Here is a 112824-nt window from a genome sequence, read left to right on the forward strand (position 1 = left end):
CCGGGATCAGCGCGACCAGCGCGAGCAGCGCGACGTCCACCGAGACGCTCGGCACCAGGATCTCGCCGAGGGTCTTGTGGTACGTCCCCGGATAGATCATCAGAACAACGCCCGCGAAGATCCACCCGACCAGCAGGTGCAGCAGCCGGGCGTAGGTGGCGCCGGCCAGCAGCGGGGCGAGGAGTCCGGTCACTCCGTCCCAGATCCGGGACGCGCTCATTCTTGGCACCGGCCCATCCTGCCAGTTCAACGGCCGTGCCCGTTCCCCCGCGGGGATCGCGCCCGCTCCCTCCCGGGAGGGAGACACGTCCCCACCGCGGCGGGATCCGCCCGAGCACCCCACTCCGGTCGAATGGGGCCACCGCCCGGAGCACGGGCGGCGACCACCAGCGAGGAGGGACGGCGGCCGTGATCGAGATCCAGCGTCTGACCAAGGAGTACGACGGCCGGAGGGTCGTCGATGACCTGTCCTTCGAGGTCCGGCCGGGCGTGGTGACCGGCTTCCTCGGCCCGAACGGCGCCGGGAAGAGCACCACCATGCGGATGGTCCTCGGCCTGGACCGCCCCACCGCCGGGCGCGCCCTGGTCGGCGGCCGCCCGTACACCGAACTCGCCGAGCCGCTGCGGCAGGTGGGCGCGCTGCTGGACGCCCAGGCCCTGCACGGCGGGCGGACCGCGCAGGGCCACCTGCGCTGGCTCGCCGCGAGCAACGGCCTGCCGGAGCGGCGGGTCGGCGAGGTGCTCGGCCAGGTCGGGCTGGCGGAGGCGGCGGGGCGGCGGATCCGGGGCTTCTCGCTCGGGATGCGCCAACGCCTGGGAGTGGCCGCCGCGTTGCTCGGCGACCCGCCGGTGCTGCTGCTGGACGAACCGGTCAACGGCCTGGACCCGGAAGGCATCCGCTGGATCCGGGGCCTGCTGCGGGAGCTCGCCGCCGAGGGCCGGGCGGTGCTGGTCTCCTCCCACCTGATGACCGAAATGGCGCTCACCGCGGACCACTTGGTGGTGATCGGCCGCGGCCGGCTGCTCGCGGACGCCGCCACCACCGACTTCATCGACCGCCACGGCCGGACCCGGATCCGGATCCGGGCCGTCGACCCGGCCAAACTGGCCGCCCTGCTCGGCGCCGGCGACCGCGGCTTCACCGCGGAACAGGTCGACGACGGGGCCTGGGAGGTGACCGGCGTCGACCCCGAGCGGATCGCCGCCCTGGCCGCCGCCAGCGGTGTGGTGCTGTACGAGATCGCGGTCCAACAGGACTCGCTGGAGGAGGCGTTCATGCGGATGACCGCCGACAGTGTCGAGTACCGCGCCGAGGCCACCGGATGAACGCCCTGGCCTGCGCCCTCCGCGCCGAACGGATCAAGCTCACCACCCTCCGCTCGCTCTGGCTCCCGCCGCTGATCGCCGTCCTGCTCACCGCCGGCGTCACCGCCGGGGTCGGCGCGTCCCTCGGCGGCAAGGACCACAACATCACCGACGACCCGGGCATCGGCGTCTTCTACGGGCTCAACTTCGGCCAGGCCGCCCTGGTCGCCTTCGGAGTCCTGCTGATCGGGCAGGAGTTCAACACCCGGATGCTCGACGTCTCGCTCACCGCCGTCCCCCGACGCGGCCGACTGTACGGCGCCAAACTGGCGTTGGGCGCCCTCATCGGCCTCGGCGCGGGCGCACTCGGCACGGCGGGCGCCTTCGCCGGGTACGCGGCCACCGTCCCCGCCGAGTGGCACGGCCCCGCCTTCGCCCGCGCGGCCACGGCCGGAGTGCTCTACCCGGCGCTGCTGGTGGTGCTCTGCCTCGGGGCGACCACGCTGCTCGGCAACCTCACCGCCGCCATGGGCCTGCTGGGCCCGACCGTCTTCCTGCTCTCGCCCCTGCTCGCCGGCGTACCCGGCGCACGGGACGTGGTGCAGTTCCTGCCCGACCGGGCCGGCCAGTACGCACTGCACTACACCGACGACCCGCACACCGTGTACGGGCACTGGACCGGACTGCTGATCATGGCGCTCTGGACGGGCGCGGCCGTGTACGGCGGCCTGCGCGCCCTGCGGCGCGCCAAGTGACTTCGCGCGAAGGAGAGATGAGGATGCCCGGCTTCGGCAACGCCCTGCGCGCCGAACGGATCAAGTTCACCACCCTGCCCTCACAGTGGGCGGCCCCGCTGACCGCCCTGGTGCTGACCGTCGGCGTCAGCGCGGCCGTCAGCGCGTCCGAGGGCGCACCGGCGCCCGGGTCCGGCAAGGACCCGGCCGACACGATCTACTACGGGCTGCTGTTCGGCCACGTCGCGGTGGCCTGCCTCGGGATCCTGCTGATCGGGCAGGAGTTCAACACCCGCATGATCGGCACCTCGCTCACCGCCGTCCCCGGGCGCGGGCGACTGTACGGCGCCAAGCTCGCCCTCGGCGCCGGACTGGGCCTGCTGCTGGGCCTGGTCACGACCGCGTGCTGCTTCCTCGCCGTCGACGCCACGGCCGGGCTGGACCTCTCCACCCCCGGTCTGGCCCGCAGCTTCCTGGCCGGAGTGCTCTACCACCCGCTGATGGTGCTGCTCTGCCTCGGGCTGACCGCGATGCTGGGCAACTTCAGCGCGGCCCTCGGACTGCTCACCCCGATGGTCTTCCTCGGCACCACCTGGCTGGCCGCGATCCCCGGCGTCCGCGAAGCGGGCCAGTTCCTGCCCGACCGGGCCGGCCTGTACGCGATGCGCACCCAGGCGGAGCCGGACGTCCACTACGGGCACTGGACGGGACTGCTGATCATGGCACTCTGGACAGCCGCGGCCGTGTACGGCGGCCTGCGGGCGATGCGCCGGCACCAGACCTCGGACGCGTAGGCGAGCGTCGGACGGACACCGGAGGACTGACGACTGACGACTGACGGACGACGGCGAACAGATGACAGCCAGAGGGGTGCGGTCAGGGTGGCGTGACGGGGCCCATCCGTTGCCGGTCGGGGCTTCGTCGTCTTCGCCGGGCCTACCTCTTGCCCAGGTTCATCACGCAGGCGGCGGCGAAGCCGAGGAGCACCTGAACGCGCAAGGTGGACAGGGAGGGTTGTTCGGGTTGCATTGATCTTGGTCTGCACGTCGGGCGTCGGGCACCCTGGTCGGCGTGGACTCGGGGGAGACCGAGCGACTTCGCGGCTACTACTCCGGCAAGCACACCCGAAGCCCCACCGCCAGGGTCAGTTCGAGGACCCGGTGTGGCGATGCGAGATCCGGAAACAGCTCCCGCAGCTGCGACATCCGGTACCGGACTGTCTGAGGATGGACGAACAACTCCGCCGCCACCTCGTCCCGCCTGCCCTGGTGCAGCAGCCACGCCCGCAACGTCTCCTCCAGCCGCCGCGCGGTCGCGACGGGCAAGGTCCGCAACGGTGCGAGGGCTCGGGCACGCAGGTCTGCGAACGCGTCCACGTCGGCGCTCAGCACCAGCTCGGGCAGGTGGTCCTCGGTGTCGCGAATATCGGCGGAGAGGGAGCGCGCGCGTAGGGCTCGTGCGTACGAGGCGGACGCACGAGTCCATGGCCGTGCCGGGCCGACCACGGCGGTGCGGTCGGTCAGCTGCCGCAAGAGGTGTGATCGTTCGGCGTCGGGGACGAGCAGGACACCGGTGGCGTCCGGCAGATCGTCGAGCACGAGAGTGCTCGGGTCGAGCGCGCGGTAGGCGGGCCGGGCCTGGGCCGCGGGCAGCAGGACCGCGGTCAGCGAAACCGGGGGCTGCCACCCGGCCCGTTGAACAGCGGCCAGCAACACCTCCGGGCTCGCGCCGGCGAGGAGGTCGCGGGCCAGGTGTTCCAGGTGGCGCTCGTGGGCCCTGCCCCGGGCGGCCAGTTCGTCGGCATGGCCCGCGGCGCTCGCGGCGGAGAGTTCGTCGATGTAGGCGAAGGTCAGTTCGGCGAACTTGGCGACCTCGGCGGCGGGCAGACCTGCGGGTACGGCACCCGCTGCCAGGCATCGCCAGGCCACGCGGGCGCCGACGCGGTAGGCGCCGAGCAGGGCGTCCATCGAACGGCCGTCGCGCACCTCGCCGCGGCCCAGCTCGTAGGCCGCGTCACCGGCGTCGCCACCCGTGGCGTTCCCGCTCGCGAGGTCCAGGTAGTGCCCCAGGGCGGTGCGGACGGCTCGGCGGATGGTGCCGCCCATGCGGCCCGAAAGGGCGTTGGCATAGGGAGGGACTTCGTCGATGATCGCCTCGACGACCTCGTCGGCGGTGGCCGTCAGCGCGGCCCGAAGCGCGGTGACCGTCGTCTCGTCCAGGACCAGTTCGCTGGCCCTTCGGGTTGCATGGCTCATGTTCTTGTTCCCTGCGAACAATTCATCCGAGCAGATTTACGTCCTACGGTCAGGACTTTACGCCCTGAGGCGCAGCAAGCTGGAGTCATGACGAGTGCAGCCCTCCGCAGCAGGGCATGGAAGCTGCTGGAGATGGTCACGACGCCGCTGCTGCCGTCGGACTACCTCGACCTGGTCAGCCCGCTGCGTGCGGGCGCCGACCTGCGTGGGCGCATCGAGGCCGTGCACCCCGAGACGGCTGACGCGGCGACCGTCGTGATCAGGCCGGGACGGGGCTGGCGCGGCCACACGGCCGGTCAGTACGTGCGGATCGGGGTCGACGTCGACGGGAAGCGCCTGTGGCGTGCCTACTCCATCACCTCGCCGACGAACCGCCGGGACGGCCGCATCACGATCACCGTGAAGGCGATCCCGGACGGCAAGGTCAGCAACCACCTCGTCCGCAGGGCGACACCGGGCACGCTGATCCAGCTCGACCAGCCGACCGGTGACTTCGTGCTGCCGCGGGCCAAGCCCGCCAAGGTGCTCTACCTGACGGCCGGCAGCGGCATCACGCCCGTGATGGGCATGCTGCGCGACACCGAGTTCGACGACGCCGTCATGGTCCACTGCGCGCCGCAGCCGCAGGACGTGATCTTCCGCACCGAACTGCACGGCCTGGTCGCGGACAAGAAGCTTCGCCTCACCGAGGTGCACACCGCCACGGACGGCACGCTCGACATCGCCCGTCTCGGCGAACTCGTGCCCGACTGGGCCGAGCGCGAGACCTGGGCCTGCGGGCCCGCGGGCCTGCTCGACGCCGCAGAGGAGCACTGGACCGAGCACGGCTTCCAGGAGCGCCTGCACACCGAACGGTTCCGCCCCCGCATCGTCGTCGCCGGCGACGGCGGCGAGGTCACGTTCAGCGCCACCGGCAAGACCGTCGACGCGGACGGCGCCACGCCGTTGCTGGACATCGGCGAGGAAGCCGGTGTGCTCATGCCCTCCGGGTGCCGCATGGGCATCTGCTTCGGCTGCGTCACGCCGCTCAAGGCGGGCGCCGTCCGCGACCTGCGCACCGGCGACATCACCGAGGCCGAGCCGGGCGTCCTCATCCAGACCTGCGTGTCCGCCGCGGCGGGCCCCTGCGACATCGAACGGTAAGAGGCACCTTGACCGCCATCGACCCCACCGCCCACCTGACCGCGGAGCAGATCGAGGAGCTCGGCCGCGAGCTGGACGCGATCCGCGACGAGGTGATCGCCGCCCGCGGCGAGAAGGACGCCGCCTACATCCGCAAGGTCATCTCGGCGCAGCGCAAGCTCGAGCTGGCCAGCAGGGGCGTGCTGCTGTTCTCGATCTTCCCGCCCGCGTGGCTGCTCGGCACCGCCGGGCTGTCCGTGGCGAAGATCATGGACAACATGGAGATCGGCCACAACGTCCTGCACGGCCAGTGGGACTGGATGCGGGACCCGAAGATCCACTCCACCACCTGGGAGTGGGATCACGTCGCGCCGTCCGAGCAGTGGAAGCACTCGCACAACGAGCTGCACCACACGTACACCAACGTGATCGGCAAGGACAACGACCTCGGCTACGGCATCATGCGCGTCGACGAGGACCAGAAGTGGCACCCGTTCCACCTCGGCCAGCCGCTGTGGAACTTCCTCAACGCCTGCTTCTTCGAGTACGGCATCGCGGCGTACGACCTGGAGCTCGGCAAGAACCTGCAGAAGCGCCGCCGCAAGGACCCGCAGTTCCGCGAGCGGGCCAAGGCCGTGGGCCGCAAGATCCGCAAGCAGGTGGTCAAGGACTACGTGATCCACCCGCTGCTGTCGGGCCCGTCGTTCCTCACCACGCTCGCCGCCACCTTCACCGCGAACCTGGTCCGCAACATCTGGACCCACTCGGTGATCATGTGCGGGCACTTCCCCGAGGGCGTCCAGGTCTTCGAGCGCCAGTCGATCAAGGGCGAGACGCGCGGCCAGTGGTACCTGCGCCAGATGATGGGCTCGGCGAACATCAGCGGCAGCAAGGCCATGCACTTCATGACCGGCAACCTGTCGCACCAGATCGAGCACCACCTGTTCCCGGACCTGCCGAGCAACCGCTACGCCGAGGTCGCGGTAAAGGTGCGCGCGCTGTTCGAGAAGTACGAGCTGGAGTACGTCACCGGGCCGCTGCCCAAGCAGGTGTTCTCCGCGTGGCACAAGGTCTTCCGGCTCTCGCTGCCGAACAGGAAGCCCAAGGTCACGACACCGGGCCGCGAGCGGGAGCTCGTCACGGCCTGATTCCCGGTACCGGGCCTCGTGGGGGGGAGCGCCACCCCCGCCCCTCCACGAAGGCCCGGCCGGGGCATGCGACTGCCGGGAACGCGCGCACCTGACCTGCTACATCGCCATCCCGGGGTCAGGACGCCGGGGCCAGGATGCCGGGGTCAGGATGCCGGGGTCAGAGCGGGGCGTTCACGGGCGCCGGAGGCGCGGGGTGGGGCAGTAGCGCTCGCCGCCTTCGAACACAACGGTCGGCCCGGGGGCGATCTCGGTGAAGCCCGCGTCCCGGACCACCGGCAGCTCGCTGCGGACCAGCTCCTCCCACACCTCCGGCGCCGCCGTGCGGACCGCGAGCGCGAAGCCCGACTCCGCCCACTCCTTGCGCTGCGCCTCGTCCAGCCGCCACCAGGCGAGCTGCGCCGCATGGCCGGTCTGGGCCATGGTCTTGCCCGCGCTCATCTCCAGCCCCGGGTTGAGCCACAGCACCGGCAGCCCCGGCTCGGGCGCGCCGACCTCGGCGGTCTCCTCCAAGTCCGTCCCGGAGACCTGCAACTTGGCGAGTTCCTTCGGCCAGCCGTCCAACGGGATCGGCGGGAACACCCGCACCTCCGCCTCCCGCCCCCGCACCGTGATGCCGGGCAGCTCCCCGGCCCGGCGCCACTCCCCGCCCCGGGCCCGCCGGACCACCTTGCGGATCCGGGCATCCTCCCAGGCCGCGACCCGCTCCGCCCACTCCCCGTCCACCTCGGTCACCCGGGGGTCGGCGAGCAGCGTCAGCACCGCCCGCGCCGAGGTCTCCAGCGCGTCCGTCCGCCCTGGCGGCGTCGCCTTGTCCAGCCGGACGACCAGCGGCAGCACGTACTGCGGTCGCTCGTCGCGGTCCTGGGGGTCGGGAACGGCGCCGGGGGCGGGAACGGGGGCCGGGTCATCGAACGGAGAAGTCACCCGTCCAGCATGCCAGCCCCACCCCCACCGCCCCGGCCCACCCCCGCACCCCGCCCGCACCACCTCCGTACCGCGCCCCGGGCCCGACGGTCGCTGCTCAGCGCAGCCGCTGCCGCAGCTCGTCCACCGCCGCCCGGATCCCCGCGCTGTACGCGTCCTCCGGCAGCGCGTCCAGGCTCCGCACCGCCCGTTCCAGCTGCTCGCGCGCCAGGTCGGGCTCCCCGAGCTTGAGATGGTCGGAGGCCAGGTTGAGGTGCAGCGAGGGGTAGAAGGCCCGCACCTGGAGGGCGGACTCGTACGTCGCGGCGCGCTCGGCGGTCAGCGAGTCGGCCGCCGCGAGGGCCCGCCGGTCCCACTCCAGTTCGGCCCGGGGGTCGTCCTGCAGGTCGGCCAGATAGTGCGCCAGGACGCAGCGGTGGAAGACGTCCCGCTCGCCCAGTTCGTCCCACAGGGCCTCGAAGCTGGTCCGCGCCTCGGCGGTCCGCCCGCGCTGCGCCGCCCGCACACCGTCCAGCCCGAGCGCGATCCGCCCCAGCGCCGACTCGTCCACCGCCGTCCCCGGCCCGCCCGAACCCGACTCCCCCGGGCCCGAATCCCCCGAGGGCACACCGCGCACACCAGACACATCGGACATGTCGGCAGCCTAGCCCCCGGCCCCCGACCGACGCCCGCTCAGCGCCGGTAGCCGCGCTGCGGGTCCCGCTCCTCCGCGTCCTCGTAGATCAGGAACCATCCCTCGGGGTGCGTCGCGGCCAGCAGCAGTTCGGTGCGCTGCTCCGCGCCGAGCTCCGGGTCCCCGTCGTCCGGCCCGTACGCGCCGAACAGTTCGTCGTGGCAGCCGTCCCAGTCGTAGTCGTAGAGATCGGCCGGGAGGTCGCCCATCATGTCGGCCACCGATTCGGGCTGGGAGCCCAGCAGGGTCCGGGCGTCCACCAGGGCCATCCGCAGCGCGAGTTCCTCGGCCAGGCAGCGCGGCAGCGGCCATTCGCCGAGCGCGAGGTCGTCGGCCAGGTCGTCGAAGGCGCGGGCCATGGTGCGCCGCCAGCCGCGGTGCAGCCGCCACGTGCGCTGGGGCAGCCGGGCGAAGACCGTCCAGTCGACGTCCTCGCCGTCGACGACCGGGTCGTCCCCGTGTTCGTCGAGGTCGTCGTAGGCGGCGTCGGCCAGGCCGAGCAGCTGGGCGTGCAGCAGGCAGGCGGTGCGCGGGGTGAGGGTCCAGTCCGCGCCCGCGCCGCCGTCCTCCTCCTCGCCGTCCAGCGGGAACAGTTCGGCGAAGTCCGGGGTGAAGTCCTCGGTGACGCTGATCTCCAGCGTGCCGCCGATCGCCTCCACCCCGGGGATCGCGGCCACCAGCCGGTCGGGGTGCAGCAGTGCGCCGAGCGCCGCGTTGGCGTCCTCGGCCACCTCGCGCAGCAGTTCACGGCGCTGGCCCGCCGGGTCGATGCCCTCGAAGTCCAGTTCCTCGACGGCCCTGATCGCGGCCGCGCGCAGCGCCGGCCAGTCGGTGATCCGCAGGCCCAGCACCACCGTCGCCTCGATCTCCGGCGCGTCGGAGTACTCCGCCGCGCCCGGCCCCTGCGGATGATCGCTTCGCTCGCCCATGGGGCTACGGTACGGCCTTTCGGCCGCCCGATCACCGGTCTGAACCAGCTTCCGGAGACCCATCTCGGCCACCTCGCGGCCGCGCCTCTGTCACCCGGACGCACGACACCGGCAGGATGGCCCCCATGGCTGACATCAACGAGTTCGGCGGCGGGCAGGGCCCGAACGCCGACGTCATGGTCGTGACCACCAACGACATCCCCGGATTCCGGGTCGATCACGTGATCGGCGAGGTCTTCGGGCTGACCGTGCGCAGCCGCCACATCGGCAGCCAGATCGGCGCCGGGCTGAAGTCGCTGATCGGCGGCGAGCTGCGGGGTCTGACGAAGACCCTGGTCGAGAGCCGCAACGAGGCGATGCAGCGACTGGTCGAGCAGGCCAAGGCGCGCGGCGGCAACGCCGTCCTGATGATGCGCTTCGACGTGACGGAGGCGGCGGACGTCGGCACCGAGATCTGCGCGTACGGCACCGCCGCGGTGATCTCCCCCATCACCTGAGCCACCCCACCCGCACCCCTGCCCACACATCGCACCACCCCGCAGCGCACCACCCCGCGCCGCCCCCGCACCGCGGGCCCCTCACGGGAACAGCCACCGACCCCCCGATGTTTCACGGGCGTGACTGTTTACGGTGCAACCAACGCGGCCGGTCGGCGACTCGTGGACGTCCTGGTGGTGGGCGCCGGACAGGCCGGACTGTCCGCCGCCTACCACCTCGGCCGCCGCGGCTTCGCGCCCTACGAGGAGGGAGTCGACGGCGGCTTCGTCGTCCTCGACGCCAACGCCACCCCCGGCGGTGCCTGGGCGCACCGCTCGCCCTCCTTGCGGATGGCCACCGTGCACGGCTTCCACGACCTCCCGGACGCCGAACTCCCGGCGCCCGACCCGGAGGCCCGCGCCCGGGAGGTGGTGCCGGGGTACTTCACGGCGTACGAAACCCGGCACGCGCTCCCGGTCGTACGCCCGGTCGCGGTCCACGCGGTGCGCCCCGAGTCCGAGCACCCCGACTCCCGGCTGCTGGTCGAGACCGACCGCGGCACCTGGTCCACCCGGGCACTGATCAACGCCACCGGCACCTGGACCCGCCCCTTCCTCCCCCACTACCCGGGCCACTTCGCGGGCCGTCAGCTGCACTACGCCGAGTACCGCGGGCCCGAGGAGTTCGCGGGCCGGCGCGTCCTGGTGGTGGGCGGCGGCGCCTCGGCGATCCAGGTGCTCTCGGAGGTCGCCGCGGTCGGCGAGACGGTCTGGGCCACCCGCTCCGAACCCGTCTACCACGAGGGCCCGTTCACCCCCGAGTACGGGCGCGCGGTGGTCGCCAAGGTCGAGGAGCGGGTCCGCCAGGGCCTGCCGGTGCGCAGCGTGGTGAGCGTGACCGGCCTCGGCCCCTCGGTCGCCTACCGCCGCGCCGAGGAGCTGGGCGCGCTGCACCGCCGGCCGATGTTCGACCGGCTCACCGAGCACGGGGCCGCCTGGGGCGATGAGGAGCTGACGGTGGACGCGATCGTCTGGGCGACCGGCTTCCGCCCCGAGGTCGGCCACCTCGCGCCGCTCGGCCTGCGCTCCCCCGGTGGCGGGATCGCGCTGACCGGCACCCGCGCCACCGCCGACCCCCGCGTCCACCTGGTCGGCTACGGCCCGTCCGCCAGCACCGTCGGCGCCAACCGGGCGGGCCGCGCCGCCGTCAACGACCTGGTCAAACTCCTCGGGGACCCGGCCGAGGCGGCCTGGCCCAAGCCCACCCACGAGCCCCCGCACGAACCCGCCCACGAGCCCCCGCAGGCCCCCGTCCTGGCCCCCGCCACCGTCTGACGGCCCGCCTCAGCGGTCGTAGTCGACGGTGACCCGGTCGGTAACCGGCCGGGCCTGGCAGGTGAGCACGTAACCGGCCGCCAGCTCCTTCTCCTCCAGCGCGAAGTTGCGGCGCATCTCCACCTCGCCCTCGGTGACCAGCGCCCGGCAGGTGCCGCAGACCCCGCCCTTGCAGGCGAACGGCAGGTCGGGGCGGGAGCGCTGGGCGCCGTCCAGGATCGAGCGGTCGCGCGGGAGGGTGAGGGTGCTGCCGCGCCCGTCGAGGACGACGGTGACCTCGCTGCGCTCGCCGGGCGTGCCCGAGGCCTCGCCGTCCGTGCCGTCCCAGTCCTCGTCGCGCTCGGCGAGCGGCTCGTCCTCGGCGTGGAACAGCTCCTGGTGCACCCGCTCGCCGGGCACCGCCAGGCCGGCGAGCAGTTCCTTCGCCCCGGCGACCATGCCGAACGGGCCGCACAGCCACCAGTGCCCGACCGCGCCGACGTCCACCAGCGCCGTCAGCAGCGCCCGGACCCGCTCCGGGTCCAGCCGGCCGCTGAGCAGTTCGGCGTCCCTGGTCTCCCGGGAGAGCACGTGGACCAGCTGGAAGCGGCCGAGGTAGCGGTCCTTCAGGTCGGCCAGCTCGTCCGCGAACATCACGGTGTCGCTGCGCCGGTTGCCGTAGAGCAGGGTGACGGTGGAGCGGCGGTCGGCGGCCAGCACGGAGGCGGCGATCGACAGCATCGGGGTGATGCCGGAGCCGGCCGCGAGCAGCACGTGGTCGGCGGGCTCGCCGAGCTCGGGGGTGAACAGGCCGGACGGGGTCAGTACCTCGACCTCCTCACCAGGCCGGGCCTCGCGCACCAGCCAGCGCGAGAACAGCCCGCCGGGCACTTCCCGGACGGCGATCCGCAGCGGCCCGCCGACCGGGGCGCAGATCGAGTACGAGCGGCGCTCGTCCGCGCCGTCCACCAGCTTGCGCAGGGTCAGCGTCTGCCCGGGCCGGAACGCGTACTCGGCCGCCAGGCCGTCCGGCACCGCGAAGGTCACCGCCACGGCGTCCTCGCAGAGCCGCTCCACCCGGTCGATCCGCAGCCGGTGGAAGGCCGGGCGGCGGGCCGGGCGAACGGGGTCCGACACAGGGGTAGCGGCGGGCATTCAGATCTCCTTGACGCGTTCGAACGGCTCGCGGCAGGCGCGGCAGCGCCAGAGCGCCTTGCAGGCGGTGGAGCCGAAGCGGGATAGCTCCTCCGTGTCGGTGCCGCCGCAGTGCGGGCAGGGCACGGGGGCCGCGGCTCCGGTGCGGGTGGGACCGAGGGCGAGCGGGACCGGCCCCGTGGCGGGGGCGAGGGCCGAGGTGGGGCGCGGCGGGGCGATGCCCGCCTCGGCGAGCTTGCGGCGGCCCTCGGCGGTGATCAGGTCGGTGGACCAGGGCGGGTTCAGCCGCAGCCGCACCCGGACGTCCGGGTACCCGGCGGCGCGCAGCCGGCGGTCGACGTCGGCGGCCATCTCGGCGACGGCCGGGCAGCCCGAGTACGTCGGGGTCAGCCAGGCGGTCACCGTGCCGCTGCCGCCGTCCACCTCGACGCCGGCCAGCACGCCCAGGTCGGCCAGGGTGAGCATCGGCAGCTCCGGGTCCGGGACGGCCGCGGCGACCTCCCAGGCCAGGTCGCGGACGGTGTCCGCGGTGCCCGTCACCACGTCGCCCCCGGGTGCGCGCGGGCCACCGCCTGCAGCTCGGCGAGCAGCGGGCCGAGCACTTCGGTGTGCACCCCGTCCCGGCCGGCCCGGCCCAGCACGGTGGCCAGCGGCGGAACGTCCGGCACGGTCAGCCCGGCCTCGGCGAGGACGGCGGCCAGCTCCCGCAGCACCGGCTCGCGCAGCCCCGCCGGGTCGACGCCGGCCCGCAGCTCCACCGGGTGCGCGGTGAACAACTCCTCCAGCAGCGGCCAGACCGCGTCCAGCCCCGCCTGCATCCGCTCCGCCGAGTACGGCGTGCCGTCGCCGAGCCGCAGCGTCCAGGCGGTGGCGTACTCGCGGTGGTACGCCAGCTCCTTGACACCCCGGGCCGCGACCGCGGCCAGCACCGGGTCCGGGTGCGCGCTCAGCTCCTCGTACAGCGCGCCGCGGGCGGTGGCGAACAGCAGCAGCCGGGCGACCGAGAACGCGAAGTCGCCGTTCGGGGCCTCCACCAGGCGGACGTTGCGGAACTCGTGCTCCTCCCGCCAGTACGCCAGGTCGTCCTCGGTGCGGCCGGAGCCGTCCGCCTGACCGGCCCGGGTGAGCAGCAGCCGGGCCTGGCCGAGCAGGTCGAGGCCGAGGTTGGCGAGCGCGACCTCCTCCTCCAGCTCGGGTGCCCGGGTGCACCACTCGATCAGCCGTTGGGCGAGCACCAGGGCGTCGTCGCCGAGCATCTGGCAGTAGGCGGCGAGGTCCGGACCGGCCAGGCCGTCGGGCAGGGCGGTGTCCACGCCGAGCAGCGGGTCGGCGAAGCCCGTCCCGTACGCCCAGCGGCCCTCGCCCTCGGGGCCGGGCGTGGCTCCGGCGAGGCTGAGGTAGACGTGGTCGTCCTCGGTGGCGGACGCGGTGTGGTCGTGCACGGTGGCTCCCCCGTCAGATGTGCGGGACATCCTCGGGGATGTCGTAGAAGGTCGGGTGGCGGTAGACCTTGTCGCCGCTGGGCTCGAAGAACGGGTCGCGCTCGTCCGGGGTGGAGGCGGTGATCGCGGCCGAGCGGACCACCCAGAGGCTGACGCCCTCGTTGCGGCGGGTGTACAGGTCGCGGGCGGCGAGCAGGGCCATCCGGTCGTCGGAGGCGTGCAGCGAGCCCACGTGGACGTGGTTCAGGCCGCGCCGGGGGCGCACGAACACCTCGTACAACGGCCAGCCGGCCTTGGACTCGGGCTGGGGCTCCGGCTGGGGCGCCGGCTGGGGCTCGGTCACTTTCCGTTCTCCTGTTCGGGGGTCTGCGGCCCGGCGGCCGCGGGTGCGGGTGCGGCGTCGGCTGCTTCGGCGGCGCGCTTGGCCGCGTAGGCGACGGCCGCCTCGCGCACCCAGGCGCCCTCCTCGTGGGCGGCCCGGCGGCGGTCGATCCGCTGGACGTTGCACGGGCCCTGGCCCTGGATGACCCTGGTCAGCTCGGCCCAGTCCGGCTCGCCGAAGTCCCAGCCGCCGCGCTCCTCGTTCCAGCGCAGCTCGGGGTCGGGGAGGGTGACACCCAGGTGCTCGGCCTGCGGCACGGTCATGTCGACGAAGCGCTGCCGGAGCTCGTCGTTGGTGTGGCGCTTGATCCGCCAGGCCATCGAGCGGGCGGTGTTCGGCGAGTCGGCGTCCGGCGGGCCGAACATCATCAGCGACGGCCACCACCAGCGGTCCACCGCGTCCTGGACCATCCGGCGCTGGCCTTCGGTGCCGCGCATCAGGGTCATCAGGAGCTCGTAGCCCTGGCGCTGGTGGAAGGACTCCTCCTTGCAGACCCGCACCATCGCCCGGGCGTACGGGCCGTAGCTGCAGCGGCAGAGCGGGACCTGGTTGCAGATCGCGGCGCCGTCCACCAGCCAGCCGATCACGCCGACGTCGGCGAAGGTGAGGGTGGGGTAGTTGAAGATCGAGGAGTACTTCTGGCGGCCGCTGATCAGCTTCTCGGTGAGCTCGGCACGGTCGACGCCGAGGGTCTCGGCGGCGGCGTAGAGGTAGAGGCCGTGCCCCGCCTCGTCCTGGGCCTTGGCCAGCAGGATGGCCTTGCGGCGCAGCGAGGGGGCCCGGGTGAGCCAGTTGCCCTCCGGCTGCATGCCGATGATCTCGGAGTGGGCGTGCTGGGCGATCTGGCGGATCAGCGTGGCCCGGTAGGCGTCGGGCATCCAGTCCCTGGGTTCGATCCGCTGCTCGGCCGCGATCACCGCGTCGAACCGGTCCTCCGGCGTCTGCGCGGGGACCGCCTCGGCCACCTCTGCTGTCACCACGGTCCCCTTTCACGTAAGCGCGACCGACTGACCGTTCGGTCGGTACCATTCTGCGCGGCGGAGCGGAGGGATGGCAAGGGACGAACGAGGCGCCGGGAGAGACGGGGAGCTGCCGGGGAGCCGCCGGGAGCCGCCGGGAGCCGCCGGGAGCCGCCGGGAAACGGATAACAGCTGACAGAATCTGAAATCTGTCAGCTGTTATCCGTCATCTGTGATCTGTTACCTGTCCGCTGTCATCCGTCGGCTGCCAGCTGTGACCTGTCAGCCGTCCCGGCTCACCCCTCCCCGCGGTCCCGCAGTCGCGGCAGCGGCACCGCGAGCAGCGTCGCCAGCAGGGCGATCCGCGGAGCGATCTGGTCCAGCCGGATGTACTCGTGCCGGGCGTGGGCACCGGCGCCCACCGCGCCGAAGCCGTCCAGGGTCGGCAGCCCGCGCGAGCCCGGCAGGTTGGTGTCCCCGGCCCCGCCCGCCGGCGCGCCGTCCAGCTGCTGCCCGAGCACCGCGGCGAGCGAACGCACGTGCCTCAGCAGCGGGTTGCCGCTCCGCTCGGGCCAGGCCGGCCGGCTGGACAACACCTCCGTCCGCACCCGCGCCCCCGGCCGCAGCGCGGTCAGCCGGGCCAGGTTGTCGAGCGTACGGCGCTGCGCCTCGACGGTGGAGAAGCGCAGCCCCAGCTCCGCCTCGGCCCGTCCGGCGACCACGTTGGCCCGCGAACCGCCGCTGATCCGACCGGCGTTGAGCTCGGTGCCCGGCTGACCGGCCAGACCCCGGACGAGCACGAGCTGGTCGACGAGTTCGTCCACCGCCGACACCCCGTCGTGGGCGTCGTTGCCCGCGTGGGCCTCCCGGCCGGTGACGGTGAGCCGCACCCGGGTGCTGCCGCGCCGCGCGGTCTTCAACCGGCCGTCCGGGTGCGGCGGCTCCAGCCCCAAGACTGCTGCCGCGCCGCGTAGTTGGCGCTCGACCAGACGCCGCCCGTCCGGGCTGCCGACCTCCTCGTCGGACACCACGACCAGTCGCACGGTGCGGTGCGGCCGCTGCCCCAGGTCCGCGAGCAGCGCCAACGCGCCCTCCAGGATGGCGAGTCCGCCCTTCATGTCGACCACGCCGGGCCCGGTGAGCCGCCCGTCCTGCTCGGTCACCGGCCAGTCCGCCAGGGTGCCGGCCGGCCAGACGGTGTCGTGGTGGCCGACGATCAGCAGATGGGGCAGGGTCTCGTCCCGTCCCTCCCACTCCAGCACCAGGTGGTCCCCGGCCGGACCGGGTTCGCGGCGGGCGGTGGCCCCGGTGGCGCGGAATCCGGCCGCCAACTCCTCGGCGAGCGCGTCGAGTCGGGGTGCGTCACCACTGGGCGACTCGATCCGGGCCAGGTCCACGCAGCGCCGCCGGACGGCGCCGGCCAGCGTGCGGGCCCGGGTGCTGAGCGCCTGCGGCAGTCCGGGCAGCGCCGTGGTGGTCGCGGCGGCAGCGGTGACGGCGGCGGCGACGGCAGTGGTCGAGCCGGCCATCGTGGCGCCGGAGTTGGCCGGTTCGGCGGCGGCAGGCCCCGCTACCGAAGTACCGGGAGCACCGGGAGCACCTGGAGCGGCAGGGTCGGCTGTGGCGACCAGGGCTTCGCCGTCGGTGGCGGCGGGAACGGTCACCGGTACGCGGTCGGGTTCCGCGGCGGCACCCGGTGCGGCCGGCGACCCGACGATCTGGGGACTCAACGCTCGCCTCCGCGGCCGCAGCCGGTATTCAGCGGCCGTACCGGCCGACCGCTCCCGCCCGGGTACCAGGCCCGGCCGGACCGCACCCGTCGGCCGGGATGTTGCACGGCCCGTCGGAACGGCCCGTCTGGCCCAAGTGCGGTGGAACGGCTGGGCGGCATGCTTGGCATTGCGTCCTCCTCGCTCGATCCGGTGGCTCCGGTCCGCCCGGAGCCCCGTGGACGGCGGCCTCCTGGTGGCGGGTGCAGTGACCGCACCGCCGCAGGGAAGCCGAGATGTGAGCCTAGAAGAACCGTTCGGTTTCCTGCGAGGTGGCCCTGTTCCCAGCGTGCCGGTACGGGCCCCGGTTTCGGGCGCCCGTGGAAGGAAGCGGCGGGCGTTCGGCGGGCCGGGCCCGGATCGACGCGCGGGCGCGGTCGCCGGATCGCACCCATCTCCACCATGGACCCGCCGCCCGGGTTCGGCAGCGCAAACGGCCAAGGCTCGGCATTTCCACGCCGGATGGGTGACAACGGCTCAGCGGGCGGTACCAACCGGAGGCACGCGAGGGCTCAGGGAAGCCCACGGCGACGCCCGAACCGATCTCCGGGGAACATCCGCGTGAACGCCGTCCGACGCTGCGCCCCACCCTGCCCTCGCGAGCGCCCGCCGTCAGGCACCGTCCCCGATCAGCCCCGCATCCCGTGCGAGCAGCGCCGCCTGGACCCGGTTGGCCACCCCGAGCGCGGTCAGGATCCGACTGACGTGCGCCTTGACGGTGCTCTCCCGCATCCCCAGCACGCCCGCGATCTCGGCGTTGGAGAGCCCGTCGGCGAGTTCGCGCAGCACCTCGGTCTCGCGCGGGGTGAGCCCGGCGATCCGGCCGCGGGCGGCCACGCACCGGGGCGCACCGACCCGGTGGTACCGGTCGATCAGCCGTCGCGCGGCCGCCGGGTGCAGCATCCCCTGCCCGGCGGCGACCACGTGGACGGCTCGGGCGATCTCGGCGGGCGGGGTGTCCTTGAGCAGGAAGCCGTCCGCGCCGGCGGCGAGCGCCTGGTACACGTACTCGTCCAGGTCGAAGGTGGTGAGCGCGATCACCCGCGGTGGGTCGGGGAGTTGGCGCAGCCGCCGGGTGGCGGCGATCCCGTCCAACCGGGGCATCCGGATGTCCATCAGCGCGACGTCGACCCGGTGGCCGCGGGCCAGCTCGACGGCCTGCATCCCGTCGGCGGCTTCGGCGACCACGGTCAGTGCCGGGTCCTGGGTGAGGAGGTCGACCAGGCCGAGGCGCACCAGCGCGTCGTCGTCGACCACCATCGTGCGGATCATGTGGCGTCCTTCGGCTGCTGGGGCTCGGGCGGTGGCGGTTGCGACGACAGGGGCTGCGGGCTCGGGCCGGACTGCGGGGGCCCGAGCGGCGAGGGCTCCGACGGCGGGGGTGGCGGCGCTGCCCGCACCGGCCGGTCCGGCGCGGGCAGCCGGGCGTAGAGCCGGAAGCCGCCGGCGCCGTCCGGGCCCGCGTCCAGGTGCCCGCCCAGCGCGCCGACCCGTTCGCCGAGCCCCACCAGCCCGTACCCGCCGCCGGCGCCCGGCCCGTTCGGCGCGGCCTCGCCCGGCCCGTTGCGGATCTCGACGGTGGTCGCCGGGGCGCCGTAGCCGACCCGGACGGTGACGGGCGCGGCGTGGGCGTGCTTGCGGGCGTTGGTCAGCGCCTCCTGGACGACTCGGTGGACGGCGAGCCGGTGGGTGGTGGGCACGCTCTCCGGGTCGCCGTCGAGGGCGAGTTCGACGCGCTGTCCGGCCTGGTTCGCCTCGTCGACCAGCTCGGTGAGGTCGCGCAGGGCGGGCACCGGAACGCGGACGGGCCCGGTCGGTGCGGGCGGTGCGGGCGGTTCGGCCTCGACGGCGGACGGCTGGGCCGGGCCGGACGGGCCGGACGGGTCGGCCCGCTCGGGCGGCTCGGCGCGCAGCGCGCCCAGCACGTCCCGCAGGTCGTCGAGGGAGCGGGCCGCGGTGGTGCGCAGCAGTTCGAGGCGGTGGGTGAGCCGGTCCGGGTCGGCCGCGACGGTACCGGCCCGGGCCTGGTCGCGCAGCACTCCGGCGTGCAGCACCAGCAGGCTCAGCCGGTGGGCGAGCACGTCGTGCATCTCCCGGGCGATCCGGGCGCGTTCGGCGGACCGGGCCTGCTCGGCGCGCAACTCCCGTTCCCGCCGCAGGGTCTCGACCTGGGCGTGCAGGGTGCGGATCAGCATCCGTCGGCCGTGCAGCCACAGGCCGAAGGACAGGACGGCCGCCTGGACGAAGAGTTGGGAGCCGGTGGTGCCGACCCAGCCGACCAGCGAGTCCGCCCTGGTCGCGCTGACCACGGCGATCACCGCCCCGCCGACCGCCGCCGGGCCGACCCGGCCGAGCGAGGCGAGGTGGTAGACGCTGAACAGGCCGGGGAAGGCACGGTTGAACAGGCCGCCGGTGAGCACCGGCAGGACGGCCGAGGCGAGCGGGTGACGGCGGGCGGCCAGCAGGGAGAGCGCGGCGAGCGCGGCCACCACTGCCCGGGGCAGGCGCAGCGGGCCGTCGGTGTTCAGCCACTGGAACCGGCCCTCCTCGCCGGCGAGGCCGAGGATGCCGAGCAGCAGCAGGGTGTCCACCCAGGGCCGGCGGTCCGGGCCGTACCAGCCGAGCAGGCCTGTGCGCATCGAACCCTCCCGCCCGGACCGTCCCGGCTCCGGTCCCCTCGCGTCCGTCCCCAGCCCTCGCATCGGTCCGCGCCCGTGGGCTTCCGTTCGTATCCGTCCACCGTCGCGTCCGTTCGCCCGATGCTACGGGCGGGGGTGGTTCGGCGCCCCCTCCTCCCGGGCAGCCGCACCCTCGACTTTCGTCGGGGGGCGGCGCCGCTCACCGGCCGATCCGGGCCGGTCGAGGCCTCCCTAGCGTCGACGGCATGACGACCGGACAGCTCCACCCGCGCCCCGATTCCCTTCCACCGCAGCGCGGTTCGCGCCTTTCGCCGTACGGCGGGGACCGTCTGCTGTTCCTCGCCGAGGCGCTGCGCACCTTCCAGGACACCGGCGCCCTGGCGCCGAGCGGACCGGATCTGGTGAACGCCCTGGCGGTGCCGGCCACCAGCCGTCCGAACCGGCCGATCTCGGTGCTGGAGGTCGGCGCGGGGACGGGCGTGGTGACCCGTCGGCTGGCCCAGGTGCTGCGCCCGGGCGACCGGCTGCACGTGGTCGAGGCGAATCCGCGGTTCGCCGAGCGGCTGCGGGAGGACCCGGTGCTGGCCGGGCGCCGGCCGGGGGTGGGGCTGCGACTGTCGGCCTGCCGGGTGGAGGAACTGCCGGAGGCGGCCGGGGCGCCGGGGCCGGACGGCGGCGAGGAGGGGGACGGCGACCACGGCAAAGGCGGCGGGCGGTACGACGTGATCGTCTCCGGGCTGCCGTTCACCAACTTCGAGCCGGCCGTGGTGCGGGACATCCTCGACCTCTACCTGCGGCTGCTGGCTCCGGGCGGCGAGCTGACCTACTTCGGCTACCTCGGCACCACGATGGCACGCACCCTCACCTCGGGCCCGCGCCGGGGTGCCCGCCACTGGGCGGTGGTGCGCCTGCTGCGGCGGTTCGAGGCGACGTACGGGCTGGGCGAGCGCACCGTGTGGCGCAACCTGCCGCCCGCCCGGGCCTACCTGCTGCGCTCGCCGGGGCCGTACGCCTAGCGGGCCGTACGTCTGGCGGGCCGTAAGCCTGGCAGTGCCTGCGCCCAGCAGGTCGCGCTCCCCCGGGCCGCAGCCGCGCCCCGGCGGCGCCCGGTGCGAACAAATGACAAAAGACAGCGAACAGATTTTGAAATCTGTTCGCTGTCATGCCATAGTGAGACCTGGGTCACACCGCCCTCCGCCATCCGGCGCCGCACCCGCCCTTGGAGCACCCATGTCCTCGACCACCCGCCCCGCACAGCGCGCCCTCGGCGCCTCCGGGCCCGTCACCTCCGCCCTCGGCCTCGGCTGCATGGGCATGTCCGACCTCTACGGCCCCGCCGACGAGGCCGAGAGCATCGCCACCATCCACGCCGCCCTGGACGCCGGGATCACCCTCCTCGACACCGGCGACTTCTACGGCATGGGCCACAACGAGCTGCTGATCCACGAGGCCCTGCGCAGCCGCGACCGCGAGAGCGTGCAGATCAGCGTGAAGTACGGCGCCCAGCGCGGCCCGGACGGCCAGTGGGCGGGCTACGACACCAGCCCGGCCGCCACCAAGACCGCGCTCGCCTACACCCTGCGCCGCCTGCGCACCGACCACGTCGACATCTACCGCCCGGCCCGCCTCGACCTGCGAGTCCCGATCGAGGAGACCGTCGGTGCCATCGCGGACCTGGTCAAGGCCGGTTACGTCCGTCACGTAGGCCTGTCCGAGGTCAGCGCCGACACCCTGCGCCGCGCCGCCGCCGTCCACCCGATCAGCGACCTCCAGATCGAGTACTCCCTGCTCACCCGCTCGATCGAGGCCTCCGTCCTGCCCGCCGCCCGCGAACTCGGCATCGGCATCACCGCGTACGGCGTGCTCTCCCGCGGCCTGCTGAGCGGCCACTGGACCCCGGAGCGCCCGCTCGCCGGCACCGACTTCCGCGGCAACAGCCCGCGCTTCCAGGGCGAGAACCTGACCCACAACCTCGCGCTGGTCGAGGCGCTGCGCGCGGTCGCCGACGCGAAGGGGGCGAGCGTCGCCCAGGTCGCCATCGCCTGGGTGGCCTCGCGCGGCGAGGACGTCGTCCCGCTGGTCGGCGCCCGCCGCCGGGACCGGCTGGCCGAGGCCCTCGGTTCGCTGGACGTCACGCTGACCCCGGCTGACCTCGCCGCCATCGAGGCGGCCGTCCCCGCCGGTGCCGCCGCCGGCGACCGGTACGCTGCCGCGCAGATGGCACGCCTGGACAGCGAGCACTGACCGAGCCCACGCTGACCAGCGCAAACCCTCCGCACCACCCGACCCGCACGACCCTAAGGACGGCCCCCGTGACCACGGACACCGCACTCACCGCCGAGCAGATCCTGAGCGCGGCGGAGGAAGTCCTCCGGCGGTTCGGCCCGGCCAAGGCCACCGTCGTGGACGTCGCCCGGGAACTCGGCGTCAGCCACAGCAGCGTCTACCGCCACTTCCCCAGCAAGGCGGCGCTGCGCGAGGCGGTCACCCAGCGCTGGCTGGACCAGGCGCACCACGAGCTGGAGACCATCTCGATCGACGCCGGCAGTGCCGCCGAGCGCCTCGAACGCTGGCTGACCACGCTGTTCACGGCCAAGCGCAAGAAGGCGCTGGACGACCCGGCGCTGTTCGCCACCTACCTGGTGCTGGCCGGGGAGAACAGTGCCATCGTCGAGGCACACGTCGAAACCCTGGTCAAGCAGATCGCCCAGATCGTCCACGACGGCACGGACCGCCGGGAGTTCAGGCTCGCCCACATCCAGACCACCGCCCGCGCCGTCTTCGACGCCACCGCCCCCTTCCACGACCCGATGTACGCGCCCACCTGGTCCGAGCCGACCGCGGACGAGCGCTTCGCGGCCGTCTGGAAGCTGATCCTCAGCGGGCTGAACGCCAAGCACTGACGACCGCGGGCGACGCGGCACCGGGGCGCCGGCGACCGGACCGAAATCCGGTCGCCGGCGCCCCGGCCCGTCGGGCAGACTGCCGCCCACGGTTGATCTCACTCGGAGGATGACATGCGCGCGGCCGGCCCGGTCCTGGACAGTCTGCGGGGGCTCGCCCTCGGCGACGCCTTCGGCGACCGGTGGTTCTCGGTCCCGCTCGACGAGGCGTCCGCCGCCCTGGCCGCCCGGCTGGTCCGCCCGGCGCCCTGGCACTGGACCGACGACACCGCGATGGCCCTCGTCCTGGTCCGCCACCTCGCCGCCCACGGCGAGGTCCGACAGTCCGCGCTGGCCGGGGAGTTCGCGGCCGAGTACACCCGCGAGTACCAACGCAAGTACGGCCCGTCCATGCACCGGGTGCTGCGCGGGATCGGCGCAGGCGGGGACTGGCGCGCCATCACCTCGGGCCAGTTCGAGGGCCAGGGCTCGTACGGCAACGGCGCCGCGATGCGGGTCGCCCCACTGGGCGTCTGGTTCGCCGACGACCTGGCCGAGGTCGCCCGGCAGGCCGAACTCCAGGCGCTCACCACCCACTTCCACCCCGAGGCGGTCACCGGAGCGGTGGCGGTGGCCCTGGCCGCGGCGCTCGCCGTCCGCAGCCGGGGCGGGCGCCCGCCCCGACGGGCCGAGTTGCTCACCGAGGTGGCCGGCCGGCTGCCGGACGGCGACGTCCGCTCCGGCCTGCGGATCGCCGCGCGGCTGCCCGAGCACACCAGCATCCGGCACGCCGCCGGTGTGCTCGGCTCGGGGCTGATGATCTCGGCGCCGGACACCGTCCCGTTCGCCCTCTGGTCCGCCGCCGGGCACCTGGACTCACTGCCCGGGGCGATCTGGCACACCCTGGAGGGCTGGGGCGACCAGGACACCACCTGCGCCATCGCCGCCGGCGTGGTCGCCGCCCGCACCGGGCTCGCCGACGTACCCGCCGCCTGGCTCAGGGCCTGCGAGGACCTGCCGGACTGGGTCGCCGAGGCCTCGGTGACGCGGTAGCGACCGGACCACCGCGGGCCGGACGCCGCGAGCACGCCGACGGGCCGGACGCCGCAAGCACACCGACGGGCCGGCCCCCAGCGGGACCGGCCCGTCGACCGCGTTCCGAACGCCCGTCTCAGCGGCGCGAGTTGCCGAAGATCAGCCGGTAGGCGATCAGCAGCACCAGCGCGCCGCCGATCGCGGCCACCCAGGTCGGCCCGTCGAAGAACCGGGCCGTGATCGACCGGTGCAGGAAGTGCGACGCGATCCAGCCGCCGACGAAGGAGCCGGCGATCCCGATCAGGGTCGTCACGATCAGGCCGCCCGGGTCCCTCCCGGGCAGCAGCAGTTTGGCCAGGGCTCCGGCCACCAGGCCCAGCACGATCCACGCGATGACGCTCATCCGACCCATCCCTCCCGTCCGCGGCGCGACGGCCCCGTCCCGCGCGCTCTGCACCCAAGGACGCCGCCGCCCACCGGCCCGGTTCCGGGCGGCCCGCCCGGACGGCGTGATCCGGCCACCCGGAGCCGACCGGTCCGCGCGTGGCGTCCTTCCGACCGGACGCACCCGCCGAAATACTGCGGCCATGCGCATCCTGATCGCCACCGCCGGCTCCCGGGGCGATGTCGCCCCCTTCACCGGGCTCGGCGTCCGCCTGCGGGGGGCCGGACATCAGGTGGCCGTCGCCACCCACACCACCTTCGCCGAGTCGGTACGGGGCGCCGGGCTGGAGTTCCGCCCACTGCCGGTCGACCCGCGCGCCGAACTGGCCTCCACCGAGGGCCGACGGCTGCTACGGGCCGGCGGCGGACCGCTGGCCGTCCTGCAACTCCTGCGCCTCGGGCGGCGGTTCATGCCCGCCCTCGGCGAGGGCATCGCCGACGCCACGGCGCTCGGCACCGACCTGCTGCTCACCACCAGCACTACCAGTACGCTCGGCCAGGTCGCGGCCGAGGCGGCCGGCATCCCCAGCATCGGGCTGTACCTCCAACCCCTCTCCCCCACCCGCGAGTTCGCGCCCGCCGTGACCGGCTCCCGCTCGCTCGGGCGGTCCGGCAACCTGCTGGCCGGGCAGGCCGTCCAGGCGGCCACCGACCAGCTGTTCGTCCCGGCCGTCCGCAGGCTGCGCCGACGGCTCGGCCTGCCGCCGCTGGGCGTCGCCCGCGCCCGGCGCGACCACCCCGTCCTGCACGGCTTCTCGCCGCGGGTCGTCCCCCGGCCGACGGACTGGCACCCCCGGCTGGGCGTCGCCGGGTACTGGTGGCCGCCCGAGCAGCCCGACTGGCAGCCGCCCCAGCGGCTGCTGGACTTCCTGGCCGCCGGACCGCCACCGGTCTTCGTCGGCTTCGGCAGTCTGGTCGTGCCCGAGCCCGAGCGGCTCACCGCGACCGTCCTCGCCGCCGCCCGGGCCGCCCGGGTCCGCGTCCTGCTGCAGTCGGGCTGGAGCGGGCTGGCCGCGGAGGACTCCGACGCCGTGCTGACCATCGGCGACACCCCGCACGACTGGCTGTTCCCCCGCACCGCCGCCGTCGTCCACCACGCGGGCGCGGGCACCACGGCGGCCACCCTGCGCTCCGGCACCCCGGCCGTCCCGGTGCCCGCCCAGCTGGACGCCCCGTTCTGGTCCGCCCGCCTGACCGCGCTCGGCGTCTCCCCCGGCCCCGTCCCCCTGCGCACCCTGACCCCCAGCCGCCTCGCCACCGCCCTTCGCCACCTCCTGGACGACCCCCACTACCGCACCCGGGCCCGGTCCTTCGCCGCCGCCCTCGCCACCGAGGACGGCGCCGCCAAGGTCCTGGCCGCCGTGGAGGCGACGGCGCACGAATGACGAGGAAACAGATGACAGCTGACAGATTTCGAAATCTGTCAGCTGTCATCTGTCAGCTGTTTTCTGTTGGCTGTTTTCTGTCAGCCGTCTTCTGTCCGCTGCCATCCGTTACCCGCCCGCCGCCCGCCGCTCGCCGCCCGGGAACACTGAGCACCAGGTACACCACCCCCGCCGACATCAGGCCGACCGCCCAGCCGTAGTCGGCGAGCGGCTTGAGGAAGGGGATCACGCCGTCCACCGGGAACGGTCCCTGCTTCACGCCGTGTCCGTCGACGGTGGAGTACGAGCCCCCGATCGCCAGCAGGCCGCCGACCAGCAGGGCAGTGACCGCCCGCCAGTTCCAGCCGGCCGCGTACCAGTACGCCCCGGACGGCCGATAGAGCTCGGCGAGCCGCAGCCGGGTGCGGCGCAGCACCCAGTAGTCCGCGATCAGCACCCCGGCGACCGTCCCGAGCAGTCCGCCGACCACGCCCAGCCAGACGTAGATGTAGACGTGCGGGTCGGCGGTCAGCCGCCACAGGAAGAGAGCCATCCCGACCACGCCCGTGATCAGCGCCCCGGTACGGAAGTTGACGAACCGGGGCAGCAGGTTGGCCAAGTCGTAGGCCGGGGAGACGACGTTGGCGGCGATGTTCACCGACAGCGTGGCGACGAGGACGGTCAGCAGCGCGAACAGCAGGGCGACCGGGCTCTCCATCTTCGCGGCGAGCTTGATCGGGTCCCACACCGGCTCGCCGTAGACCGCCGCGGAGCCCGAGGTGACCAGCACCGACAGCAGCGCGAAGAGCGTCATCGTGGTCGGCAGGCCGAGCGCCTGGCCGCGGATCTGGGCCCGCTGGCTGCCGCCGAAGCGGGTGAAGTCCGGGATGTTGAGGGCCAGCGTGGACCAGAACCCGATCATCCCCATCAGCGACGGGAAGAAGACCTTCCAGAACCCGCCGCCCCAGCCCAGTTTCGACGGCTGGTCCAGCAACGGCCCCAGCCCGCCCGCCTTGACGCCGATCCACACCAGCAGCGCGAGCGCGCCGGCGATGACGAACGGTGCCGCCCAGTTCTCGAAGCGCCGCAGCGCCTCCATCCCCCGGGCGATGATGACCATCTCGATCAGCCAGAACAGCAGGAAGGAGGCCCACTGCGTCCACGGGTACCCGCCGAACTCCGGTGCCGTGTTCCAGGATTCGCCGAGCAGCCGGCCTGCGAGCAGGAAGATCCCCTCGCCCCCGATCCAGGTCTGGATGCCGAACCACGCGCAGGCCACCGCCGCCCGGATGAGCGCGGGCAGGTTGGCGCCGCGCAGTCCGAACGCGGCCCGGGCGAACACCGGGAACGGAATACCGTACTTCGTCCCGGCGTGTCCGGTGAGGAGCATCGGCGCGAGCACGATCAGGTTGGCGAGCGCGATGGTCAGCACCGCCTGCTTCCAGTCCATCCCGATCGCGATCAGGCCCGAAGCCAGCGTCCAGGACGGGATGTTGTGGGCCATGCCGACCCAGAGTGCGAGGAAGTTGTAGGTGGTCCAGGTGCGCCGCCGCACCGGGACCGGCCGGAGGTCGTCACTGGTGAAGCCGTTGGGTGGCAACACCCCCTCGGCCGGGTCGAGTTCGACCCGGCCGTCGGGGTGCTGCCGCTGTCCGCCGCCGCCGGTCGCGGTGTCGGCCATGGGCAACTCCCGTCTGCCGCGTGCGGGATCAGGGGATCACGGGTTCAGAGGTGGGGGATGACGTCCGTGCCGTAGGCGTCGATGGTGGCCTCGACCGCGTCGTGCATGGCGTAGACGGCGAACTGGTCGACGCCGAGCGAACGGAGTTCCGCGAGCCGGTCGCGCTGGGTCCCGACCGGCCCGATCAGGCAGAAGCGGTCGACGATCTCGTCCGGGACGAAGGCCGTGTCGGGGTTCCCGGCCCGGCCGTGGTGGCTGTAGTCGTAGCCCTGGCGGTTCTTGATGTAGTCGGTGAGGGCGTCGGGCACCAGGTCGGAGTGCTCCCCGTAGTGGCTGACCAGGTCGGCGACGTGGTTGCCGACCATCCCGCCGAACCAGCGGCACTGCTCCCGGGCATGGGCCAGCGCGGCGGCCGAGTCGTCGGCGGTGACGTACGCGGGCGCGGCCACGCAGATGGTGACGGAGGCCGGGTCCCGGCCCGCCTCGACGGCCGCGGCCCGGACCGCCTTGACCATGTACTCGGTGAGGTACGGATCGGCCAACTGCAGAATGAAGCCGTTGGCCTGACGGCCCGTCAGCGCCAGCGCCTTGGGCCCGTAGGCGCCCATCCAGATCGGCAGCGCGGCGCCGGGGCCGACCCACGGCAGGTGCATCTCGGTGCCGTCCACCTCGACGGTGCGCCCCTCGGCCAACTCCTGGATGGCGTGCATGGCTTGGGAGAGCCGGTCGAGCGTGGCGGGCCGGCGTCCGGCGACCCGCATGGCGGAGTCGCCGCGGCCGATGCCGCAGACGGTGCGGTTGCCGTACATGTCGTTCAGGGTGGCGAACAGGGAGGCGGTGACCTCCCAGGTGCGGGTGGAGGGGTTGGTGACCATCGGGCCGACGGTGAGCCGCTCGGTCTCGGCGAGGATGCGGCTGTAGATGACGAAGGGTTCCTGCCACAGCACGCAGGAGTCGAAGGTCCAGCCGTGGCTGAACCCGGCCCGTTCGGCGCGGATCATCCGGTCGATGAGCAGGCGGGCGGGCGGGTCGGTCTGCAGGACGAGGCCGATGTCCATGGGTGGCTCCGGGAGAGGGGTCGGGAGGGTGGCCCGGGGCCGGCGGGCACACCGCGCGGCCCCGGACGGGAGGGGGGATCAGGTCAGGTACTGGCAGGTGTCGCGGCGCAGGAAGGTGCCGTGGCCGGCCCGGCCGAGCCAGCGGCCGTCGTCCAGTACCACGGTGCCGCGCGAGAGCACCGTCCGGGCCCGGCCGGTGAGTTGCCGGCCCTCGTACGCCGAGTAGTCCACGTTCATGTGGTGGGTGGCGGCGGAGACGGTCTGCACCGCGGTGGGGTCGTAGACCACGAGGTCGGCGTCCGCGCCGGGCGCGATGGTGCCCTTGCGCGGGTGCAGCCCGAACATCCGGGCCGGGGCGGTGCAGGCGATCTCGATCCAGCGGCGCCGGCTGATCCGCCCGTCCACCACGGCCTGGTGGAGCAGGTCCATCCGGTTCTCCACGCCGGGAAGGCCGTTGGGGATCTTGGAGAAGTCGCCGCGGCCCAGTTCCTTCTGCCCGACGTAACAGAACGGGCAGTGGTCGGTGGAGACCACCTGGAGGTCGTCGGTGCGCAGCCCGCGCCAGAGCGCCTCCTGGTGCTCGCGCGGCCGGAGCGGCGTGCTGCACACGTACTTGGCGCCCTCGAAACCCGGTTCCGCGAGGTTGTCGGTGGAGAGGAAGAGGTACTGCGGACAGGTCTCGCCGAACACGGGGAGCCCGGCGTCGCGGGCCCGGGCGAGTTCGTCGAGCGCGGAGGCGGCGGAGACGTGCACCACGTAGAGCGGGCTGCCGGCCACCTGGGCGAGCTTGATCGCCCGGTGGGTGGCCTCGGCCTCCAGCAGTTCGCGCCGGACCTCGCCGTGGTGGCGCGGCGCGGTGCGCCCGGCGGCCAGGGCCTGTTCGACCAGGACGTCGATGGCGATGCCGTTCTCGGCGTGCATCATGGTCAGCCCGCCGTTGGCCGCCCCGCGCTGCATGGCGCGCAGGATCCGGCCGTCGTCGCTGTAGAAGACGCCGGGGTAGGCCATGAAGAGCTTGAAGGAGGTGGACTCGCCGGAGTCGACCAGCGTGTCCATCTCCTTGAGGACGGCGTCGTTGACGTCCGAGACGATGGTGTGGAAGGCGTAGTCGATCGCGCAGTTGCCCTCGGCCTTGGCGTGCCAGGTGTCCAGGCCCTCGCGCAGGGCGCCGCCGACGGGCTGGACTGCGAAGTCGACGATGGTGGTGGTGCCGCCCCAGGCGGCGGCGCGGGTACCGGTCTCGAAGGTGTCGGAGGCCGCGGTGCCGCCGAACGGCAGCTCCATGTGGGTGTGGGCGTCGACGCCGCCCGGGATGACGTAGTGGCCGGTGGCGTCGATGACGGTGTCGGCGGTCCAGGCCTCGGCGGCGGCGCTGCCGGTGGCGGCGAGGGCGGTGACGTGCTCGCCCTCGATCAGGACGTCGGCGTGGAGTTCGTCGGCGGCGGTGATGACGAGGCCGCCGCGGACGACGGTGCGCTGCCGCGGGTCACGGGTGGTCATCGCGCTGCTCCTCAGGCCTCGGCGAGCGGCCCGTAGGCGTCGGGCCGACGGTCGCGGTAGAACGCCCACTGCTGGCGGACCTGTTCGATCAGACCGAGGTCGAGGTCGCGGACGACGAGTTCCTCCTCCTTGTCGGAGGCGACCTCGCCGACGAACTGGCCGCGCGGGTCGACGAAGTAGGAGGTGCCGTAGAAGTCGTTGTCGCCGTACTCCTCGGTGCCGACCCGGTTGATGGCGGCGACGAAGTACTCGTTGGCGACGGCGGCGGCGGGCTGTTCGAGCTGCCACAGGTAGGCGGACAGGCCGCGGCTGGTGGCGGAGGGGTTGTAGACGATCTGCGCCCCGGCCAGGCCCAGGGCGCGCCAGCCCTCGGGGAAGTGCCGGTCGTAGCAGATGTACACGCCGACCTTGCCGACGGCGGTGTCGAAGACGGGCCAGCCGAGGTTGCCGGGCTTGAAGTAGTACTTCTCCCAGAAGCCCTTGACCTGCGGGATGTGGTGCTTGCGGTACTTGCCGAGGTAGCTGCCGTCCGCGTCGATCACCGCGGCGGTGTTGTAGTACACGCCGGCCTGCTCCTCCTCGTAGACCGGTACGACGATCACCATGCCGAGTTCGCGGGCGAGGTCCCGCATCCGGCGCACGGTCGGACCGTCCGGCACGGCCTCGGCCCAGCGGTAGTGCTCGGCTTCCTGGACCTGACAGAAGTACGGGGCGTTGAAGACCTCCTGGAAGCCGATGATCTTCGCGCCCTGGGCGGCGGCCTCGCGGGCGTGCCGCTCGTGGAGCGCGATCATGCTCTCCTGGTCGCCGGTCCAGCGGGTCTGGACGAGCGCGGCACGGACGATCTGCGACATGGGTACCTCCGCAACTCCGCGTCCCGGCCGTGCGGTCGGGCCCGCGGTCTGAGGGTTGACGGGGCGGGTCTCGCCTGCGGGTCCGCTCCGGGAGCCACAGGGGTCTACGGGAAGGGTCTACGTGCGTAGAACGCGATCTGTAGACGGTAGGCCGGGCTTTGGTCGCCTGACAATACGTCGACGGCATCGCGTCTGGGGCGATCTTGTAGCGCGGACACGCGGTCGGTCCCTGGTGGGATGAAACGCTCATCTACCCCGGAAGTGACCTCCTTACTCATTCGAGTGAAAGCGGTCACCGGGGGTGCGGAATCGGCCACGACAGGGTAAAACGCGCGTGGACGCTTCGACGGATCGTCATACGACGCTGCTACGAGGCGACTTCAGGAGCAGGGCACGGGGATCGACGGTCGGCGGGGAGCCGAACGGGGGGTGGTACGGATGGCAGCGGTGGACGGGCACGAGGAGCGTCCGGCGGACAGGTCGGCACCGGCATCGGCGGCGGACACGTCGGCACCGGCATCGGCATCGGCGGCGGCGGACACGTCGGCGCAGACGGGCGCGAGCGCGGGCGACGGCACGGTGGGCCGGCCGCCGGCCCTGCCCGCCTGGGCGGGCCTGCTGCTCGCCCTCGGGGCGCTGTTGCCGCTCGCCCTCGGCCTCCTGTCGGCCCGCGGCCAGTCGCCGCACACCCGGCTGACCGCCCTGCAGCTGGCCGGCTCCCGGGCGGCCGCCGAGGCGGTCGTCGGGGAGCGCACCTCGGCCTACCTCACCGCGCTGCGCGACGAGCTCTGGCTGATCGGCGGCTACGGGCTGACGCTGGTCGCCGCGGCCCTGCTCGGCGGGTACGTGCTCGGGCGCCGACACCGGATCGGCCCGGCACTGCTGGTCGGGATCGCCGGGCCGCTCGCCGCGGGCTGCGACCTCGGCGCGAACGTCCTGCTGCGCCTCGGGCTCGACCACGGAGGCTCCGACACCCCCTTCACAGTGGCGGCCGCGCTCACCACCGTCACCTGGCTGCTGCTCCTGCCCACCGGGGTGGCGGCGGCCGGCCTGCTGACGGTGACGGCCGCCCGGGCCGCCCGGGGCCTGAGCCCCGGGGCGGCGAAATCCGCCGACGACGCCGACCCCGACCGCCCGGCGCTGATACCGCCGTGGCCCGTCCTCACCCGGCACGGGCGGCCGCTGCACCAGGCCCCGCACCAGCACCGGGCCCCGCGCCGAGAGGGGGCGTCCGACGCCCCCGGCGCCCACGCCCACTGGCGGGACGCCGGCCGGGTGCCGCCCGGCCGCGAGCCCGCCGAGCTGGGCTTCTGCGTCTCGGGCGGTGGCATCCGCTCGGCCTGCGTCACGCTCGGTGCGCTCCAGGCGCTGCGCCCGTGGCTGAAACGGGCCCGCTACCTGGTGTCCGTCTCCGGCGGCGGCTACACCGTGGGCGCGCTGCAGCTCGCGCTCAGCGACTCCGCGCCCGGCAGCCCGGTGCGCGCCGCCTCGGGCCTGACGGCCGACACGGTGATGGAGCCCGGCTCCCCGGAAGAGGACCACCTCCGCCGCCACAGCAAGTACATCGCCGACGGCGCCGGCGAGTGGCTGGTCGCCCTCGGCACGCTGCTGCGCGGGGTGCTGTCCGCGCTCACCCTGCTGCTGGCCGCCGTCCTGGTGCTCGGCCTCGGCCTCAGCCGCTTCTACCACGCCGTCCCGCTCACCGACCTGGACGCCCTGGCCGCCGCCGGCCTGCGCCACCCGGGCGCCGTACCGGGCGCGTTGGCCTTCCGCACCCCCGCGCTGGCCGCCCTCGGCGCACTGCTCGCCGCGGCGGCCGGGTGCTGGCTGCTGTGGCTGCTGGCCTTCCCGCCGCTCGGCTGGCAAGCGGTGCTGCCGCGCGCGCTACGCCGGCTCAACTACGCCGCGCTCGCGCTGGCCGGACTGCTGGCCCTCGGGGTGCTGGCGGTGCCGGGGCTGGCCTGGGGCGCGGTCCGGCTCCAACAGGCGCTGGCGGCCGGCCCGCAGCTGACCGGCGCCGGCCTCAGCCTGACCGTGGTGCTCAGCTACCTCGCCCTGCTGCTCGGCATACTCTGGCGCGACCGCCGGACGATCGGCCGGGGCGTGCACGCGGCCGCCGGGGCGCTGCGCGGCGCGGGCCGGATCGGCGGCGGGCTGACCGCCAACCTCCCCCAGTACCTGGTGGTCTGGGCCGCCCTCGGCACGCTGACGGCGGGCGCGCTGCTGGCCCTCGGCTGGGCGGTCGCCACCGGGTACGCCTGGCCGACGGCCGTCCAGGTGCTGCTGCCGCTGGTGCTCGGCGCGGTCGGGCTCAACCTCGACCAGACCTGGATGAGCCTGCACCCGTTCTACCGGCTGCGCCTGGCCTCGGCGTTCGCGGTCCGCCGGGTCACCGAGGGCGGCCGCTCGCTGGCCCGCCGGTACGACTTCCACCGGGAGCAGACCTGGCTGAGCCACTACGCCGCCCGGCACCCCGACTTCCCCCAGGTGATCTTCTCGGCGGCGGCCAACCTGTCCGGCAACTCCCGCACCCCGCCCGGCCGTCGGGCGGTCTCCTTCTCGTTCTCGTACGACTACGTGGGCGGCCCGGACGTCGGGTACGCGCGCACCGACCTGCTGGAGCGGCGCACCCGCCGGCACATCGCCCGGGACCTCACCGTGCAGTCCGCGATGGCCGTCTCCGGCGCCGCCTTCTCCTCCGCGATGGGCCGCCAGTCCCGGGTCTACCAGGGGCTGTTCGCGGTGACCAACGCCCGGCTCGGGACCTGGCTGCCCAACCCGGCACAGCTCGGCCCGGCCTGGTCCGGCGCACCCGACTGGCGCCGCCCCGGGCAGCCCGCCGTCCGCCGACTCCCGTACCAACTACGGGAGCTGACCGGCCGGTTCCCCGCCGACGACCGGTTCCTGCTCACCACCGACGGCGGGCACTACGAGAACCTCGGGCTGGTCGAGCTGCTGCGGCACCGGGTGCGGACGGCGGTCGGCGTCGACGCCAGCGGGGACTCCGGCTACGCCGCCAACCTGGCCGCCGCCATCACCCTGGCCCGCGAGGAACTCGGCGTCGTCATCACCCTGCACCAGCCGGAGCTGCTGATCCCGGGCAGCGCCACCGCCGGGCGGGACGGGTCCGCCCCGCCCCTGCACGGGCTGGCGGCCCAGCTCTCCGACCGGCTCTCGGCCTGCGGCGTGATCACCGGGGACATCCACTACCCGGCCCTCGACGGCGAGCCCGGCTCCGAGCGGCACGGCACACTGATCGTCCTCCAGGCCGTGCTGACCGCCGACATGCCGTACGAGCTGCACTCCTACGCGGTGGCCAACCAGGCCTTCCCGAACGACGGCACCAGCGACCAGTGGTTCAACCACCAGCAGTTCGACGCCTACCAGACGCTCGGCCGCTACCTGGGCGAGCAGGCCGGGCCGGTGGTCGAGCGCGCCCTGTCGACGGCGGCGGACGGCTCCACCGCGCCCGCGCCCGGCCCGGCGCCCGCAGCGGCGCCGCCGGCACCGCGCGTTCCGGCCGAGGGCTGAGCCGGGGAACCGAGCCGGGGGGACAGCGCTGAGGGCAGAGCCGGAGGGGAAGCAGCGGGGGCCGAGCCCGCGGTCGAGCCGAGGAGGTGGAGGGGGCCGAGGCCGAGGAGTGTCGAGCCGCTGGTTAACAGGGCGCAACAAGCGGGCGCCCCGGCTTGACTTCCTCCGACCGGCTCGGAAAGGATCCCTGGCATGGACTCCGGCACCACTCTGGTTTGCCGCCTGCACGTCGATCTGCGACGCCAGGCGAGTTCCATCTGTGCCTGTTGACCCTGCTCCGCTCCGCCGGTTCCGCCCTGTGACCACCGCCAGGGCCCGTACCGCGCACCCGCACCCGCAGTCCTGAATCCCGCCCGCCCGGCGGCACCCGCGCGTGCCGTGCCAGGTCGAGCCAGGTCGCTCCGCCGGCCCGCGCCCGTCACCGTCACGCCGCAGCCCCGCCACCGGACCCGAGCGCCCCTGCCGACGTTCCCGCCGCACCCGAGGACGCCCCCCCATGAGCCTGGACCTGGTAGCCGATACCCCGACCCCTGCCCCCGCCCCCGAGGAGCCCAATCCCGAGCAGCCAGCCGCCGGGCGGCCCCGCGCCCCGCTCAGCCCGAGCACCCTGCGGACCGTCGTCCGCGAGCTGGCCGAGCAGCCCGAGCAGTGGATCCACCTGGTCCGTCTCTCCACCGAGGAGCGCTGGTACCAGCGCCTGGTGGCCGACGACGACCACGAGGTCTGGCTGATCAGCTGGCTGCCCGGCCAGTCCACCGGCTTCCACGACCACGGCGGCTCGCGCGGCGCGTTCACCGTCGCGCTCGGCGAGCTGGAGGAGCTGTCCCTCGGCGGCCCGGAGCAGGGCCTGCTGATCCGCCGGGTCCCGGCCGGCACCGCCCGTGCCTTCGGCCCGGAGTACGTGCACGACGTGCGCAACACCGCCTCGGGCCCGGCCGTCACCCTGCACGCCTACTCGCCCCCGCTCAGCGCGATGGCGCACTACGACCTGCGGGCCGGCGGGCTCGTCCGCACCTCGATGGAAGGACCGGAGCAATGGTGACCACGATCGACGACCTGGTGGAGCGGGCCCGCGAGGGCGTCCACCGTCCGCGCGCCCGGGAGGCGTACCAGTCTCACCTGGAGGGCGCGCTGCTGGTGGACATCCGTCCGGCGGCGCAGCGGGCGGCCGAGGGTGAGATCCCCGGCTCGCTGATCATCGAGCGCAACGTCCTGGAGTGGCGGCTCGACCCGACGGGCAGTCACCGCATCCCCGAGGCCTCGGGCTACGACGTCGAGGTGGTCGTGGTCTGCTCGGAGGGCTACGCCTCCAGTCTGGCCGCGGCCTCGCTGCGCGAGCTGGGGCTGCACCGCGCGACCGATCTGGACGGCGGGTTCGTCGGCTGGGCGGCGGCCGGGCTGCCGACCCGACCGGGCGGCTGAGCCGAAGTCACACCCGCGCCCCCGGCCGTCGGGTCGGCGGTCACAGCGCGTGGCCCCGGCGGCCGAGCCGGGGTCACGCGGTGTGCCGGGCCGTAAATCAGGGACAGGAGATGATGCAGGTCATAGGCTGATCAGAGTTTCCGCCGGTCCGAAGCTGGGCAGCCACGCGGGCGGAAGAACGCCCGGGCGGTGAGCCGCCATCAACCGAACGACCCGTAAGACCGACCGACACAGGCGCCGCCACCACCGGGCGCCCTGACGAGGAAACACTCCGTGATCAGATTCGAGGGCGCCGGCAAGCGCCACCCCGACGGCACCATCGCGGTCGAGGGACTGGACCTGGAGGTCCCGACCGGTCGGATAACCGTCCTGGTCGGACCGTCCGGCTGCGGCAAGACCACCCTGCTGCGCATGGTCAACCGGATGGTCGAGCCCACCTCGGGCCGCGTCCTGCTGGACGACGCCGACGTCGCGGGGCTGGAACCCGCCAAGCTGCGCCGCGGCATCGGTTACGTGATCCAGCAGGCGGGGCTCTTCCCGCACCGCAAGGTGATCGACAACATCGCCACCGTGCCGTACCTGCTCGGCTGGGACCGCAAGAAGGCCCGTGCCCGGGCCGCCGAACTGCTGGAACTCGTCGGCCTCGCCCCCGAGACCGCCAAGCGCTACCCCTTCCAGCTGTCCGGCGGGCAGCAGCAGCGGGTCGGCGTGGCCCGGGCGCTGGCCGCCGACCCGCCGGTGCTGCTGATGGACGAACCGTTCAGCGCCGTCGACCCGGTGGTGCGGGCCGGGCTCCAGGACGAGCTGCTGCGGCTGCAGTCCGAGCTGCACAAGACGGTGCTGTTCGTCACCCACGACATCGAGGAGGCCGTCCGGCTGGGCGACCAGGTCGTGGTGCTGCGCGAGCACGGCCGGATCGCCCAACTGGCCGATCCGCACACCCTGCTGACCTCCCCCGCCGACGACGGCGTGGCCGCCTTCCTCGGCCGTGACCGGGGCCTGCGCGGCCTCGGCCTGCGGCCCGCGAAGGCCATCCGGCCGCGCCCGCTCGACGACGGACTCGGGTACGGCGGCTGGGAGTTGGCCCTGGACGACGAGCGCCGGCCGATCGGCTGGATCGACCGCGGCACGGGCAGCACCGAACTGCAGCCGGCCGCCGGCTACCACCCGGACACCGACACCCTGCGCGCCGCCCTGGACGCCGCCGTGCTCTCCCCCGCCGGGGTCGCCATCGCGCTGGACGCGGGCGGCCGGGCGATCGGCACCGCCGACCGCGAGGCCGTCCTCGCCGCGCTCACACCCGTCGGCGGCGGGCCGGTCGACGCGGCGGGGCCCGTCGACGCGGCGGGGCTCGTCAGCGTGGAGAAGCCCGTCAGCATGGAGAAGCCCGTCAGCGTGGAGCGGCCGGTCAGCATCGACAAACCGGACCGGACCGGCACGGCGGACGGAGCCGACGGTGGACGATGAACCGATCGTCCGCTGGTACTGGATCGGCGACCACCTCGGCTACCTGGGCAACCTGCTCGCCGACCACGCCGTGATCGCCCTGGTCCCGGTGCTCATCGGCCTGCTGCTGGCCGTCCCGCTCGGCCTGGCCTGCGCCCGCTTCCCCCGGCTGTACCAGCCGCTGTCCGCCGTCTTCAACATCGTCTACGCGCTGCCCTCGCTGGCCGTCTTCGTGGTGCTGATCCCGTACACCGGGCTCGCCACCCAGGCGACGGTGATGATCCCGCTCACCTTCTACGCCCTCGCCGTCCTGCTGCCGACCACCGTGGACGGGCTGCGCGCCGTCCCGGACTCGGTGCGGCAGGCCGCCACCGCGATGGGCTACGGGCCGTGGCACCGGCTGACCGCCGTCGAACTGCCCGCGGCCGTGCCGTACCTGATCGCCGGGATGCGGGTCGCCGCGGTGTCCAGCATCTCGCTCGCCAGCGTCGGCGCGCTGATCGGGCGCGGCGGGCTGGGCTACCTGTTCATCGACGGCTTCCAGCGCACCTTCCCGACCCCGATCGTGGCCGGCATCGTGCTGATCGCCGTGCTGGCGCTGGCCGTCGACCTGCTGCTGGTGGCCGCCCGCCGGCTGCTCGCGCCCTGGGCCGTCCGGGAGCAGGGGGCGGGCTCGTGAACTGGCTGAACTGGCTGAGCGACTTCTTCTCCGATCCGGACCGCCGCAGCGGTCCGGACTCGATCGTGCACCGGGTCTCCGAGCACCTGCTGCTCTCCGGCGAGGCGCTGTTCTACGCGGCGCTGATCGCCGTCCCGCTCGGGCTGCTGATCGGCTACACCGGGCGCGGCGTCACCGTGGTCACCGCGCTCGCCGGGGCCGCCCGCGCGCTGCCCACCCTCGGCCTGGTGACGCTCGCGGTGCTGCTCGCCGGGGTCGGCGACACCGCCGTACTGTTCCCGCTCGTCGCGCTGGCCGCGCCGCCGCTGCTGGTGGCGGCCGTCGAGGGGGTGCGCGGCACCGACCCGGACGTCCGGGACGCCGCGCGCGGGATCGGCCTGACCCACCCGCAGGTGCTCCTCCAGGTCTGCCTGCCCTCCGCCGCGCCGACCCTGCTGGCGGGCTTCCGCACCGCGACCGTCCAGGTGATCGCGACCGCCACGGTGGCGGCCTACGTCGGGCTGGGCGGTCTCGGCCGCTACGTCATCGACGGGCTGGCCACCCGGCAGTACGCGGTGACCGTGGGCGGCGCGCTGCTGGTGGTGCTGCTCGCGGTCGGCGCCCAGCTGTTCTTCGCCCTGCTCGCCCGGTTCGCGCTCCCGCCCGGGGTGCGCGCCCAGCGCAAGGCCCGCTGAGGCCCCCTCCGCTCTCCTCTCCCATCCGCTCCGGAAGGACAACTGTCACCATGTCGACAATCAAGAGAAGCAGGCACGCCGTGCTCCTCGGCACGCTCGCCGCGCTCGCCTTGGGCGCCACCGCCTGCGGCTCCTCCGCCGACAGCAGCAACCCGCTCGGCGGCGGGTCGAGCGCCTCGGCCTCCGGGGCCGGCTCCGCCGCCACCGGAGGGAGCTCCGGCGGGACGGTGGTCGTCGGTTCGGCGAACTTCCCCGAGAACGTCCTGCTCGGCTCGATCTACTCGCAGGCGCTCAAGGCCAAGGGCGTCAAGGTCGAGGAGAAGTTCAACATCGGCAGCCGTGAGGTGCTCTACGGGCAGCTGCAGAGCGGCAACCTGACCGTCCTGCCCGAGTACAACGGCGCGCTGCTCGCCTACCTGGACGCCAAGAACACCGCCGTCACGACCCAGGACGTGAACGCGGCGCTGACCAAGACGCTGCCCGCCGCGCTGGGGATCCTCGACTCCTCCCCCGCCGAGGACAAGGACTCGCTCAGCGTCACCCAGGAGACCGCCGACAAGTACAACCTCAAGAGCATCGCCGACCTGACCGCCAAGGCCGGCGAGTTCACCATCGGCGGCCCGCCGGAGTTCAAGACCCGCCGCGAGCAGCAGCTCAAGGACGTCTACGGGCTGACCTTCAAGGAGTGGAAGCCCACCGCCGACACCACCGCGAACGCGCTCAAGGACGGCAGCATCCAGGTCGGCAACGTGTTCACCACCGACCCGAAGATCGTGCAGTACAAGCTCGTCCCGCTGAGCGACCCGAAGAACGTCTTCGGCGCCCAGAACGTCACCCCGCTGGTCAACAAGGCGGGCGTGGACGCCACCGCGACGGCGGCGCTCAACGCGGTGTCGGCCAAGCTCGACACGGCCGGGCTGACGGGGCTGATGAAGCGGGTCTCGGTCGACAAGGAGGACCCGTCGGCGGTGGCCAAGGACTGGCTGAAGGCCAACGGGCTCGGCTGACGGCCGTCCGGGCACGGCGGGCGGCAGACGGCTGCACGGCTGCACGGCGGCCCGGAGGCACTCCCTCCGGGCCGCCGTCCGCCGTTCCGGGGCCCGTCCGTCGGCCGAGGACGGGACCTTCCCTTCCGCGCCGCGGACATGACAGTGTGGCGCCATGCGCACTCGTCTCCTCGCCGCCTCCCTCACGGCACTCGCCGCGGTGAGCCTCGCTGCCTGCTCCAGCTCGGGTTCGAACTCGGCTTCGGGCTCGGCTTCGAGCAAGGGCACCGCCGCGGCCGGCTCCCCCACCGCGGCCGCCACCCCGTCCGGCGCCCCCTCGGCGGGCTCGACCGCCTCGGCGCCCACGTCGGCCGCACCGTCCGCGCCCGAGGCCCCCGCCTCCGCTTCGACCCCCGGCGCCGAGGGCTCGGCCCCGCCCAAGCCCGCACCGCCGGCCGACGCCGGACTGCCCGCCAAGCCGGACGCCGACCTGACCGGCAAGGTGGTCGCCGCGCTGACCGCGATCGACCCGGCCATCGTCGGCGGCAAGCCCGACCAGGTGGTGGAGCAGGCCCGCAAGCAGTGCCAGGCGATGTACCAGCACCCCAAGGACAAGGCGAAGCTGGCCGAGCTGGCTAGCCAGTACTTCACCTCGCCCGACCACCCGCAGGGCTTCGGGCCGGACACCGCCGCGAAGATCGACGACGCGCTGCGCGCCACCCTCTGCCCGCCGGCACGCTGACGCCGCCCCGCCCCACCCCGAACCGCCCGGTGTCCTGAGCTCCGGGCAGCCGTGGCCGCGCCCCGCCCGCCGGGTGCGCGGCCACCGGCGTCCGTATGGCCTCCGCCGAGCGCTCGGCGTTCCGAGCCGCGCCGCCCGGCGCACCGCCTGACACCTCGACCACCGCAGCCCACCGCGCCGCGGTCGCCGATCACTTCCCTTCAGCGGCCGGGGCCGTCCGCCGGCGAACTGTCAGGTCTCTTGACAGACAAGTGGTCTAGTCCAAACATAAGCATGTCGATCCGACCGGGATGCACTGTGGGGGTGTGACCACCGGCGGCTGAGGCACTGCCCTGCCCTGCTCCAATCCACCCCCACCCCGTACGGCGTGCGCACCTTCGCACCGTCACCCGCCTCCGCGCGAGCCGGTGGGTTCCGCACGCCCCCGCACCGAACACTCCGTACTGCACAACCCCGTACCGAACACCCCGTACCGAACGCCCCGCGCTGAACGCCCCGACCCCAGGCGCCCACCCGGCCGGCCCCACACCGCCGTCGACGCCCCGGGCCGTTCCGCGTCTCCCCAACGTCCTGCCCCACCAAGTCTGTTGGAGAATCCATGCGTCTTCGCAGAACCCTCCAGGCCGCGCTGACGGCCTGCGCGACCCTGGCCGCCTCGGCCGGTCTGGTCGCCGCCGGGACGGGCTCCGCCCAGGCCGCGACCCCGCTCCCCAGCCGGGTCTTCGCGCCCTACTTCGAGTCCTGGACCGGCCAGAGCCCCGCCACCCTGGCCGCGCAGTCCGGCGCCAAGTACCTGACGATGGCCTTCCTGCAGGCCGCCACCAAGGGCTCCTGCACCCCGTACTGGAACGGCGACACCTCCAAGCCGGTCTCCTCCTCGACCTTCGGCGCCGACATCGCCACCATCCGCGCCAACGGCGGGGACGTGATCCCCTCCTTCGGCGGCTACACCGCCGACAACACCGGCACCGAACTGGCCGACAGCTGCACCGACGTCAACCAGATCGCGGCCGCCTACGAGAACCTGATCACCACCTACGACATCAGCCGGATCGACCTCGACATCGAGGACAACTCGCTGACCAACACGGCCGGCATCGACCGCCGCAACAAGGCGATCAAGGCCGTGCAGGACTGGGCCGCCGCCAACGGGCGCAGCGTCCGGTTCTCCTACACCCTGCCGACCACCACCGGCGGGCTGGCCGACAACGGCCTCGCGGTACTGCGGAACGCGGTCAGCAACAACGCCCGGATCGACGTCGTCAACATGATGACCTTCGACTACTACGACGGCGCCACCCACGACATGGCGGCCGACACCCAGACCTCGGCGCAGGGCCTGTACAACCAGCTGGCCCAGCTCTACCCGGCCAAGCCCCCAGCGCAGCTGTGGGGTTCGATCGGCATCACCGAGATGGTCGGCATCGACGACTACGGCGCGGCCGAGACCTTCACCGTGGCCAACGCCACCACCGTGTACAACTGGGCGGTGTCGAAGGGCATCAACACGCTGTCGTTCTGGGCGCTCCAGCGCGACAACGGCGGCTGTGCGGGCAAGGCCGGGGACGACTCCTGCTCGGGCATCGCCCAGAACACCTGGGACTTCACCCACGTGTTCGCGCCGTTCACCAGCGGCTCGACGGTGACCAACGACTTCTCGGTCGCGGTGAACCCGAACTCCGCCACCGTGAAGGCGGGTTCGTCGACCTCGGCGGCCATCGCGACGGCCGTCACGGCCGGCTCGGCGCAGAGCGTCAGCCTCTCGGTCAGCGGCGCCCCGGCCGGCGTCACCGCCACCGTCACCCCCGGCAGCGTCACCGCCGGCAACGGCGCCACCCTGAACGTCACCACCACCTCCTCGGTGGCGCCGGGGAGTTACCCGCTGACGGTCACCGGCAGCGCGGCCTCCGGCAGCCACACCGGCGTCTTCACCCTGAACGTCACGGGCAACCAGCCCGGCAACGACTTCTCGGTCGCCGTCAACCCGAACTCCGGTACGGTTGCCGCCGGTTCGTCCTCTTCGGCGGCCATCGCGACGGCCGTCACGGCCGGCTCGGCGCAGAGCGTCAACCTCTCGGTCAGCGGCGCCCCGGCCGGCGTCACCGCCACCGTCACCCCCGGCAGCGTCACCGCCGGCAACGGCGCCACCCTGAACATCGCCACCACCTCGGCCGCCGCAGCGGGCACCTACCCGCTGACCGTGACCGCCACCGCGCCCTCCGGCACCCACACCGCGACGTACTCGCTGACCGTCACCGGGACGGCTCCGTCGACCGGTCTGGTCAACGGCGACCTGGAGACCGGCAGCCCGGCCCCGTGGACCTGCCAGAGCGGCGGCGGCGTCGTGAGCACCCCGGTGCACTCCGGCTCGTACGCGCTCCAGGCCGCGGCCTCCGCGAGCCAGACCGGCGAGTGCTCGCAGACCGTGAAGCTGAAGCCCAACACCGGCTACACGCTGAGCGGCTGGGTGCAGGGCAACTACGCCTACCTGGGCGTCAGCGGCGGTGCCACCGCCAGCACCTGGGCCAACGCCTCGGGCTGGACCAAGCTGTCCGTCCCCTTCACCACCGACGCCACCGGCAGCGTCACGGTGTACCTGCACGGCTGGTACGGGCAGGGCGGCGTGTACGGGGACGACTTCTCGATCGCCTGACGGCGGTGACAGCCGACAGGTAGCGGCTGACAGATCACAGCTAACAGCTAACAGCTAACAGCTAACAGCTAACAGCTAACAGCTAACAGCTAACAGCTAACAGCTAACAGCTAACAGCTAACGGATGACAGCTGACAGATTTCATCATCTGTCAGCTGTCATCCGTTTACCGTCAGCTGTCAGCTGTCAGCCGCCTCCCGCAACCGCCCCGGCCGGCAAAGCGCCACGTACGCCGCCAACGCCAGCACCCCGCAGCCCAGGACCACCAGCGCCAGCAGCGTCGCCGACGGCCGTCCGCCGATGCTGCTCAGCGGTGCGACCACCGCGCCGCACAGGAAGTTGCCCGTCCCCAGCAGCGCCGAGGCCGTCCCCGCCGACTGCGGCTCGACCAGACTCAGCGCCTGCGCCGCCGTGTTCGGCAGCACCACCCCGAGGCTGCCCATCAGGACGAACAACGGCGGACAGAACCCGGCCAGCCCGAAGTCCCACACCGTCGTCAGCAGCACCAGCGCCACCCCGGCCGCGACCGCCGTCCCGAGCCCGGCCAGCATCAGCGACCGCGCCGCGAAGCGCGGCGCCAGTACCCGCCCGTTCAGCTGGGTCATCACCACGATGGACAGCGAGTTCAGCCCGAACAGCAGGCTGTAGGTCTGCGGCGAGACCTGGTACACGTGCTGCAGCACCGTGGACGACCCGCTGATGTACCCGAACAGCGCGCCGAACGCCAGCGAGCTGGTCAACGCCAGCCCCAGGAAGGGCAGATGGCGCAGCAGCCGACCGATGGTGCGCAGCGCCGCGCCCACCCCGCCGCCCACCCGGGCCTGCGGTGGCAGGCTCTCGCGCAGTGCCCCGAAGGCGGCCAGGGTGAGCAGCAGTCCGAGCCCCGTGAGCGCCCCGAAGGTGCCGCGCCAGGAGGTGAACCGCATCAGCTGTGCCCCGATGACCGGGGCGAGGATCGGTGCCAGCCCGGATATCAGCGCGATCGAGGCGAGGAAGCGCAGCATCGCGACGCCCTGGAAGCGGTCCCGGGCGACGGCGCGTCCGATCACCAGCCCCGCCGACCCGGCGACGCCCTGGACGAAGCGGGCCGCGATCAGCACCGTGAGGTTCGGCGCGAGCACGCACACCACGCTGGCCAGGGTGTAGACGACCAGCCCGGCGAGCAGCGGCGGGCGGCGTCCGAAGCGGTCGCTGAGCGGCCCGAAGAGCAGCTGCCCGGCCGCGACCCCGAACATCGAGAAGGTCAGGGTGAGCTGGACGGCCGCCGGTTCGGCAACGAGGTCGTCGGCGATCGCGGGCAGGCCGGGGAGGTAGAGGTCGGTGGTGAGCGGACCGAGCGCGGTGAGACCGCCGAGGACGGCGATGGTGGCCCGGCCGACAGCGGCCGTCGGGCCGACGGCCGGTGCCGTGCCGGTTGCTGGGGCGGGAGCGGTCGACATGTCGTCGGTCGGACCGACGGTCGGGCCGGGCATGGCTCTCCTAACGGACGCGGTGTCATGGGGTTCGTTCGCGATCCGTCCTATCGCAGCCCGGCGGGCGTGACGACGGCAGGGGTACACCGGGACGGATCCGCCCACCGGCCGATCCACAGCACGCGCACGACGACGGCCCGCCCGCACCTTCCGGTGCCCGGCGGGCCGTTCGTTCCCTGGTCAGGACGGCTGATCCGGGATCAGCGCCCGGTCAGCACCCTCAGTGCTTGGCGACGTGCTCGGCCCGGAGGGCCGCCTGCAGCGTCGCGCCGTCCTGCCACGCGTAGAGCTGGTTGCCGGTGAGCGTCACATTGTAGTGCCCGCAGGTGCCGGTGGCCTTGGCCGCGATGCCCTCCGGGAACCAGCCCGCCTTGAGCGAGACCGGCACCGGGTGCTGGCCCTTGCCCGGCAGGCCGACGCTGCAGCCGACGGGCAGCCGACCCTCGGGGAGGGTGGCCCGCAGCAGCCGGTCGTCGCCCGTGGTGGACATCAGGTACCTGACCGAGGAGGCGTTGTCGGGCAGCCAGGTGGGCATCGAGCGGCGCTCGGCCTTGGCCTGCGAGCCGCTGTCGTACGAGACCTGCTCCTGGTGGCGCCCGTCGTACCACTCGGACACGCGCGGGCCGATCGCCACGACGACCACGGCGACGGCCATGCCGGTGCCCGCGACTCCCAGCGCGACCTTGCTCACGATGCCCTTCATGCCTGACTGCCCTCTCCGTGTGCGTTGCCGATGCGTCCGGTGCGGACGGGACCGTGGCCGGTCCGCCCGTGCCCCGTCCGGGCTGAGCGGTCCGCCGGCCGGGTGTATCCATGGTGGCCCGGGCCGTCCTGCCTGAGCGTCACCACGAGGTCGCGTTCTTGCATCCAACCCACGGGGTACCGTCTCCACCTTCAGGCGTATGTCCATGGGCCCGGCCCCGGACGTACGCCGTCCGGCGCTCAGGCTGACACGCCGGGTTCGGGTACGTCCCGAGCCTCGATCGAGCCTGACTCAAGCGGGGCTCCGCCGCAGCCCGGCCTGCTGCACCCGGGGCACCGGCGGAGCGCGGCCGGCCGGCCGCGGGCGGTGGGTCAGACGGCTGCGGGCGGTGGGTCAGACGGTCGCGGGAACCGGCCGGGTGACGGGGAAGGGGCGGCCGTCGAGGGTCCAGTGCGGGTCGATCGGACGCAGCAGCGAGGCGTACACCTGGGCGGCGACGTCGGGGTGGCGGATCTCGCCGGCGGGCGGGCCAGCCGGGATGTCGTGCCCGGCGCAGGCCACCCAGGCGGTCCGCTCCTCGGCCGTGCGGCCGCCGTGGCCGCCGGCGTCGACGTGCCCGTGGTCGGTGACCACGATGACGGTCCACTGCTCCTGGGCGTAGTCCTCCCGGCCGCGGACGGCGTCCAGCAGGCGGCCGAGGCGCTCGTCGGCGGTGCGCATCGAGGCGCGGTACTCCTCGCCGCAGCCGAGGAAGTGGGCGGTCTCGTCCACCGCGCCGAGGTAGACGAAGGAGGCTTCGGGGTCGGCGGTGCCGAGGACGTGGACGGCCTCCCGGGTGACCTCCTCGTCGACGGCCTCCCAGGCCTCCGGGGTGTCCTCGGCCGGAGCCACGTAGGAGAGCCGGCCGGGAGCGCGGAACAGCGGGCCGCCGGACTCGTTGATCATCAGCGGGTCCCAGCCGGCCGCGACGAAGGTGCGGCGGCGGTCGCCGCGGTTGAGGCGGGTGGCGAAGTCGGGGAAGACGTCCAGCCGGTTGCCGCCCAGGTGGTTGCCCCAGACGCCGTGCTTGGCGGGCTCGACGCCGGTCACGATGGTGGCCCAGCAGGGTCCGGACATGGTGGGCGTGGAGTCCGCGACCGTCACCGGCACCAGGAATCCGGCCTCGGCGACCTCCTGGAGGCGCGGCATCGGCACCTGCGCCAGGTAGTCGTGGCGGACTCCGTCGATCCCGACCACGAGGACGCGGGGGCGGGGCCACTGGGCTGCGGACATGGTGGAGCTTCCTTTCGGTCGTGCACACCCGGCCGCGCCCGCCGAGGGCGCCGCCGACCGCGCCATGCTCCACGGCCCGCCGTACCGCGCAGCGTCGGGCCGTCGAACGGCAGGTGTCCGTGAGGTGTCGGGCGGTTGCCCGAGGCGCCCGGAGGCCGAGCTTCCGCGGGCGCCCGCCCGTCAGGCGGTCGCCCGGACGAAGCGGCGGTCCGACCCGGCGAGCAGGGCGGCCGGGCCCGCCGCGCGCAGGACGACGTCCAGGACGCGGTCCGGGTCCGCGGCGTAGCAGTTCGCGAACCAGGGCAGGTTGGCCTCGACCACGGCCCAGTGCTCGGCCGGGTCGTACGGGTCGGCGATCGGGCCGACGTCCAGTGCGACGGCGCTGGGCAGGGTGTCCCCGACGGCCTCCAGCAGCCGGCGGGCGAAGGCGGTCGCCCCGGCGGTCAGCGGCGCCGGGTCGAGCCGGCCGAAGCGGGCGTACCGGCTGCCGGTGAGCACCTCGCCGTCGCGCAGGAACAGCCGGTACTCCGCGGCGAAGGTCACCGGCTCGCTGACCAGGACGGGGGTGTCCGGGCCGATCCGCTCGCCGGTGCGGGGCAGCCGGGAGCCGTCCGGGTAGACCGCGGGCGGGATCGACTTGTCGGCCGGCGGCTTGACGAAGGCCGGGTGGCGCAGCGTCCAGGCCTCGGCCAGGGTGGTGAGTTCGATCCGACGGCGGGTGAACGCCTCGGGGAGCCGGGCGAGCCAGTCGTCCTCCGGTTCCAGCAGGGCGAGCCCCAGCGGCCCCGCGATCCGGGCGGCGGCGAGGGGCCCGCCGTACCAGTGGACGGGCCGCCCGGCGAGCCGCCCGACCTGCGCCGGGCCGGACAGCACGGCGGTGGCCAGGCCCCGGCGGGCGGCGGCCGCGGTGAGCAGGGAGGTGGTGCCGGTGGGCTGGGCGGAGGTGAGCAGGACGGGCTTCCCCGCGTCGACCGTCACCGCCTTGGCCACCACGGGATCGGCTGTCACCGCATCGGCCGTCACGGCATCGGCTGTCACCGCATCGGCCGTCACGGCTGCGGCCGGAACTCGTGGACGACCTCGATGCGGCCAACGATGTGCCGGTTGAACTCGGCCAACTCCTCAGCCGACACCCAGAGTTCAAGGATGGTCCGGCCGCCGGCCCGCTGCACCGGGTAGCGGGCGAGGAAGTCCGTCTCCACCTCGAAGCGGGTGACGTACCCGACGCCGGAGGCGGGCACGTTCCAGTCGCGGGCGATCCGGATCGCGTAGTCCTCGTTCAGTACGGGGTAGAAGATCGGCTGCTCGGGCAGCCGCGGCGGCCAGGCGCGCCAGTCGGCGGCCTCGACCAGGGCCAGCTCCTGCGGGCCGGTGGGGCGCCAGAGGGTGGTGGTCGGGGGCCGCTGCCGGACGGACTGACTGGTCATGGCGGGGACGGTAGCCGGGCCACGACGGACCCGGCCACCGGATTTCGCCGCTCCGGGAGGGACGGGAGAGGACGAGGAGAGGAGAGGAAGGGAGTGGACGGCCCGTCAGCGGTAGGCGGACTCGCCGGTGATGGCCTCGCCGAGGACCAGGGTGTGAATCTCGCTGGTGCCCTCGTAGGTGAGCACCGACTCCAGGTTGTTGGCGTGCCGCAGCACCGGGTACTCGGTGGTGATGCCGTTGGCCCCGAGGACGGTCCGGGCGCTGCGGGCGATCTCCAGCGCGGTACGGACGTTGTTGAGCTTGCCGAAGCTGATGTGCGCCGGGCGGGCCGCGCCCTGCTCCTTCAACCGGCCGATCCGCAGGGCCACCAGGTACGCCTTCTCGACCTCCAGCATCATCTCGACCAGCTTCTGCTGGGTCAGCTGGAAGCCGGCGATCGGACGGTCGAACTGGATCCGGCTCTTCGCGTAGTCCAGGGCGGCGGTGTAGCAGTCGCGGGCGGCGCCGACGGTGCCCCAGAGGATGCCGTAGCGGGCCTCGCCGAGGGAGGACAGCGGCCCGCGCAGACCGGTGACGCCGGGCAGCACCGCGTCGGCGGGCAGCACCACCTCGTCGAAGGCCAACTCGCTGGTGACGGAGGCGCGCAGGGAGAGCTTGCCGTGCACGTCGGTCGCGGTCAGGCCGCGGGTGCCGCGCTCGACCAGGAAGCCGCGCACCCCCTCCTCGGTCTGCGCCCAGACCACGGCGACGTCCGAGATGCTGCCGTTGGTGATCCACATCTTGCTGCCGGACAGCACCCAGTCGCCGCCCTTGCGGACCGCCCGGGTGCGCATGTTCGCCGGGTCCGAGCCGAAGTCGGGCTCGGTGAGGCCGAAGCAGCCGATCAGCTCACCGGCCGCCATGCCGGGCAGCCAGCGCTGCTTCTGCTCCTCGGAGCCGAAGGCGTGGATCGAGCGCATCGCGAGCGAGCCCTGGACGGAGACGAAGCTGCGCAGCCCCGAGTCGGCCGCCTCCAGCTCCATGCAGGCGACCCCGTACGCGACGGCGTCGGCGCCCGCGCAGCCGTAACCGTCGAGGTGCATGCCGAGCACGCCGAGGGCGCCGAGTTCGGGGGCGAGCTCACGCGCCGGGAAGACACCGCGCTCGAACCACTCACCGATGTTCGGGCGGATCCGCTCCTCGGTGAACCGGCGGACGGTGTCGCGGATCAGCCGCTCCTCGTCGGAGAGGAGGTCGCCGACCGCGAGCAGGTCGGACGGGTCGATCCGGGTCGGCTTCGTCATTGAAGCTCCTTGTAGTCTCGGCGGGACACCGGCGAGTATTCCGCAACCCGACCGGCGTCGGACCGACGGGAGCGAGTGAGGAAGGCGACATGTCCAGCACGGCGTACGTGGTCGACCAGGTGACGGCCGAGGAACTGGAGCGCTCGGTGGCCGAGTTCGCCGGGCTGCTGACGGAGACCGTCGACGGCGGCTCCTCGGTCGGGTTCCTCGCCCCGCTGGAGCCGGACGAATCATCGGCGTGGTGGCGGGCGCTCGTCCCGGAGCTCGCGGCCGGACGGCTGGTGCTGTGGACGGCCCGGGCGGCGGCCGACGGGCGGCTCGCCGGGACGGTCCAGCTGCGGCCGGCGGCGACGGCGAACGGGCGGCACCGGGGCGAGGTGGCCAAGCTGATGGTGCGCCCGGCGGACCGCGGACACCGGTTGGCCGGGCGGCTGCTGGCGGCACTGGAGGAGCGGGCGGCGGAGTCGGGGATCCGGCTGCTGGTACTGGACACCGAGACGGGCAGCCCGGCCGAGCGGATGTACGAGGCGGCGGGCTGGACCAGGGTCGGCTCGGTGCCGGACTACGCGACCGATCCGACCGGCACCCTGCACCCGACCACCATCTTCTTCAAGTCGCTGGTGCGCTGACGGGAGGACCGCAGCGGAACGGCCGGTCCGGAGCAGCCGGTCCGGACCGGCCAGGACAGGATCACCGGGACAGGACTGCCGGAACAGGACTGCCGGTACGGAACCCGGAAGGGGAGGCGGAGCATGAAGCGTTGGGCGCTGGTCGTCGAGGAGACGGTGGGCATCGGTAGGGACCGGACCTGGGGCAGCAAGGTGCTCGGCGAGGTCGAGGGCACCCGCGAGGAGGCCGTCGCGGAGCTGCGGCGCATCGTCCCGACCTACACCCCGGACCATCCGATGAGCAGCCGACGGAAGACGCTGCTCCGAGACGGGGACACCTACCTGCTGATCCTCCAGGGGAGCATGCGCGACTACCACTGCGTGTTCAAGGTGTGGGAGCTGCTGTGGGACAGCAAGCGGCCGGAGGTCCAGGCGGAGCGGTTGACGACCGACGACTGACGACCGACGACTGACGGCCGACAGATGACAACTTTCAGCGAACGGATAACAGATTTCGAACTCTGTCATCCGTTCGCTGAAAGTTGTCCGTCGTCAGCCCTCACCCCACCCCGCACAGCCGCAGCACCGCCGTCGTCGCCGCGGCAGCCACGACCACCAGCGGGAACGGCGCCTTGCGCCACGCGAGGACCCCGGCGACCAGCACACCCGCCGGACGGGCCCATCCGGAGAAGCCGTGCCCCTGAGTCAGCGCGCCGGTCGCCACCAGCGCAACCAGCAGCACCGCCGCCGCGACCGTCAGCAGGTGGCGCAGTCGCTCCGAGAGCGCGAGCCGGCGCCCCAGCAGCGGACCGGCCACGCGGTAGGCGTACGTCCCGACGGCCAGCAGCAGTACCGCATAGAGGGGCATCATCGGACGTCCTCCTTCCCGGCCGCCGCGGCGACCACCGACTCCGACTCCCCCGGCTCAGCCGCAACCCCCGGCTCCACCGGCCCAGGCTCCGGCCCCGACCCCGACCCCGACCCCGACTCCGGCTCCGACGCCACCGCCGGCCGCCCGGCGAGCAACAGTCCCACCAGGGCGAGCAGCACGGGCAGCCCGGCCGGCACGAACGGCGTGGCCGCGACGGCCACCACCGCGCCCGCCACCGCCGCCGTACGGGTACCGCGGTCGGCGAGCGAGGGAAGCACCAGGGCGAGCAGCACCGCGGGGAAGGCCGCGTCCAAGCCGAACACGTCGGTGTCCCCGATCAGCCCGCCGGCGAGCCCGCCGAGCAGCACCGCGACGTTCCACACCACGAACAGCGAGACCCCGCAGATCCAGAACACCGCCCGGCGCCGCCGCGGTTCGCTCTCCTGCAACGCGAAGGCCGCACTCTCGTCGGTGAGCAGCTGCGCTCCGAACAGCCGCTGCCACCAAGGGCCTTGGAGGACGTCGGCGACGGCGAAGCCGAAGGGCAGCAGCCGGGCGTTGAGCACCAACCCGGTGGCGACGGCCGCGAGCACGCCGCCGCCGGACAGTACGACACCGACGGCCGCGAACTGCGAGCCGCCCGCGAAGACGAGGACGGAGAGGGCCACCGGCACCCAGAGCGGCAGGCCTCCGGAGACGCTGATCGCACCGAAGGAGGCGCCGACCAGCGCGTCGGCGAGGCAGACCAGGGCGATGTCGCGCAGGGTGGCATGTTCGAGTGTTCGGAGAAACGAACGCATGTCCATGAGAGTGAACCCGCGACACCCGGTTCGTCAAGGCGAACAGAGTGACCGGCACAGCGAACGATGCTCGCCGACGAGGCCCCCGGGGGCGGCCGTGGCAGCATGAACGACACCGACCGGCACCAGCCGGAACCCAAGCGGCACCAGCAGCGGGAAGCCGACCGAAGGAGCCTGGAGAAAGCGTGAGTGGCGAGGATGAGTGACCGGACCCCCCGGCCCGAGGGTGCCAACGGCTCCGGTACGGAGCTGATCGGCCAGATCGCCGCGGCCATCCGGCGCGAACGCGAGCGCGGCGGACTGTCGATGACCGAGCTGGCCCGCCGCGCCGGCATCGCCAAGTCGACGCTCTCCCAGCTGGAGTCGGGCGCGGGCAACCCCAGCGTGGAGACGCTCTGGGCGCTCGGGGTGGCGCTGAACGTGCCGTTCAGTCGGCTGGTCGACCCGCCGCGCCCGACCGTCAAGGTGCTGCGGGCCGGAGAGGGGCCGGTGACCCACTCCGAACGGGCCGACTACGCGGCCACGGTGCTCTCCTCCTGCCCGCCGAACGCCCGGCGGGACATCTACCGGATCGAGGCCCAGCCGGGCGAGACCAGGGCCTCCGACCCGCACATGCCCGGCACCGTCGAACACGTGATGATCGGGTCGGGCCGAGCCCTGGTCGGCCCGAGCGAGGCGCCGGTCGAGCTGGGCCCGGGCGACTACATCAGCTACCCGGGCGACGCCCCGCACGTGTTCCGCGCCCTGGCCCCGGACACCCTCGCGGTGATCGTGATGGAGCACATCTGACGGACCGCCTCCGCCGTCGAACGGCGGGAACGGCGGCGAACGGCTGACGGCCCGACGGCTGACAGATTTCAAAATCTGTCAGCCGTCAGCTGTTATCCGTTATCTGTTACCTGTCATCTGTCATCTGTCAGCCGTCACCTGTTCGCCGCCGCCGCGCGCCCCGGCGCTACTTCAACAGCCCGTCCAGGAAAGGGTTCCCGAACACCCGGTGCGGGTCGTACCGGTCCAGCGTGGCGACCGCCTCGTCCCAGCCGGGCCCACCGCCGGCGCGCAGGCTGTCCGGGATGACCCGGCCGATCAGGTCCTGGTCGGACCAGGCCGCGTCCGTGGTGTAGGCCCAGCCCTTGGACCACTCGACCCGCATCCCCGCCCGGGTGCCGTCGAAGGTGCGCAGCAGCCACTGCTCCAGGTCCCGGGCGAAGCGCTCCAGTCCGGGCGTACCGGGGAAGGCGAGGACGTCGAGCCACACCGCGGTGTCCCACTCCGGCCGGTCCGCCCGCGGGCGCAGCGCGGACAGCAGCGGGGGCCGGGCCCCGGGGATGCCGGAGGAGGTCGGGTCGTCCAGGCCGGTGACCCGGATCTCCACCGCGCCGTTCACCGGGTACTCGCCCCGGGCCTGGTACTCCCCGAGCAACTGTCGGTAGTAGGCGGCGAATTCGCTGACCACCCACTGCAGGTCGGCACGCTTGGTGAGGATCGCGTAGCCGTTGGCGGTGACTCGCAGGGTGGTGGGCCGGACGTACTGCAGCAGGGCGCGCGAGGGGCCCCAGAGGTCGGAGCGCAGGCCGTCGGCGAGCAGGTGGGTGATCAGGTCGCCGGTGAGCAGGTCGCGCAGCAGTCCGCCGGAGAGCAGGACGTCGGTGAGGTCACCGGTGAGCGCCACCTTGGCGACGAGGTACTGGAGTTGGCCGAACAGCGGGGCCGATCCCCAGGCGCCGGAGACGATTTGGCCGGCCAGTCGAGCCACCGGTTCCGGAATGCTGTCCGAGAACGGGTAGTTGTAGGGCTGGTCGACGGCCCTGGAGGCGAGCGGCTTGCTCGGGGTGACGGTCCAGGTCTTGAGCCACGGGTAGTCGGTGTAGGCGAACCAGATCGCCTCGACCCGGCCGTCGCGCTCGACGAACTCGGCCAGCGTGCGCGGGCCACCGCCGCCGCCCAGCAGTCCGCCGAGCAGTCCGCCACCGCCGGTGGCGGTCCCCGGGCGGGCGAACAGGTCGCTGGCCGGGATGTCCAGTCGGCTGACGCAGCGCAGCGGGCGGTCGGCTCCGGCGCGCAGCACCACCTCGGTGAGGAAGGCGCGGCCCAGGTGCACCAGGAAGGCGGCGCTGTCGGCCTCGGCGCGGTCGAAGGTGCGCAGCCCGTAGCGGCCGGTGGCCGGGTCCAGGACGACGGCGGTGAGCCGGACCACCTGGTTGCTGACCGAGCCGTAGCCGTGCCCGTCCGGCCGCAGTTCGCCGCCGGCCGGGGCGGCGGTGCCGTGGCCGCCGATGGCGAGCACGCCGCCGACGGTGAGGTCGCCGGGCGCCGGGCAGGCCGTCAGACCGAGGCCCCGGTCGGTCAGGTGGACGAGCAGCGCCTCCATGCTCGCGCCGGTCTGCACCCGGACGGTGCTGGGCGAGTCGGCGGTGATGGCGGTGAGGTACCGGTTGGTGTCCACCAGCAGGACGCGGGCGGTGTCCGGGGTCCCGTTGGCGACGGTGAGCGGCGCCCAGGTGTGCCGGTAGCCGGTGGCGCGCAGCCGCCAGCCGTTGGCGTGCGCCCAGTCGGCGAGGGCCGGTACCTCCTCGGGGGTGCGCGGCGCGCAGGTCCACAGCTGGTCGGTGCGGATCTCGCCGGACCAGTTCTGGAAGACCCGCTGGTAGAGCTCGGTGCCGGCGGGCAGCCCGGGCGGTACGGGCGTGGCGGCCTCGGCACTGTCCGGGCCGATGGTGCCGCGCAGCAGCCAGGCCGCGCCGCCGAGCGCCGCCGAGGCGCCGAGCAGTCGCCGCCTGGTCAGGCCGCGGCTGGGCTCCCGGGCGGACTCCCGGCCCGACTCCCGGGCGGTGCCCCGGCCGCTCCCCCGGCCGTCCGCCGCGCCGTATGTGTCACTGCCGTATGTGTCACTGGTGTCACTGGTGCCATGGCCGTCGTGTGCTGTGGTCATCCGGTCCGCCCCCTGCGTCGGTTCCCCGGGCCGGGTCGCGGCACTCCGGGGCGGTCGGTCTCCGCCCGACCCGGTCAGGAGCGTACGAAGTGCCGTACGACCGTTTGAAGCGATCCAGCCGGGATCTCACTCGTTCGAGTGATCATGGCGCGAACGGCTGAGAACCGTCCAGCCCCGTCCTCGACGTGGCACGCGACGACGCGGTGAACAACCGCCCGGCGCGGCCGAGCCCCGTACGGCACGGCTCAGCGCTGCGCGGCGAGGGCGGCCTCCGCACAGCGCTGCCGGCGGTCGGCCGCCGTGCCGGGCAGGCAGGCCCGGTCCTTCATCGGACGCCCGCCCGCCAGGTCGGACAGGTGTGCCCCCGCCAGGGCGGGCGCCTCGGCGTGCTCCGCCGAGTCGCGGCCGAGCCGGCAGACCAGTTCGTTCCCGCGCAGCCCGGCGAAGGCCTTGCCGTTGACGTCCTTCAGGCAGGGCATGCCGAACATCCGGGAGCGGTGGGCGCCGCGCGGCGCCAGTTCCACGGCGATCGCCTCGGAGCGGGCGTCGGCGTCGTTGCTGGTCATGCCGTCATGGTGGGGCCCGGCCGGGTGGCCGTCCAGCGTGGCCACGGGGGACGGCGGGCTGTTGCCCGGCCGTTCGGCAGGCGCATAGGTTGACCGTGACCGCCCCCCCCGACCGGAGGCCCCACCATGCCCTCGTCCGTGCCGCCGACCGCCACCGACCCGACCGACGCAGCCGCCGGTACCGCCACTGGCGCCGTCACCGTCGCCGTGGCCCAGCCCGTCTGCGCCGCCCCCGGCCACGCGGACACCCTGGACGTCAACGTCGGACGGCACGCCGAGGCCGTCCGGGCGGCGGGCACCCGCCTGGTGGTGTTCCCCGAGCTGTCCCTGACCGGCTACGACCTGACCGCCGCCGCCGTCGACCCGGCGGACCGGCGGCTCGCCCCGCTGGTCGAGGCCTGCGCCGCCACCGGCGCCCTCGCGCTGGTCGGCGCGCCGGTCGCGGAGGCCGACGGGCGCGAGTCCATCGCCACCCTGGCGGTCACCGGCGAGGGCGCCGCGGTCGTCTACCGGAAGATGCGCCTGCACGGCCCCGAACTCGACCGCTTCACCCCGGGCGAGAAGCCCTTCGTGCTGGAGCTGGACGGCTTGCGGCTCGGCCTCGCGGTCTGCGCCGACGCCGCCGACCCGACGCACGCCGAGGAGACCGCCGCGCTCGGCATCGACGCCTACGTCGCCTCCACCCTGTACGGCCCGGGCCCCGCGCAGGCCGAGCGGCTCGCCGGGCACCTGCGGGAGCGGACCACGGCGCACCGGGTCTGGGGCGTGCTGTCCACCAGCGCCGGGGCCAGCGGCGAGTTCCCGGAGACCTCGGGCCGCTCCGGGGTGTGGGCGCCGGACGGCACGGTGGTCGGTCAGCTCGGTGCCGAGGCCGGCGGGCTGCTCCGCGCCGAGCTGCCCCGCCTCCAGCTCCACCCCTGAGCCCCACCCCCCTGAGCCCCGCCTCCAGCCCCGCCCACCCCGCAACCGGGCCGCCGAGCGACGCCCGGCGGATCGCGGGCCCCGGGTGGAAATACCCGGGGCCCGCGCGCGGCTGTCGTGATCGGAACACCGGTGACCGGGCGATCGGGCCCGTACAGGAGGTACAGCGCGCGATGGGTGACCAGCGGGAGAAGCCGCAGGAGTACCGGGTCGAGCACGACTCGATGGGCGAGGTCCGGGTGCCGGCCGCCGCGAAGTGGCAGGCGCAGACGCAGCGGGCGGTGGAGAACTTCCCGGTGTCCGGCCAGCGGCTGGAGCGTGCGCACATCGCCGCCCTGGCCCGGATCAAGGCGGCCGCGGCGCGGGTGAACGCCCGGCTCGGGGTGCTGGACGAGGAGACGGCCGGGGCGATCGCGGCGGCGGCCGAGGAGGTCGCGGAGGGCCGCTGGGACGCCGAGTTCCCGGTGGACGTCTTCCAGACCGGATCGGGCACCTCGTCCAACATGAACGCCAACGAGGTGATCGCCACCCTGGCCGGCGAGCGGCTGGGGCGGCCGGTCCACCCGAACGACCAGGTGAACGCGAGCCAGTCGTCCAACGACGTGTTCCCGTCCTCGATCCACATCGCCGCCACCGCCGCCGTCACCCACGACCTGATCCCGGCGCTGGAGCACCTGGCAGAGGCGCTGGAGCGCAAGTCCGTGGAGTTCGCGCAGGTGGTCAAGTCGGGCCGCACCCACCTGATGGACGCCACGCCCGTCACCCTGGGCCAGGAGTTCGGCGGCTACGCGGCGCAGGTGCGGCACGGCCGGGAGCGGCTGCTGGCCACCCTCCCCCGGGTCGCCGAACTGCCGCTCGGTGGAACGGCGGTGGGCACCGGCATCAACACCCCGCCCGGCTTCCCGGCGGCCGTCATCGAGGAGTTGGCCCGCGCCACCGGGCTGCCGCTGACCGAGGCCCGCGACCACTTCGAGGCGCAGGGCGCGCGGGACGCGCTGGTCGAGCTGAGCGGCCAACTGCGCACGGTGGCGGTCGGGTTCACGAAGATCGCGAACGACCTGCGGTGGATGGGCTCCGGCCCGCGCACCGGCCTGGGCGAGATCAACCTGCCGGACCTGCAGCCCGGTTCGTCGATCATGCCGGGCAAGGTGAACCCGGTGCTGCCCGAGGTGGTGCTGATGGTCGCCGCCCAGGTGGTGGGCAACGACGCGACGGTGACGCTGGCCGGCGCCAGCGGCAACTTCGAGCTCAACGTGATGCTCCCGGTGATCGCCCGCAATGTGCTGGAGTCGGTGCGGCTGCTGGCCAACAGCGCCCGGCTGCTGGCGGACCGGACGGTGGACGGCATCACCGCGAACGTGGAGCGGGCCCGTGAGTACGCGGAGTCCTCGCCCTCGGTGGTGACGCCGCTGAACCGGTACATCGGGTACGAGGAGGCGGCGAAGGTCGCCAAGCAGGCGCTGGCCGAGCGGAAGACCATCCGTCAGGTGGTGCTGGAGCGCGGGTACGTCGAGCGGGGCGCGCTCACCGAGGAGCAGCTGGACCGGGCGCTGGACGTGCTGCGGATGACGCACCCCTAGCCGGACCTGCCCCCGGCCGGACGGGCACCCCAGCCGGACGTGCGCCGGGGCGCGGCGGGCACTCGCGTGCCCTCCGTGCCCCGGACGCGGGCTGCGGGGAAGGTCAGCCCTTGGCGCGGCCGGCCCGGCCGAGCCGCATCGCTGCTCCGTTCGACGTGATCGTGGCCATCGAGATCGCCGCGAGGCCCAGCAGGAACATCACGGCACCGACGATGACGCAGGTGACGATGTTCTTGCCGTGCGCGACGGACCCGGAGACGGCCCAGGGAGAGATGATCGTCCAGACACCGAGCGCGGCGGCGGCCCAAGCCCTCGCGTGGGTGCGCTCGTAGGCCGAGCCGTAGCCGGCCATCAGCGCGGTGTAGGCCAGACCCACGATCAGGCAGGTCACGGTCAGGGTGCTGAACGCGGTGAAGCCGACGATCCAAGGCGATGCCGCCAGGAAGAGACCGGCCAGGACGGCCAGGGCTTCGATGCCCTGGGCGCGGGGGGTCGTGGTGACCCGCTCGTAGTGTTCCCGGAGTTCGACGATGTCCGGGTGGTGCTCCATGCCCGTCGGGATATGGGTTGCCACCGATACCACCTCCTGTGGTTCCGGACCATGGAAGGGGCAAGCCCCGTACCCATTCTGGCGCTTCTCCAAGGTTTTGCACCCGATAGTCCGGAATGACCGATAACCATCCGGTCACGCCGGTGACCTGTGTCTCAACACTCCGGTGGTCCATTGCCTATGCAACTCGTTGCATAGCAGGATGCGGGCATGGCACTGGAGCACGCGATCCTCGTCTCGCTGCTGGAGCAGCCCGGCTCCGGGTACGAACTGGCCCGGCGCTTCGACCGCTCCATCGGACGCTTCTGGACCGCCACCCACCAGCAGATCTACCGGGTGCTGCGGCGGATGGAGGCGGACGGCTGGGTGGCCGCCGAGGAGGTCGCGCAGGACGGCCGCCCGGACAAGAAGGTGTACTCGGCGTCCGGGCCCGGACGGGCCGCGCTGGCCGGCTGGCTGCGCGAACCGGTCGAACCGGAGACCGTGCGGCACGAGCTCGCGGTCAAGATCCGGGCCGCCGCCTTCGACGACCCGGCCGCGCTGATCTCCGAGGTCGAGCGGCACCGCGAGAGCCACGCCGCCCTGCTCGCCCGCTACCTGCACGGCGAGCAGCGGGACTTCCCCGACCTCACCGCACTGGACACCCGACAGGAACTCCAGCACGTGGTGCTGCGCGGCGGCATCGAGTTCGAACGGATGACCCTCGCCTGGCTGGACGACGTGCTCGCCACCCTGCGCCGGCTCGCGGACGACGGACGGGACCGGAAGACGGACGACAGATGACAGGTGACAGCCGACGGACGACACCTTTCAGATGACAGAGTCTGAAATCTGTCATCTGACATCTGTCATCTGAAAGCTGTCCGCTGAACCCTGTTCGCTGAAAGCCGTTCACCGGCCCCCGGCCGCCGAACCCCCGCCGAGCCCTCACCCCCTCGACCCCCAGGGAGCCCCTGATGCTCTTCAACCCGCGCACCTACGACCCCGCGCAGTTCGACGAGCCGACCCGTCGGCTGCTGCGCGCGACCGTCGACTGGTTCGAGTCCCGCGGCAAGAAGGCGCTCATCGACACCTACATCGACCGCGCCTGGTACAGCGACTTCCTCGAATTCGCCGCGCGGGAAGGCCTGTTCGCGGAGTTCCTGACCCCGTCCGCGGCCGACCCCGAGAAGCGCTGGGACACCGCGCGGATCGCCGAGCTGAACGAGATCCTCGGCTTCTACGGCCTCGGCTACTGGTACACCTGGCAGGTCACCATCCTGGGCCTCGGCCCGGTCTGGCAGAGCGAGAACGAGGCCGTCCGGGCCCGCGCCGCCAAGCTCCTCGCCGAGGGCCACGTGATGGCGTTCGGCCTGTCCGAGCGCACCCACGGCGCCGACATCTACTCCACCGACATGATCCTCACCCCGGACGGCGAGGGCGGCTTCACCGCCACCGGCCCCAAGTACTACATCGGCAACGGCAACGTGGCCGGCCTGGTCTCGGTCTTCGGGCGCCGCTCGGACGTCGAGGGCCCGGAGGGCTACGTCTTCTTCGCCGCCGACAGCCGCCACGAGGCGTACCACCTGGTCAAGAACGTGGTGAACGCCCAGATGTACGTCAGCGAGTTCCGCCTGGAGGACTACCCGGTGCGGGCCGAGGACGTGCTGCACACCGGGCAGGCCGCCTTCGACGCCGCGCTGAACACCGTCAACGTCGGCAAGTTCAACCTCTGCACCGCCTCCGTCGGCATCTGCGAGCACGCGATGTACGAGGCCGTCACGCACGCCCACAACCGGGTGCTGTACGGCCGCAAGGTCACCGACTTCCCGCACGTGCGACGGGAGCTGACCGACGCGTACGCCCGCCTGGTGGCGATGAAGCTGTTCAGCGCGCGGGCCGTGGACTACTTCCGTACCGCCTCCGCCGAGGACCGCCGCTACCTGCTGTTCAACCCGATGACCAAGATGAAGGTCACCACCGAGGGCGAGAAGGTCATCGACCTGATGTGGGACGTCATCGCGGCCAAGGGCTTCGAGGCGGACACCTACTTCGACAAGGCCGCCAAGGACATCCGCGGCCTGCCGAAGCTGGAGGGCACCGTCCACGTCAACCTGGCGCTGATCCTCAAGTTCATGGGCAACTACCTGTTCGCGCCCGCCGACTACGCGCCGGTGCCGACCCGGCGGGACGCCGCCGACGACGCCTTCCTGTTCCGGCAGGGCCCGGCCCGCGGCCTCGGCGCGATCCGCTTCCACGACTGGCGCGCCGCCTACGACCGGCACGCCCAGCTGCCGAACGTCGCCCGCTTCCGCGAGCAGGCCGACGGCTTCTGCGAGCTGCTGCTCAAGCACGCGCCGAGCAAGGAGCAGCAGGCCGACCTGGACTTCCTGCTGGAGATCGGCCAGCTGTTCGCGCTGATCGTCTACGGCCAGCTGGTGCTGGAGCAGGCCGAGCTGACCGGGCTCGACGCGGACGTCCTGGACCAGGTCTTCGACGCGCTGGTCCGCGACTTCTCCGCGCACGCGACCGAGCTGCACGGCAAGGCGTCCGCCACCGAGGAGCAGGCCGCCTGGGCGCTGGCCAACGTGCGCCGCCCGGTGGCGGACGCCGAGCGCGCCGCGAAGGTGTGGGCCCGGGTCGAGGCGCTCTCCGGCGCGTACGAGATGCAGCCGTAAGGCCGGGAAGGACACACAGGACTCCGGGGGTGCCGGTCGGCGGACCGGCACCCCCGGATCACCTCTTCGGGGAACGGCGTCAGCCGTCGCCGAGGCCCATGTCGCGGGCCCGGGCGACCGCCTCGGCGCGGGTGGCCACGTGCAGCTTCTCGAAGATGTGGGTGACGTGGTTGCGGACGGTCTTCTCCGCGACCACCAGCTCCCGGGCGATCCGCCGGTTGTCGTGGCCGCGCGCCACCAGGTCCAGCACCTCGGCCTCGCGCGCGGTCAGGTCGGGGAAGAGCTGCCCGGCCTCGCGCATCTTCGCCCCGGCCAGCAGGCGGTGATCCGCCCGGCGACCTCGCCGCCGAACACCGCGCCGCCCGCCGCGACCGTGCGGACCGCGTGCAGCACCTCCTCCCGCCCGGCGCCCTTGACCAGGTAGCCGCGGGCGCCCGCCTGGAGCGCGGCGAGCAGGTTACGTCCCGTCCCGGTCCCGGTCGTGCGCCCACCCGCGTCCCGGCCCGTCCCGGCCCGTCCCGACCGCGCGAGCGCCCAGGTCCCGGCCACGTCCCGGGAGGCCCCGGGAGGTGGCCGGGAGGGCGCTGGGCGGCAGGCGGGAGACGCCCGGGACCGGCCCGCCGGGAGCGGCGTACGGTGGAACCGGAGGCCGCGAAATGCACGTCACCGGAACCCACTTCACCGACCGCACCGACGCCGGCCGCCGGCTGGCCGCCCGCCTCGCTCGGCTCGCCGGCCCCGGCACCGTGGTGGTCGCCCTGCCCCGCGGCGGGGTGCCGGTGGCCGCCGAGGTGGCGGCGGCGCTCGGCGCACCGCTGGACATCTGCGTGATCCGCAAGCTCGGCGTGCCGTACCAGCCCGAGCTGGGCATGGGGGCGATCGGCGAGGACGGCGTCCGGGTGCTGAACGAGCAGGTCATCCGGCTCGCCGGGGTCGGCGGGGAGCAGTTGGCGCAGGTGGAGCGGCGCGAGCGCGCCGAGCTGGAGCGCCGGGCCCGCCGCTACCGGGGTGACCGCCCGGCCGCCGACCTGCGCGGGCGCACGGTGGTCGTGGTGGACGACGGCATCGCCACCGGCTCCACGGCCCGGGCCGCCTGCCGGATCGTCCGGGCGCGCGGCGCGGCCCGGGTGGTGCTCGCCGTCCCGGTGGCGCCCCGGGACTGGACGGAGCGGCTGTCCGAGGTGGCGGACGAGCTGGTCTGCGTCGACACGCCGTCGCCGTTCTTCGCGATCGGCGAGTTCTACGCCGACTTCACCCAGACCGGCGACGAGGAGGTGCTGCGGCTGCTGGCCGAGGCCCGGGGCGAGCGGCCGGACCGGCCGGACACCGCCATCGACCGCGAGCTGCCGCTGCCCGTCGCCGGGGTCCGGCTGGCCGGCCGACTGACCGTCCCGGCCGGGGCGCGCGGGGTGGTGGTGTTCGCGCACGGCAGCGGCAGCGGCCGGCACAGTCCGCGCAACCGGCACGTCGCCCGCCATCTGAACCGGGCCGGGCTGGGCACCCTGCTGTTCGACCTGCTCACCGAGGACGAGGAGCCGGACCGGCGCAAGGTGTTCGACGTCGCCCTGCTCGGCGAGCGGCTGACCGCCGTCGCCCGGGAGCTGGACCGCACCGAGGGGGTGGGCGGCCTGCCGCTGGGCCTGTTCGGCGCCAGCACCGGCGCGGCCGCCGCGCTGTACACCGCCGCCGAACTGGGCCCGACGGTGCGCGCCGTGGTCTCCCGGGGCGGGCGCCCGGACCTCGCCGGGCCGGACGTCCTGGGCCGGGTCGGCGCGCCGACGCTGCTCGTGGTCGGCGCGCTGGACGCCACCGTGCTCGACCTCAACCGGCGGGCCCGGGCCCTGCTGGGCGGGGCGAGCGAGCTGGCGGTGGTGCCGCGCGCGAGCCACCTGTTCGAGGAGCCGGGCACCCTCGACCAGGCCGCTGAGCTGGCCGGGGACTGGTTCCTGCGGCACCTGCCGACCGACGGCGTACCGCCCGCCGACGGCAGGTAGAGCCGGTTGCGCAGATTTCGTGCGACCACCGCCCGGAGGCAGCACATATTGCGCAGCTCCAGCCGGGATTTCCTGATCAGCTTGTACACATTGAGCAGTGAAAAACCGGCCTGTTGCCCAACCCTCACGACAGGAGCAAGCTCTGCGCAACCGCACCGCCCACCCGTCGCCGTGCGGCAGCGATCCACGCGATCCGAACCGGAAGGCCCCGAGCCCCCGGAAACCCCCGGAAGCCTCAACGCCGAGGCCCTGAGTGGAGGAACGAGCGATGACCCCGCAGTCCCAGGCCCTTGAGCTGACCCCCGAGGAGCGCGAGGCCGGCCTCGACGCCGACCAGCTGCGCCGCCTCGTCGGCCTCGTCGAGCACGACCAGGCGTCCGACCCGTTCCCGGTCACCGCGCAGGACGCGGTCGTCTTCGTGGTCGGCAACGCCACCCAGACGGCCCAGTTCTACCAGGTCGTGTTCGGCATGGAGCTGGTCGCCTACTCCGGCCCGGAGACCGGCCGCCGCGACCGCAAGGCCTACGTGCTGCGCTCCGGCTCCTGCCGCTTCGTGATCAAGGGCGGCGTCCAGCCGGACAGCGTCCTGCTGGAGCACCACCGCCGCCACGGCGACGGCGTGGTCGACCTCGCCCTGGAGGTCCCGGACGTCGACAAGTGCATCGAGCACGCCCGCGCCAGCGGCGCCACCATCCTCGAGGAGCCGAACGACGTCTCGGACGAGAACGGCACCGTGCGCCGCGCGGCCATCGCCACCTACGGCGAGACCCGCCACACCCTGATCGACCGCTCCCGCTACAGCGGCCCGTACCTGCCGGGCTACGTCGTCGCCAAGAGCACCGTCGTCCACCCGGAGGGCTCGCCCAAGCGCCTGTTCCAGGCCCTCGACCACGCCGTCGGCAACGTCGAGCTGGGCCGGATGGACGAGTGGGTCCAGTTCTACAACCGGGTCATGGGCTTCGTGAACATGGCCGAGTTCGTCGGCGACGACATCGCCACCGAGTACTCCGCCCTGATGTCCAAGGTCGTCGCCAGCGGCAACCACCGGGTGAAGTTCCCGCTCAACGAGCCGGCCATCGCCAAGAAGAAGTCCCAGATCGACGAGTACCTGGAGTTCTACACCGGCCCCGGCTGCCAGCACATGGCGCTCGCCACCAACGACATCCTCACCACCGTGGACGTGCTGCGCTCGCGCGGCGTCGAGTTCCTCAACACCCCGGACGCCTACTACGACGACCCGGAGCTGCGCGAGCGGATCGGCAAGGTCCGGGTGCCGATCGAGGAGCTGAAGAAGCGCGGCATCCTGGTGGACCGCGACGAGGACGGCTACCTGCTGCAGATCTTCACCAAGCCGATCGGCGACCGCCCCACCGTCTTCTACGAGTTCATCGAGCGGCACGGTTCGCTGGGCTTCGGCAAGGGCAACTTCAAGGCGCTGTTCGAGTCCATCGAGCGCGAGCAGGACCTTCGCGGCAACCTGTGAGCGTCGGCCTACCCTGATTGACGGCGGCCCTGATTGACGCCCGCCCTGACGGACGGTCGAGGAGGAGCACGGAGATGGCGTACTACCGGCAGCTGGGCAGCATCCCGCCCAAGCGGCACACCCAGCACCGCACACCCGAAGGCGGGCTGTACTACGAGGAGTTGATGGGCGAGGAGGGGTTCTCCTCCGACTCGTCGCTGCTCTACCACCGGGGCATCCCCTCGGCGGTGGTCGACGCGGCGCCCTGGGAGCTGCCCGACCAGTCCACGGTGCCCAACCATCCCCTGCTCCCCCGCCACCTCAAGCTGCACGAGCTGTTCGCGGACCAGGAGTGGAAGTCCGCGGACGTCGTCGGCAGCCGCCGCCTCGTCCTCGGCAACGGCGACGTGCGGATCTCGTACGTCGCCGCCGGGGCCCCGAGCGAGCTGTACCGCAACGGGCTCGGCGACGAGTGCGTGTACGTGGAGTCCGGCGCGGGCACGGTCGAGACGGTCTTCGGCTCGATCGAGGTCGGCCAGGGCGACTACGTCATCATCCCGCGCGCCACCACCCACCGCTGGGTGCCGTCCGGGGACGAGCCGCTGCGCGCCTACTGCATCGAGGCCAACAGCCACATCACCCCGGTCAAGCGCTACCTCTCCAAGTACGGGCAGCTGCTGGAGCACGCGCCGTACTGCGAGCGGGACTTCCGCGGGCCGGTCGGGCCGCTCGTGGTCGACACCCCCGGGGACGTCGACGTGCTGGTCAAGCACCGTGGCCCGAACGGGGTTTCGGGTACCCGCTACACCGTGCCGCACCACCCCTTCGACGTGGTCGGCTGGGACGGCTGCCTCTACCCGTACGCCTTCAACATCCGGGACTTCGAGCCGATCACCGGGCGGGTGCACCAGCCGCCGCCGGCCCACCAGGTGTTCGAGGGCAACAACTTCGTGATCTGCAACTTCGTTCCCCGCAAGGTGGATTACCACCCGCTGTCGATCCCGGTGCCGTACTACCACGCCAACGTGGACAGCGACGAGGTCATGTTCTACTGCGGCGGCGACTACGCGGCCCGCAAGGGCTCCGGCATCGGCCAGGGCTCCATCTCGCTGCACCCGGGCGGGCACACCCACGGGCCGCAGCCGGGCGCGTACGAGCGCAGCATCGGCGTGGAGTTCTTCGACGAGCTGGCGGTCATGGTGGACACCTTCCGCCCGCTGGAGCTCGGCGAGGGCGGACGGGCCACCGAGGACGCCAACTACGCCTGGACGTGGGCGGGTCGGGGGCCCGGGCGATGAGCGCCGGCACCCCCGTGTTCCCCGCCGCGGCCGCTTCCCCGATCCCGGAGCTGTTCCGCGGGCTCCTCGACGACGCGGCGGTGTTCCCCCCGGGGAACCTGCCGGTCGCCGAGGCGGTGCCCGCGCACCGCGCCCACCGCACGGCCTGGTACGCCGACGCGGTCGGCCCGTTCCTGTGCGGGGCGGGCCGGTTGGGCGAACTGGCCGCGGCGGTGGCGGGCACCGGGCCGCTCAGGGTCGGGCTGGTGCTGCCGGGGGGCAGCGCCGAGCTCGGGCCGGCGCTCACCGCCGCCGCACCCTTCGAGGTCGCGGGCGTCGAGCTCGCCACCCGGGACGTGCCGGAGGCCGTGGCCGAACTGGACCGGCTGCTGCCGCCGGACGTACCCGCCGCCGTCGAGGTCCCGCGCGAACTCCTGCGCGGGGACGGCCTGGACGAGGTCCTGGACGCCCTGGTCGACAGCGCCTACCGGGCCAAGTTCCGCACCGGCGGCGTCGTCGCGGAGGCGTTCCCGGACGAGGACGAGCTGGCCGCCTTCCTCACCGGCTGCGCGCAGCGCGGCCTGCCGTACAAGTGCACGGCGGGGCTGCACAACGCCGTCCGGCACACCGACCCGCAGACCGGCTTCGAGCACCACGGCTTCCTCAACGTCCTGCTGGCCGCCCAGGAGACGGACCGCGCCGCGGCCGCCGAGGTACTGGCCGAACGCGACGGCGAGGCGCTGGCCAAGGCCGTCCACGCCCTGAGCGGGCACCAGGTTACGGTGATCCGCAACTCGTTCACCGCGTTCGGCACCTGTAGCGTCGCCGAACCCCTGGACGACCTGGCCGCACTCGGCCTGCTGTCGCCCAGTCCACTCCTCCAGGAGGACCGTTGAGCACCCCCCGCAGCTGGCTGGCCGGCACCCAGGACTCGCCGTTCGGCGTGCACAACCTGCCGTACGGCGTCTTCACGGCGGCCGACCGGCCCGGGCAGCGCCGGATCGGCGTGCGCGTCGGGGACTTCGTACTGGACGCCGGGGCCGCCGCCCGCGCGGCCGGGGCGCCGTCGGTGCTGCTGGCCGCCGATTCGCTCAACCCGCTGATGGCGGCCGGGCGTTCGGCCTGGACGCAGGTGCGCGCCGACCTCACCAGCTGGCTGACGGACGAGTCCTTCCGCGCGGCGCTGTCGCCGGCGCTGCTGCCGGCCGACCAGGTCGAACTGCACCTGCCGTTCGAGGTCGCGGACTACGTCGACTTCTACGCCTCCGAGCACCACGCCACCAACCTGGGCCGGATCTTCCGCCCGGGCTCGGAGCCGCTGACCCCCAACTGGAAGCACCTGCCGATCGGTTACCACGGGCGGGCGGGCACGGTCGTGGTGTCCGGCACGCCGGTGGTGCGTCCGCACGGGCAGCGCAAGGCACCCGCCGACGCGGCGCCGACCTTCGGGCCGACCCGCCGGCTGGACATCGAGGCCGAGGTCGGCTTCGTCGTCGGCGCGCCGTCCGAGCTGGGCCGGCCGGTCGTGCTGGACGACTTCCGCGAGCACGTGTTCGGCGTCTGCCTGCTCAACGACTGGTCGGCGCGCGACATCCAGGCCTGGGAGTACGTGCCGCTCGGCCCGTTCCTGGGGAAGTCCTTCGCGACCTCGATCTCGCCGTGGATCGTGCCGCTGGACGCCCTGCAGCACGCCCGGGTCACCCCGCCGGAGCGCGACGTCGAGCCGCTGGCCTACCTGGACGACCGCGGCGGCGAGCCGTGGGGCCTGGACCTGGCCATGGAGGTCCGGCTGAACGGGCACCTGGTCTCGCGCCCGCCGTTCGCCTCCATGTACTGGACGGCACAGCAGCAGCTGACCCACATGACCGTCAACGGCGCCTCGCTGCGCACCGGCGACCTGTTCGCCTCGGGGACGGTCAGCGGGCCGGAGCCGGACACCCGGGGCGCGCTGATCGAGCTGACCTGGAACGGCGAGGAGCCGCTCAAGCTGCCGGACGGCACGACCCGGACCTTCCTGGAGGACGGCGACGAGGTCGTCATCACGGCGACGGCCCCGGGAGCGGACGGCGCGGTGGTCGGCTTCGGCGAGGTCTCCGGGCGGGTGCGGGGCTGATGGCTCGCGGGTGACGACTAGCTGAGTACGGATAACAGCCGACAGACAACAGCGGACAGCTGACAGATTTCATCATCTGAAATCTGTCAGCTGTTATCTGTCATCCGTCAGCTGTTGTCCGTTTGCCCACTCCTGTGCGCGCCGCCCCCGCTTACAGCCCTGCACCGCCCGTGGCCTCGATGACCCGGCCGGTGACCCAGCGCGCGTCGTCCGAGGCCAGGAAGGCGACGATGTCCGCGATGTCCTCCGGCTGCCCGACCCGGCCGAGCGCGGCGAGTGCGGCCGCGTGCGCCTCCGCCTCCGGATTGCCGCGCAGCCAGCCCGCGTTGACGTCGGTGTCCACCACGCCGGGCGCGACCGAGTTGGCCGTGATGCCGCGCGGGCCGAGCTGCTTGGCGAGGTTGAGCGTGAAGGTGTCCAGCGCGCCCTTGGTCGCGCCGTAGGCGATGATCTCCGGCATCGCGAGCCGGGCCGCCCCGCTGGACACGTTGATGATCCGGCCGCCGTCCCGCAGCCGCTCCAGCCCGTGCTTCACGACGAAGAACGGCGCCCGGACGTTCACCGCGAACACCTCGTCGAAGCCCTCCTCGGTCAGCGTCGCGAGGTCCGAACTGCGCCCGATCCCGGCGTTGTTCACGATGATGTCGACCCCGCCGGCGGGCGCGTGCGCCCCGACCTCCGCGTCGAAGGCCGCCCACAGCGCGGCCGCGTCACCGTGCCGTCCCAGTTCGGCGCGCAGCGCGAAGGCCCGCCCGCCGTCGGCCCGGATCCCCTCGACCACCTCCCGCGCCGCCGCCTCGTCCCGGGCGTAGCCCACCGCGACGGTGGCGCCGTCCCGTCCGAGTCGGCGGGCGATCGCCCGGCCGATCCCCCTGCTGCCGCCGGTGACCAGCGCCACCTTGCCCCGAAGCCCGTATCCGCCCGTGCTCGAACCCATGACCGAGCCCCCTCCTGTTGTGTCGAGTCGCATCCGGTTTGCGTCCGGATTGCATCCCCGTTGGTCGCGTCCGGATATTTCTTGAACGATCGCTCAAGAAAGACGCTAGCACACACTTCTTGAGTGACTGCTCTAAAATCCGTCCCATGACCGAGGCCGCGACACCCGACCCCACGACCACCGGCCCGGCGCCCCGCGCCCGGCGCGGCCGACCGCCGGCCTTCGACCGGGAGGAGGCCCTGACAGCGGCCACCCGGCTGTTCTGGGAGCGCGGCTACGAGGCGACCTCCGTCACCGACCTCACCACCGCCATGGGCATCCGCCCCGGCAGCCTCTACGCCGCCTTCGGCGACAAGCGCACGCTCTTCGAGGAGGTCGTCCGCCGGTACGGGCACTCCCCCGTGGGCGCCTTCGTCGGCGTCGCGCTGGCCGAGGAGGCCGGCGCCCGCGCGGCCTTCGCCCGCATCCTGCGCGAGGCCGCCGCGATCTACCCGGACCCGTCCCACCCGGCCGGTTGCCTGGTGATCACCGCCGCCACCAACGTCAGCCCCCAGGACGCCGGGATCCAGGCCCACCTGCGCGACCTGCGCAACGCGAACCGGCGGGTCTTCGAGGAGCGGCTGCACACGGCCCGGCAGGACGGCGAACTGCCGCCCGAGGCCGACCCGGAGGCGCTGGCCGGGTACCTCGCCACGGTCATCCAGGGCATGTCCCAGCAGGCCCGTGACGGCGCCACCGCCGAGGACCTGACCCGCGTCGCCGAACTCGCCCTGCGCGCCTGGCCGTGACCGCCAGGCCGTGACACCCGGACCGTGACAGGCGGACCGTGACACCCGGGCCGTGACGCCGGGCCGCCCGGAGCCGGCCCTCGATCACAGCGGCCGCGCGGCCCACTCCCCCGGTCAGGGCGGCCTCGTGATCACAACGCCCCACCCGCCCCGGTACCGTGGACGGCGGAAGGCGAGATCACCGAGGGGACGGGAGCGGTTCCGATGGGCGCAGAGACCAGCGCGGCGGCGGAGGTCCAGGCCGTCCTGGACGGCGACGGCGGCCTCGGCCGGATCACGCTGAACCGCCCGAGGGCCCTCAACTCGCTGACCCACGGCATGATCACCGCCATCCGCACGACGCTGGACGCCTGGGCCGCCGACGACCGGGTGGGTGCCGTCGTCCTGACCGGCGCCGGGGAGCGCGGCCTGTGCGCGGGCGCGGACCTCCGGGCGATGCACGCCGACGTCACGGCCGGCGGGGCCGGCACCCGCGCGTTCTTCCGCGACGAGTACCGGCTGAACGCCCTGATCGGCCGCTACCCGAAGCCGTTCGTCGCGGTGATGGACGGCATCACGATGGGCGGCGGCATCGGCCTGTCCGCCCACGCCGCGCTGCGCATCGTCACCGAACGCTCCGTGATCGCGATGCCGGAGACCCGGATCGGACTCGTCCCGGACGTCGGTGGCAGCCTCCTGCTCGCCCGCGCCCCGGGCGAGTTGGGCACCCACCTCGGGCTCACCTCCGCCTCGATGGGCCCCGGCGACGCGCTGCTGTGCGGCTTCGCGGACCACTTCGTCCCGTCCGCGCGCCTGCCCGAGCTGTTCGACGCCCTGGCCCACAGCACCGACCCGGCCGCGACCGTCGCCGCCCACGCCGAGCCCGCACCGCCCACCGAAGCCGCAGCCGCAGCCACCGGGCTCGCCGGACTCGCCGCACAGCGCGACTGGATCGACGCCTGCTACGCGGCCGACACCGTCGAGGAGATCGTCGAGCGGCTGCTCGACTCCGGTGTGCCGGAGGCGAAGGAGTACGCCGACCAGATCCTCGGGAACTCCCCCACCGCCGTCAAGGTCACCCTGGCCGCGCTGCGCCGGGCCCGCACCCTGCCCTCACTGGAGGCCGCGCTGGACCAGGAGTACCGCATCTCCTGCGCCGCGCTGGACGGTCCGGACCTGGCCGAGGGCATCCGCGCCCAGGTGATCGACAAGGACCGCGACCCGCAGTGGTCGCCGCGCACGCTGGCCGGGGTGACGGCGGCCGACGTCGCCCGCTTCCTCGCCCCACGCGAGGACGACGAGCTGGGCCTGGCCTGACCGGGCCCTACCCCACCAACTCCCCTTTCCGGAACGCCCGGAGAACGCCATGACCCACCCGACGCCGACGACGGCGCCAGCCGGGGGCGCCGATCCGCTGTCCCGGGTGCCGCTCGGCGAGCAGGTGCGCGGGCCGCTGCTGGAGGGCCTGCTCGGCGGCCGCACCGCGCCGCCCGCTTCGGGCTCTCGGACAGCCTGACGGCGAACCGGCGGCACTTCGGGGTGGACGCCGAGTCGGTGACGGTCGCCGCGCCGGCCGCACTGGCCCGCCGGGGACAGCTCAAGGCCGAGACCGTGCGGCGGGCGGCGGAGCGCCACGGCGTCCGGTTCTGATCTCTTCGCCGCTCTGGTGACCGGCGTCTCGCATGTCAAGACTGGCGCGAGGCGGGGCGCGTCGTAGATCGTGGGGTGGTCAGGGCGCGCCCGCGCGGCGCAGAGCAGCGGAATGGCCGAGCAGCGGAATGGAAGTAACGGCGATGACCGAGACCGAGACTTACGAGACGATCCTGGTCGAGCGCAAGGGCCGGGTCGGGCTGATCACGCTCAACCGGCCCAAGGCGCTCAACGCGCTGAACACCCAGCTGATGAACGAGGTGGTGACCGCCGCCACCGCGTTCGACCGGGACCCGGAGATCGGCTGTCTGGTGATCACCGGCTCGGAGAAGGCCTTCGCGGCCGGCGCCGACATCAAGGAGATGCAGGACAACCGGTTCCCGGACGTCTACCTGGACGACTGGCTGGGCCCGTGGGACCGGCTCGGCGCGCTGCGCAAGCCCGTGGTCGCGGCGGTGGCCGGGTTCGCGCTCGGCGGCGGCTGCGAGCTGGCGATGATGTGCGACATCCTGCTGGCGGCGGACACCGCGAAGTTCGGGCAGCCGGAGATCAAGCTCGGGGTGCTCCCCGGCATCGGCGGCTCGCAGCGTCTCACCCGCGCCATCGGCAAGGCGAAGGCGATGGACCTGTGCCTGACCGGCCGGATGATGGGCGCCGAGGAGGCCGAGCGGGCCGGGCTGGTGGCCCGGATCGTCCCGGCCGACCAGCTGCTCGACGAGGCGCTGGCCACCGCCGAGACCGTCGCCGGGATGTCGACCACGGCGGCCGTGATGCTCAAGGAGAGCGTCAACCGCGCCTTCGAGACGACGCTCGCCGAGGGCGTCCGCTTCGAGCGCCGACTGTTCCACGCGGTGTTCGCCACGGCGGACCAGAAGGAGGGCATGGCCGCCTTCGCCGAGAAGCGGGCGCCGAAGTTCGAGAACCGCTGACGGGGACGTCGCGACAGGCGCGGAGGCTGACGCGGGGACAGCTGACAGCAAACAGCTTTCATCATCTGAAATCTGTTTGCTGTCAGCTGTTTGCCGTTTGCTGTCAACCCGCAGCCCTCACCCCTCCTCCACCAGCACCGTGTTCAGCCGCGCCAGCCCGATGCGGGTGGCGGCGACCACGATGCGGTCGCCCGGGGCCAGCCGCCGGGTGCGGTCCGCGAAGCCCCAGTGCAGCTCGTTGCTGCGGGCGAAGCGGACGGCGATCACCCGGACGCCGCCCGGGTCCTCCAGGTCGTGCCGGTTCAGGCCGATCAGCCCGCTGCCGTCCTCCACCGTCAGCTCCGCGATCAGCAGCACGTGCCGGAACACCGAGAGCGTCCCGCGCACCTCACTGCCCATCAGGGCGGCGGCAAAGGCGGGCGCGGCCAAGTAGGAGACCGAGCGGGAGGCCGCGTTGTCCAGCGTCTTGTAGAAGTGACCGGCGAAGTTGTCGTCGAACAGCCGCACCACCACCCGGACGTCGGAGTTGCCGTGCCGCGCCTCCAGCGCCGCCTCCAGGTTGGTGGCGTCGTCCCCGCTGACCGCGACCACCGCCCGGCTGTGCTTCAGCCGGGCCCGGCGCAGCTGTTCCTCGAACGGTCCGTCGCCCAGCACCACCGGGATGCCGAGCGCCCGGGCGGCGGCGATGCCCCGGGCCTGCGGGTCCCGCTCCAGGCAGACCACCGGCACCCCCATCTCGTGCAGTTGGGTCGCGACCCGGGTGCCGACGTTGCCGAGTCCGACGACGATCACGTGGTCCCGGGTGCCCGCGCTCGGGTTGCGGGGCAGTCCGCGCCGCCCGGAGCCGAGCACCTCGACCGCGATGGCGGTGGCGACCGGCGCGAAGGTGATCCCGCAGATGGTGATCACCACCTGGGCGACCCGCTGCCAGACGCCGCCCGTCCCCGTCCCGGCGGCGATGTCCGCCTGCTGGTCGGGCTGGGCGGCGCCGGCCAGGTCGAGCAGGGAGATGTAGACGGTCCAGCCGAAGTCCCGGCTGAGGTACCAGAGCACGCTGAAGGCCATCAGCACCGCGGCGAGCGCGGTGAGCAGCACCAGCCGCATCCGGGCGCTGGTGAAGAAGCGCATGGTGTCGAGCAGCCGCCAGCGCAGCCGCCGCACCCAGTTGATCGGCTCCCGCGGTTCCATCCGGATCGCCTGCAACGCGGCGATCCCGCCGGTCGGCGCCTCCGTTTCGGGTCCGGCTTCGGGCTGAGCCCCAGGCTCGGCTTCGGACTCGGACCCGGGCGCCGAGACGGGCACCGGCGCCGCTTCGCGCCGCACCCCGCCCGGCCGGACCGGCCCGTCATCGCCGAACTCGCTGGCGAGCCGGACGAATTCGGCCGAGTCGCCCTCCTGCTCCGGCAGCAGCCGGATCTTGCTGAGGTCCTGCCGGTCGACGTGGTCGGCGACCACGCAGATCCGGTCCGAGGTGATGGCGTCGTCGAAGGCGATGTGCAGGTAACGACCGCCGATCTCGACCGAGTTGGGCCGTCCGAGCGCGGCGGCGGCGAAGGCCGGGGCCGCGGTGGCCGAGCCGGAGAGCGCGGCCCCGTTCCTGAGGAGCCGTTCGATGTTCTCGCCGAGGCGCTGGTTGAACATCCGGAAGACGATCCGGATGTTCGGGTTGTGGCCCTGGGCGCTGAGCGCGGCGTGGATGTTCTCCTGGTCGCTGCCCTCGACCAGGGCGAGGCCGCGGGCGGTGTCGATGGACACCGCCCGCAGCGCCTCCTCGGTGATGTTCGGGTACTCGACGAGGGCCGCGACGCCTGCGATCTGCTCGATCCGCGGTGCGTGGTCGCGGGTGCGGTCGGCGACCAGGACGACGACCGGCACTTCATAGTGCTCGACGAGTTCCAGGACCAGCCGGTGGGCCAGTGCGTTGCCCCCGCAGACGATGTAGTGCTGGCTGATCGGCTCGACCGGAGGGGTCCCCCACCCTTCAGAAGTCATACCGACGGATGATATCGGCGGCAGGTGTCCGGAGGATGTCGTTCCGGCAGCCGAGGAGCATCACTCGAACGGACGTACCCAGCAGGCGGGCTGACGGTGGCACCGAGAGGCTGGGGACCGTTGTCTGCCCCCGACCCGAGGAGTACGCCGCCGTGGCCCCTCCGATCATCACCCCCGACGGAACCCCGGTACAGGGCCCGCTCGGTCTGCTCGCCAAGGCCGCCTGGCAGATCCTGCTGGCCGCCGGTGTCGCCTCGCTCGCCCTGGGGATCGTCGTCTTCGTCTGGCCGCGGGAGACCCTGCTGGTGGTGGGCGTGCTGTTCGGCCTCTACCTGCTGGTCATCGGCATCGTGCAGCTGGTCGCCGCGTTCGGCACCCACGCCACCCCCGCGCTGCGGGTGCTGGCCTTCATCAGCGGCGCGATCAGCGTGCTGCTCGGGCTGCTCTGCTTCCGCGGCGCGGTGCAGTCGCTGCTGCTGCTCGCGCTCTGGATCGGGATCGGCTGGCTGTTCCGCGGCATCACCCAGCTCGCCGCCGCGATCTCCGACCCGCTGATGCCCGCCCGCGGCTGGCAGGCCTTCGCCGGCGTGGCCAACACCCTGGCCGGGGTGCTGCTGATGGTCTGGCCGGTCGGCTCGATCACCGCGCTGACCGTACTCGCCGGGTGCTGGCTGGTGGTCCTGGGCGTGGTCGAGATCGCGACCGCCTTCCAGGTCCGCGGCCGGGCCAAGCAGATCCCGTCCGGGGCCTGACCGGCCCCGACCGCTCCGGAGGCCGCCGCCGACCGAGGCCCGCGCTACGCCCCCGCTACGGCCGGGGCGCGTAGCCGAGCCGGAAGGTGGCGGCTTCCAGGCGTTCCGGGCCGAGCCGCACGTCGGTCAGCCGCTCGGCGAGCGCGAACGCGGCCTCGGTGTGCAGCTCGCCGCGCTCTCCGTCCAACCGGAAGCCACAAGCCGTCAGCAGCTCGGATGTGCCGGGGGCGTCGGCATCCGTACCGTCCCGCTGGTCGGCGAAGAGCGGCTCGAACCGCAGCCGGCACGCGCCCCGCTCCCACCAGTTGAAGTGGTCCACCGCGTTGACGTTCCGGAAGTGCGAGACCAGCCGGGTGCCGTCGGTGAGTCGGGCGATGACCTCGGGCAGGCTGCCCAGGTAGCCGTACGGCTCGACCGCGAGGGCCCAGCCGTCGAGTTCGGTGACGGCGACGAGCAACCGGTCCTCGTCCAGGTCGAAGAGCTTCTCGGCCTCCTCGTCCTCCCCGTCGTCGAAGGTCTCCCAGGCGGCGACCACCGCGTCCAGCCCGGTCACCTCCCGGCCGGTCAGGGCGTCGAAGCGGCGCAGCAGTTCGTCGGCGGCGATCCCCTGGACCTGGGCGAGGCAGTAGGCCTCACCCAGGACGGGGTAGCGCTGTTCGAACCAGGTGTAGTCGGTGGCGTGTGCGGCGGTCATGCGGTGATGCTGTCAGACCCCACTGACAGCGGACGCCCCGGCCCCACGCCGGCCCCGCCCCGCCCCGCCCCGGCCCCACGCCGGCCCACGCCGGGCGGCCCCGGGCGCTCAGCGCCAGACCGGCGCGTCCGTCCCCCAGCGCCCGGGCGGGGTGGCCCAGTCGGTGGGTGCGCCGGCGTAGCCGATCGGCGGCAGGGCGTACCGCAGCCGCCCGTACGCCGAGTCGGTCTCGGAGAGCCAGCGCGCCGCCTCGTACCGCCCGGCGTCCGGGTGCGGCGGGTAGGTCGGTTCGGCCGGGATGCCGTGCAGCAGCCAGGAGGCCGTGCCGGCGAAGGAGAAGCGCAGGTGGCGGCCGCCGGGGCGGTGGGTGCGCTGCTCGGTGAGGGCGCGCAGCACGGCGGCGGCGAGGAGGTAGCCGGTGCCGTGGTCGAGCGCCTGGGCGGGCAGGGCGCCGGGTCGGCCGTCGGGGCCGGCCTCGTGGGCGGCGATGCCGACGCCGGCCTGGACCAGGCTGTCGAAGCCGCGGCGGCCGGCCCACGGACCGGTCCAGCCCCAGGCACAGATCTGGGCGAGGATCAGGTCGGGCCGGCGGGCGAACAGCGCCTCGGGAGCGAGGCCGAGGGCATCCAGCGAGCCGGGGCGGTAGGCGTTGACGACCACGTCGGCGGTGTCGAGCAGTCGCTCGAAGGTGGCTCGGTCGGTCGGGTCGGCGAGGTCGAGGCGGGTGGAGCGCTTGCCGAAGCCGGTGTCGGTGTGGGCGTCCTCGGCCTCGGGCAGCCGGGGCGAGTCGATCCGCAGCACGTCGGCGCCGAGCAGGGCGAGGGTGCGGGTGGCGACCGGTCCGGAGATCACCCGGCTGAGGTCGAGGACCCGGATCCCGGCGGCGGGCCGGTCCGCCGGGGCGGCGGCGAGCGGACGGACGGGCGCGGTGCCCATCTCCCGACACTCCACCAGGGGATGTACGGACGCACGCACCGGCGCGACGGCGACCGCGAGCGCCCCCGCCTCATACGCGCGCTCCTGCACCTGCTCGCCCGGCAGCTTGCCGAGCGCCCCGGCGAGTTGCTCGGGCCCGGCGTCGGGGGCGAGGTCGAGGACGGTGAGCAGCCGGTCGCGGTGGTGCGGGTAGTTGGCGTGGGTGCGGATCCAGCCGTCGGCGGTGCGCCAGAAACCGGAGAGCGGGGCGAAACCGACCGGCTTGCGGCCGTCGATCTCCAGGTGCCGCTCGCTGACGAAGGAGGTGGCGACCGCGCCCTCGTCCACCCGTACCGCGGGGACGGGCCCGCCGCCCCGGTGTGCGGCGAGTTCGGCCGCCGCCAACGAACAGGCGGCCACGGTGGCCCGGGCGAGCCGGCCCACCGGCAGACCGGAGGGCAGGCCGTCCTGGGGCCCCTGGAAGGCCACCCGATCCAGGAGGTCGGCCTGTCCGCCCAGGGCGGCCCAGACATCGGCGGTGGGGCGGTCGGCGGGCCCGTGCTCGGGCGAAGTCGGACGATCGGTCATGCCGGGCATTGTGCTCCGCATCCCGCGCACCCGCCGTGACGCACACCACCGCACACCACCGCACGCTGGTACCCGTCTCCGCGCGCCCCCGCGCTGCTCCGGCGGCCGCGGACCGCCGCCACCGGGCCGCAGCACCGCGCCGCACCGTACGTCAGCCCCTCCGCCGAGCGGGATTCCCGCAGCTGGGAGCGGGCCTGACGAGCGGACAGACGGACGCCCGGCGGGGGCTCGCAACCGCCGGATAGGGTGCGAAGGGCGGCCGCCTCGGCCGCCGCACGGGGGCGGAGCGACAAGGGGGAGCATGCACACGATCCGCCGTCTCGACCTGGGCTACATCGTCCGGCCGGCCGCCGAGGTGGGCGGCCCGGAGCCGCGCGTGGAACCGGTGCTCGCGTACCTGATCCGGAGCCCGGAGGGGCTGCTGCTGTTCGACACCGGGATCGGCGCGGGCTCACCGGAGACCGAGGCGCACTACCGCCCGGTCCGCCGCCCGCTGCCGGAGGCGCTCGCCGCGGCCGGCGTCGCGCTCTCGGACATCGACCTGGTGGTCAACTGCCACCTGCACTTCGACCACTGCGGCGGCAACCCGCTGTTCGCCGGGACGCCGGTCCTCGTCCAGGCCCGCGAACTGGCCGCCGCCCGGCGCGGCGACTACACCATCGACGGGCTGGTCGACTTCCCCGGCGCCGTCCACCGCGAACTCGACGGCGAGACGGAGGTCTGGCCCGGCGTCCGGGTGCTGCCCACCCCCGGGCACACCGATGGCCACCAGTCCCTACTGGTCGAACGGCTGGACGACTGCACGGTGCTGCTGGCCGGGCAGGCGTACGACTTCGCCTCCGAGTACGGTCAGGCGGTGCTGGCGCGGCAGGCGGCGCGCGAGGGGGTCGCGGCGCCGCTGCCCGGCTTCCGGCCCTGGCTGGACCGGGTCGCGGAGCACGGGCCGCGGCAGGTGATGTTCGCGCACGACCACGCGGTGTGGGAGCTGTCCGTCTAGTCCCGATGGTCCCGATGGTTCCGACCGGCTACCGACTGGTTTCCGACCCGTTCCGACGGAACGGCTGGGTTCAGCGGCTTCAGCCGGCCCAGCCGGTTCATCGGGCTCAGAAGGCTCAGAAGGCTCAGCGGGATCAGCGGGCTCAGCGGGCTCAGAAGGTGAAACGCAGCGAGCGGACCCGGTGGTCGAAACTGGACGGGGCGAGCACCGGCTCGCCCACCGACCGCGCCTCGGGCAGCCGGGTGAACAGCTCGCGGAACAGCGTCGTCATCTCCTGCCGGGCCAGGTGCGCGCCGAGGCAGTAGTGCGGTCCGCCCCCGCCGTAGCCGAGGTGGGGGTTGGGGGTGCGGGTGATGTCGAAGGCGTCGGGGTCGGGGAACACGGTCTCGTCCCGGTTCGCCGAGCCGTAGTACAGCACGACCTTCTCCCCCGCCCGCAGCAGCGGGCCGCCCGGCCCGCCGAGCTCGTGGTCGACGGCCACGGTCCGGCGGAACTGGACGATCGGCGTGGCGTGGCGGACGATCTCGTCCACCGCGCCGTCGAGCCGTCCGTCCAGGTCGGCGAGAAGCAGCGCGCGCTGCTCGGGGTGGACGGTCAGCAGGTGCAGACCGTGGGCGAGCGCGTTGCGGGTGGTCTCGACCCCGGCGACCAGCAGCAGGGAGAAGAAGGCGCCCAGCTCGCGGCCGGTGAGCCGGCGGCCGTCCAGGTCGGCGGTCACCAGGGCGGAGATCAGGTCCTCGGCCGGCCGGCGGCGGCGCTCGCGGCCGATCGCGGCGACGATGCCCTGCATCCGGGCGAGCGCCGCGAGCCCGCGCCCGGGCATCCGGAGCCGTCGGCGCAGCGGACGGGCCACCCCGATGTCCTCGGAGGTGCGGTTGACCAGTTCGAGGATGGTGCGGCGGGGGCGCTCCGGGACGCCCATCATGGTGCAGATCACCTGGAACGGGAGTTCGCCCGCGACCGCGCCGACGAAGTCCTCGGGCCGGTCGCGTTCGACTCCGTCCACCAGGGCGGCGCAGATGCGCCGGGCGTCCTCCTCGACCCGGCCGAGCAGGCGCGGGGTGAAGGCCCGGGAGACGATCCGGCGCAGCTGGGCGTGCCGGGGGTCGTCGAGGTTGACCATCGAGTCGCCGAACAGCAGCCGGACCCACCGGGCCGGTTCGGGGGTGGTCACGCCGGGTCCGGAGCGGAACACGGCGGGGGTGCGGCTGGCCTCGACCACGTCGGCGTGCCGGACCAGGGCGTGGAAGCCCCGGCCGGTGGCCCGGTCGCCGAAGTAGACCGGGGCGGGGAGGCGGCGCAGCTCGGCGAAGGCGGCGGCGCGGGCGGGGGCGGGCAGCTGCCAGAAGCGGGGGTCGGTGAGGTCGGGGGTGCCCGGTGTCGGGGTGGGGAGCTTCGTCGGCGTGTCCATGGCCGTGCCTCCTGTTTCCGGTGCTTCCGGTGCTTCCGGTGTCCGGCGCTTCCGCTCGGACGGTGTCCGGTGCTTCCACGCGGATTCGTTCCGGCGCGCACAGTCAGTGCCGGAATGTGCACTTTTAGTGAGAAGGAGGTAGGCGTGTCAAGCCGGATCGACGACTCCGTGAAGCAGTGCTAAGAGCGGCTGATCCGCTGAGCTGACGGGCCGGGCATGGTCTCACGGGCCGGAACCGGCCATCACCGGAGGGTGCGGTACAGGCGGGAGGTGGCGGGTGCGACGATGAGTGCCATCGTGATGACCGACCGGATCCGCCTGCTGCGCGCCGCGGTCTTCGCCGCGCTGTGCGTGGCGATGGCCGCCACGGCGCACGTCGCCATGGCCGGAGCCGGGGTCTCGCCACCGGTGCTGCTCTGCGCCTTCGGGGCCGTCCTCGGACTGACCTGGCTGCTGGCCGGGACGCGGCGCGGACTCGGGGTGATCAGCGTCTGGATGGTCGCGGCGCAGAGCGCGCTGCACCTGCTGTTCGAACACGCCGGGACGCTCGGCCGCGGCGGCGGTGGCCTCCGGCAGCTCGCCACCACGGACTGGGCCGCGCTGCTGCTCTGCAATCCGGACCGGACGGCCGGCGGGCTCTCGCCCGTCGAGCTGGCCCGGATGGCGGGCATCGACCCGGACGTGCCCCCGGCCGCCGGCGCCCTGCGCCCGATGACGGGGATGCACCACGGGGCGGCGGGGTCGGCCGACGGGATGGCCATGGACATGGGGCTGCCCGGGATGACGGGCATGTCGCACGTCATGCCCACGGGGGCCGGCCCCGCGTCGGCACACGGGATGACCGGCGGAATGTCGGGCGGAATGCCCGATGGGATGCCCGATGGGATGACCGGGGGAATGGCCCACGGGATGGCCCACGGCATGTCGCCCGGGATGGCCCTCGCCCACGTTCTGGCGGCGCTCGCCTGCGCCCTGCTGCTCTGGCGCGGTGATGCCGCGCTGGTCCGGGTCTTCGAGTTGCTCGCCGCGCTCGGGGCGGTGGTCGCCGGGGCACTGCTGCTCCCGCTGCTGACGCTGTTCGCGCGGCCCCTCGGGTACCGGCCGCCGGCCGCGCCCCGGCCCGCCGACCGGCAGGCCCGGCTGCCCCGGTCGGTGCTGCTCACGCATGCCGTGGTCCGGCGCGGACCGCCGGCGTTCGCCCTCGCCTGCTGACGCGCCCGACGCGCTCCTCCCCCTCCGGCCGGACTCCGGCCGATTCCGGGACCTCGGCGTCGGGCAGGTCGCCCTGCCGCGCCGTCGTGCCCCCGCGCCGCCACGTCCAGTGCCGTCGCGTTCCGCGCCGCCGTACCAACAGGGCTCGGGCCCGGGTCCGCTTCCGCCGTTACTCCCCCGGGAGGTGCGGTGCGCCGCGCGACCGGCCCATGGACGCCTGCGGTGCCGCCGTGCGCGGCGCCGCCCCCTGCCTTCCCCTCGGGACCTTCCCATGCCTCACTTCGACGGCGCACCGGTTCTCGCCGGCGCCACCGTCCTACCGCTCCGACGACTCCGGCCCCTCCCGGCGCTCCGACGGCTCCGGCCCCTCCCGGCGCTCCGACGGCTCCGGCCCCTCCGGCGCGTGGCCGACCGGACCGTCCAGTCCCAGCCGGGCCGACAGCCCGGCCGCCCACTCCGGTGCCGGCCCGTCGACGGCGGTGGCCCGTACCTGGGCGCGCAGTCGCTGAGCCCGGTCCAGCCAGTCCCGGCAGCCGGTGCAGCGCGCCAGGTGCTTGTCCAGCCGGGTGCCGGGCAGGCCGCTCGGCTCGCCGTCGAGCCGGGCGGACAGAGCGGTACGGAACTGCGCGCATCTCATACGACCATCGTCCCGCACCACGATCGGGCCGGGACCGGCCGGACCGGCGGCCGCCGTGGATGACGACCAGCTCACCGCGCTCGCGCTGACCGCCCGCTCGGGCCGGGCGGCGGACGTCGAGGCCTTTGTCCGGGCGACCCAACGGGACGTCTGGCGCTTCGTCGCCCACCTCACCGACGTCCAGTCCGCCGACGACCTCGCCCAGGAGACCTTCCTACGGGCCCTGCGCGGCCTCCCCGCCTTCGCCGGCCGCTCCTCGGCCCGCACCTGGCTGCTGTCGATCGCCCGTCGCACGGTGATCGACCGATACCGGATGGCCGCCGCCCGGCCGCGCTGCGCCGCCCTGCCGGACTGGCAGGAGGCGGCGGAACGGCAGGGCGGCACCCCGGCGGCCGGGTTCGAGGACGGGATCGCCCTCGGGGACCTGCTCGAACGGGTGCCCGCGCAGCGGCGGGAGGCCTTCGTACTGACCCAGGTGGTCGGCCTGAGCTACGCCGAGGCGGCCGAGGTCGCCGGGTGCCCGGTCGGCACCGTCCGCTCCCGGGTCGCCCGGGCTCGGGAGGAGTTGATAGCGCGCCTGCGGGCCGCCGAGGCCGGGGAACTCGCGGCGGCCTGCTGAGCGCCGCGCGGCGGGGGGCGGATGACAGATGACAGCAAACAGATAACAGATGGCAGATAACAGCTGACAGATTTCGAACTCTGTCAGCTGTTCGCTGCCGCCTGTCGCCTGTTGCCCGCCACTCGCCACACCCACCCCGCCGCCCTCTCCCACCCGCTCGCCCGCCCGCCCGACCGCCCGGAAAAAATCCCCCAAGTGTTCGGAACTGGAGCCCTCCCGCCTCCGACTGCTGTACCGGACACCGCCGCCGAGGCGGTGCCGGTACGGCAACGGGGGAACGGAGGACCTTCATGCGAGCACAAGACCCCTCGACCACGCCCGACCTGACTGACCGTCAGATCGAGCCGGTCGACCGGTGGAGCCTGGTCGTGGCCGCCGGGCTGCTCTCGTTCGTCGCGATGCTCGACATGAACGTGGTCAACCTGGCGCTCACCGACCTGGCCGCCGGCCTGCACGTCTCCGCCGGGGTCGCCCAGTGGGCCGTACTCGGCTACCAACTCCCGCTCATAGCCCTGCTGTTGCCCGCAGGCCGATGGCTGGACCAGGTCGGCACCCGGCCCGCGCTGCTGCTCGCGGTCAGCTGCTTCGCGACCTGCAGCGTGCTGGCCGCCCTCGCCCCGTGGGCGGGTTGGCTGATCGCCGCCCGGCTGCTGCAAGGTGCTTTCGGGGCCGTGCTGTTCGTACTGATGCCGGTGCTGGCCGCGACCTCCGTCCGGCCCGAGCTGCGCGGGCGGGCGATGAGCGTGCCCGCGACGCTGGGGCCGCTCGGCGCCGTCACCGGTCCGGTGGTCGGCGGCCTGCTGCTGGACCACTTCGGCTGGCGGGCCGTCTTCCTGGTCAAGCTGCCGATCTGCCTGGCGACCGTCCTGATCGTGCGCCGGCACGCCCCGCACGGCGGCCGGCTGCGGCTGCCCGAGCGGGGTTCGCTCGGCGACGCCGCCCTGATCGGCGCGGCCGTGGCGGCCGTCCTGCTGGGCCTCACCCTGGCGCCGACGGCCCCGCAGTGGCTGCTGCTCGCACTGCCCGCCGCGCCGCTGGTGCTGCTGTGGCTGCGCCGCCCGGGCGGGCGGCCGGTCGCCGAGGTGCTGCGGGCCGCCGGCACCGCCGGGGTGAACGCCTCGGTGCTCGCCCTCGCCGCAGGCTTCGCGGCCTGCCAGTACCTGCTGGTCCAGCACCTGCGCGGCCCGCACGGCGAGAGCGCCACCGCCACCGCGCTGACCATGCTGGCCTTCCCGCTCGGCATGGTGCTGGCCGGACGGGTCGGCGGACGGCTGGCGGACCGCTGGGGCGCCCGGCCGACGGCGCTCACCGGCGCCGCCGTCACCACCTGCGGCCTGGCGCTGCTCATCCCGGTGAACACCGGCTGGTCCAGCCTCGACATCGCCGCCCGGCTCGCCCTGGCCGGCGCCGGAATGGGCCTCAACGGCGGCCCCACCCAAGCACTGGTGATGACCGCCTCCCCGCCCGGGAAACTCGCCACCGCCGGCTCCGCCGTCCAGCTCTCCCGCAGCCTGGGCTTCGCCCTGGGCCCGGCCCTGGCCACCGCCGCCGCCCTGGCGGGCGACCGCGCCACCACCGGTACCCACGTGGGCATCGCCCTGGCCGCCACCGTTGCCGTCACCGCCGTGCCGCTGCTCGCGCTGCACCGCCGCCGTCCGCAGGCCTGAGGCCTGACACCTGAGGCCTGAGGCCCGAGAGCCGGGCCGCACAGACTCGTCCCCCTCACCGGAGGAAGCACACCCATGACCGACACCGCCCACACCCCTGCCACGCCCGACGCCCCGTCCGAGTCACAGTCCGAGGCCGCGCGCTGCCCGTACGGCTACGACCGCGACCGACTCCCCAGCCCCGTCCCGCTGTACGGCTCCGCCTACAAGACCGACCCGTACCCCCTCTACCGCCGGATGCGCGAGGCCGGGCCGGTGCACCGGGTGGAGTTCCCGAGCGGCATCCACGCCTGGCTGGTCACCGGCTACCAGGCCGCTCACGCGACCCTCAACGACCCCCGGCTCGGCAAGAACCACGCGCTGGGCAACGACGAATGGCGCCGGCTCGCGTCGATCATGCCGGAGCCGCAGCACTCCCAGCTCCAGGTCCACCTGCTGCACCAGGATCCGCCCAAGCACACCGTGATGCGCCGCCTGGTGCTGGACGCTTTCGCCCCGCGCCGGGTGGAGGCCCTGCGCCCGCGCCTGCGGGAACTCGCCGACGCCCTGGTGGACGAGCTGCCGGCCGTCGGCGGCGCCGATCTGGTGGCGGGCTTCGCGGCCCACTACCCCTTCCGGGTGCTGGCCGAAGTCATCGGCCTGCCGGCCGAGTTGGCCGCCCGCTTCGACCGGGACTGGGGCAAGGTGGTGCAGCCGGTCGGCCCGCAGGACCCGGGCCGTCCGGCGTACGAGGCGCGGCTGCGCGGGCTGCAGACGTACATCGCCGAGGTGGTCGCCCGCAAGGGGGCCGACTGCCGCACCCCCGGCTGGGACGAGGGCGAGGACCTGCTCGGCCGGCTCGTCGCCGCCCACGACGCGGGCGAGTTGAGCCGCGAGGAGCTGGATTCGATCGTGTTCCAGCTGCTGGTCGCCGGGCAGGAGCCGGTCACCAACCAGATCACCACCATGCTGATCACCCTGCTGCGCCACCCCGAGCAGCTCGACGCGCTGCGCGCGGGCCTCGACGAGCCCGGCCGACTGGCCCGGGCGGTGGAGGAACTGCTGCGCCACGACGCCGCGTTCGAGCTGACCACCTGGCGGTTCTTCGCCGAGGACAGCGAGCTGTTCGGCACCACCGTGCCGGCCGGCGACTCGGTGATCGTCTCGCTCTGCGCCGCCAACCGCGACGACGCGCAGTTCCCGGAGGCCGACCGCCTCGACCTCGACCGCACCCCGAACGCCCACCTCGCCTTCGGCCACGGCGTCCACTACTGCCCGGGCGCCGCCCTGGCCCGGGCCGAACTCCAGATCGCCATCGGCACCCTGCTCACCCGGCTGCCCGGACTGCGCCCCGCCGGTGCGCCCGGGGACGGCCTGGACGAACTCATCTGGATCCCCGCCGTCCTGGCCCGTGGGGTGAACCGGCTGCCAGTCGCCTACGACCGGCGAGGCTGAGCACCCGCCCATCCGCCATCAGTCGTCAGTCACCCGTCACCCGTCACCCGTCACCCGTCATCCATCGCCCGTCACCCGTGGAGGAGATCCATCATGCCGCCCGTCGGCACCGCCCCCGTCGTCACCAGTGCCCCCGAGCAGCGGTCGCCGGCTCAGCTCGCCGCCCGCATCCTGGGCCTGCTGCTTCCGCACCGCCGCGCCTCGGACCCTGAGTTCGACGCCCGGCCCGAGCACTTCCCCTTCCAGCTCGCCCAGTTGGCGGACTACATCGATGCCGATGAGCCGATCGTGTTCACCCTGCCGGGCTTCCCCTGCAAGTCGCCGAACCCGGCGAAGGTGCTCGGCCATCTGCCCGACGAGGGCGAGCGGTTGTCCCTGACCTTCCTCGACGACCTCTGCGCCAGGATCGGCCGGATCCACCCGCCCGGTGCCCGGATGCTGATCTGCTCCGACGGGCACATCTTCGGCGACCTGATCAACGTTCCCGACGAACACATAGACGAGTACTCCGACGAGTTGACCGCGATGATCCGGCGTGAGGACCTCCGCCACCTGGACACCTTCGACCTGCGCGCGGTGCTCGGCGACCTGCCGTACGACGAGAAGCGCGCCCGGGTCCACGAGCGGTACGCGCCGAGCGTCGAGGAGTTGCGCGAGCAGGTGGTGACCGAGCAGGAGACCCTGCGGCTCTACCGCGGCATCACCCGTTTCCTCACCGAGGACACCGTGGACTTCCCCGGCACCCGCTCCGCCCTGCAGCGGGACTGCCGCCGCCGCGCCTACGGAGTGATCCAGCGCAGCCGCGCCTGGGGCGAGTTGATCGCCGAGCAGCACCCCCGGTCGGTGCGGCTGTCGATCCACCCGCAGCCGGCCGGCGCGCCGAAGTTCGGCATCCGGCTGCTGGCGACACCCGACGCCTGGATGACGCCCTGGCACTCGGCAGTACTCCACCGCGTTGACGGCGGATGGGAGTTGCGGCGCAACGAGGAGGCGGCGCGGCTCGGCCGGCCGGTCCTGCGGGAGGGCCGGCCGAGCCACTACGAGGGCTACTGAACCCCGAGCCGCCGAACCCCGGGCTGCCGTTGACCCCCGGGCTGCGGCACCACGGAGTCCGCCGGGGAGCGGTGGTCGAAGGCGATCAACGGGTCACCGGTGAGCGGGTGTTCGACCACCGCGGCGCGTACGCCGAAGACCTCGGCCAGCAGCTCGGCGGTCAGCACCTCGCGCGGTGCCCCGGAGGCCACCAGGGCGCCGCGGTGCAGCACGTGGAGCCGGTCGCAGACCGAGGCGGCGGCGTTGAGGTCGTGCAGCGCGACCAGCGTGGTGCGCCGCTGTTCCCGGAGCAGGGCGAGGAGTTCGACCTGGTGCCGGACGTCCAGGTGGTTGGTCGGCTCGTCCAGCACCAGGACGTCCGGCTGCTGGGCGAGCGCGCGGGCCAGCAGCACCCGCTGCCGTTCGCCACCGGACAGTTGGGCGAACCGCCGGTCGGCGGCCGCGCTCATGCCGACCCGGGCCAGTGCCTCGGCGGTGATCCGGTGGTCCTCGGAGTCGTCGGCCGCGAAGGCCCGCTTGTACGGGGTACGGCCCATCGCCACCACCTCGCGCACACTCAACTCGAAGTCTCCGCCGCGCTCCTGGGGCAGCGCGCCGATGTGCCGGGCGGACTGCGCGGGCCGCAGCGCGGCGAGGTCCTGTCCCGCCAGCAGCACGCGCCCGGCGCTCGGCCGCAGGTGCCGGTAGACGGTGCGCAGCAGGCTGGACTTGCCGCTGCCGTTGGGTCCGACCAGCCCGGCGATCTCCCCCTCCTCGGCGACCAGATGGACCCCGGCCACCACCGTACGGCCGGCCAGGGCGACGCTCAGGTCCTCGACGGTGATCCTCAACTGCGCTCCAGTCGTCGGTCCAGCAGGTAGAGCAGGGTGGGGGCGCCGAGCACGGCGGTGACCACGCCGATCGGCAGTTCCTGGCCGTCCAGGGCGGTGCGGGCGACGGTGTCGACCACGGCCAGGAGGACGGCCCCGGTGAGGGCGGACAGCGGCAGCAGGCGCCGGTGGTCGCCGCCGACGAGCAGCCGGCAGACGTGTGGCACCATCAGTCCGACGAAGCCGATCGCCCCGGAGACGGCGACCAGCACCCCGGTGAGCACACTGGTGACGACGAACACCTCGCGGCGCAGCCGGGTCACGTCCACGCCGAGCCCGGCGGCCGTCTCGTCACCCATCAGCATCGCGTTGAGCCCCCGGGCGCGGGCCTGGAGCAGTGCCAGGCCGAGCGCCACGGCGACGGCGGGGATGGCGAGTTGGGCCCAGACGGCGCCGCCGAGGCTGCCCATCAGCCAGAACAGCACGCCCCGGGTCTGCTGCTCGTCGCTGGTCTGCAGGACGAGGTAGCTGGTGATGCCGCCGAGGAACTGGGCGATGCCGATGCCGGCCAGGACCAGCCGCAGCGGGGAGAAGCCGCCGCCGCGCCGGGCCAGCAGCCAGACCAGGGAGAACGCGCCGAGCGCGCCGGCGAAGGCCGCCAGGGAGACGGTGAGTCCGAGTGCGCTGCCGAAGGAGAGTTCGAGGCCGAAGGCGGTGCCGAGGACGATGGTGGCGACCGCCCCGAGGGAGGCGCCGGAGGAGATGCCGAGCAGGTAGGGGTCGGCGAGCGGGTTGCGCACCAGGGCCTGGACGGCGGTGCCCACCAGGCCGAGTCCGGCGCCCACCACGGCCGCCAACAGGGCGCAGGGGACGCGCAGTTGCCAGACGATGAGGTCGCGGGTGCCGGGTTCAGGGGCCCGGCCGGTGAGGTGGTGGACGACCACCGACCAGACCTCGCCGGGCGGGATGTCGACCGAGCCGAAGGAGACGGCGGCGGTCAGCGCGAGCACCAGGGCGACGGCGAGTGCCCCGGCCAGTGGCCCGGCCCGCAGGGTGCGGGCCGGGCGCCGGGCGTCCGGGGCCTCGGCTTGGACTGCCGAAGTCACCTGCTACTGCCCGTTCTCGACGGGGCCGGGCTTGACGAGGTCCGGGTGGACGGTGGCCGCGATCTGCCGGACGGCGTCGGCGTTGCGCACGCCCGCGATGGTGGTCACCTCGGAGCCGAGCCGCACGAAGTGCCCCTCCTGGACGGCCTTGAGGCCCTGGGTCGCCGGGAAGCTCCGCAGGAACGCCTCGGCGTCGTCGAAGGCCTTGCGGGTGGCCTCCTCGCTGCCCCGGTTGCGCACGGCCAGCTGGATCCAGTCCGGGTTCTTGGCGACGACGTCCTCCCAGGAGCCGGGCTTGAAGTCGGCGTCGCAGTCGGCGAACACGTTGCGGGCCCCGGCCTGGGTGATGACGGCGTTGGCCACCTGCCGCCCGCAGACCGCGACCGGCTGCTTCGTCCCGGCGTCGAAGTCGAAGACGAAGTAGCCGGGCCGCTTGTCCTCCGGGACCCCGGCGAGCGCGGTGCGGACCTCGCCGATCTGCTTCTCCATCCCGCTGACGAGTTCCTCGGCGCGGGCGCCGGTGCCGGTGACGGCGCCGAGGCGGCGGATGTCGTCCTCGACCCCGGCGAGGTCGGTGCGCGGCGCCTTGGCGGCCTTCGGGGTGCCGGCGCAGGCGGTGGAGAGGAGGTAGACGTGCTGGATGCCGGCCGCCGCGAACTCCGCCTCGGTGGGCCCGGTGGCGCCGCCCATCATCGGCATCGCGCCGAAGGTGTCGACGTAGAGGTCGGCGCCGGAGCCGAGCAGCTTCTCCTTGGGGACGGACTTGTCGCCGAGCACCGGCACCTTGGCACCCTGTTCGGCCAGCGCCGCCGGCAGGGTGCCCTTTCCGGGCGGGAAGCCGGTGCCGATCACCCGGTCGCCCGCGCCGAGTCGGAGCAGCATCTCCAGGCTCGCCGCGTTGCTGGTGACGATCCTCGTCGGGGCCTTGGCTATGGTCGTCTCCTTGCCCGCGCAGTCGGCGACCGTGACGGGGTAGCTCCCGGCCGGGCCGGCCTGGGCGGTGACGGCGGCGCTGGTGCCGCCACCACTGCTTCCGCCGCTTCCGCAGGCCGTGGCGAACAGGGCGACGGCGGCCGCGATACCGCAGACGACGCGAGGGCGCATGAGAACTCTCCTGGTCGGTGATCGTGCTGGGGACCCGCGCTGCGGACCCGGACCAGGTAGTCGGGCCGGGGCTCCGGTGGGTTCCCCGGACTTCCGGGACTTCTGACGGCCCCGTACGCGGGGCCGCGCGTAGGGTGGCCGGATGCCAGAGCTCTCCGACCCGCGCGACGACCTCGGCCTGCCGGTACGACTCGGGCCACGGCCGCCGCGCCGGGTGGTCTCACTGGTGCCCTCGCTGACCGAGGCCGTCGCCGCCACCGCACCCGGTCTCCTGGTCGGCGCCACCGACTGGTGCAGCCACCCGGCCGGGCTGGCGGTGACCCGGATCGGCGGCACCAAGAACCCCGACCTGCCGGGCGTCCTCGCGCTCGCCCCGGACCTCGTGATCGCCAACGACGAGGAGAACCGCCGCCCCGACCTGGACGCGCTGCGGGCGGCGGGGGTGCCGGTCTGGGTCACCGACATCCGCACCCTGGACGGCGCCTTCCGCTCCCTGGACCGGCTGCTCACCCTCGCCTGCCGACTGCCCCGCCCGGCCTGGCTGGACGAGGCGGAGGCGGCCTGGCGCGAGGTACGGCCGACGGCGGACGGCCCACGGGCGATCGTGCCGATCTGGCGCCGCCCGTGGATGGTGCTCGGCCGCGACACCTTCGCCGGGGACCTGCTGCACCGCCTCGGCCTGCGGCTCGTCCACGCCGGGCACCCCGAGCGCTACCCGGCGGTGCCGCTGCCCGAGCTGCTGGCGAGCCGTCCGGACCTGGTGGTGCTGCCGGACGAGCCGTACCGCTTCACCGCCGAGGACGGCCCGGAGGCGTTCCCCGGCGTCCCGGCCGCGCTGGTCAGCGGACGGCATCTGACCTGGTACGGACCGTCCCTGGTGACCGCTCCGACCGTCCTCCGGCAGGCGATCGACCACCCGTTCGCCGGGGGCAGAACGATCGCACCATAGGATGACCGCCACTCTCCGGGATCACCGGTGACAAGTGGGGGGACCACAGATGAAATCCAGCGCCACCCGGCGGACCACCGTGCTGGTATCCGCCGTCGCCGTCTCGACCGCCGTCCTGGCGGGCTGCGGCACCAAGAGCGCCGACCAGCACCCCGACGCGGCACCGGGCACCACGCTCGCGGCGGCCACCGCCACGCCGGGCGACACCGCGAGCGCGAGCCCGTCCGCCGACGCCACCCCGAGCGCCTCGGCCTCCGCGAGCCCCACCGCCTCGCACAGCCCGAGCGCCGGCGCGAGCAAGTCGGCGAAGTCCACGCCCAACGCCCAGGCCAGCAACGCCAAGGGCGGCGGCAACGCGGCCGGCGCACCCGCCACCCAGCCGCCCGTCGAGAAGCCCGCCATCCCCGCACCGGTGCCGACCGCCAAGGCCGGCGCCGTCGCCCTCCCGCCGCCGCCCGCGCCGCCGGCCGGACACGTGCCCCCGCTGCAGAGCGGCTGCCAGCCCAGCAAGCCGCAGCCGGACGAGCCCAAGGCCGCCGTCGCCACCGCCCTCACCTCGGCGGCCGGCCAGGCCCGGGTGCTCACCCTCAGCTCCGGCGGCACCGACAAGCTCCCGGCGCTGCCCGTCAACCTGGTCAAGGCGATCGCCTGGCAGGAGAGCGGCTGGCAGTCCGGCATCCTCGCCTGCGACGGCGGGATCGGCACCATGCAGGTCATGCCGAACACCGTCGCCTGGATGAACGGCAAGTACGGCACCACCTCCGACCCCAAGACGCTCGCCGGGAACGTCCAGCTCGGCACCCAGCTGCTCGACTGGCTGGTCGCCTACTACGGCGACTCCTCCTTCGGCGGCACGTACGACCTCTCCCCCGACCCGGCCACCGGCAAGACGCCGCTGCTGGACCTGGTCGTCTCGGCGTACAACGCGGGCGCGGGCAACGTCCACTACAACACCGTCACCGACCCGGCCACGGGCCAGGTCGTCGGCAGCCTGGACATCCCGAACCCGACCTACGTCTCCAACGTGAAGGCGCTGATGGCCTCCCAGCCCTGGAACAAGGCGGGCTGACCGACTCCCCGCACCACGGCCTACGACACCACGGCCGTACGGCACCGCGGCCGTACGGCACAGGGCCCGGGACGCCAGTGCGTCCCGGGCCCTGCGGCTCCGGCTGCTGCCCGGAGGTCAGCCGCGCGCGGCGGCGACGGCGGCGCCCAGCGCCTCCTTGATCCGGGGACCGAGGCGGGCGAAGCCCAGCTCCTTCATCGCCGCACGGAGCAACTCATCATCGCTCCGCCCGGTGCCGTCGGCGTCGATCCAGCGGACGACGGCGAGCAGTTCCTCCGCCGAGTAGGCGGTCACGGGCCGGCCGGGGGTGAAGTCCGGCTTCGCCGAACGGGCGGCGGGCACCTCGGCGACGGGCTCGGCCTCGGGCTCGGGCGCTACGACCTCGGCGACGACCTCGGGCTCCTCGGCCTCGACGGCCGGCTCCTCCACCTCAACGGCCTCGGCCTCGACGGCCGGCTCCTCCACCTCAACGGCCTCGGCCTCGACGGGGGGCGCCTCGGCAATGACCTCGGGCTCCTCAGCCACCACAGCCGGAGCCTCCTCGGCGACCTCGGCCTCGACCACCGGCTCCGCCACCTCGGCGGCGGGGGTCTCGGCCACCACGGCCGGAACCTCCTCGGCGGCCTCGACCTCGGCCTCGGCCTCGACCGGCGACTCGTCAACCTCGACGACCGCGACGACCTCCGGCTCAGCAGCCTCGACGGCGGGCACCTCGGCGACCGCCTCCGGCTCGACCTCAGCCACGACCTCAGCCTCGACCACGATCTCAGCGGCAGGCTCCTCGACTGCCTCCGGCTCCGCCGCGACCTCGTCCGCAGCTGCGGCCTCGGCCAGCGCTGCGGTCGCGGCGGCCACCAGGTCGTCAGCGGCCGGGGAGGGCGCCGGAAGGGAGACCACGGCAGCCGGGGCCTCCGCTTCCTCCTCCTCCACCGCAGCCGGCTCGGTCTCGGCGGCGTCCGCGTCCGCGCCCGACGCCGCCTCGACGGCCTCGGCTTCAGCCTCGACCTCGACCTCGTTCTCGGCAGCGGCAGCGGCAGCGGCAGCGGCAGCGGCAGCGGCAGCGGCGTCAACCTCGACGTCGGCCTCAACCTCGGCAGCGGCGTCAACCTCGGCAGCGGCCTCAGCGGTCTCAGCGGTCTCCTCGACCGGAACCGCCACCGGAGCCGGCGTCTCCTCCGTCAACCCGTCCCGCTGCCCACCGGCGAGCGCCTGACGCGCCGCGGCCTCGGCCTCCTCCTGGGAGGGCTCGGCCCCGGACGGCTCGACTTCGGTCTCGGTCTCCGCTTCGGCCTCGACCGACACATCGTCCGCAACCTCGCCCGCGACCTCGGCCTCCTCGGCCACCGGCGCCGCCAGCCCGTCCCGCTGCCCGCCCGCGAGCGCCTGGCGCGCCGCGTACGCGGCCTCGGCGGCGCGGCGGTCGGCCTTGGCGGCGGTGAGTTCGGCGAGCAGGTCGGCGAGGCCAGCCTCCTCGAGGGTGGCGCGCAGGCCGCGGATGGTGGGCAGGCGGTAGAGGGTGCCCTCGTCGGCGGCGAGCCGCTCGACCAGGTCGGCGAGTTCCGTGAAGGCGAGCCCGTCCAGGTCGTGGTCGGGCAGCAGCCGGGCGAGGTCGCGCAGGCCGGTGTTGATGGGTTCGAAGGCCTGGGCGGTGCGCTCGACCAGGTCGCCGTCGGCCGGCACGTTGGGCAGGGTGCCGGCGGGGGCGATGGCGGCCCAGGCGCGGCGCTCGATCTCGGCCGAGGTGAGTGCCTCGTGCAGGTCCTCGCGGCGGACCTTGCGGTCGTGGGCGAGGGCGGTGGCCTGCTTGCGCAGCGAGCGGCCGCGCAGCCAGGAGAGCTTGACGCCGTTCTCGCGGCGCCAGGTGCTGTCGGCGGTGGCGGCGGCGAGGGCGACGAGGTCGGCGTCGTAGGCGGCGCTGGTGAGGATGGCGGAGGTGCGGCGCACCCGCTGGAGCATCTCGACCAGCAGCACGGTCTTGGCGACGGTGTCGGGTTCGTCCAGCTTGACCTCGGCGGCCAGGGCGGTGACGGCCTCCCAGGTCTGCTGGAGGTCGCGGCCGCGCAGTTCGGCGAGCGCGGTGGACGCGGCGCGGGCGTCCTCGGGGGTGGCGACGGTGTCGACGGCCGCGTACCAGGCGTGGGTGTCGGCGCTGAGCGTGAAGGCCCCGAGTTCGGCGTAGCGGCCGAGATCCTCGCGGAGGTCGGGCTCCGCAGCGGCGTCCTGGGGGTCCTTGACGTCTGCGGCGTCGGCGACGTCCGCCGGGTCGGCTGCGTCGGCGTTGCGCGAGTGAAGCACTGTCATGTGAGGTCCGGTTCTGGGCGACGACGGCGGGGCTGACGGCGAGGGGGCGACGGACCGGGTGCGCGGGGCCCCTGGGGCGGGACCGGGGGGCGCGCGGTCGGGCCGCCGGGTGTGGACGCCCAGAATACGGGTGCCCGTTCGAGCCTTGCACGCACCCACCGCCGGGACGGGTCGGTGTCGTGTGCCATACCGCCCGCCTGGCCGCTACTCGGGAGGTCCACCCGGGTGGTGCGGTGGTGGTCCGGACGGGTGGCCCGGGTGCTCCGTGCGGGGTGGGCGTGGTCGCCGCAACCCGTCCAGGGGAACGGCGCGGAGGCCCCGGGCGGGGCGGTCCGGCGGGGGACGGCCGGGCGGCGGGTGGTGGCCGGCCCGGGCGAGGGTGGGCAGGTCGACCGGCGCGAGGTACTCGTGGAGCGCCGTGCGGTGCCACCAGGCGCCGGTCTCCCGCAGTTCGCGCCATCTGGTGAACCGGTAGAGGTGGAGGGTCGCCCGGACGTGGGTCGGCGGGGCGTCGGGGAAGGGGTTGTGGCGCAGCAGCCGCAGGGTCGCGCGGTCACCGGCCAGCAGGCGGGTGACGAAGGGCAGGAACCAGGGCCGGGCGTAGGCGGGCGAGATGCCGGCGAACCACATCAGCCAGTCCAGGCGCAGGTGGTAGGGGGCGTACTGGCGCGGGAGGCGGCGCACGTCGCCGGGTTTGCCCTTGAACCCGTATTCGCGCCAGACGGTGTGCGGGGTGAGGACGGCCTCGTCGGTGCCCTCGATCACGACCTCCTGGCGCAGGCGGTTGACGCTGCCGAACGCGCCGTAGGTGTTGACGAGGTGCAGCCGGTTGAAGGAGCGGTTCATCACCTGGCCGCGGGAGAGCAGGTTGCGGACCGGCCAGTAGCTGAGCACCAGGACGGCGGCGGTGACCGCGGCCACCAGCGCCTGGTACCAGACGGGCGCACCGGGGAGGTTCCGGGCGTGGCCGGGCAGGCCGAGGCGGCCCGGTTCGACGGCGGCGAGGGCGAGGACGACGGTGAGCCAGTTGAGCCAGGCGAAGTTGCCGGAGGCGATCAGCCACAGCTGGGTGGCGATCACGGCGCAGGCGGCGTAGCTCGCGACCGGCTGCGGGAGCAGCAGGCCGATCGGGACGAGGAGTTGGACGACGTGGTTGGCTGCCGCCTCGACCCGGTGCAGCGGGTCGGGCAGGTGGTGGAAGAACCAGCTGAGCGGTCCGGGCATGGGCTGGGTCTCGTGGTGGTAGCGCAGGCAGGTCAGGTCGCGCCAGCAGCTGTCGCCGCGCAGTTTGATCAGTCCGGCGCCGAACTCGACCCGGAAGACCAGCCAGCGCATCAGCCAGAGCACGGGGGTGGGCGGCGCGGTGTCGGCGTTGCCGAGGAAGGCGGCGAGGGAGCCGGCTTCGAGCAGCAGCGATTCCCAGCCGAAGGAGTACCAGGTCTGTCCGACGTTGACGATGGAGAGGTAGAGGGCCCAGAGCACCGCCCAGAGCAGGATCGACGCCCAGAGCGGTACTTCGTCGCCGAGCCCGGCCGCGACGGCGGCGGCCAGCGCGGCGCCGGTGAGGGCGACGGTGGCGAAGAAGCGGTCGCTGTAGTGGAGGTGGAAGAGGCCGGGTGCCCTGCGGAACGGGACCCGGGCGGTGAAGCGGGGCACCGGCAGCATGCCGTGGGTGCCGATGAGGGCGCGGAACTGCGCGGCGGCGGCGAGGAATCCGATCAGGTAGAGGCCGGCGAGCAGGCGCTGGACGAGCAGTCGGCTCAACCAGTAGTCGGGGGCGGCGAACCAGTCCATCCAGTCCATGCGGCCCATGCCTACCACCGGCGGCGCGCGGCCGGGCCCGGCCCGGGGTGCGGGCGACGGACGGTTCACCCGCTCGGCCGGGACGACGCGCCGTGGCCCGTACGGCCTCGGGTGAACTGCCACGGGCCGTAGTACGGCCTCGGGTGAACTACCTCAGGCCGTACGGCCTCGGGCGAACTGCCGTAGGCGGTACGGCCGGCCGCGTCCGCCCCGGAACGGCAACGTGGCGGGGAGCCTCTCCTCGGGGGTGAGAGGCGCCCCGCCACGGTGGTGGGCGGTACGGGTGGTGCGGTGGGCGGGTACGGCCGGGGGCCGTGGTGCCGCGCACGAGCGGCGGTCGGCCGCTCAGCTCGGCAGGACGAGTCCGGACCCGCCGGCGATGCCCGGTCGGCCGGTCGGGGTGGCGGCGCCGTTCTGCTGGAGCCGGTCGACCAGCAGCGCGGCCAGGGTGCCGAGTTCCTCCTCGGTGCGGGACTGGGCGGTGACGTCCATGCCGACGGTGAGGACGCCGTTGACCTGGCCGGTGCGCGCGACCCGCAGCGGGGTGCAGGTGAAGCTGAAGATCTGCTGGATGCGCTGCGCCTCGGGGCGGCCGGACTGGATCCGGACGTCGTTGAGGGCGGTGACGCGACCGGTGTGGTACGCCTCCGCGACGGCCTGCTGGAGGCCGGCCGCGCCGAGCTGCGGGTAGGCGGTGCCGATCGAGCCGTACGCCACCGGGGCGCCGAAGGTGTCGGCGTGCTGGGCGTTGGCGTAGCGGATCTCCTGGCCGGGGCCGTCGGTCAGCATGATGGGGAACGGGGAGCCGTCGAAGGCGGCGAACATCTCCTGCTGCTGGGCGAGGAGGTTGTCGCGCAGCCGGATCTCGGAGAGCAGCGCCTCGGCGAGGTGCTGGATGTCGCGCAGTCGCTCGCGCCCCCACTGCCGGGGTTCCCGGTCGAGGACGCAGACGGTGCCGATGACGGTGTTGGTGTCGTCGACGAGCGGGGCGCCGAGGTAGGCCCGGACACCGAGTTCGTCCACGACCGGGTTCCCGGCGAACCGGGGGTAGGCGAGGATGTCGTCCAGCGCGAGGGGTGAGCGCTGGGCGACCACGTGCGGGCAGAAGCCGTGACTCATCGGCATCTGCCGGGTGGGAAGGTCGAAGGCGATCCCCCGGTCCGCCCAGGAAGCGCCTTCTTCGGCCGCGATTTCACCGGAGTTTGGCGGAATGTAGAGCCCCCGGAACATCTGGCGCTCGTCGTTGATGAAGTTGACCATCGCGATGGGAGCGCGGGTGATGCTGGCTGCGAGGTGGGCGAAGCGGTCGAAGGCCTCGTCTGCGGAGGGTTCGTTGAGGCCCAGGCTGCGCAGCCTGCGGGTCCGCTCGGACTCCCCGGCAGCACCCGGGAACTGGCCTTGAGTGCTCATCACATCAGTCATGGCGCACATGTAATCAGACATCCGGGCGCCGCGGTGCTACCGGGACGGATCACCCCCGTTGCTGATGAACAGTCAAAGCAGCAGTTGAGCGACCACGCGGACGGGTGCGGGAGGAGGGGAAGGTCAATCCCCACCCGGAGCCATGACAAAACCCTCCGGCGGCGGGGTGGGCCGAATCCCGCCATTCCAAGATCAACTATGTGTGGACCCCATGTGCACATATGACAATGAGCCCTGCCGAAGACACGGACGGTAGTCCCCCAGGCTCCACGGGAGACCCCGGCCCAAGGTCCGCATGCACCGATGGCTTCGAAGCGATCGGCACCGCCACACCCCACACCCCCACCCGATCTCCCTGGGGGAACGGCCGGAGCGGCATCTACGGCGCGAACGGAGGCACGACACCACTGGAATGAGAGGACCAAGCATGGCGATGGACTACTTCACCGACGAACGACACGAGAGCCTCCGGGCGGAGGTGCGTGAGTTCGCGGAGAAGGAGGTGCGTCCTCAGGTGGCCAGAATGGAGGCCGACCGGGAGATCGAGTTCGAACTGTCGCGGGAGATCGCCCGCCGCGGCTGGATCGGTGTCACGATCCCGCGCGAGTTCGGCGGACTGGGGCTGGGACACCTCGCCAAGACCATCATCGTGGAGGAGCTGGCCCGGGTCAGCGGTGCGATGGGCGCGATGGCCCAGGCCTCGCAGCTCGGCGTCGCCAAGGTCATCCACTTCGGATCCAACGCCCAACGGCGCGAGTGGCTGCCGAAGTTCGCCTCCGGCGAGTCCCTGCCGACGATCGCGGTCACCGAGCCGGAGTCCGGCGGGCACGTGCTCGGCATGGGCGGCACCGCCCGCCGCGAGGGCGACGAGTACGTCCTCAACGGCCGCAAGGTGTTCGTCGGCAACTCGCACATCGGCGATGTCCACGGCGTGGTCTTCCGCACCGACCGGGGCAGCAAGGGACTGTCCGCCTTCCTGGTCGAGAGCGACCGGCCCGGCTTCCGCACCGGCACCATCGGCACCCAGGGCGGCCTGCACGGCTTCAGCTTCGGCGAGCTCGTCTTCGAGGACTGCCGCATCCCCGTCGGCAACCGGCTCGCCGAGGAGGGCCAGGGCCTCGACGTCGCCTACTCCTCCTCCACCCTGTACGGCCGGCTGAACCTGGGTGCCGTCGCCCTCGGCATCCACGTCGCCGTGGTGGAGGACACCGTGCGCTACGCCGAGGAGCGGGTGCTCTACGGCAAGCCGGTCAACCAGCTGAACAGCATCGCGCTGAAGCTCGGCGAGATGCAGTCCCGGCTGATGACGGCCAAGTTGGCCGCCTACCACGCCTCGCACCTGCTCGACCACGGCAAGGCCTGCGACGCGGAGCTGATGAACGCCAAGCTCGTCAACACCGAGTACGCGATGGACTCGGCGCGCCAGGCGATGGAGATCTTCGCCGCCCGCGGCACCCAGGAGGAGCACCACGTCATCCGCTACCTCCGGGACGCCACCCACATCTACGCCCCGGCCGGCACCTCGGACGTGCAGAAACTGCGGCTCGGGCAGGTGGCGGCGGGCACCTACGGCAGGCAGTGGTCGGCCGAGCTGTCCGAACTGACGAGCTGGGCCTGGACCGAGCTCAACGAGCGGGAGTCGCAGGCGCCGTCGGCGGACCGGCGCTACGGGCGCGGCGGCGCGGGCGGGCAGGGCGGCCAGCTCGGACAGGGCGGCCAGCTCGGGCTGGGCGGTCGGGGTGCCCGGGTGGTGCCGATCTCCGCGGCGAGCTGAGACCGGCCGCTGGGGACCGCCACCCGGATGGCGGCGAACTCTCGGTACAACGACTGTTGACCTGTTCCTGACGGCTCCCCGGAAGGCCCGCCCGGCCCACCGGGGGGCCGCTCCCGCTCCGCACCGCCCGCACTGAACTGCGGCGATCCGTCGGCGAACACTCCGACCGGGACCGACCGGTTCTGCCAGCAACCGTTCACATGTCGTCAGTTGATGTTGCGATGAGGGCACCTGGGACTGATAGGTTTCCTGCCGTCGGCGGCCGCGCTGAACCCCGCCCGGACGATGACACCACGTCACCCCGTCCGGCGACCCCGGCCTCGGCGCCCTGAAGCCCGGGCCGGGCCGCTCGGGGCCGACCCGCCGTTCGGCCCCGAGACCCGGCCTGCAACTCGGCCCTGCAGCAAGGAATCAGATGCCAGGCATATCGGCCCCCCACACGGGCCACCGCGCCGGCCGGTCCGGCTCCCTCCGCAGCTCGCTCCTCGCCCTCGCGCTGGTCCCCAGCCTGGGCCTGACCGCCGCCTGGGGCTACGCCGCCTACCTGCTGCGCGACGCCGGACACCGCACCGCACTACTGGCCGGCACCGCCGTCGTCGCCCTGGTGCTGCTGGTCAGCCTGGTCCGCGGCATCCGGGCCGCCCGCGCCCTCTCCGCCCGGCTGGCCGGACTGCGCACCGACACCCTCGCCCTCGCCCAGCGGGAGATCCCCGAGGTCGTCGGCCGGCTGCGCGCCGGAGAGCCGGTGCCCGCCCCGCCCACCTGGACGCCCTCCCGGCGGGTCGGCGACGAGGTCCAGCAGACCTCCGACGGCCTGGCCGCCGTCCGGCAGGCCGCCGTCGCCGCCATCGTCCACCAGGCCCAGGGCCGCGAGGGGACGAAGAAGGTCTTCCTCAACATCGCCCGCCGCACCCAGATCCTGATCCACCGGCAGATCAGCATGCTCGACGCGCTGGAGCGCGAGCACGAGGAACCCGAGCTGCTGCGCGAACTGTTCGCCGTCGACCATCTGGCCACCCGGATGCGGCGCAACGCCGAGAACCTGGTCATCCTCGGCGGCGCGCTGCCCGCCCGGCGCTGGCGCAACGCCGTGCCCGTGGTCAACGTGCTGCGCAGCGCCGTCTCCGAGACCGAGAACTACGCCCGGGTCGTCGTCCAGGGCGTGCCGCGCGCCTCGCTCAGCGGACAGGCCGTCGCCGACGTGATCCACCTGGTCGCCGAGCTGATCGAGAACGGTACGACCTTCTCCCCGCCGTACACCCAGGTGCAGGTCGCCGCGCAGGAGGTCCCCAAGGGCCTGGCGGTCGAGGTGGAGGACCGCGGCCTCGGCATGACCGAGGACGAGTACGAGCGGCTCAACGACTACCTGGCCAACCCGCCCGAGCTGGACGTCTCCGCGCTCGGCGACGACCTGCGGCTCGGCCTGTTCGTCGTCGCGCGACTGGCCGCCCGGCACGACATCCAGGTCACCCTGCGGCCCTCGCCGTACGGCGGCACCCGGGCCGTGGTGCTGGTGCCCGCGGCGCTGCTGGAGCAGGCCGAACAGCCCGCGGCGGTGCCCGGACTGCCGTCCGGCGCGCGGGTCACCCGCACCCCGGTGCCCGAACCGCGGCCGTCGGACGGGGACTTCGGTGAGGTCGACGAGGAGCTGACGGGCGCGCTCGCGGGAGTGCTCGGCGGGCTGCTCGGGGGTGCGCCGGCTGCTGATGCCGGTGTCGGTACCGGTACCCCTGTCGGTGCCGGCGCTCCCGAGGTGCCTCCCGTCGACTCCGGTGCGGCGGGCGGCGGTCTGATCATCGGTGAGCTGCTCGCGCGGCAGGACGGCGAGGGCGGCGGGACCGCCCCCGACGACTCCGGGCTGCCGGTCGGTGCCGAGATCCCCGGACTGCCCGGGGCCGTGGTGGTCCCCCGGCCCGCGATGCCGCGCCCGTACGACCTGCCGACCGGTCCGTCGGCGGAACTCGCCGCGCAGCTCGGTGCCGCGCACGCGGCGCCCGTCGAGCACGTCGAGCACGTCGTCGACGGCGCCGGCGATGCCGCTGCCGACCTCACCGCCGGCCTCCCGGCGGACGTCGCTCCCAGCCACGAACGCCCGCAGGAGGACCACGTGGAGCACGGCCCGGACGGCGAACTGCGCACCCCGCGGATCCTGCCGCAGCGGGTCCGCAACGCCAGCCTCGCCGAGCAGCTCCGCGAGGCCAACGCGCCCGGCACCATGATGCCGCCCGTCGCGCCGGCCCCTTCCCCGTTCCCCCAGTCGGCTCCGCCCGCCGCGTCCGCGCCGTACGGAGCCCACGCCGCCCCGACCGGACCGCGGTCCGGCGAGGCCGACGGCGCCTCACCGGCGCGCTCCCGCGCCACCATGGCCGCCATCCAGCGCGGCACCCGGAGCGCCCGCGCGGCCGGTACCGGACCGGACGCGCCCGCCACAGCCCCCCACCCGGCCGCAGCTCCCGCCCCCGGGGAAGCCGCGGAAGCCTCCGCCGTTCAGGAAGCCAAGGAACAGCAGTGATGACGCAGCAGACCGACACCCAGCGCGACCTCAACTGGCTGCTGGACCAGCTGGTGGCGCGGGTACCCGAGACCCGGCACGCCATCGTCCTCTCCGAGGACGGCCTGCTGGTCGGCATGTCGCAGGGCCTCGACCGGGCCGACGCCGAGCACCTGTCCGCCGTCGCCTCCGGCCTGCAGAGCCTGGCCCGCGGCGCCGGGCACCGCTTCAACGGCGGACGGGTCCGGCAGACCGTGGTCGAGATGGACCAGCTGTTCCTGTTCGTCACCACCGCCGGACAGGGCGCCCGGCTCGCCGTCCTCACCAGCGAGCAGGTGGACGCCGGGCTGATGGCCTACGAGATCAACATGCTGGTCAAGCAGGTCGGCCAGTACCTCACCGCGGCGCCGCGCAGCGACGCCGGCCAGACCGGCGCGGGTGGCGGTGCGTGACCGCCGCCGACGCCGACGAGGGCTGGTTCTACGACAAGGACGCCGGCCACCTGGTCCGTCCCTACGCGATCACCAACGGGCGCACCGGCCCGGTCCGTGACGGCTTCGCGCTGATCACCCTGGTGGTCACCGCCGACCCGCGCACCGACACCAGCCGGTTAACCCCCGAGCCGGCCGCGATCCTCGACCTGTGCCGCGAACGCCCGCTGGCCGTGGCCGAGATCGCGGCCACCATGGACCTGCCGGTGAGCGTGGTCAAGGTGCTGCTGGACGATCTGGCGGAAGCCCGGCTGATCCTCACCCGGGCCCCGGTCGCGCTCGCCGAGGCCCCGGACATCTCGCTCATCCAGGCCGTGATCGAGGGCGTCCGCAGACTCTGACCGGCCCCCGGCCGGACCGTCCGCCCTCCCCACAGCGTTCCAGCGCCATCCCAGCGCCACCCCAGTTCCCTTCCAGGAGACCCGAATTGACGACCCAGAGCCTGGTGCCGGGCGCGGTCAAGATCCTCGTCGCCGGCGGCTTCGGCGTCGGGAAGACCACCATGGTCGGCTCGGTCAGCGAGATCGAACCACTGCAGACCGAGGAACGGATGACCCGCGCCAGCATCGGGGTCGACAGCCTCGAAGGCGTCCAGGGCAAGTCCACCACCACCGTGGCGATGGACTTCGGGCGGATCACCGTCCGCGAGGACCTGGTGCTCTACCTCTTCGGCACCCCGGGGCAGTTCCGGTTCTGGTTCATGTGGGACGACCTCGCCCTCGGCGCCCTCGGCGCGATCATCCTCGCCGACACCCGGCGGCTCGAATCCAGCTTCGCCGCCGTGGACTTCTTCGAGCAGCGCGGCATCCCCTTCGCCATCGGGGTCAACTGCTTCCACGGCCGCCGCGAGGCCTCCCCGGAGGACGTCCGCCGGGCCCTCGACCTCGGGCCGGAGGTACCGGTGGTGCTGTGCGACGTCCGGGAGCGGGCGTCCAGCAAGGAGCTGCTGCTCGCCCTGCTCGACCGGGTGCACCGGGACGCACTGGCCGCCGGGCGGCGGTGAGGCGCCGGGATACCGGGGCGCCGGGGTACTGGGGTACTGGGGCGCTGCCTGGGGGCACTGCCCGGTGAGGCGCTGCCCGGCGGACGGCCTTGGCGGTGTTACGGCTTCGCCGGGGTGAGCTCGGCGAGCGCGTCCACCAGCGGCGCCAGCTCGGGCAGTTCGGCGGCCTGTGCCAGGGTCGCCTCCAGGGTCGCGTCGTGCACCGGGCGGGCCGCCTCCAGCAGGGCACGGCCCTCCGGCGTCAGCTCGGTGTAGATGCCGCGCCGGTCGTCCGCGCAGAGGTAGCGGCTGAGCAGCCCGCGGTCCTCCAGGCGGCTCACCAGGCGAGTGGTCGCACTGCTGCTCAACGCCGCCGCACGGGCCAGCTGCTGCATCCGCATGTGCCAGCCGTCCTGCCGGGACAGCGCCTCCAGCACCGTGTACTCGACCACGGAGAGCTTGTGCTCCGCCTGGAGCGCCCTCTCCAGCGCGGCGTCGATCAGCCCGTGCAGTGCGGCAAGCGTCCGCCAGCCACCGGCCCGGACCTCGGCCGCGTCGTCACGGATGGACATGGCGCACCTTCCCTTCGTGTTCGCCTGTACCTCTGGGCCTCTGGACGTCCGTGTCCGTACGCCCTGTGCTGTCTGCTGTCTCCCAAGTATGCCAGTTGGCGCGGATTATCGGTCTCTGCAAATACTTCGACTTATACCTCCGCCGGTCGCGCCCCCGCCTCACCCGCGGCTTCGTCGTCTCCCCAGGCGGCGGCGCAGAGCGCGGCCGCCAGCGCTTCGGTGTAGCCGGCGGCCGCCAGCCAGGCGGCGGCGAAGGCGTCGTGGTCGTCCGGGACGGTCCGGCCGAACACGTCGCGCCGCTGGTCCGCCGCAGCCGCCCGGAGAGCGTCCAGCAGCTCGGCGGCGGTGACCAGCCCGGCCGCGCGCAGCAGGCTCCGGTCCGCCGCCGCCGTCGCCGTGCTCGGGCCGAGGGCGGACCGGCCGGTGGTGACCGTCTGCTCCACCCGGCGGCCGAGCACGTGCACCGGCGGGCCGACCGGCGGTGCGGCGGGGAGCACGGCAGCTTCGGCGGGGCGCACGTGCCCGTCGGTGGGCTGGAGGTCGGCGGTCTGCAGGCGCTCCAGACCGAGGTTGGCCCGGCCCGCCCGGTCGGCGGCGAGGGCGAGACGGACCGGCCCGAGCCGGCCGGGAGCCTCCGGGGGCGTGCCGATCGCCAGGACGCGCAGCTCCGGACGGTCGGCGCGCTCCAACCGGCCGATCAGCCGCAGCCGCAGGCCGGGGGCGGTGGCCAGCAGGGCCAGATTGGCCCGGAAGGCCAGCTCAGGGTGCTCGTGCCCCGGCCGCAGCACCACCACCAGCCCGTCCGGCCCGTCCGGCCTGCTCCCGGCGGCACGGGCGAGCAGCTGGAGCGCCCCGCCCGGACCGGTCGGGGCCGCGCCCAGCAGGGTGACGTCCAGGAACAGCAGGTCACTCCCCGCCGGACGGTTCTCGTACGGCAGCTCCTGCGCCGCCAGGGCCCGCGCCACCTGGACGGCCGGCGGCTCGGCCCAGAGCCCGGCCACCGGCTCGGCCGTCCAGTCCGCGCCCGCCGCGCGGACCGCCCGGACGGACGCCCCGGCGCCCAGCCGGCCCCCGGCGGACCTGGTCGCGCCCTGGACCGCCAGCCCGGCCCGGCTGAACTCCCGGTGGCTGAGCGCGGCATCACCCAGCCGCACCGTCCGGCCACCCGCCCCCACGGCCAGCGGGGCGGCCGTCGCGGCGTCGCCGTGCGGTGTCACCTCGGCGACCGTGCTGAGCCGGCCGCCCGCGTCCACCACCCAGCTGACCGCGCCCGCGTGGGTCGCGGTGAGCACCGGCTCGGCGAACAGCCCGTACAGCCGCAGGCCGCCCTCCTGGGCGTAGACCTGGCGGGCGGTGCCGCGCAGGGCCGCGAGCGGCGCGGGGGTTCGCGCGGGGACGGAGGTGGTCAGGGCGGAGGTGGTCAGGGCGGAGGTGAGACCGAGCAGCTCGCGCAGGCCGGCCACCAGGTCCGCCAGCCGGTGGTCGGGCGCGCCGGAGCGCGCCGCCCGGATCCTGGTCACCACCGCGACCGCCGCCGCGGCCGGGCGGTACAGCCCCGCCACCCGCGCCCGGTGCCCGGCCCGCAGCAACTCGGCCTGCGAGACCGCGCCCGCCCCGCTCACCCCGGCGGCCAGCAGCGCGCAGGCGGCCCGGTGGAGGTGCCGGGCTGCGGCGAGTTCGGACGGGGCGAGGGCGGCGGGGGCTTCCGGGGCTCCGACGGGCTCGACCGGTCCGGACGCCGTCACTGCCTCCGCTGTCTCTGCCGTCTCTGCTGTCTCTGGCGCCTCTGCCGCCTCCGCTGCCCCGGTCACGTCCGACGGCTCGACTGCGTCGACGTTCTCGGCCAGTGGGCAGAGGGTGACGGCGGCGGCGCGGTGGACGCAGGCCGGGGCCAGCAGGCAGCCGCAGCGCACGTCGGCCGGGTCGGCGACCACCCCGCCCGGGGCGTGCAGGACGAGCAGGCTCTCCTCGTCCACCCGCACCCGCCACTTGTCGCCGGCACGGCCGAGCGGCTGCTGCGCCAGCTTCGCGGCCGCACCGTCCAGCCGCTTCTGCAGCCGGGCGCTCAGCCCGGACACCACCTCGGCGACCACCTCGGGCCGGACACCCGGCCAGCCGTCGCCCTGCGTCGTCCGCGTCGCGTTCATCGCACCTTCTCCCCCACCCAGCGGGCCAGTTCCAACGGGCTCAGTGCCGCCACCGGCATACCGGCCGCGACCAGCTGGCCCGCGACCGACGTCGAGTACCGGGCCGTCCCGGTGTCGTCCAAGGCCGCGCAGCCGAGCAGGTGCACGCCGGAGTCCACCAGCGCCCGGGTCTGGGCGATCAGCCCGTTGACCGGACCGCCCTCCTCGAAGTCGCTGACCACCGCGATCAGTGTCCGCGACGGCACCGTCACCAGCTCCCGCGCGTAGCGCAGCCCGGTCGCGATGCTGGTGCCGCCGCCGACCCGCACCTCCAGCAGCAGGCTCAGCGGATCCGCCACCCGCTCCGTCAGGTCGAGGACCTCGGTGGAGAAGGCGACGAAGTGGGTGCTCAACGAGGGCACCCCGGCCAGGATCGACGCGGTGAGCGCCGCCCAGACCGTGGAGGCCTCCATCGACCCGGACACGTCCACCACCAGGATCAGCCGCCAGTCGTTGGCCTGCCGCGCCCTGGTGCGGAAGACCGGACGTTCGGGGACGATCACCGTCCCGCCGCCGTCCGGATCCAGGCGGGCGGTGGCCAGGTTCGCCCGGATCGTCCGGTGGAGGTCCAGCCCGCCGCCCGGACGCCGGGACGGACGCGGCACGCTGATCCCGGTCAGCGCCGGACGCAGCCTGGTCGCCAGCTCACGGCTCAACTCGTCGACCAGCCGCCGCACCAGCGGGCGCAGCCGGGCCACCCGTGCCTCGGGCAGGCCGCCCGAGTGGTCCAGCACCGTCCGCAGCAGGTCCACCGACGGGCGGACGGCGGACGGGTCGATCGCCTCCAGGACGTCCGACCGGCCATGGGCGACGGCCGTCGCCAGGACCTCCTCCCGCACGCCCGGACCGAACAGCGCCTCCAACTCCTCGGCCCACTCGCGCACCCCGGGGAACGGTGCCTCGCGGCCACCCCGCCCACCGCTCCGGTCGTCCAGGCCCGGACCGGAACCCTCACCGTGCCCGCTGCCGTACAACTCGTCCAGCGCGGTGGCGAGTCGGGCACTACGGCCGGCGAGGCCAGCCCTACCCGGGCGGCCCAGCAGCAGGCGCCAGCGCTCGGCCGGAGCGAGGGCGTGCTCCGAGCACGGTGGCTGCCCGGCGGACGGCGCCGGCACCGCCCCCGACACCGGAACCGGTTCCGGCTCCGGCCCTGGCTCAGGCTCCGGCTCCGGCTCGCTGTGCCCGGCGGCGGGCGGCAGCAGACCGCGGCCGGCCAGCAGCCGGCGGGCCGCCAGGTCAGCGCGGACCCAACGGGCCACCAGGGCGGGATCGGTCTGCTCCGGCAGCTCGGCGAGCCGGGTACCGAGGCGCTCCTCGACCAGGGACAGCAGTCGGTCGCGGGCGGCCGGGCTGAGCGTGTCGAAACCGCCCCGCAGCGCGGGCAGCCGGTCCAGGAACGCGGCGTCCGGCAGCGAGCCGACCCGCTCCAGCACCGGTTCGAGCGCCTCGGGCGCGCTGTCGAACAGCCCCTCCGCGGCGGTCAACACCCCGACCAGCGACCGCCCGAGCACCTGCCGCGCCCGAACGTCCGTCGCGCCGTCCACCCAGGACGCGGCCCGCCCGCCGAACACCCCGGCCGGCTCCAGCCCGAGCAGCACCCGCACCGCCCCGGCCGCCCCCCGCACCAATGGGCTCCCCCGCTCGGCGAGTTCACCCAGCACATACCCCAGCCGCACCCCGCCCAGCCGATCCGCCCGCCGAGCCAACTCCACCAACGCCCGTGCGTCCGCCGGATCGTCCGACCCGCCCAACCCCTCCACCTGCCGCACCGCCACCGCCGTCAGCACCTCCACCGCCATGTCGACCGGCGATGCAGGGCGCGGCGGCGTGGCCGCTGCCTCCGGCGCCGCGTCGAGCGGGGGCACCGGGCCCGACGGCCCGAACACGGCGCCCCGGGGCGGAACGGCCGACACCTCGCGGTCCTTGGCGCCGGCGGTCAACCGGCCGGCAGCTGCGTCGAGGGGCGGTACGAGCCCTGACGGCCCGCCGACCGGACCGGAGGCCCACACGGCAGGCAGCGCGCCGCCCTGAGCGGCGACTGCCGGCCGACCGTCAACCACCGCACCTGCGACGTGCGTTGACCGGCGCCCGGCGACACCCGCGCCGTCCGAGGCTGCCGGGACGACAAGCGAACCGGCGGGCGCCGCCGCTCCGACGAGTCCGAGCGGGGAGCCCGGCACGGCAGCAGCCGGAGAGGTGGAAGAGAGTCCGACGTCAGCTGAATCGCCTGCGACAACCGCCCCGACCGGCAGGACCACGGCATCACCCGGGCTACCTGCCACCGCCACACCGGCGGGCAGGGCCTCAGCATCACCCGGGCCGCCCGCCGGCACCGCGCCGGGGGGCGGTGGTTGGGGGGCGGGGCCGGCGTGGATGGGGGCGATGGGGAAGTGGCCGGCGGTGAGGCGGTCCAGGAGGGTGAGGGCGGCGAGGAGGTCGGGGAGGGTGGCGGTGGCGGGGAGAGTGGTGGTGAGTTGGGTGAGGCGGGTGGTGGTGAGGGCGGGGAGGGCGCAGGAGGCGGCGGCGGTGAGGCCGTCGATGATCTCGCGGGGGGTGGGGTCGTCGGTGAGGCGGCTGCGGAGGGTGCCTTCGGCGGCTTGGGCGGGGGTGACGCCGCGGGCGCCGGCGACGGTGAGGAGGGCGGCGACGGTGGGGGTCCAGTGCAGGCGCCAGCGAGCACCGAGGGTTTCGGTGCCGCCCGGGCCGGTGGCGGGGACGGGGTCGGCGTAGGGAACGCCGCAGGCCGTGAGGCGGTGGAGGAGGATCTCGCGGCGGCGGTCGAGGGGGCTGCGCAGCGGGTCGAGGCGCAGTTCGCGCGGGCCCGGGTCGGTGGGGCCGGGGAGGCCGAGTTCGGTGAGGAGGGTTTCGACGGCGGGGGCGAGTCCGCTGCGCGGGGCGGCGGGGGTGGGCTGCCCGGTGCGGGTGCCGACCAGGACCTGTTCGAGGGCGCGGGCGACGGCCCGGCCGCGGCCGAGGGGTTCGCCCTGGGCGAGGACGGTCTGGACGGCTTCGACGAGTTCGCCGCGGCCGGGGGCGGCGTGGCCGCGCAGCCGGGCGAGGTCGCCGGCCAGGCGGACGATCTCGCGGGCGTCGGCGGGGCCGGAGGGGTGGTCCTGGGTGCGCAGGGCGGCGCAGATCCGGACGGCGGTGGTGGTGAGCGCCTCGGTGAGGCGGTCCGGGTCGCCCGCGGCGTCGAGGACGGTGTGCTGCCACTCCGGGTCGCGGATGCCCGCCGGGTAGCCGGAGCGGGCGTCCAGGAGCGGGTAGGTGTACGGGATCAGGGAGAGCACGTGGCCGGGGTCGTCCTCGCCGGGCGGCCGGTCGGCAGCGGTGGGCCCGTCGAGCAGCGCGGGGGCGTGGAAGGAGCCGACGACCACGGCGATCCGGCGCCCGTCGGCGGCGGCGGCCCGGATGCGGGTGCGCATCCAGGTTTCGCGGCGCAGGTCGTACGGGTCGACGCCGGGGCCGGCCTCGGCGTCGTGGCGCAGGGCCCAGCCGACCGCGAGGGCGGCGCGCCGGACGGCTTCGGGGGTGGAGCCGGGGGCGGCGGTCTCGACCAGGCGGTCCCAGAGGTCCTCGTCGGAGTCGCGGCCGGTGAGGCGGTGGCGCAGCGCGTCGGCCACGCCGGGGGTGTCGGGACCGTCGGACGGGCGGCGGCCGTGGGTGCCGTCGGTGCCGGTGCGGTGGGCGAGCGGGAGGTCGCAGGCGATGGCCTCCACGCCGTTGCGCCGGGCCCAGCGCAGGGCGACGAGTTCCGGGGAGAAGTCGGCGAAGGGGTAGAAGGCGAGCCCGCCGGAGTCGTCGGACGGGTCGGCCGGGGCCGCGGCGAGGGCGACCGGGGCCCGGGTGTCCTCGTCGGCGAGCCGGTCGAGCCAGGGCTGGAACTCGGCGGGCAGTTCGACCAGGACGGCCTCGGGGCGGGCGGCGTCGAGCAGCGCGGGGAGGACCGCACTGAGGGAGGGCGCGTGGTGGCGCACGCCGATCAGGTAGGGCCCGGGACGGTCGGTGCCGGAGCCGGCCAGCCGGTCCGTCTCGGCGCGGACGTCGGGGTCGGTGCCGGTTCCGATGTCGGTGCCGGTTCCGACGTCCGGGCCGGTTCCGACGTCGGGGCCGGCCCCGAGGGAGTCGTCCGGGGTGGGCTTCACCGCGCTGCTCGTCATCGTCAGGCCTCCAGTGCCGAGCGGAGGTCCCACAGGGTGCGCCAGGTGGCGGCGCCCTGTTCGGCGCGGCGGCGGACCGGGCCGTCCCAGTAGCCGAGCAGCCGGGCCGCGTCCGCCGGGTCGTCCTTGCGGACGACGCCGAGGAGTTGGCCGGGGAGGCGGCCGAGGAGGTCGCCGCCGTCGGGGAGGTAGGCGGCGGTGACGCCGAGTGCGGTGGCGACGGAGACGGCTTCGGCGGTGCTCATCACGGTGGACGGGCGCTCGACCTCCCAGCCCTCGGTGGAGCGGCCGGTGCGCAGGTCGCGGAAGGCGGTGACCAGCGCCTCCAGGACGGCGTCGTCGACGGCGTAGCCGGCGCCGGCCCGGGCGACGGCGACGGTGGACTGGCGGCGGACCAGCTCGACCTCGGCGGCGAGGCTGCCGATCGGGCCGACCGTCTCGAAGTTGAACCGCCGCTTGAGGGCGGCGGACATCTCACTGACGCCCTTGTCCCGCAGGTTGGCGGTGGCGATCAGGGTGAACCCGGCGGCGGCGTGCAGCTGCCCGTCCGGGCTGCCGGCCAACTCGGGGACGGCGATGCGGCGTTCGGAGAGCAGGGAGACCAGGGCGTCCTGCACCTCGGGCAGGCAGCGGGTGACCTCCTCGACCCGGGCGACGGCCCCGGTGGTCATCGCGGTGAGCACCGGGGAGGGGACGAGGGCGTCGCGGCTGGGGCCCTTGGCGAGCAGCAGGGCGTAGTTCCAGCCGTACTTGAGCTGGTCCTCGGTGGTGCCGGCGGTGCCCTGGACGGTGAGCGCGCTGGTGCCGCAGACGGCGGCGGCGAGCAGTTCGGAGAGCATCGACTTGGCGGTGCCGGGTTCGCCGACGAGCAGCAGACCGCGTTCCCCGGCGAGGGTGACGACGCAGCGTTCGACCAGGGCGCGTTCGCCGACGAACTTGGGCTCGATGGCCAGGCTGCGGCGCCCGGCCTTGAGCTTCTCGCCGCCGCTGCCCATGACGAAGGTGACGACGGCGCGCGGGGTGAGGCGCCAGCCGGGCGGGCGCGGGCCGCTGTCGTGGGCGGCGAGGAACTCCAGTTCGGCGGCGTGCTTCTCCTCGGGCGGGACGATCTGCCGCGTTGCGGTGGTGGTGGTCTCGGTGCCGGTCATCGGCGGGCCTTCCTGCGCTTGCTGGTCTGGAGCTCTTCGTAGCCGGGGGCGTCGCCGTCGAGGGTGCGCTGCCAGGCGCGGGCGAACAGTTCGGGGACGGGCAGCTGCGGCAGCGCCGGCCGGTGGGTGGGCAGCGGGTAGAGGGCGGCCTTCCAGGTCTCCACCGGCAGGGCGGGGGACTTGGCCTCCTGCCAGCCGCCGGGCAGGAAGAGGGTGCGGCCGGCCCGGGCCCGCTTGGCCTCCAGCACCAGTCCGTCGGCGGCGGCGAGTTCGGCGCGGGCCCGCTTGAGCCGGGTGGGCTTCCAGCCCGTCCAGCGGGCGGTGTTGCGGTCCGTCGGGTCGGGCAGGGCGAGCAGCTGGAGGTAGAGCGCGGCCGCGTCCTCGCCCAGGCCGTGGGTGCGGGCCGCCTCGGCGACCAGCTCGGGCGCGCTGAACTGCGGGTTCTGCAGCCAGCTCTGGCCGTCGGCGGTGGCCGGCCGGGCGGCGGGGGCGACCAGGCGCTCCGGTTCGCCGCCCAGCACGGAGCGGACGGCGGTCAGGTCGTTGACGATCCAGTAGCCGTCGCCCAGGCCGAGGAGCAGGTCGAGCAGCGGGTCGTCGGGGCCGGTGAGGCCGGCGGGGCGCAGCCAGACCTGTTCGAACTCGGCGTGGTAGGGGCTGAGAACGAGCGCCGGGCCGCAGCGGACCAGGCCGTCCGGGTCGGCGCCGCCCTCGGCGGGCAGGCCGAAGTGTTCACGCAGGACGGCGGACACCGGGGCGCCCTTGGCGGTGCGGACCAGGCCGAAGCCGATCAGCAGCTCGGGGTCGGCGAGCCGGTCGCGCAGCGCGGTGGCCGTGCCGGCCAGCGGCGGGCGCAGCGGGCTGTCGGCCGGCAGGTGGTAGGCGAGCCAGCGCAGGGCATCGATCGCGCCGGTGAGGGCGGCGGGGACGGCGCTCGCGTCCTCGGGCTCCAGTTGGGTGACGCCCCGGCCGCTGTTGGTGTTCAGCCGGTAGGTGGTGGTGCGGGTGAGCCATGGCGCCCGGCCGGGGTTGAGCATCTCCTCGATCTGGCTGATGGACACGCCCCGGACGCCGGGCAGGACGTCCTCGGGGAGGGTGACGAGCTGTCCGAAGTGCCGGTTCCAGACCGCGGCCGCGGCCTGGACGTCAGGGCCCTCCGTCCACAGCCGCTTCGGGTCGTCGGTGGGCAGCAGGGCGCCCCAGACGTCGGCGATCGCGTGGTGGGCGTGCGCGCGCAGCCAGGCGTGGGCGGCCTTGACCTCGGCGGCCTTGAGGCCGTGTTCGGCGGGCACCGCGACCGTGCCCCAGTGCAGGAGGCCGGGGGGCGGGCAGAGCAGCAGGGTGGCGCGGGCGGTGCCGATGCCGGTGAGTTCGGCGAAGGCGGCGGCGTGGGCGGGCTGCCTGGGGACGGTGCCGCGCAGGGCGGCGACCCGACAGAACGTGGCGACCCAGGCGGCGCTGACGCGCTCCTCGGTGCCGCGCTCCTCGACGGTGGTGAAGTGGGCGACGGGACCGAACTCGCCGCTCGGGTCGTGGTCGACGGCGCGCCAGTGCACCGTCCCGTCCTCGTGCTGGTAGCGGTAGTCGAGGATCACCACGGTGCGGTCGCCGTGCCGCAGCACCTCGCCCTGCCGGTAGGGCTCCGGCCGCCGGCCCTTGGCGCGTTCGTCCGTCTCGGCGAGGACGACCTGGCGCAGGGTGGCGCCGCGGTCGGCGAGCGGCCCCCTGGTGAGCTCGCCGAGCAGCAGGACCAGTGTGGAGCGGTGCGCAGCCGTGGTGAGCGGGTTGGCGACGGCGTGGGCGAGGACGTCCACCCGGCCGAGCAGGTGCCGCCAGCCGTTGTGGGCGTCGCCGCCCCGCAGGGTGACGGTTCCCTGGGCGGTCCAGCCTCCGTCGGCCGCACCGCCGTCGGCTGCGCCCTCGCCGGCCCGGCCCTCGCCGACCGGGACGGTCGGGGCCACGAGCGCGGCGCTGACGGCCCGCAGGTTGTTGAGCACGTGGTACTGCGCGGGCGTGCCCCAGCTGTTGCCGAGGCCGGCCGTTTCGGGCAGGACGGCACCGACCGCGTCACGCAGCTGGTGGTCACGGCCGTGGACGGGACGGAACTCGGCGGCCGCGGCCTTGCTGGGCCGCTCGGCCTCCGGCTGCGGGAGGAACCGGGCGACCCGGTCGAGCAGGTCGGCGGCGGTGCGGGCGAACCCGGCGACGCCGGCCAGCAGCAGCGGGTGGGTGATCCCCGGGAGGGCGGCGCCGACCGCCTCGACCGGCAGGCTGCCGCGGGCCTCGCCGTGCTGGGCGAGCGGGCGCCGCACTCCCTGGACGGTGAGCCAGCACTGCTCGCCCGCCGGGAGGGGTTCGGTGTCGACGGGCCAGGCGAGGTCGATCAGCCGGGCGGCCTGCTCGGTGGTCAGGGCGCGCAGCACCCGGGAGCCCGCCTCGTCGCGGGGCCGCAGGGCGTGCCAGTGGTCGTACGGCGGGATCAGCGCGGTGCCGGCGGCGGACAGCTCGCCCGACCGGCAGGAACGCACGCCCGCGGTGCGGTCCGCGCCGCCCGCGAGACCGGGCAGGTTGAGGAAGAGGAACTCGCCGGTGCGGGTGACCACCGGGCCCTGCGCGCCGGGCAGGGCGAGCCGGCCGACCGGGACGATGTGGGCCTGGGTGTCGTCGCGCCCGTCCTGCGGCAGGACGATGCGCTGCCCGTCGGCGGTGAAGGTGGTGACGGCCCGTCCGGCATCGCGGCGGACCCAGCTGCCGAGCACGGTGCCGTCGGTGCCGAGCGGGGTGCCCTCCAGACCGGGCTGCAGCGGCAGCAGGCGGGTGCTGTCGAGGACGAGCCGGCCGGCCGCCGCGGTGGCGGCGATCACCGGCGGTTCGGCGGCCCGGCCCAGGGTGCCGGTGGCCGGGTCGAGTTCGTGCAGGACCGCGGTGCCGTCCGGGGCGTGGCGCACTGTCCAGTGGCCGGTGCCGTCGCCGAGGACGGGGTGTGCCTCGGGCAGCCGGGTGTCGCCGGGGTGCAGCGGGCGGGCGCCGGTGGTGCGGCCGCCGCCGGGCAGCGGGAGGGAGGTGTCGTCGGGGTGGCGGTCGCCGTAGTGGTAGCCGGCGATGCTGCGGCCGGTCAGCTCGAAGACCTGCTCCGGTCGGCTGGACCAGTAGGCCTTCTGGCCGCCGGCCTCCTGCCAGACGACGAGGAGTTCGCCGTCGACGAACCGCAGCCGGGGCCGGTTGTACGTGCCGGGCAGCGGGGGCACCCGCAGGGTGTGCTCCAGCAGGATGCCGTCCGGGCCGACCACGAGGGCCCGGTCGTGGCGGGCGAGGACGAGGTGGGGCCAGGCGTCCTCGACGATCAGGTCGTCGAGGCCCTGGCGGCGGTGGCCGGGGGCGGTGCGCGGGTGGGCGTCGGGGGCGGGCGGGTCGGCGAGCCGGGCGAGCGCGTCCTCCAGGGCGGGCCAGCCGAGTTCGTCCAGGATGCCGGCGCCGAGGGCGCGGGTGAGCAGCCCGGTGACGTCGAGCGCGGCGATCTTCTCGGCGGCGGCC

General features: G+C 74.0%; 99 protein-coding genes (2 of these 99 cut by a window edge). 52 read left to right on the forward strand and 47 right to left on the reverse strand.

Annotated elements, in window-relative coordinates; all coding sequences use genetic code 11:
• A protein-coding gene (locus tag ACZ3YL_RS02110; RefSeq protein WP_465655243.1) for a sensor histidine kinase crosses the window boundary here: on the reverse strand, positions 1–220 show its start. 1073 nt of this gene lie to the left of the window's left edge; only the first 220 of its 1293 coding nucleotides appear in the window; the start codon lies at positions 218–220; the stop codon falls past the left edge of the window.
• Between the two features lie 188 nt (positions 221–408).
• Between ACZ3YL_RS02110 and ACZ3YL_RS02115 the strand changes: the two genes are divergently transcribed.
• From ACZ3YL_RS02115 to ACZ3YL_RS02125, 3 genes are read left to right on the forward strand one after another with little or no spacing between them, the layout of a single operon-like run.
• Positions 409–1326, forward strand: a complete 918-nt coding sequence (locus ACZ3YL_RS02115; RefSeq protein WP_465654755.1) for an ATP-binding cassette domain-containing protein — start codon at positions 409–411, stop codon at positions 1324–1326.
• Positions 1323–2060, forward strand: a complete 738-nt coding sequence (locus ACZ3YL_RS02120) for a hypothetical protein (protein WP_188309242.1) — start codon at positions 1323–1325, stop codon at positions 2058–2060. Before ACZ3YL_RS02115 ends, ACZ3YL_RS02120 begins: the two co-directional genes overlap by 4 nt.
• Positions 2061–2083: 23 nt before the next feature.
• The gene (locus ACZ3YL_RS02125; protein WP_188309241.1) at positions 2084–2833 is read left to right on the forward strand and encodes an ABC transporter permease; all 750 of its coding nucleotides are present in this window, start codon (positions 2084–2086) and stop codon (positions 2831–2833) included.
• A 312-nt stretch (positions 2834–3145) separates the two neighbouring features.
• On the opposite strand, the gene ACZ3YL_RS02130 is transcribed toward ACZ3YL_RS02125, so the two are convergent.
• Positions 3146–4294 (reverse strand): PucR family transcriptional regulator, encoded by a 1149-nt coding sequence (locus tag ACZ3YL_RS02130; RefSeq protein ID WP_188309240.1) that lies wholly within the window; start codon positions 4292–4294, stop codon positions 3146–3148.
• Positions 4295–4426: 132 nt separating this feature from the next.
• On the opposite strand from ACZ3YL_RS02130, the gene ACZ3YL_RS02135 reads away from it, so the two are divergent.
• Entirely contained in the window at positions 4427–5437 is a 1011-nt protein-coding gene (locus tag ACZ3YL_RS02135) for a ferredoxin reductase (RefSeq protein WP_465655245.1), read from the forward strand.
• A gap of 8 nt (positions 5438–5445) precedes the next feature.
• Entirely contained in the window at positions 5446–6564 is a 1119-nt protein-coding gene (locus ACZ3YL_RS02140; protein ID WP_188309239.1) for a fatty acid desaturase family protein, read from the forward strand.
• A gap of 174 nt (positions 6565–6738) precedes the next feature.
• Here the strand turns inward: ACZ3YL_RS02140 and ACZ3YL_RS02145 are convergent, their stop codons facing one another.
• The 3 genes from ACZ3YL_RS02145 to ACZ3YL_RS02155 form a co-directional block, all read right to left on the reverse strand.
• Positions 6739–7491: a peptidyl-tRNA hydrolase gene (locus ACZ3YL_RS02145; RefSeq protein WP_465654758.1), complete on the reverse strand. Its 753-nt coding sequence runs from the start codon at positions 7489–7491 to the stop codon at positions 6739–6741.
• 97 nt (positions 7492–7588) lie between these two features.
• Complete coding sequence (locus ACZ3YL_RS02150) at positions 7589–8125, reverse strand: hypothetical protein (protein ID WP_465654760.1); 537 nt, start codon at positions 8123–8125, stop codon at positions 7589–7591.
• A gap of 38 nt (positions 8126–8163) precedes the next feature.
• Positions 8164–9093 (reverse strand): hypothetical protein, encoded by a 930-nt coding sequence (locus ACZ3YL_RS02155; protein ID WP_465654762.1) that lies wholly within the window; start codon positions 9091–9093, stop codon positions 8164–8166.
• A 125-nt stretch (positions 9094–9218) separates the two neighbouring features.
• Between ACZ3YL_RS02155 and ACZ3YL_RS02160 the strand changes: the two genes are divergently transcribed.
• Together ACZ3YL_RS02160 and ACZ3YL_RS02165 are read left to right on the forward strand one after the other, a co-directional pair.
• Positions 9219–9590: a YbjQ family protein gene (locus ACZ3YL_RS02160; protein WP_465654764.1), complete on the forward strand. Its 372-nt coding sequence runs from the start codon at positions 9219–9221 to the stop codon at positions 9588–9590.
• Positions 9591–9710: 120 nt separating this feature from the next.
• The gene (locus tag ACZ3YL_RS02165; RefSeq protein ID WP_465654766.1) at positions 9711–10904 is read left to right on the forward strand and encodes an NAD(P)-binding domain-containing protein; all 1194 of its coding nucleotides are present in this window, start codon (positions 9711–9713) and stop codon (positions 10902–10904) included.
• A gap of 9 nt (positions 10905–10913) precedes the next feature.
• Here ACZ3YL_RS02165 and paaE read toward each other — a convergent pair whose 3' ends face one another.
• The 8 genes from paaE to ACZ3YL_RS02205 all read right to left on the reverse strand — a co-directional run bounded on the left by paaE (position 10914) and on the right by ACZ3YL_RS02205 (position 19229).
• Complete coding sequence (gene paaE / locus ACZ3YL_RS02170) at positions 10914–12038, reverse strand: 1,2-phenylacetyl-CoA epoxidase subunit PaaE (RefSeq protein WP_188309233.1); 1125 nt, start codon at positions 12036–12038, stop codon at positions 10914–10916.
• Positions 12039–12581: a 1,2-phenylacetyl-CoA epoxidase subunit PaaD gene (gene paaD, locus ACZ3YL_RS02175; protein ID WP_188309232.1), complete on the reverse strand. Its 543-nt coding sequence runs from the start codon at positions 12579–12581 to the stop codon at positions 12039–12041.
• Positions 12575–13510, reverse strand: a complete 936-nt coding sequence (gene paaC / locus ACZ3YL_RS02180) for a 1,2-phenylacetyl-CoA epoxidase subunit PaaC (RefSeq protein WP_188309231.1) — start codon at positions 13508–13510, stop codon at positions 12575–12577. Before paaC ends, paaD begins: the two co-directional genes overlap by 7 nt.
• The gene (gene paaB / locus ACZ3YL_RS02185) at positions 13494–13823 is read right to left on the reverse strand and encodes a 1,2-phenylacetyl-CoA epoxidase subunit PaaB (protein ID WP_188309230.1); all 330 of its coding nucleotides are present in this window, start codon (positions 13821–13823) and stop codon (positions 13494–13496) included. The genes paaC and paaB overlap by 17 nt, the downstream gene beginning before the upstream one ends.
• Positions 13820–14839: a 1,2-phenylacetyl-CoA epoxidase subunit PaaA gene (gene paaA / locus ACZ3YL_RS02190; RefSeq protein WP_465654770.1), complete on the reverse strand. Its 1020-nt coding sequence runs from the start codon at positions 14837–14839 to the stop codon at positions 13820–13822. Before paaA ends, paaB begins: the two co-directional genes overlap by 4 nt.
• Positions 14840–15117: 278 nt before the next feature.
• Positions 15118–16485 (reverse strand): M20 family metallopeptidase, encoded by a 1368-nt coding sequence (locus ACZ3YL_RS02195; RefSeq protein ID WP_317621444.1) that lies wholly within the window; start codon positions 16483–16485, stop codon positions 15118–15120.
• A gap of 717 nt (positions 16486–17202) precedes the next feature.
• Positions 17203–17862, reverse strand: coding sequence for a response regulator (locus tag ACZ3YL_RS02200; protein WP_188309228.1), 660 nt, complete (start codon positions 17860–17862; stop codon positions 17203–17205).
• Positions 17859–19229 carry a sensor histidine kinase gene (locus ACZ3YL_RS02205; protein WP_465654773.1) on the reverse strand — a complete coding sequence of 457 codons (1371 nt, stop codon included), beginning with the start codon at positions 19227–19229 and terminating at the stop codon, positions 17859–17861. Before ACZ3YL_RS02205 ends, ACZ3YL_RS02200 begins: the two co-directional genes overlap by 4 nt.
• A 245-nt stretch (positions 19230–19474) precedes the next feature.
• Between ACZ3YL_RS02205 and ACZ3YL_RS02210 the strand changes: the two genes are divergently transcribed.
• From ACZ3YL_RS02210 to ACZ3YL_RS02225, 4 genes are all read left to right on the forward strand, one after another.
• Positions 19475–20245: a class I SAM-dependent methyltransferase gene (locus tag ACZ3YL_RS02210; RefSeq protein WP_465654775.1), complete on the forward strand. Its 771-nt coding sequence runs from the start codon at positions 19475–19477 to the stop codon at positions 20243–20245.
• A 214-nt stretch (positions 20246–20459) separates the two neighbouring features.
• Entirely contained in the window at positions 20460–21473 is a 1014-nt protein-coding gene (locus ACZ3YL_RS02215) for an aldo/keto reductase (RefSeq protein ID WP_465654777.1), read from the forward strand.
• 68 nt (positions 21474–21541) lie between these two features.
• A complete protein-coding gene (locus ACZ3YL_RS02220) occupies positions 21542–22132 on the forward strand; it encodes a TetR/AcrR family transcriptional regulator (RefSeq protein WP_188303522.1) in 591 nt (196 codons plus the stop codon).
• A gap of 114 nt (positions 22133–22246) precedes the next feature.
• Positions 22247–23164 (forward strand): ADP-ribosylglycohydrolase family protein, encoded by a 918-nt coding sequence (locus tag ACZ3YL_RS02225; protein WP_465654780.1) that lies wholly within the window; start codon positions 22247–22249, stop codon positions 23162–23164.
• 118 nt (positions 23165–23282) lie between these two features.
• Here ACZ3YL_RS02225 and ACZ3YL_RS02230 read toward each other — a convergent pair whose 3' ends face one another.
• Entirely contained in the window at positions 23283–23549 is a 267-nt protein-coding gene (locus ACZ3YL_RS02230) for a GlsB/YeaQ/YmgE family stress response membrane protein (RefSeq protein WP_188303520.1), read from the reverse strand.
• A gap of 184 nt (positions 23550–23733) precedes the next feature.
• Here ACZ3YL_RS02230 and ACZ3YL_RS02235 point away from each other — a divergent pair, with 184 nt between their 5' ends.
• On the forward strand, positions 23734–24975 hold the full coding sequence (locus ACZ3YL_RS02235; protein WP_465654782.1) for a glycosyltransferase: 1242 nt from the start codon (positions 23734–23736) through the stop codon (positions 24973–24975).
• A gap of 52 nt (positions 24976–25027) precedes the next feature.
• On the opposite strand, the gene ACZ3YL_RS02240 is transcribed toward ACZ3YL_RS02235, so the two are convergent.
• The 4 genes from ACZ3YL_RS02240 to ACZ3YL_RS02255 form a co-directional block, all read right to left on the reverse strand.
• The gene (locus ACZ3YL_RS02240; protein ID WP_465654784.1) at positions 25028–26635 is read right to left on the reverse strand and encodes an NCS1 family nucleobase:cation symporter-1; all 1608 of its coding nucleotides are present in this window, start codon (positions 26633–26635) and stop codon (positions 25028–25030) included.
• Between the two features lie 44 nt (positions 26636–26679).
• Complete coding sequence (locus tag ACZ3YL_RS02245; RefSeq protein WP_465654786.1) at positions 26680–27693, reverse strand: TIGR03842 family LLM class F420-dependent oxidoreductase; 1014 nt, start codon at positions 27691–27693, stop codon at positions 26680–26682.
• Positions 27694–27771: 78 nt separating this feature from the next.
• Positions 27772–29193: a dihydropyrimidinase gene (hydA, locus tag ACZ3YL_RS02250; protein WP_465654788.1), complete on the reverse strand. Its 1422-nt coding sequence runs from the start codon at positions 29191–29193 to the stop codon at positions 27772–27774.
• Positions 29194–29204: 11 nt separating this feature from the next.
• Positions 29205–30047 carry a nitrilase-related carbon-nitrogen hydrolase gene (locus tag ACZ3YL_RS02255; RefSeq protein ID WP_465654790.1) on the reverse strand — a complete coding sequence of 281 codons (843 nt, stop codon included), beginning with the start codon at positions 30045–30047 and terminating at the stop codon, positions 29205–29207.
• Positions 30048–30626: 579 nt separating this feature from the next.
• On the opposite strand from ACZ3YL_RS02255, the gene ACZ3YL_RS02260 reads away from it, so the two are divergent.
• From ACZ3YL_RS02260 to ACZ3YL_RS02305, 10 genes are all read left to right on the forward strand, one after another.
• On the forward strand, positions 30627–33578 hold the full coding sequence (locus ACZ3YL_RS02260; RefSeq protein ID WP_465654792.1) for a hypothetical protein: 2952 nt from the start codon (positions 30627–30629) through the stop codon (positions 33576–33578).
• A 192-nt stretch (positions 33579–33770) separates the two neighbouring features.
• A complete protein-coding gene (locus ACZ3YL_RS02265) occupies positions 33771–33848 on the forward strand; it encodes a putative leader peptide (protein WP_101948289.1) in 78 nt (25 codons plus the stop codon).
• A gap of 226 nt (positions 33849–34074) precedes the next feature.
• Positions 34075–34620, forward strand: coding sequence for a cysteine dioxygenase (locus tag ACZ3YL_RS02270; RefSeq protein ID WP_465654794.1), 546 nt, complete (start codon positions 34075–34077; stop codon positions 34618–34620).
• Positions 34614–35000 (forward strand): rhodanese-like domain-containing protein, encoded by a 387-nt coding sequence (locus ACZ3YL_RS02275; protein ID WP_188303441.1) that lies wholly within the window; start codon positions 34614–34616, stop codon positions 34998–35000. Before ACZ3YL_RS02270 ends, ACZ3YL_RS02275 begins: the two co-directional genes overlap by 7 nt.
• 273 nt (positions 35001–35273) lie before the next feature.
• Entirely contained in the window at positions 35274–36467 is a 1194-nt protein-coding gene (locus tag ACZ3YL_RS02280; protein WP_188303440.1) for an ABC transporter ATP-binding protein, read from the forward strand.
• Complete coding sequence (locus ACZ3YL_RS02285) at positions 36457–37125, forward strand: ABC transporter permease (RefSeq protein ID WP_465654796.1); 669 nt, start codon at positions 36457–36459, stop codon at positions 37123–37125. The genes ACZ3YL_RS02280 and ACZ3YL_RS02285 overlap by 11 nt, the downstream gene beginning before the upstream one ends.
• Positions 37122–37799: an ABC transporter permease gene (locus tag ACZ3YL_RS02290; protein WP_188303438.1), complete on the forward strand. Its 678-nt coding sequence runs from the start codon at positions 37122–37124 to the stop codon at positions 37797–37799. Before ACZ3YL_RS02285 ends, ACZ3YL_RS02290 begins: the two co-directional genes overlap by 4 nt.
• A 50-nt stretch (positions 37800–37849) precedes the next feature.
• On the forward strand, positions 37850–38806 hold the full coding sequence (locus ACZ3YL_RS02295; protein ID WP_465654798.1) for an ABC transporter substrate-binding protein: 957 nt from the start codon (positions 37850–37852) through the stop codon (positions 38804–38806).
• Positions 38807–38960: 154 nt separating this feature from the next.
• Positions 38961–39527: a hypothetical protein gene (locus ACZ3YL_RS02300; RefSeq protein ID WP_465654800.1), complete on the forward strand. Its 567-nt coding sequence runs from the start codon at positions 38961–38963 to the stop codon at positions 39525–39527.
• A 598-nt stretch (positions 39528–40125) separates the two neighbouring features.
• Entirely contained in the window at positions 40126–42180 is a 2055-nt protein-coding gene (locus tag ACZ3YL_RS02305; protein WP_465654802.1) for a glycosyl hydrolase family 18 protein, read from the forward strand.
• A 179-nt stretch (positions 42181–42359) separates the two neighbouring features.
• Here ACZ3YL_RS02305 and ACZ3YL_RS02310 read toward each other — a convergent pair whose 3' ends face one another.
• The 6 genes from ACZ3YL_RS02310 to ACZ3YL_RS02335 all read right to left on the reverse strand — a co-directional run bounded on the left by ACZ3YL_RS02310 (position 42360) and on the right by ACZ3YL_RS02335 (position 48338).
• A complete protein-coding gene (locus ACZ3YL_RS02310) occupies positions 42360–43652 on the reverse strand; it encodes a multidrug effflux MFS transporter (RefSeq protein WP_223241994.1) in 1293 nt (430 codons plus the stop codon).
• Positions 43653–43872: 220 nt separating this feature from the next.
• The gene (locus ACZ3YL_RS02315) at positions 43873–44355 is read right to left on the reverse strand and encodes a hypothetical protein (protein WP_188303806.1); all 483 of its coding nucleotides are present in this window, start codon (positions 44353–44355) and stop codon (positions 43873–43875) included.
• Positions 44356–44748: 393 nt separating this feature from the next.
• Positions 44749–45627 (reverse strand): alkaline phosphatase family protein, encoded by an 879-nt coding sequence (locus ACZ3YL_RS02320; protein WP_188303807.1) that lies wholly within the window; start codon positions 45625–45627, stop codon positions 44749–44751.
• A 180-nt stretch (positions 45628–45807) separates the two neighbouring features.
• Positions 45808–46578 (reverse strand): ATP-grasp domain-containing protein, encoded by a 771-nt coding sequence (locus ACZ3YL_RS02325; protein WP_411292916.1) that lies wholly within the window; start codon positions 46576–46578, stop codon positions 45808–45810.
• A 98-nt stretch (positions 46579–46676) separates the two neighbouring features.
• The gene (locus ACZ3YL_RS02330) at positions 46677–47054 is read right to left on the reverse strand and encodes an ADP-ribosylation/crystallin J1 (protein WP_465654806.1); all 378 of its coding nucleotides are present in this window, start codon (positions 47052–47054) and stop codon (positions 46677–46679) included.
• Between the two features lie 105 nt (positions 47055–47159).
• Complete coding sequence (locus tag ACZ3YL_RS02335; RefSeq protein ID WP_188303809.1) at positions 47160–48338, reverse strand: acyl-CoA dehydrogenase family protein; 1179 nt, start codon at positions 48336–48338, stop codon at positions 47160–47162.
• A gap of 89 nt (positions 48339–48427) precedes the next feature.
• Between ACZ3YL_RS02335 and ACZ3YL_RS02340 the strand changes: the two genes are divergently transcribed.
• The gene (locus ACZ3YL_RS02340; protein ID WP_188303810.1) at positions 48428–48967 is read left to right on the forward strand and encodes a GNAT family N-acetyltransferase; all 540 of its coding nucleotides are present in this window, start codon (positions 48428–48430) and stop codon (positions 48965–48967) included.
• Positions 48968–49090: 123 nt separating this feature from the next.
• Complete coding sequence (locus tag ACZ3YL_RS02345) at positions 49091–49405, forward strand: basic helix-loop-helix domain-containing protein (protein WP_188303811.1); 315 nt, start codon at positions 49091–49093, stop codon at positions 49403–49405.
• A gap of 100 nt (positions 49406–49505) precedes the next feature.
• Here ACZ3YL_RS02345 and ACZ3YL_RS02350 read toward each other — a convergent pair whose 3' ends face one another.
• Together ACZ3YL_RS02350 and ACZ3YL_RS02355 are read right to left on the reverse strand one after the other, a co-directional pair.
• Entirely contained in the window at positions 49506–49814 is a 309-nt protein-coding gene (locus ACZ3YL_RS02350) for an AzlD domain-containing protein (RefSeq protein WP_411292917.1), read from the reverse strand.
• Positions 49814–50617, reverse strand: a complete 804-nt coding sequence (locus ACZ3YL_RS02355) for an AzlC family ABC transporter permease (RefSeq protein ID WP_465654810.1) — start codon at positions 50615–50617, stop codon at positions 49814–49816. Before ACZ3YL_RS02355 ends, ACZ3YL_RS02350 begins: the two co-directional genes overlap by 1 nt.
• Positions 50618–50815: 198 nt before the next feature.
• On the opposite strand from ACZ3YL_RS02355, the gene ACZ3YL_RS02360 reads away from it, so the two are divergent.
• On the forward strand, positions 50816–51406 hold the full coding sequence (locus ACZ3YL_RS02360) for a helix-turn-helix domain-containing protein (protein ID WP_188303814.1): 591 nt from the start codon (positions 50816–50818) through the stop codon (positions 51404–51406).
• A 166-nt stretch (positions 51407–51572) separates the two neighbouring features.
• On the opposite strand, the gene ACZ3YL_RS02365 is transcribed toward ACZ3YL_RS02360, so the two are convergent.
• Both ACZ3YL_RS02365 and ACZ3YL_RS02370 read right to left on the reverse strand, forming a co-directional pair.
• Positions 51573–53549 (reverse strand): cholesterol oxidase substrate-binding domain-containing protein, encoded by a 1977-nt coding sequence (locus ACZ3YL_RS02365; RefSeq protein WP_465654812.1) that lies wholly within the window; start codon positions 53547–53549, stop codon positions 51573–51575.
• Positions 53550–53794: 245 nt separating this feature from the next.
• The gene (locus ACZ3YL_RS02370; RefSeq protein WP_188303816.1) at positions 53795–54115 is read right to left on the reverse strand and encodes a hypothetical protein; all 321 of its coding nucleotides are present in this window, start codon (positions 54113–54115) and stop codon (positions 53795–53797) included.
• A gap of 126 nt (positions 54116–54241) precedes the next feature.
• Between ACZ3YL_RS02370 and ACZ3YL_RS02375 the strand changes: the two genes are divergently transcribed.
• On the forward strand, positions 54242–55036 hold the full coding sequence (locus ACZ3YL_RS02375; protein ID WP_465654815.1) for a carbon-nitrogen hydrolase family protein: 795 nt from the start codon (positions 54242–54244) through the stop codon (positions 55034–55036).
• A 173-nt stretch (positions 55037–55209) separates the two neighbouring features.
• Positions 55210–56616 (forward strand): class II fumarate hydratase, encoded by a 1407-nt coding sequence (locus tag ACZ3YL_RS02380; RefSeq protein ID WP_465654817.1) that lies wholly within the window; start codon positions 55210–55212, stop codon positions 56614–56616.
• Positions 56617–56719: 103 nt separating this feature from the next.
• Here ACZ3YL_RS02380 and ACZ3YL_RS02385 read toward each other — a convergent pair whose 3' ends face one another.
• Complete coding sequence (locus tag ACZ3YL_RS02385; protein WP_188303823.1) at positions 56720–57166, reverse strand: SPW repeat protein; 447 nt, start codon at positions 57164–57166, stop codon at positions 56720–56722.
• 210 nt (positions 57167–57376) lie between these two features.
• On the opposite strand from ACZ3YL_RS02385, the gene ACZ3YL_RS02390 reads away from it, so the two are divergent.
• Positions 57377–57949, forward strand: a complete 573-nt coding sequence (locus ACZ3YL_RS02390) for a PadR family transcriptional regulator (protein ID WP_188303819.1) — start codon at positions 57377–57379, stop codon at positions 57947–57949.
• A 173-nt stretch (positions 57950–58122) separates the two neighbouring features.
• Complete coding sequence (locus ACZ3YL_RS02395; RefSeq protein WP_465654820.1) at positions 58123–59823, forward strand: acyl-CoA dehydrogenase family protein; 1701 nt, start codon at positions 58123–58125, stop codon at positions 59821–59823.
• A gap of 79 nt (positions 59824–59902) precedes the next feature.
• On the opposite strand, the gene ACZ3YL_RS02400 is transcribed toward ACZ3YL_RS02395, so the two are convergent.
• On the reverse strand, positions 59903–60124 hold the full coding sequence (locus tag ACZ3YL_RS02400; RefSeq protein ID WP_223241995.1) for a response regulator transcription factor: 222 nt from the start codon (positions 60122–60124) through the stop codon (positions 59903–59905).
• A gap of 355 nt (positions 60125–60479) precedes the next feature.
• On the opposite strand from ACZ3YL_RS02400, the gene ACZ3YL_RS02405 reads away from it, so the two are divergent.
• The 5 genes from ACZ3YL_RS02405 to fahA all read left to right on the forward strand — a co-directional run bounded on the left by ACZ3YL_RS02405 (position 60480) and on the right by fahA (position 66669).
• Entirely contained in the window at positions 60480–61817 is a 1338-nt protein-coding gene (locus ACZ3YL_RS02405; RefSeq protein WP_465654823.1) for a phosphoribosyltransferase family protein, read from the forward strand.
• 268 nt (positions 61818–62085) lie between these two features.
• Positions 62086–63300, forward strand: coding sequence for a 4-hydroxyphenylpyruvate dioxygenase (hppD, locus tag ACZ3YL_RS02410; protein WP_188305282.1), 1215 nt, complete (start codon positions 62086–62088; stop codon positions 63298–63300).
• A 74-nt stretch (positions 63301–63374) separates the two neighbouring features.
• Positions 63375–64577 (forward strand): homogentisate 1,2-dioxygenase, encoded by a 1203-nt coding sequence (locus tag ACZ3YL_RS02415; protein WP_188305281.1) that lies wholly within the window; start codon positions 63375–63377, stop codon positions 64575–64577.
• Positions 64574–65452: a hypothetical protein gene (locus ACZ3YL_RS02420; protein WP_188305280.1), complete on the forward strand. Its 879-nt coding sequence runs from the start codon at positions 64574–64576 to the stop codon at positions 65450–65452. Before ACZ3YL_RS02415 ends, ACZ3YL_RS02420 begins: the two co-directional genes overlap by 4 nt.
• Positions 65449–66669, forward strand: coding sequence for a fumarylacetoacetase (fahA, locus tag ACZ3YL_RS02425; protein WP_465654826.1), 1221 nt, complete (start codon positions 65449–65451; stop codon positions 66667–66669). Before ACZ3YL_RS02420 ends, fahA begins: the two co-directional genes overlap by 4 nt.
• 151 nt (positions 66670–66820) lie before the next feature.
• On the opposite strand, the gene ACZ3YL_RS02430 is transcribed toward fahA, so the two are convergent.
• A complete protein-coding gene (locus ACZ3YL_RS02430; protein WP_465654828.1) occupies positions 66821–67606 on the reverse strand; it encodes an SDR family oxidoreductase in 786 nt (261 codons plus the stop codon).
• Between the two features lie 146 nt (positions 67607–67752).
• Between ACZ3YL_RS02430 and ACZ3YL_RS02435 the strand changes: the two genes are divergently transcribed.
• The 4 genes from ACZ3YL_RS02435 (at position 67753) to ACZ3YL_RS02450 (ending at position 70952) form a co-directional block, all read left to right on the forward strand.
• A complete protein-coding gene (locus ACZ3YL_RS02435) occupies positions 67753–68394 on the forward strand; it encodes a TetR/AcrR family transcriptional regulator (protein ID WP_465654830.1) in 642 nt (213 codons plus the stop codon).
• A gap of 204 nt (positions 68395–68598) precedes the next feature.
• Positions 68599–69690: an enoyl-CoA hydratase/isomerase family protein gene (locus ACZ3YL_RS02440; RefSeq protein WP_465654832.1), complete on the forward strand. Its 1092-nt coding sequence runs from the start codon at positions 68599–68601 to the stop codon at positions 69688–69690.
• A 49-nt stretch (positions 69691–69739) separates the two neighbouring features.
• Entirely contained in the window at positions 69740–69889 is a 150-nt protein-coding gene (locus ACZ3YL_RS02445; protein ID WP_465654833.1) for a hypothetical protein, read from the forward strand.
• A 277-nt stretch (positions 69890–70166) separates the two neighbouring features.
• The gene (locus ACZ3YL_RS02450) at positions 70167–70952 is read left to right on the forward strand and encodes an enoyl-CoA hydratase (protein ID WP_188305275.1); all 786 of its coding nucleotides are present in this window, start codon (positions 70167–70169) and stop codon (positions 70950–70952) included.
• Between the two features lie 117 nt (positions 70953–71069).
• Here ACZ3YL_RS02450 and ACZ3YL_RS02455 read toward each other — a convergent pair whose 3' ends face one another.
• Positions 71070–72944 carry an NAD-binding protein gene (locus ACZ3YL_RS02455; protein WP_465654835.1) on the reverse strand — a complete coding sequence of 625 codons (1875 nt, stop codon included), beginning with the start codon at positions 72942–72944 and terminating at the stop codon, positions 71070–71072.
• 152 nt (positions 72945–73096) lie between these two features.
• On the opposite strand from ACZ3YL_RS02455, the gene ACZ3YL_RS02460 reads away from it, so the two are divergent.
• Positions 73097–73696 (forward strand): HdeD family acid-resistance protein, encoded by a 600-nt coding sequence (locus ACZ3YL_RS02460; RefSeq protein ID WP_317621104.1) that lies wholly within the window; start codon positions 73097–73099, stop codon positions 73694–73696.
• Between the two features lie 55 nt (positions 73697–73751).
• On the opposite strand, the gene ACZ3YL_RS02465 is transcribed toward ACZ3YL_RS02460, so the two are convergent.
• Positions 73752–74390: a DUF6461 domain-containing protein gene (locus ACZ3YL_RS02465; RefSeq protein ID WP_465654837.1), complete on the reverse strand. Its 639-nt coding sequence runs from the start codon at positions 74388–74390 to the stop codon at positions 73752–73754.
• A 108-nt stretch (positions 74391–74498) separates the two neighbouring features.
• A complete protein-coding gene (locus tag ACZ3YL_RS02470) occupies positions 74499–75893 on the reverse strand; it encodes a CoA transferase (protein ID WP_465654839.1) in 1395 nt (464 codons plus the stop codon).
• A 301-nt stretch (positions 75894–76194) separates the two neighbouring features.
• On the opposite strand from ACZ3YL_RS02470, the gene ACZ3YL_RS02475 reads away from it, so the two are divergent.
• Positions 76195–76890: an N-acyl homoserine lactonase family protein gene (locus ACZ3YL_RS02475; RefSeq protein ID WP_465654841.1), complete on the forward strand. Its 696-nt coding sequence runs from the start codon at positions 76195–76197 to the stop codon at positions 76888–76890.
• Between the two features lie 151 nt (positions 76891–77041).
• On the opposite strand, the gene ACZ3YL_RS02480 is transcribed toward ACZ3YL_RS02475, so the two are convergent.
• Positions 77042–78301, reverse strand: coding sequence for a cytochrome P450 (locus ACZ3YL_RS02480; RefSeq protein WP_465654843.1), 1260 nt, complete (start codon positions 78299–78301; stop codon positions 77042–77044).
• A gap of 285 nt (positions 78302–78586) precedes the next feature.
• On the opposite strand from ACZ3YL_RS02480, the gene ACZ3YL_RS02485 reads away from it, so the two are divergent.
• Positions 78587–79513, forward strand: coding sequence for a hypothetical protein (locus ACZ3YL_RS02485; protein WP_465654845.1), 927 nt, complete (start codon positions 78587–78589; stop codon positions 79511–79513).
• Positions 79514–79829: 316 nt separating this feature from the next.
• Here the strand turns inward: ACZ3YL_RS02485 and ACZ3YL_RS02490 are convergent, their stop codons facing one another.
• Positions 79830–80150 carry a zf-HC2 domain-containing protein gene (locus ACZ3YL_RS02490; RefSeq protein WP_465654847.1) on the reverse strand — a complete coding sequence of 107 codons (321 nt, stop codon included), beginning with the start codon at positions 80148–80150 and terminating at the stop codon, positions 79830–79832.
• A gap of 55 nt (positions 80151–80205) precedes the next feature.
• Here ACZ3YL_RS02490 and ACZ3YL_RS02495 point away from each other — a divergent pair, with 55 nt between their 5' ends.
• The 4 genes from ACZ3YL_RS02495 to ACZ3YL_RS02510 all read left to right on the forward strand — a co-directional run bounded on the left by ACZ3YL_RS02495 (position 80206) and on the right by ACZ3YL_RS02510 (position 84923).
• A complete protein-coding gene (locus ACZ3YL_RS02495; RefSeq protein ID WP_188303108.1) occupies positions 80206–80769 on the forward strand; it encodes a sigma-70 family RNA polymerase sigma factor in 564 nt (187 codons plus the stop codon).
• Between the two features lie 290 nt (positions 80770–81059).
• Complete coding sequence (locus tag ACZ3YL_RS02500) at positions 81060–82436, forward strand: MFS transporter (RefSeq protein WP_188303107.1); 1377 nt, start codon at positions 81060–81062, stop codon at positions 82434–82436.
• A 75-nt stretch (positions 82437–82511) separates the two neighbouring features.
• Positions 82512–83870: a cytochrome P450 family protein gene (locus ACZ3YL_RS02505; RefSeq protein WP_465654849.1), complete on the forward strand. Its 1359-nt coding sequence runs from the start codon at positions 82512–82514 to the stop codon at positions 83868–83870.
• 93 nt (positions 83871–83963) lie between these two features.
• Positions 83964–84923: an L-tyrosine/L-tryptophan isonitrile synthase family protein gene (locus tag ACZ3YL_RS02510; protein WP_465654851.1), complete on the forward strand. Its 960-nt coding sequence runs from the start codon at positions 83964–83966 to the stop codon at positions 84921–84923.
• On the opposite strand, the gene ACZ3YL_RS02515 is transcribed toward ACZ3YL_RS02510, so the two are convergent.
• The 3 genes from ACZ3YL_RS02515 to ACZ3YL_RS02525 are packed head-to-tail and all read right to left on the reverse strand — an operon-like array spanning position 84917 to position 87942.
• Positions 84917–85753 carry an ABC transporter ATP-binding protein gene (locus ACZ3YL_RS02515; RefSeq protein WP_188303104.1) on the reverse strand — a complete coding sequence of 279 codons (837 nt, stop codon included), beginning with the start codon at positions 85751–85753 and terminating at the stop codon, positions 84917–84919. The two genes, ACZ3YL_RS02510 and ACZ3YL_RS02515, sit on opposite strands and share 7 nt — an antisense overlap.
• Complete coding sequence (locus ACZ3YL_RS02520) at positions 85750–86838, reverse strand: FecCD family ABC transporter permease (protein ID WP_465654854.1); 1089 nt, start codon at positions 86836–86838, stop codon at positions 85750–85752. The genes ACZ3YL_RS02515 and ACZ3YL_RS02520 overlap by 4 nt, the downstream gene beginning before the upstream one ends.
• Positions 86839–86841: 3 nt before the next feature.
• A complete protein-coding gene (locus ACZ3YL_RS02525) occupies positions 86842–87942 on the reverse strand; it encodes an ABC transporter substrate-binding protein (protein WP_188303102.1) in 1101 nt (366 codons plus the stop codon).
• 142 nt (positions 87943–88084) lie between these two features.
• Here ACZ3YL_RS02525 and ACZ3YL_RS02530 point away from each other — a divergent pair, with 142 nt between their 5' ends.
• Positions 88085–88891: a helical backbone metal receptor gene (locus tag ACZ3YL_RS02530; RefSeq protein WP_223241816.1), complete on the forward strand. Its 807-nt coding sequence runs from the start codon at positions 88085–88087 to the stop codon at positions 88889–88891.
• A 49-nt stretch (positions 88892–88940) separates the two neighbouring features.
• Positions 88941–89960 carry a transglycosylase SLT domain-containing protein gene (locus ACZ3YL_RS02535; RefSeq protein ID WP_465654856.1) on the forward strand — a complete coding sequence of 340 codons (1020 nt, stop codon included), beginning with the start codon at positions 88941–88943 and terminating at the stop codon, positions 89958–89960.
• A gap of 117 nt (positions 89961–90077) precedes the next feature.
• On the opposite strand, the gene ACZ3YL_RS02540 is transcribed toward ACZ3YL_RS02535, so the two are convergent.
• The 3 genes from ACZ3YL_RS02540 to ACZ3YL_RS02550 form a co-directional block, all read right to left on the reverse strand.
• Positions 90078–92261 (reverse strand): hypothetical protein, encoded by a 2184-nt coding sequence (locus ACZ3YL_RS02540; protein ID WP_465654858.1) that lies wholly within the window; start codon positions 92259–92261, stop codon positions 90078–90080.
• 204 nt (positions 92262–92465) lie between these two features.
• Positions 92466–94055, reverse strand: coding sequence for a lipase maturation factor family protein (locus ACZ3YL_RS02545; RefSeq protein ID WP_465655248.1), 1590 nt, complete (start codon positions 94053–94055; stop codon positions 92466–92468).
• A 354-nt stretch (positions 94056–94409) separates the two neighbouring features.
• Positions 94410–95486, reverse strand: coding sequence for a GAF domain-containing protein (locus ACZ3YL_RS02550; RefSeq protein ID WP_465654860.1), 1077 nt, complete (start codon positions 95484–95486; stop codon positions 94410–94412).
• A gap of 427 nt (positions 95487–95913) precedes the next feature.
• On the opposite strand from ACZ3YL_RS02550, the gene ACZ3YL_RS02555 reads away from it, so the two are divergent.
• The 5 genes from ACZ3YL_RS02555 to ACZ3YL_RS02575 all read left to right on the forward strand — a co-directional run bounded on the left by ACZ3YL_RS02555 (position 95914) and on the right by ACZ3YL_RS02575 (position 101245).
• A complete protein-coding gene (locus tag ACZ3YL_RS02555; protein WP_411292883.1) occupies positions 95914–97260 on the forward strand; it encodes an acyl-CoA dehydrogenase family protein in 1347 nt (448 codons plus the stop codon).
• Between the two features lie 415 nt (positions 97261–97675).
• On the forward strand, positions 97676–99772 hold the full coding sequence (locus ACZ3YL_RS02560; protein ID WP_465654862.1) for a sensor histidine kinase: 2097 nt from the start codon (positions 97676–97678) through the stop codon (positions 99770–99772).
• Positions 99772–100203 (forward strand): roadblock/LC7 domain-containing protein, encoded by a 432-nt coding sequence (locus ACZ3YL_RS02565; RefSeq protein WP_188307851.1) that lies wholly within the window; start codon positions 99772–99774, stop codon positions 100201–100203. The genes ACZ3YL_RS02560 and ACZ3YL_RS02565 overlap by 1 nt, the downstream gene beginning before the upstream one ends.
• Positions 100200–100583: a DUF742 domain-containing protein gene (locus ACZ3YL_RS02570; RefSeq protein WP_188307852.1), complete on the forward strand. Its 384-nt coding sequence runs from the start codon at positions 100200–100202 to the stop codon at positions 100581–100583. Before ACZ3YL_RS02565 ends, ACZ3YL_RS02570 begins: the two co-directional genes overlap by 4 nt.
• A gap of 86 nt (positions 100584–100669) precedes the next feature.
• Complete coding sequence (locus ACZ3YL_RS02575; protein WP_262986072.1) at positions 100670–101245, forward strand: GTP-binding protein; 576 nt, start codon at positions 100670–100672, stop codon at positions 101243–101245.
• 98 nt (positions 101246–101343) lie between these two features.
• Here the strand turns inward: ACZ3YL_RS02575 and ACZ3YL_RS02580 are convergent, their stop codons facing one another.
• The 5 genes from ACZ3YL_RS02580 to ACZ3YL_RS02600 form a co-directional block, all read right to left on the reverse strand.
• A complete protein-coding gene (locus ACZ3YL_RS02580) occupies positions 101344–101796 on the reverse strand; it encodes a MarR family winged helix-turn-helix transcriptional regulator (RefSeq protein ID WP_188307853.1) in 453 nt (150 codons plus the stop codon).
• A gap of 131 nt (positions 101797–101927) precedes the next feature.
• On the reverse strand, positions 101928–103943 hold the full coding sequence (locus ACZ3YL_RS02585) for a hypothetical protein (RefSeq protein WP_465654865.1): 2016 nt from the start codon (positions 103941–103943) through the stop codon (positions 101928–101930).
• The gene (locus ACZ3YL_RS02590) at positions 103940–108142 is read right to left on the reverse strand and encodes a vWA domain-containing protein (protein WP_465654867.1); all 4203 of its coding nucleotides are present in this window, start codon (positions 108140–108142) and stop codon (positions 103940–103942) included. Before ACZ3YL_RS02590 ends, ACZ3YL_RS02585 begins: the two co-directional genes overlap by 4 nt.
• 2 nt (positions 108143–108144) lie before the next feature.
• Positions 108145–109290, reverse strand: a complete 1146-nt coding sequence (locus ACZ3YL_RS02595; RefSeq protein WP_188309696.1) for an ATP-binding protein — start codon at positions 109288–109290, stop codon at positions 108145–108147.
• Positions 109287–112824: the 3' portion of a hypothetical protein gene (locus ACZ3YL_RS02600; RefSeq protein WP_465654869.1), read on the reverse strand. The gene runs 1598 nt beyond the window's last position; only the last 3538 of its 5136 coding nucleotides appear in the window; the start codon falls outside the window, past its right edge; the stop codon is at positions 109287–109289. Before ACZ3YL_RS02600 ends, ACZ3YL_RS02595 begins: the two co-directional genes overlap by 4 nt.

It is taken from the genome of Kitasatospora sp. NPDC023176 (assembly GCF_055560495.1).

Coding starts and splice junctions, on each gene's coding strand:
- ACZ3YL_RS02120 (WP_188309242.1), top strand. CDS start 1,323: ATGAACGCCCTGGCCTGCGCCCTCCGCGCCGAACGGATCAAGCTCACC.
- ACZ3YL_RS02125 (WP_188309241.1), top strand. CDS start 2,084: ATGCCCGGCTTCGGCAACGCCCTGCGCGCCGAACGGATCAAGTTCACC.
- ACZ3YL_RS02130 (WP_188309240.1), bottom strand. CDS start 4,294: ATGAGCCATGCAACCCGAAGGGCCAGCGAACTGGTCCTGGACGAGACG.
- ACZ3YL_RS02135 (WP_465655245.1), top strand. CDS start 4,427: ATGGTCACGACGCCGCTGCTGCCGTCGGACTACCTCGACCTGGTCAGC.
- ACZ3YL_RS02150 (WP_465654760.1), bottom strand. CDS start 8,125: ATGTCCGATGTGTCTGGTGTGCGCGGTGTGCCCTCGGGGGATTCGGGC.
- ACZ3YL_RS02155 (WP_465654762.1), bottom strand. CDS start 9,093: ATGGGCGAGCGAAGCGATCATCCGCAGGGGCCGGGCGCGGCGGAGTAC.
- ACZ3YL_RS02160 (WP_465654764.1), top strand. CDS start 9,219: ATGGCTGACATCAACGAGTTCGGCGGCGGGCAGGGCCCGAACGCCGAC.
- paaE (WP_188309233.1), bottom strand. CDS start 12,038: ATGCCCGCCGCTACCCCTGTGTCGGACCCCGTTCGCCCGGCCCGCCGC.
- paaC (WP_188309231.1), bottom strand. CDS start 13,510: ATGTCCCGCACATCTGACGGGGGAGCCACCGTGCACGACCACACCGCG.
- ACZ3YL_RS02200 (WP_188309228.1), bottom strand. CDS start 17,862: ATGATCCGCACGATGGTGGTCGACGACGACGCGCTGGTGCGCCTCGGC.
- ACZ3YL_RS02205 (WP_465654773.1), bottom strand. CDS start 19,229: ATGCGCACAGGCCTGCTCGGCTGGTACGGCCCGGACCGCCGGCCCTGG.
- ACZ3YL_RS02210 (WP_465654775.1), top strand. CDS start 19,475: ATGACGACCGGACAGCTCCACCCGCGCCCCGATTCCCTTCCACCGCAG.
- ACZ3YL_RS02215 (WP_465654777.1), top strand. CDS start 20,460: ATGTCCTCGACCACCCGCCCCGCACAGCGCGCCCTCGGCGCCTCCGGG.
- ACZ3YL_RS02225 (WP_465654780.1), top strand. CDS start 22,247: ATGCGCGCGGCCGGCCCGGTCCTGGACAGTCTGCGGGGGCTCGCCCTC.
- ACZ3YL_RS02230 (WP_188303520.1), bottom strand. CDS start 23,549: ATGAGCGTCATCGCGTGGATCGTGCTGGGCCTGGTGGCCGGAGCCCTG.
- ACZ3YL_RS02235 (WP_465654782.1), top strand. CDS start 23,734: ATGCGCATCCTGATCGCCACCGCCGGCTCCCGGGGCGATGTCGCCCCC.
- ACZ3YL_RS02240 (WP_465654784.1), bottom strand. CDS start 26,635: ATGGCCGACACCGCGACCGGCGGCGGCGGACAGCGGCAGCACCCCGAC.
- ACZ3YL_RS02245 (WP_465654786.1), bottom strand. CDS start 27,693: ATGGACATCGGCCTCGTCCTGCAGACCGACCCGCCCGCCCGCCTGCTC.
- hydA (WP_465654788.1), bottom strand. CDS start 29,193: ATGACCACCCGTGACCCGCGGCAGCGCACCGTCGTCCGCGGCGGCCTC.
- ACZ3YL_RS02255 (WP_465654790.1), bottom strand. CDS start 30,047: ATGTCGCAGATCGTCCGTGCCGCGCTCGTCCAGACCCGCTGGACCGGC.
- ACZ3YL_RS02265 (WP_101948289.1), top strand. CDS start 33,771: ATGGACTCCGGCACCACTCTGGTTTGCCGCCTGCACGTCGATCTGCGA.
- ACZ3YL_RS02270 (WP_465654794.1), top strand. CDS start 34,075: ATGAGCCTGGACCTGGTAGCCGATACCCCGACCCCTGCCCCCGCCCCC.
- ACZ3YL_RS02275 (WP_188303441.1), top strand. CDS start 34,614: ATGGTGACCACGATCGACGACCTGGTGGAGCGGGCCCGCGAGGGCGTC.
- ACZ3YL_RS02295 (WP_465654798.1), top strand. CDS start 37,850: ATGTCGACAATCAAGAGAAGCAGGCACGCCGTGCTCCTCGGCACGCTC.
- ACZ3YL_RS02300 (WP_465654800.1), top strand. CDS start 38,961: ATGCGCACTCGTCTCCTCGCCGCCTCCCTCACGGCACTCGCCGCGGTG.
- ACZ3YL_RS02305 (WP_465654802.1), top strand. CDS start 40,126: ATGCGTCTTCGCAGAACCCTCCAGGCCGCGCTGACGGCCTGCGCGACC.
- ACZ3YL_RS02310 (WP_223241994.1), bottom strand. CDS start 43,652: ATGCCCGGCCCGACCGTCGGTCCGACCGACGACATGTCGACCGCTCCC.
- ACZ3YL_RS02315 (WP_188303806.1), bottom strand. CDS start 44,355: ATGAAGGGCATCGTGAGCAAGGTCGCGCTGGGAGTCGCGGGCACCGGC.
- ACZ3YL_RS02320 (WP_188303807.1), bottom strand. CDS start 45,627: ATGTCCGCAGCCCAGTGGCCCCGCCCCCGCGTCCTCGTGGTCGGGATC.
- ACZ3YL_RS02330 (WP_465654806.1), bottom strand. CDS start 47,054: ATGACCAGTCAGTCCGTCCGGCAGCGGCCCCCGACCACCACCCTCTGG.
- ACZ3YL_RS02335 (WP_188303809.1), bottom strand. CDS start 48,338: ATGACGAAGCCGACCCGGATCGACCCGTCCGACCTGCTCGCGGTCGGC.
- ACZ3YL_RS02340 (WP_188303810.1), top strand. CDS start 48,428: ATGTCCAGCACGGCGTACGTGGTCGACCAGGTGACGGCCGAGGAACTG.
- ACZ3YL_RS02345 (WP_188303811.1), top strand. CDS start 49,091: ATGAAGCGTTGGGCGCTGGTCGTCGAGGAGACGGTGGGCATCGGTAGG.
- ACZ3YL_RS02350 (WP_411292917.1), bottom strand. CDS start 49,814: ATGCCCCTCTATGCGGTACTGCTGCTGGCCGTCGGGACGTACGCCTAC.
- ACZ3YL_RS02355 (WP_465654810.1), bottom strand. CDS start 50,617: ATGCGTTCGTTTCTCCGAACACTCGAACATGCCACCCTGCGCGACATC.
- ACZ3YL_RS02360 (WP_188303814.1), top strand. CDS start 50,816: ATGAGTGACCGGACCCCCCGGCCCGAGGGTGCCAACGGCTCCGGTACG.
- ACZ3YL_RS02365 (WP_465654812.1), bottom strand. CDS start 53,549: ATGACCACAGCACACGACGGCCATGGCACCAGTGACACCAGTGACACA.
- ACZ3YL_RS02370 (WP_188303816.1), bottom strand. CDS start 54,115: ATGACCAGCAACGACGCCGACGCCCGCTCCGAGGCGATCGCCGTGGAA.
- ACZ3YL_RS02375 (WP_465654815.1), top strand. CDS start 54,242: ATGCCCTCGTCCGTGCCGCCGACCGCCACCGACCCGACCGACGCAGCC.
- ACZ3YL_RS02380 (WP_465654817.1), top strand. CDS start 55,210: ATGGGTGACCAGCGGGAGAAGCCGCAGGAGTACCGGGTCGAGCACGAC.
- ACZ3YL_RS02385 (WP_188303823.1), bottom strand. CDS start 57,166: ATGGAGCACCACCCGGACATCGTCGAACTCCGGGAACACTACGAGCGG.
- ACZ3YL_RS02390 (WP_188303819.1), top strand. CDS start 57,377: ATGGCACTGGAGCACGCGATCCTCGTCTCGCTGCTGGAGCAGCCCGGC.
- ACZ3YL_RS02395 (WP_465654820.1), top strand. CDS start 58,123: ATGCTCTTCAACCCGCGCACCTACGACCCCGCGCAGTTCGACGAGCCG.
- ACZ3YL_RS02400 (WP_223241995.1), bottom strand. CDS start 60,124: ATGCGCGAGGCCGGGCAGCTCTTCCCCGACCTGACCGCGCGCGAGGCC.
- ACZ3YL_RS02405 (WP_465654823.1), top strand. CDS start 60,480: ATGCACGTCACCGGAACCCACTTCACCGACCGCACCGACGCCGGCCGC.
- hppD (WP_188305282.1), top strand. CDS start 62,086: ATGACCCCGCAGTCCCAGGCCCTTGAGCTGACCCCCGAGGAGCGCGAG.
- ACZ3YL_RS02415 (WP_188305281.1), top strand. CDS start 63,375: ATGGCGTACTACCGGCAGCTGGGCAGCATCCCGCCCAAGCGGCACACC.
- ACZ3YL_RS02420 (WP_188305280.1), top strand. CDS start 64,574: ATGAGCGCCGGCACCCCCGTGTTCCCCGCCGCGGCCGCTTCCCCGATC.
- ACZ3YL_RS02430 (WP_465654828.1), bottom strand. CDS start 67,606: ATGGGTTCGAGCACGGGCGGATACGGGCTTCGGGGCAAGGTGGCGCTG.
- ACZ3YL_RS02435 (WP_465654830.1), top strand. CDS start 67,753: ATGACCGAGGCCGCGACACCCGACCCCACGACCACCGGCCCGGCGCCC.
- ACZ3YL_RS02440 (WP_465654832.1), top strand. CDS start 68,599: ATGGGCGCAGAGACCAGCGCGGCGGCGGAGGTCCAGGCCGTCCTGGAC.
- ACZ3YL_RS02445 (WP_465654833.1), top strand. CDS start 69,740: ATGACCCACCCGACGCCGACGACGGCGCCAGCCGGGGGCGCCGATCCG.
- ACZ3YL_RS02450 (WP_188305275.1), top strand. CDS start 70,167: ATGACCGAGACCGAGACTTACGAGACGATCCTGGTCGAGCGCAAGGGC.
- ACZ3YL_RS02455 (WP_465654835.1), bottom strand. CDS start 72,944: ATGACTTCTGAAGGGTGGGGGACCCCTCCGGTCGAGCCGATCAGCCAG.
- ACZ3YL_RS02465 (WP_465654837.1), bottom strand. CDS start 74,390: ATGACCGCCGCACACGCCACCGACTACACCTGGTTCGAACAGCGCTAC.
- ACZ3YL_RS02470 (WP_465654839.1), bottom strand. CDS start 75,893: ATGACCGATCGTCCGACTTCGCCCGAGCACGGGCCCGCCGACCGCCCC.
- ACZ3YL_RS02475 (WP_465654841.1), top strand. CDS start 76,195: ATGCACACGATCCGCCGTCTCGACCTGGGCTACATCGTCCGGCCGGCC.
- ACZ3YL_RS02480 (WP_465654843.1), bottom strand. CDS start 78,301: ATGGACACGCCGACGAAGCTCCCCACCCCGACACCGGGCACCCCCGAC.
- ACZ3YL_RS02485 (WP_465654845.1), top strand. CDS start 78,587: ATGAGTGCCATCGTGATGACCGACCGGATCCGCCTGCTGCGCGCCGCG.
- ACZ3YL_RS02490 (WP_465654847.1), bottom strand. CDS start 80,150: ATGAGATGCGCGCAGTTCCGTACCGCTCTGTCCGCCCGGCTCGACGGC.
- ACZ3YL_RS02500 (WP_188303107.1), top strand. CDS start 81,060: ATGCGAGCACAAGACCCCTCGACCACGCCCGACCTGACTGACCGTCAG.
- ACZ3YL_RS02505 (WP_465654849.1), top strand. CDS start 82,512: ATGACCGACACCGCCCACACCCCTGCCACGCCCGACGCCCCGTCCGAG.
- ACZ3YL_RS02510 (WP_465654851.1), top strand. CDS start 83,964: ATGCCGCCCGTCGGCACCGCCCCCGTCGTCACCAGTGCCCCCGAGCAG.
- ACZ3YL_RS02525 (WP_188303102.1), bottom strand. CDS start 87,942: ATGCGCCCTCGCGTCGTCTGCGGTATCGCGGCCGCCGTCGCCCTGTTC.
- ACZ3YL_RS02530 (WP_223241816.1), top strand. CDS start 88,085: ATGCCAGAGCTCTCCGACCCGCGCGACGACCTCGGCCTGCCGGTACGA.
- ACZ3YL_RS02535 (WP_465654856.1), top strand. CDS start 88,941: ATGAAATCCAGCGCCACCCGGCGGACCACCGTGCTGGTATCCGCCGTC.
- ACZ3YL_RS02540 (WP_465654858.1), bottom strand. CDS start 92,261: ATGACAGTGCTTCACTCGCGCAACGCCGACGCAGCCGACCCGGCGGAC.
- ACZ3YL_RS02545 (WP_465655248.1), bottom strand. CDS start 94,055: ATGGACTGGTTCGCCGCCCCCGACTACTGGTTGAGCCGACTGCTCGTC.
- ACZ3YL_RS02550 (WP_465654860.1), bottom strand. CDS start 95,486: ATGACTGATGTGATGAGCACTCAAGGCCAGTTCCCGGGTGCTGCCGGG.
- ACZ3YL_RS02555 (WP_411292883.1), top strand. CDS start 95,914: ATGGCGATGGACTACTTCACCGACGAACGACACGAGAGCCTCCGGGCG.
- ACZ3YL_RS02560 (WP_465654862.1), top strand. CDS start 97,676: ATGCCAGGCATATCGGCCCCCCACACGGGCCACCGCGCCGGCCGGTCC.
- ACZ3YL_RS02565 (WP_188307851.1), top strand. CDS start 99,772: ATGACGCAGCAGACCGACACCCAGCGCGACCTCAACTGGCTGCTGGAC.
- ACZ3YL_RS02580 (WP_188307853.1), bottom strand. CDS start 101,796: ATGTCCATCCGTGACGACGCGGCCGAGGTCCGGGCCGGTGGCTGGCGG.
- ACZ3YL_RS02585 (WP_465654865.1), bottom strand. CDS start 103,943: ATGAACGCGACGCGGACGACGCAGGGCGACGGCTGGCCGGGTGTCCGG.
- ACZ3YL_RS02590 (WP_465654867.1), bottom strand. CDS start 108,142: ATGACGAGCAGCGCGGTGAAGCCCACCCCGGACGACTCCCTCGGGGCC.
- ACZ3YL_RS02595 (WP_188309696.1), bottom strand. CDS start 109,290: ATGACCGGCACCGAGACCACCACCACCGCAACGCGGCAGATCGTCCCG.